The sequence below is a fragment of the Roseivivax isoporae LMG 25204 genome, from assembly GCF_000521865.1.
Lineage (GTDB): Bacteria > Pseudomonadota > Alphaproteobacteria > Rhodobacterales > Rhodobacteraceae > Roseivivax > Roseivivax isoporae.
This window is the reverse complement of record NZ_JAME01000008.1, coordinates 53,938-152,519: the sequence shown is the minus strand read 5'-3', so window position 1 is coordinate 152,519 and position 98,582 is coordinate 53,938. Positions and strand designations below refer to the sequence as shown.

Genomic DNA, 98,582 nt, shown 5'->3' with positions numbered 1-98,582 from the left:
GGACTCCAAAGGGAGCAGGTCACCTTCTATGGCGAATGGCTCAGCGCAGCCTTCATGGGCAATGGTCAATTCTGAACCAGAGTAGAAAGATGCTGCTGGCCACTTCGCTCCGCAGAGGCTCTACGCCTGATCAGTTCACGAAGTGGGCTACCGATTTTGAAGTATCACGCAACCCACTGATAAGGATAAAGATTTCGCTTTTAGCCCATCACTGCTAAGCGAAAAACTATGCGCGCCGCGAAAAACCACGCGCGCGCCTACAAGTCCTCAGAAGTCCAGGTTCTCGACCGACAGCGCGTTCTGCTGGATGAATTCGCGGCGGGGCTCGACGACGTCGCCCATGAGCTTGGTGAAGAGGTCGTCGGCCTCGGTCATGTCGTCGATCTCGACGCGCAGGAGCGTGCGGGCGTCGGGATCGAGCGTGGTCTCCCAGAGCTGGCCGGGGTTCATCTCGCCGAGACCCTTGTAGCGCTGGAGCTGGTTGCCCTTCTCGCCTTCCTCGAGGATCGCCTTCAGCAGGTCGAGCGGCCCGTAGATCGCCTGCCGGCGGTCCTTGCGGGCAAGGTGGGCTGGCGCCTCGTAGACGGCCTGCAGCGCCTTGGTGAAGCTGCCGGTCTTGCGGGCCTCGCCCGAGCGCAGCATCGTGCCGTCGAGCGTGCGCACCTCCTCGACCCCGCGCAGGATGCGGGCGAGGCGGATGCCGCGGTCCTGGGTGATGCGGCCCTGCCAGCCCTTCTCGTATTCGAGCGCGATGAGGTCGAGCCGCTCGGCGACCTTGTCGGCCACGCCCTGCAGGTCGGAATCGACCGCCCCCGGCACGAAGGCGCCGGCGATCGCGGCCTGTTCGAGGATGTGGCGCGGGTAATGCGTGGGGAACGCGTCGAGCACGCGTTTCAGCGACCGCGCCTCCTCGACCACGCGCACGAGGTCCTGGCCGGTGATCTCCTCGCCGTTGCCCTGGACCAGCAGCGCGCCCTCGGTGCCCTGCTGGATCAGGTAGTCCTCGAGCGCGCCCTGGTCCTTGAGGTAGACCTCGGACTTGCCGCGGGTGACCTTATAGAGGGGCGGCTGCGCGATGTAGAGGTAGCCGTCCTCGATGAGCTGCGGCATCTGGCGGTAGAAGAACGTCAGGAGCAGCGTCCGGATGTGCGCGCCGTCGACGTCGGCGTCGGTCATCAGCACGATCTTGTGGTAGCGCAGCTTGGAGATGTCGAACTCGTCGCGGCCGATGCCGGTCCCGAGCGCCATCACGAGGTTGCCGATCTCCTGGCTCGACAGCATCCGGTCGAAGCGCGCGCGCTCGACGTTCAGGATCTTGCCCTTGAGCGGAAGGATCGCCTGCGTGCCGCGGTCGCGGCCGGTCTGGGCCGAGCCGCCGGCGCTGTCACCCTCGACGATGAAGAGCTCGGTCTTGGACGGGTCCTTCTCGGAGCAGTCCTTGAGCTTGCCGGCGAGGTAGTTCACGTCCATCGCGGTCTTGCGGCGCGTGAGCTCGCGCGCCTTGCGCGCGGCCTCGCGGGCCAGCGCCGCCTCGACGATCTTGCCGACGATGGTCTTGGCCTCGCTCGGATTCTCCTCGAACCATTCCGAGAGCTTCTCGTTCATCATGCTCTCGACGGCGGGGCGCACCTCGGAGGAGACGAGCTTGTCCTTGGTCTGGGACGAGAACTTGGGGTCCGGCACCTTCACCGACAGGACGCAGGTCAGCCCCTCGCGCGCGTCGTCGCCGGTGAAGCTGACCTTCTCGCGCTTGGCGATGCCGCTGTCCTGCGCGTAGCGGGTCAGCGTGCGGGTCAGCGCGCCGCGGAAGCCCGCCATGTGCGTGCCGCCGTCGCGCTGCGGGATGTTGTTGGTGAACGGCAGGACCGTCTCGTGATAGCTGTCGTTCCACCACATGGCGATCTCGACGCCGATGCCGTCGCGCTCGCCGGTCATGTAGATCGGCTCCGGCATCATCGGGTGCTTGGACCGGTCGAGATACTTGACGAATTCGCGCACCCCGCCCTCGTAGAAGAGCTCCATCTTGAGCGGTTCGGCCGGGCGTTCATCCTCGAGCACGATGCGCACGCCGGAATTCAGGAAGGCGAGTTCGCGCAGGCGCTTTTCCAGCGTGTGGAAATCGTAGTCGAGGTTCGAGAACGTGGTGGTCGAGGCGAGGAACCGGACCTGCGTGCCCTGCTGGCCATTGGCGTCGCCGACGTCGCGCAGGTGCTCGACCGTGTCGCCGCGTTCGAAGCGGGCGTAATGCTCGCGCCCGTTGCGCCAGATGCGCAGCTCGAGCCAGTCCGAGAGGGCGTTCACCACCGAGACGCCGACGCCGTGCAGGCCGCCCGACACCTTGTAGGAATTCTGGTCGAACTTCCCGCCAGCGTGCAGCTGGGTCATGATGACCTCGGCCGCAGAGACGCCCTCTTCCTCGTGGATGTCGACGGGGATGCCGCGGCCGTTGTCGGTGACAGACACGCTCGAATCCGCGTGAATCCGGACCGTCACGCGGGTCGCGTGACCGGCGAGCGCCTCGTCGATGCCGTTGTCCACGACCTCGTAGACCATGTGGTGCAGGCCCGAGCCGTCATCGGTGTCGCCGATATACATGCCGGGCCGCTTGCGGACGGCCTCCAAGCCCTTGAGAACCTTGATGGAACCGGCGCCGTATTCGTCGGTGTTGCGCGCTTCTTCGGCCATGCCAAACCTTTGTTCATTCTTGCCGTAAATATACGGGTCCGCGGGGGTAATGTCACGCAACGGCCACAAGATTTTGTGGCTCGGCCGCGGCGCTGCGCAGCCTCCGGCGGTCAGCCGAGGGCGATGGCGACGGCGACGAGGAGCATCATCCCGCCTGCGGCGATGTTGGTGCGCCGGACCGCCGCGGGCGAGGACAGGAGCCGACGCGCCCGGCCGATGAAGAGCGCCAGCGCGAGGTTGCCGAGAAGCGGGATCGCGGCCGAGAGCGCGACGATGGCCGCGATGTCGGCAGCGGTCAGCCGCGACAGGTCGAAGAAGCCCGGCAGGATGCCCATGTAGAACAGGATCGCCTTGGGGTTGCCGAGGATCGCCGCAAGACCGGCGAGGAACCCGGCCCAGCGGCCGGGCCGCGTCAGGCGGCTGTCGCGGGCGATGCCGCCACCGGCGTTGCGCAGGATGGCGAGGCCCATGATCACGAACGTCAGCACCGCGACCCAGCGCAGCACCGTCATCAGGTGGGCATGCGTCTCGAGCACGAGGCTGACGCCGACGATGGCGAGGAACGGCCAGACCACGTCGCCCACGGTGACGCCGAGCGCCAGCGGCACGGCCGCGGCCATGCCCCCCGACAGCGTGCGCGCGATCATCGCCACCCAGACCGGGCCGGGCGTGAGGAAGAGGATCAGGAGCGCCCCCGCATAGAGGGCGAGATCCATGACGGAGACGGTCATCATCGCGCGCGCACCTCTGACAGGCCCGCGACCTCGGTCACCTCGAAGGCCTGCGCCCGCGCCCCGAGATCGGCAAAGAGCTCGGGGCCCGTCCCGGTCATCCAGGCCTGCGCGCCAAGCGCGGCAATCTCGTCGTAGAGATGCGCCCGGCGCGTGGCGTCGAGATGCGCTGCGACCTCGTCGAGAAGGAGGAGCGGCGCCGCCCCGATATCGTCCGCGAGCGCACGCGCGTTGGCGAGGATGAGCGAGATCAGGAGCGCCTTCTGTTCGCCGGTCGAGCAATCCGCGGCCGGCACGCCCTTTGCCGCGAAGACGCCGACGAGGTCCGCGCGGTGCGGCCCGACCAGCGTGCGGCCCGCGGCGAGGTCGCGGGACCGGCTGTCGGCGAGCGCCTCGGCCAGCGCCGGCTCCGTCTCGGGCAGCGGGACCTCGCCGGGCGAGAGGGTGAGGGCGGCGGCCGGAAAGCCCGTCTCGGCGCCTTCCTGCGCCGCGGCAATGCGGTCGAGCGCGGCACGGCGGTTCGCGTCGATCACCACGCCCGCACGGGCCATCTGCGCCTCGAGCGCGCGGTACCACGCGGGATCGCGCACCTGCTCGCGCAGCAGCCGATTGCGGTCGCGCATGGCCTTCTCGTAGTCGAGCGCCGCGTCGCCGTGGCCGGGAAAGAAGGACAGCGTCATGCGGTCGAGAAAGCGCCGCCGCCCGTCCGCACCCTCGATCCACAGCCGGTCCATGGCGGGCACCAGCCAGAGCACGCGGGCGATGCGCCCGAGCGCGGACTGCGCCGCGGGCTTGCCGTCGACCCTGACCTGGCGCGCGGCGCCGCCTTCGGACAGGATCTCGACCTCGTGCGCGCCCTCGGGCGTCGCGAGGTCGCCCGTGATCTTCCAGCCCAGCGCCTCGGGACGGCGCGCCATGTCCTGCGCCGACGCGCGGCGCAGCCCGCGACCGGGAGAGAACAGCGACACCGCCTCGATCAGGTTTGTCTTGCCCGCGCCGTTCGGCCCGTAGAGCGCGACGGACCGGCCGTCGAGATCGAGCTCGGCGCGGCGATGCGAGCGGAAATGCGACAGCGTGAGGCGGGTCAGGGAAAGGGGCATCGTGCGCGACTTAACGCGCCGGTCCGGAACCATTGCAAGCGAAAGGCGCGCCGCCGCGCCCTCCTCCGTCCCCGGGCTTTCGGCGCGGTGCGCCGTCACACACGCATCGGCATCACGACGTAGACGGCGGAGGTGTCCGTACCCTCGCGCATCAGCGTCGGATCGCCCGACGAATTGAACAGGAACACCGCGTTCTCGCGGTCGACCTGGTTCGCGATCTCGAGCAGGTACTTGGCGTTGAAGCCGATCTCGAGCCGCTCGTCACCGTAGGCGACGGCCAGCTCCTCCTCGGCGGCGCCGCTGTCGGGCGCGTTGACCGACAGCACCAGCCGATCCTCGTCGAGCTGCAGCTTGACCGCGCGCGACCGTTCGGAGCTGACGGTCGCGACCCGGTCGACGGCCCGCGCGAACTCGGCCGCGTCGACCTCGAGCCGGCGGGCGTTGTTCTGCGGGATCACCCGCGAATAGTCCGGGAAGGTTCCGTCGATGACCTTTGAGGTCAGCGTGATCTCGGGCGTGGCAAAGCGCACCTTGGTTTCGGACACCGACACGGCGATGTCCATGTCGTCGTCCTCGAGCAGCTTGCGCAACTCGTTCACGGTCTTGCGCGGCACGATCACGCCCGGCATGTCCTCGGCGCCCTGGGGCACCTCGGCGTCGATCCGGGCGAGGCGGTGCCCGTCGGTTGCCACGCAGCGCAGCACGCGGCCATCCTCGGCCTCGGCGATGTGCATGTAGACGCCGTTGAGGTAGTACCGCGTCTCTTCGGTCGAGATCGCGAACTTCGACTTGTCGAAGAGCCGGCGCAGCACCGCCGCCTTGGCGGTGAAGTTGGCACTGTATTCCGACGACGCCATGACCGGGAAATCCTCGCGCGGCAGCGTGGCGAGCGAGAAGTTGGAGCGTCCAGCCTCGACCGTCAGGCGCCCGGCCGTCCCGTCCTCGGTCAGGGTGACGAGCGATCCGTCCGGCAGCTTGCGGATGATCTCGTGCAGCAGGACCGCGGACACGGTCCCGGCACCGGCACGCTCGACCTGCGCGGGCGCCTTGTCCACCACCTCGATGTCGAGGTCGGTGGCGCGGAACTGTACCGTGCTGCCCTCGGCCTCGATCAGGACGTTGGCGAGGATCGGGATGGTGTTGCGGCGCTCGACGACGGACTGCGCCTGGCTCACGGCCTTGAGCAGGGTCGCGCGTTCCATGCTGAATTTCATCGCCAGAATCCCTCCGAGCGGCTTAGGCGCGTTCCCGGCCAGATTGTCGGGCGCGCCGCCTGTTTCCACGTTTTGTCCGATTGTTTGTGCGGGGCGTCAAGGCCGACGGACCGCGCGCGGGCGGCCCGTTCCGCAATTGTGGTCGACGAGACTCAAGGATCCGCGGTCACGCCTCGAGCGCACGGCGCAGAAGCTCGAGATCCTCAGCCATCTGGCCATCCTGCCGGGACAATTCCTCGATGCGCCGGACCCCGTGCATGACGGTGGTATGGTCCCTGCCGCCGAAGCGCTTGCCGATCTCCGGCAGCGAGCGCGAGGTCAGCTGCTTGCAGAGATACATCGCCACCTGCCGCGGGCGGGCGAAGGCGCGCGTGCGCTTGGGCCCGATCATGTCGGCGAGCCGGATGTTGTAATGTTCGGCCACCTTACGCTGGATCTCGTCGATCGAGACCTTGCGCTCGGAGGCACGCAGCACGTCGGCCAGGCATTCCTGGGTCAGGTCGAGGCCGACCTTGCGGCCGACGAGCGAGGCGAAGGCGAAGAGCCGCGTCAGCGCGCCCTCGAGCACCCGCACATTGGTCGAGATGCGGTGCGCGAGGAATTCGAGGACGCCGTTCTCGAGCGTGACGTCGGGATAGTGCACGCGCTGCGCGTCCACCTTGTTCTGCAGGATGCCAAGCCGCAGCTCGTAGTCGGTCGGATGCAGGTCGACGACGAGGCCCGATTGCAGGCGCGAGCGGATGCGGTTCTCGAGGTCCTTGATCTCGTCCGGGGCACGGTCGGCCGAGATGATGATCTGCTTGTTCTGGTCCACGAGCGCGTTGAACGTGTGGAAGAATTCCTCCTGCGTCGAATCCTTGCCGGCGATGAACTGGACGTCGTCCACCATCAGCACGTCGACGGAGCGGAAGATCGATTTGAAGTCCATCATGCGGCGGTCGCGCAGGGCCTGCACGAAGCGGTACATGAACTGTTCGGCCGACAGGTAGAGGACGTTGAGCTCGGGATTGCGGGCGCGCAGCTCCCAGGCGATCGCGTGCATCAGGTGCGTCTTGCCGAGCCCGACACCGCCGTAGAGGAACAGGGGGTTGAACGTGACGGGCCCGCCCTCGGCGACCCGACGGGCGGCCGCGTGGGCGAGCTCGTTGGGCTTGCCGACCACGAACGTCTCGAAGGTGAAGCGGCGGTCCAGCGGCGCTCCGGGCAGGAGGTCGGACGTGTTCGGCTGTGTCATCGCGTCCTGCCCGGCTGGCTTTTCACTCTCCGTCGGCAGGCTGGGCCGCGTCGGCGAATTGGCACTCGGCATGACACGGAAATGGATTCGGCGCACGTCGCTTCCGACGGCGTTCATCTGCGACAGCATGACGTCGCCGAAGGTCTGGGACACGTAGTTGCCCATGAAGGTCGTGGGCGCGGCCACGATCGCGACACCGTTCTCGGTGCCCTCGAACCGCAGAGGCTTGATCCACGTCCGGTAATTGTTCTCGCCGATCGTCTTGCACAACCGGTCCTGCAATACGCCCCACTGTTCCTGCGTCATGTTCCCCGTTCCGTCCCACGTTCTGCTCTGTGCAACGGCGTGCACCCCACACGCCTACCACCACAGCCGTCGGGACAGAGCTGCCGTGACCCGCACGCCTGAGTGGCGGCAGGAGACAAGGCAGGCTCGACGCACACAGGTCGGGTGTCCGGAGGATCCCCTTAATCCTCCGACACGCCGATGACCCGTGGCCTCGATCCGAGCACCGGACAGGTTCGCACACGTTCCAATATTCCCCGGCAGCAGACGGGTTCGGCATCTATGACCGATGCGCCTGTCGGCGCGGAACGGCGCGGTCTGTCCCCCCAAGCGACTGTGACTCGCCTCCTGAAAATACCCTGCCCGGCGATGGCATCAACTGAACTTGTGGCTTGACTCCGAAGCCGGCCGAAAAGAATCCGTTGGCGCGCACACAAATGCCACAGGCATGAAAAAAGGCCCCGCATCTTGCGGAGCCTTGCTGATCGGCATCAACATGTTGGGGCGTATCAGCCCAGTGCCTTCACCCGCGAGGACAGGCGCGACATCTTGCGAGCCGCGGTGTTCTTGTGGAAGACGCCCTTCGTCACGCCGCGCATCAGCTCGGGCTGGGCAAGGCGCAGGGCGGCCGCGGCCGCGTCCTTGTCGCCCGCGGCGATGGCTTCCTCGACCTTGCGCAGGTAGGTGCGGATCCGCGAACGGCGGGCCCGGTTCACGTCGTAGCGCTTCGCGTTCTGACGCGCGCGCTTCTTGGATTGCGGTGTATTGGCCATGTGGTGTTTCCCGTGGTCGGATTTCCGAATGTCATCGCGCAATCGACGCCGCACCCGGAACCTCAACGGCCGGACCGAATCTTGCCAAGGCGGGCATCACACGCATGTAGCGGTGGCGGATACGCGATTCCGCCCGCGCTGCCAAGCGGAAATCCCGGACGGTCCTATTCGTCGCGGAACTGCGCCGCGCGCTTCTCGAGGAAGGCGCCCATGCCCTCCTTCTGGTCGTCCGTGGCGAACATGGCGTGGAACAGCCGGCGCTCGAACAGCGTGCCCTCGGACAGCGTCGTCTCGAAGGACCGGTTCACCGCCTCCTTCACCGCCATGGCGGTCAGGCGGGATTTCTCGGCGATCTTTCCGGCGGCGGCCTGCGCCTCGTCCATCAGGCTTTTCGCCGGGACGACGCGGCTTACCAGGCCCGCGCGCTCGGCCTCCTCGGCGTCCATGAAACGGCCTGTGAGATGCATGTCCATGCTCTTGGACTTGCCCACCGCCCGCGTCAGACGCTGCGTTCCGCCGATGCCCGCCACCACGCCGAGATTGATCTCGGGCTGGCCGAACTTGGCGTTGTCCGCGGCGATGATGAAGTCGCACATCATGGCAAGCTCGCATCCGCCGCCCAGCGCGTAGCCCGCCACGGCCGCGATCACCGGCTTGCGCACCCGCGCCGCCGCGGTTGCCTCGTTGCCGAAGAGATCCGCGAGGAAGACGTCGACGAAGCTCTTCTCCGACATCTCCTTGATGTCGGCGCCCGCGGCAAAGGCCTTGGACGACCCCGTGAGGATGATGCAGCGCACCTTCTCGTTAACGTCCGCCTCGCGCAGCGCGTCCGCGAGTTCCGACAGAAGCTGCGTGTTCAGGGCGTTCAGCGCGTCCGGGCGGTTCAGCCTGATGACGGCGACGTGGTCTTCAACCTCGACGATGATCGTCTCGTAGGCCATGAAACCTCGGCTCCGGTTGTGTCCTCTCGGTCCGGAACGCTTATCACTTCGTCCCGCCGGTTCAAGCTATCTTTGGCAGGCCGGGCAGTAGAAGGACGACCGCCCCGACTGCACGATGCGCCGCACCGTGCCGCCGCAGCCGTCGCGCCGGCATGGCTGTCCCTCGCGTCCGTAGACGTCGAAACTGTGCTGGAAATACCCCAGCTCGCCGTCCGCGCGCCGGTAGTCGCGCAGCGACGATCCGCCCGCGGCGATGGCGTCGGCGAGGGTCTCGCGGATCACCGGGACAAGCGCCGCCGCGCGCCGCGCCGACAGGCGCCCGGCCCGGCGCGCGGGGTGGATCCCGGCCCGGAACAGCGCCTCGCAGACATAGATGTTGCCGAGGCCTGCGACGATCTTCTGGTCGAGGAGCGCGGCCTTGATCGGCGTGTTGCGGCCCTGCAGGGCTGCCACCAGGTGAGCCTCGCTGAAGGCGTTGCCGAGCGGCTCGGGCCCGATCGCGGCGAGGAGCGGGTGCGCCTCGCGGCTCTCGGTGGGCATCAGGTCCATGGCGCCGAACCGCCGCGGATCGTTGAAGGTGACGCGCGCGCCGCCCTCCATCTCGAACACCACGTGGTCATGTTTCTCGGGCGCCGGATGCGCGTGCACGAATCGGCCCAAGGGATCCCCCGAGACGAGGATGCGCCCCGACATGCCGAGATGCACCAGCAGGGTCTCGCCGGTGTCGAGCGCGGCCAGAAGGTATTTCGACCGCCGGCCGAGGGTCTCGACCCGCGCACCGGTCAGCCGCTCGGCCATGCGGTCGGGGAAGGGCCAGCGCAGGTCGGGGCGATTCACCCGCGCGCGCGAGATGCGCGCCCCCTCCATGACCGGGGCCAGGCCGCGGCGGACGGTCTCGACTTCGGGCAATTCGGGCATTCGGGGGCTGGTCCTTCCGGCGGCGGGCCACAATTGTATCGCCAGTGTCGCGCCGTATAAGAAGGGCGGACCGGCAGCAACGGCAAGGGCCATGGAAGACCAAAACACCAGGACGACGCATTTCGGGTTCGAGGACGTCCCCGAGGATCAGAAGGCGCCCCGCGTCCGGGGGGTCTTCACGTCTGTCGCCTCGCGCTACGACGTTATGAACGACGCCATGAGCCTCGGCATCCACCGGCTCTGGAAGGACGCGATGATGGACTGGCTCGCGCCGCGGCGGGGCCAGCGGCTCCTCGACGTGGCGGGGGGCACCGGCGACATCTCCTTCCGCTTCCTGCGGCGCGCGGGCGCGGGACGGGCCGTCGTGCTCGACCTCACGCAGCCGATGCTCGAGGCGGGCCGCAAGCGCGCCGATGCAGAGGCGCTGTCCGACAGCCTCGACTGGGTGGTGGGCGACGCCATGTCGCTGCCCTTTCCCGACGCGAGTTTCGACGTCTACACGATCAGCTTCGGCATCCGGAACGTCACCCGCCCCGAGGAGGCGCTGCGTGAGGCATACCGCGTCCTGCGGCCCGGCGGCCGCCTCATGGTGCTCGAATTCAGCCAGATCCCGGTGCCGGCGCTGCAATGGCTCTACGACCGCTACTCGTTCAACCTGATCCCCGCGATGGGACAGCTGATCGCCGACGACCGCGACAGCTACCAGTACCTCGTGGAATCGATCCGCCGCTTTCCCGACCAGGAGACGTTCCTGTCGATGATCCGGCAGGCCGGGTTCGGGAACGCCAAGTACCGCAACCTGTCGATGGGCATCGCCTGCCTGCATTCGGCCTGGAAGATCTGATCCTTGCGTGGACCGCACAACATCTGGCGGCTGGTCCGGACCGGCGCCACCTTCGAGAGCACGGGCGCCATGCGCGTCGTGCTCGACGCGCTCGACGTGCCGCGCCCGCTGCGGCTCGCCGCCCGCGTGCTGGGCTGGCCGTTCAAATGGCTCGGCCACGAGGGTGACGCCACCATGCCCCCGGTCACCCGCGCGCTGTCGGCGCTGGGGCCGGCCTACATCAAGTTCGGGCAGATTCTCTCGACCCGCCCCGACGTCGTGGGCGAGGAGCTCGCCGCGCAGCTGCGCGTGCTGCAGGACAAGCTGCCGCCCTTCACCATCGAGGAGGCGAAGGCCGCGATCGCGCGCGACCTCGACATGGATGTCGAGACGCTGTTCTCCGAATTCAGCCCGCCGGTCGCCGCGGCCTCGATCGCGCAGGTCCACCGCGCGCGGCTGCGCGACACTGGTGAAACCGTCGCCGTGAAGGTGCTGCGCCCGGGCGTGGAACGGGCGTTCCGCAAGGACATCGACGCGTTCTACTTCGCCGCGCGCATGGTCGAGCTGCTTTCGCCCTCCTCGCGCCGGCTGCGTCCGATGGACGTGATCCGCCATTTCGAGGGTGTGGTCATGGGCGAACTCGACCTCCGGCTGGAAGCCGCATCGGCCTCGGAATTCGCCGCGAACACGGCGGGCGACGCGGGCTTCACGGTCCCGGAGGTCAAGTGGTTCCATTCTGGCCGGCGGGTCATGACGCTCGGCTGGGCCGAGGGCGTGGCGCTCGGCGACAATGCCGCGCTCGATGCCGCCGGCCACGATCGCGTCGCACTCTCGGAACGCGTGCTGCAGCTCTTTCTCAGCCACGCGCTGCGCGACGGCTTCTTCCATGGCGACATGCACCAGGGCAACCTCAAGGTCGCGCCGAACGGCGACATCATCGCCATCGATTTCGGCATCATGGGGCATATCGACGTCTACACGCGGCGTGTCTACGCCGAGATCCTCTACGGCTTCATCCGCCGCGACTACAAGCGCGTGGCCGAGGTGCATTTCGAAGCGGGCTACGTCCCGCCCGACCGCGACGTGGACGAGTTCGCGCGCGCGCTGCGCGCAGTGGGCGAGCCGATCTTCGGGATGGACGCCACGCGCATCTCGATGGCGCGGCTGCTCGCGTACCTCTTCGAGGTCACCGAGCGCTTCGGGATGGAGACGCGGACCGAGCTCATCCTCCTGCAGCGCACGATGGTGGTCGTCGAGGGCGTGGCACGGTCGCTGAACCCGCGGATGAACATCTGGCGCGTCGCCCAGCCGGTGGTCGAGGACTACATCAAGAATGCCATCGGTCCCCGCGCGGTGGTCCGCGACCTGACCGAGACCGCCAAGGTCCTGGCCCGTTTCGGGCCACGGCTCCCCGGGATGGTGGAGGAGCTGCTCATCCTGCAGTCGCAGCCTCCGGCGCCCGCGCGCACCCTGTCGCGCCGGCTCCGGCTCGCCTACGGCGCGGCCGGTCTGGTCGCAGGCGCGGCGATCACCGCGGCGGCGATGGGTCTCGGCTGACCCGGTCCGCTCTTGGGGATACATGGCCGTCAGCCCCGCACCCGGATGCCGCCAGCCTCTGCCTCCGACAGCTCCTGACCATCCTCCAGCACGATCCGGATCGTGCCGTCGGGGTCCTGCCGGGCCTCGACCACGTCGGCGTAGACGCGGGCAGGACGCGTCGCCACGACCTCGCCGTCCCGGAAGGACAGAGTTTCGAACGTGTAACGACCCGGCGGCAGCGGCGCCCCGTCGGTGTCCCGTCCTACCCAGTCGATTCCGCCCGACGTGCCGGGATCGAGCGCCTCGCGGGCCACGACATTGCCGTCCTCGTCCCGCACCGTGAGCGTGGCGCTCGTCGCCTCCTCGGCGACGTCCGGATGCACGCGGAGCGGAGAGCCGTCGAAACGCGCGGCCGCGGCCACCAGCACCTGCGCCCCGGTCCAGCCGCGCAGCGTCTCGAGCGTGGAGCCGCGGATCGCCACGCCGATCTCGCGCAGGAGATCGTTGGTCTGGACCTGCTGCTCCACCGACGAAAAGGTCGCGAGCTGCGTCGCGTAATCCGTCGCATCGAGCGGATCGAGCGGGTCCTGGTTGCGTGCCTGCGTGGTCAGAAGGCGCAGGAAGGTGTCGAAATCCGAAGCGAGAACCGCGCTGCGGTCGGGTGCCGCGGGGCTGCTGGCGATCGAGGCTGCGGGCGCGGTGACGGGCGGTGCTTCCATGGCGGGTTTCTTCCTCAGAGGATCAGGTTCAGGCCGTCTCGCCGCGGGGCGTCCACGTCCCGCTCGATCGGTACGGGGGCGCGTGCGGACTCGGCAACTCCGCCGGTGGCGGTGTCTGCGGATGCCTCGGCCCCGTCGTCCCTCTGGCGGCCCGAGGCGCTGCCACCGCCGAAATTCAGGTCCACGCGCCCGAACCCGTCCGCCTGGAGGTCCCGGAGCAGCAGATCGCCGTGGCGCCGCAGCAATTCGAGCGTTTCCGGTCGTTCCGCAAGGACCTGGACAGACAACGTGCCCTCCGCATGTCGCATGACCACGCGGATCCGACCCAGTTCCTCGGGGCGCAGGCGCAGTTCCACCGTCCCGTCGCGTGTCGCGGCGATGGCTTCAGTTACCTGCCGGACGGCGGCGGGCCAGTGTTGCGAGACCAAGCCCGCGGCCATGTCAGTCCCCTGCGCCCGTATGGGCACAGGCAGGCCCGTCTCACCGCCTCCAGTGATCGCCACGAGGAGCGGGTCTGTACCTTCGGGAGGCGGCCCGTCGGCTGGCGCGATCGCGCCCGGAACCTGCAGGACCTTCGTCGGCTCGGCGGTGGCGGGCAGACGAGCCGCATGGTCCATGCCATGCCTTAGGGTGGGGTCCTGACCATACCGGACAGAGTTCCCGAAGAGACGCCAGTCCGGGTTCGTCCTGGAGGTGTTTCCGGTCCCTTCCCGACCGTCGATTCCGGCTGCATCCGGCGCGATCATGACGTAAGAGAGCTGCGGCGAGACAGGTCCGGCCGCCCGTGCGGTACCGCGCCACGCCATCGCGGCGGGTCGGGGCGGGGCTTCCGCGACGCTGCCTGACAGATCGGCGGACCCGACATCGACCGGCCCATCGGTTTCGGAAGGCACCGCCTGACCAAGCGAAGGTTGTCCGGCCGCTGCGGCCAAGTCCCGTCCCCCCGTGCTCTGTGCAGGCGCGGAAAAATGGCTCGCGACCCCCGCGGCGCCAGTTCCAAATGACGCGAAGGCACCACGAACCTCGCGTGAAGACCCGCTCGGAGGGAGCCGCCCGTGAACCGGTTCCGGCGCGGGAGGGGCAATCACGTCTGCCTTGCCCGGCACCGGCCGCGATGTCGCCGGCACGTCCCTCGGCACACCGCGGGTGCGGTCTCCCTCGAATATCTCCGCAGCAAATCGATCCATGGGGACACGATGCGCCTGCCCGGATCCACGCACTGCGCCATGGTGACGCTTCGCCGGTGAACCGGCTGCGCCGCGCTCCGGGACCCGATCGACGAACTCCACCGCAAGTGCAGGCTCTCCTGGGGCACGAGCCCGGGCGGTACTCGTCTCCTCTGAAGCCGGCAACACGGCTCTCGCGCTCAGGGTTGCACCCGTAACGGGCAAACCGATTTCCGCCCCGCCGGCCTCCGGCCGAAAAACCGAAGGCACCGCTTCCGCGGCAGAATGCGTGCGTGGCCGCGCCTGTGGCATCTGGACCGGGATCAGCCCTGTGCCTGTGGCACCGGGTTCCGCGTCGACTGCGGAGTTCGGCCGTGTGGCATGAAGCAACGTCGCTTCGTCGGATCGCGCCGAGCGGAGCGGAGATTCGTGAGACCTCTCTGGTTCCGACGTTCGTTCCGTATGCTCGGATCGACCTTCTGAAAGTCGTCCAGTCAGGTCCCTGATCACGCCGCGTGGGAGGAGCCACCGCTGAACCTGCTCCTCTTCGCGATCCGAGGGACCTGTCGCCTCGACCGAAGGGCTCTCCGACTCGTGGCCAGACAAGAGCTGCGGTTCCCGCACGCTGCGGCGCGGAGGCGTCATTTTCTCCCTTGGCCGGTCGCTGCCAAGCTGCCTCCCCCCGTCTCCGTGCTCGTCCTCCCGGAATTGCGCGCGTTCAAACCCTGGAGGTATGTGCGTCGTCACCGCATCGGACACCATGGGAGCTGCGATCACGATAGCTCCCGTCTGCGACACCGTCTCCGAACCGGATTCGGACGCGGCGGCGGCAACGGCGACCTCGGGTTCGGCCTCCGCTGCCGGCGCGAACACCGCACCTTCCGATCCGGCCCGCACGTCTGGGACGCGATCGAACACGTGCGAAAAATCAATGTCTTCGGACGGACCAGGCACCGGCTGCGCCCTGACCTGCCGGGCCGGCACCTCCAGCGGAATCGTTAGGTGTTGAAGCATTCTGCGTCCTGTTCCGAACCGAACGCCACCTTGGCACGTCGGAGTTACCGGAAATTTACCGGCGCCGGAGGAGGATGACCGCGATGCAGACAAGTGGAGCGACTCCATGCAGGTACATGCGGTTCCGCCAGCGATCGCGCGCGCGGAGGCCCCCCAGAAACAGGACAGCGGCCTTTGGCGGGCCGCCGTCGCCCTCGAGCGCCAGTTCCTGTCCGAAATGCTGGCCGCAGCCGGCCTTGGCGCACCACGCCAGGCCTTCGGCGGCCGGAACGGCGAGGAGCAGTTCGCGTCTTTCCTGCGCGATGCCCAGGCAGGCCTACTGACCGAGGCGGGCGGAATCGGACTGGCCCGAGTCATCCACGAAACTCTTAAGGAACGCGCAGATGCCGCAGACGACTGATACCGTGCTGAAGAAGCTGAACAAGTTGCTGGACGACGAGCGGGCGGCGCTTGTCGCCGGCGATTTCGACAGGATCGACGAGCTTGCCCGCGAGAAGGGGATCCTGCTTGACCAACTCGCCGCCGACATGCCGGCGAGCGGCGCCGCGCTGGCCCCCCTCCAGCTCAAGCTGCGGCGCAACCGCGCATTGTTCGAGCAGGCGCTCGAAGGCTTGCGCGCCGTGGCAGATCGGCTCGCCGAACTGCGCGCGGTGGGCGGCGGGGGCGAGACCTACGACGGCGAGGGTCGGCGCCAGAAGATCAAGTCTACGGCGCAGAGCACGCTCGAAAAACGTGCATGACATTGTCGTCGAATTGCGGCGGAAACGGAGGACCTACTTGGCAGCTTGTTAACGCATGAGGAGGCAGTCTGGCACGGCATCCGGACAGGATGGCGCGGGGCGAGAAAACCACCTCCCCGCTTGTGTCAGAACGACCTTTGACCGCCGCTTTCGCGGCACATCGGATGCCGCAAAAGCGGCTGAACTCAAAGGGTATACCACTCATGTCTAGCATTCTGACGAACAACGGCGCGATGATCGCGCTGCAGACCCTGAAGTCCATCAACAAGGGCCTTCAGATGACGCAGAACGAGGTCGCGACCGGAAAGTCGGTGGCCACCGCCAAGGACAACTCCGCCGTCTGGGCGATTTCCAAGGTGATGGAAGCCGACGTGAAGGGCTTCAAGGGCATCTCCGACAGTCTCAACCTCGGCGAATCGACCGTCGCGGTGGCCCGCCAGGCCGCCGAGACGGTCACCGACCTGCTCACCGACATCAAGGGCAAGATCGTTGCCGCCCAGGAGGAGAACGTCGACCGCGTCAAGATCCAGGCCGATATCAGCGCCCTGCGCGACCAGATCGCCTCGGTCGTCGGCGCGGCGCAGTTCAACGGCCTGAACCTGCTGTCGAACACAGACACGACTGCCGGGTCTGGCAACATCAACATCCTGTCGTCGCTCGACCGCTCGAGCAGCAACGTCGTGGCGTCCGACATCAGCGTCGCGAAGCAGGACCTCGGCACCACCGCGTCGGCGATCGACTACACGGCGACGGCAACCGCAGCGAACGCGGATCTCTTCGCGTTCGGCACGACCGCGGCTCAGGCCGCGACCGCCGTCAACACGGCCGCCAACGCCACGTTGACGATCAACATCGGGTCCGAGGCAACGGCGGGCGCCCCGTCGCTGGCCAACTTCTCGAGCACCGATCCGGTCGCGGCAGGCCTCGGCTTCCAGTTGATCATCACGGCCTCGGGCGGCAATGTCCCGGCCGCGTTCAACACGACCGACGGCGACATCACCTACGTGGCCCGCGACGGCGACACCGCCGCCGACGTCGCCACGGGCCTGGCCGACGCGTTCAACCGGTACGCGCGCACCAAGCTCGGCGAGGACAACGTGGGCTCCGGGTCCGGCCTGATCCAGGCAACGGTCGGCGCCAACGGGTTCTCGCTGGTGATCGAGGGGTACGACGGCGTCGCCGGCGACACCTTCTCGGTCAACGCGGAGCAGTTCGCGGCGACCGCCACCACGATCGGCGGCCGTCTCGAGCAGCTCACCAATGTCGACGTGACCACCCAGGCGGGGGCCGACAACGCCCTCACCGAGATCGAAGCGCTGATCCAGACCGCGATCGACTCCGCCTCGGCATTCGGCTCGGCGCAGGGGCGCATCGAGACCCAGACCGACTTCATCTCCGGTCTCACGACCGCGCTGAAGTCGGGCATCGGCACCCTCGTCGATGCCGACATGGAGGAGGCGTCCGCACGCCTGCAGGCACTCCAGGTTCAGCAGCAGCTCGGCGTCCAGGCGCTGTCGATCGCGAACCAGGCGCCGCAGCAGCTCCTGTCGCTGTTCCGGTAACCGGGACGACGGGAGGGCCGTCCGCGGCCCTCCCCACCTCCCGACGTCCCAATCCTGACACCTCGACATGCTGGAGACCCCCTTGCACGCTCACGCGCAGGCGCTTCACGCCTACTCGCATGCCGCCGCTCCGATCCGGACGGCCCGCGGTGCGGAATACGAAGTCATCGCCCGGATCACACATCGTCTGCGGGACGCGGCCCGGAAGGGAAAGCGCGGCTATCCCGAGCTCGTCGCCGCGTTGTCGGACAACCGGAGGCTCTGGACAACGCTGGCCGCGGATGTCGGGCAGGCGGGAAACGGGCTGCCCGACGACCTGAGGGCACGGATCTTCTACCTCGCCGAGTTCACCGAGAAACACAGCCGCCTCGTCCTGCGGGGCAAGGCCAGGGTCACGCCTCTCCTCGAGATCAACGTCGCGATCCTGCGTGGTCTCGGCAGCAGGCCGCACCCATGACCGGGCTCGTGCTCAAGCTGGCGCCCCGGGAACGCGTGCTGATCAACGGCGCGGTGCTCGAGAACGGCGACCGGCGCACAAGGATCTCGATTGTCTCGCCGAACGCGCGCATCCTGCGCCTCAAGGACGCGATCCATCCCGACGAGGCGACCACCCCCGTCCGGCGGCTCTGCTACGAGGCGCAGCTGGTCCTGAGCGGCGACCGCGACGCCGAGGAGGTGGCGCCGGCGCTCCTGCGGCGTATCGAGGAACTCAGCCAGATCCTCACCGATCGCGACAGCCGCACCCTGCTCGCCGAGGCGACGGAAGCGGCGATGCGCGCACGGTTCTATCCCTGCCTCAAGTCGCTGCGCGCGCTGATCCCCCGGGAAGACCGTCTGCTTGCGCCTCACGGCTGAGCCGAGGGGCGGCCGCGGTCGCCCTTCGGCACGCCCGCTTGCGGACCACGTCAGCGGGTCGGTTGCGGCACGCGTGCCCGACGCAAGATGAGGCCGAGCCGGTCGAAACTGTCCCGCGGCGTGGCATGCCCGTCCTCGCCGAGAAACCGGTCGAGGTCGGGCAAGAGGCGGATCGCCTCGTCGAGCTCCGGATCGGAGCCCGCGCGGTAGAGCCCGGCGCGCACCATCGGCTCCGACCGGTCATAGGCCCCGAGGAGGCGCCGCACATCCGCCAGAAGGGCGTTCTCCTGCGGGCTCGCCGCGTCCGGGAGGCAGCGCGACACGGACCGCAGGACGTTCACCGCCGGGAAGCGACCCCGCTCGGCGATCCCGCGCTCGAGCACCACGTGTCCGTCGAGCGTTCCCCGCAGGACATCCGCAACCGGTTCCTCCATGTCGGACCCGGCGACGAGCACGGTGAAGACGGCGGTGATGTCGCCCTGCCCGGCCTCGCCGGGGCCCGCGCGTTCGGCAAGTGCCATGATCTGGTGGGCCATCGAGGCGGGATGTCCGCGCAGGGCCGGCAATTCTCCGGACGCGAGCGCGACCTCGCGGTGCGCCTCAGCGAAGCGCGTGATGGAATCGGCCAGGAACAGGACCTGCCGACCGCCATCGCGAAAATGTTCTGCGACGGTCATCGCCGAAAGCGCCGCGCGTCGCCGGTCGAGCGCCGAGCGGTCCGAGGTCGCGGCCACCACCACGGACCGCGCCATGCCCTCGGGGCCGAGGACACGCGTGACGAATTCGCCGAGTTCGCGCCCGCGCTCGCCGATCAGCGCGAGCACCACGACGTCAGCCTCGAGGCCGCGCGCCAGCTGTGCAAGAAGCCGGGACTTGCCCACGCCCGAGCCGGCGAAAAGGCCGATCCGCTGTCCCCGGGCGATCGGCAGGAGCGTGTTGAAGACGCCAAGCCCCGTGCCGAGGCGCGGCCCGAGCGGTCGCCGCCCCGCCGCCGCCGGCGGGACGGCACGGAACGGACGCGGGACCGCACCTGCGGGCAGCGGCCGGCCATCGAGCGGCCGGCCGAGAGGGTCGATGACACGGCCGATCCAGGCGTCGCAGGGGGCGAGGACGGGCGCCCCCGTCGCGGTCACCCTGTCGTTCTCGGCGACGCCGTCCGGCGGCGCGTCGGGCAGCATGCCGACCATGCCTTCGCGCAGGCGCAGCGCCTCGCCCCACAGCACGCTGCCGTCGCCGCGCAGGATCTGCATCCGGTCGCCGATGCCCACGTGCCGCGACAGTCCGGTGACCCAGATCACCGCGCCGTCCGCCGAGTGCACCCGTCCCACCGGGCGTACGGGCCGCAGGCGCCCGATCTCCTCCTGCAACCCGTGGATTTCCGTGCGCCTCATGCCGCTCCCCGATTGCCGCCGACACACGGTTTCTAAAGGAATCGGACTTAAGAGGAGGTTGCAGAACGCGACTGGAGAAACCGAATGTTTCAGGATCTGGCCCTCTTCGACACGGCGGTCCGCATGGCGCGCCACGCTGGCCGGATGCAGGCAGCCAGCGCACAGAACATCGCCAACGCCGATACGCCGGGCTACCGCGCCCTGCGCCTCCCGGACTTCTCGGACGCCTACGCGTCGCGCGAGCCGTCCGGCCCGCGGGCGACGCGGCCGAGCCACCTCTTCGGCGTGCGTTCGGACGGCGAGGCAGACTTCACCCGCATCGACGCGGCCGCGGACCCGAATGGCAACACCGTATCCCTCGAGCAGGAAATGGTCTGGGCCAACACGGCGCGACGCGATCACGGTCGCGCGCTCGCGATCTACCGCTCGGGCATGACCATCCTGCGCACCGCGCTCGGCGGCGGACGGTGAGGACGCCATGAGCGCCTTTTCCGACGCACTCTCGGTCACGGCGAGCGGGCTCGAGGCGCAGGCGCGTCGGCTGGTGCACGTGTCGGAGAACATCGCGAACACCGACACGCCCGGCTACCGCCGGAAGACCGTGCCGTTCGAGCTCGGGCGCGAGGACGCCCACGGCGTGCAGCGCGTGGCGGTCGGCCGGGTGACGCTCGACCGGGGCGCCCTGCCGCGGATCTTCGACCCGGCGCATCCGCTCGCCGGAGAAGACGGGTACTACGAGGGTTCCGGCGTCGACCTGATCGTCGAGATCGCCGACGCGCGCGAAGCCCAGCGCTCCTACGAGGCGAACCTGAAGATGTTCGAGCAGACCCGAGATATGTCGCAGGCCCTGATGGACCTGCTGCGCCGCTGATCACCCGCCATAGCAGGAGAACCGCATGGACGTCCGCAGTCTTTTCGCCAGCCAGAGCTACGCCGCCATCGGCCGCGTCGCGGCGCCGGGCACGCCGCGCCCCGACCCCGTAGCCGATTTCACCGAGACCCTGAGGGCGGCCGAACGCACGGCCACGGAGGCGATGACGGGTGATGCCGATCCCCATGCGCTGGTCGCCGCGCTCGCGCAGTCGGAACTCGCCGTCGAGACGGCGGTCACCGTCCGCAACAAGGTGGTCGAGGCCTACCAGGAAATCCTGCGCATGCCGGTCTGACCGATGCTGTCCGAAGCGGAGTTCTACGACGTGGTGCGGCAGGCGCTCTGGATCGCGACCATCACTTCGCTGCCCATCCTCTCGGCGGCGCTGGTCTCGGGCGTGACGATCGGCCTCGTTCAGGCGCTGACCTCGATCCAGGAGATGACGCTGACCTTCGTGCCGAAACTCGCGGCAATCGTCGTGGTCTTCTGGATGTCCATGAGCTTCATGTCCGAGACACTGGTCGCGTTCTTCCGCGACGTGATCCTCGTTGCCGTGGCGGGAGACTGAGATGCAGGTTCCCGGCTACACCACACTCACGCGGCTCTCGGGCCTCATGCGCGAGATGCAGGTCGTCGCGAACAACATCGCGAACGCCGAGACGACGGGTTACCGGCAGCAGGGCGTCCTGTTCTCGGAATACGTGGCACGCCTTGGCGACGGCAGCGTGTCGATGGCCGCCGGGCGCATCGGCCAGACCGACCTCTCGCAGGGCACGCTCAAGCGGACGGGTGGCCAGTTCGACCTGGCCATCGAGGGCGACGGCTTCTTTCAGGTGCAGGGGCCGGACGGCGTGCGCCTGACCCGCGCCGGCGCCTTCAGCCCTGGCCCTGCGGGCGAGCTCCTGACGATGACCGGCCACGTGGTGCTGGACGCGGGCGGAGCGCCGATCCTCGTGCCGCCGGGCGCCGGCGATCTCGCCATCGCCGAGGACGGCACGATGTCGTCCGCGGGCCGCCCCGTCGGACAGATTGGCCTCGTCGTGCCACTCGACCCGCGCGGGCTCGTGCGCGAGGGCGATACGCTCTTCCGCGCCGACGCCGGCGTCGATCCCGTGACCGAACCGCGCCTCCGGCAGGGTTTCCTCGAATCCTCGAACGTCGACACGCTCGGCCAGATCGCGCGGATGGTCGAGGTGCAGCGGGCCTACGAGCTCGGCCAGAGCTTTCTCGACCAGGAACATGAACGCGTGAAGGCGGCGCTGCTGGCGCTGTCCCGCTGAAACAGGAGGCTGCCCATGCGCGCCCTGCACATCGCCGCGACCGGAATGAGCGCACAGCAGATGCGGGTCGAGGTGATCTCGCACAACCTCTCGAACATGTCGACGACCGGCTACAGCGCGCGGCGCGCCGAGTTCGCGGACCTGCACTACGAGCAGGTCGCACGCGCCGGCACGGTGAGTGCCTCGAACGGCACCATGCTGCCGACCGGCATCCAGCTCGGCCTCGGCGTGCGCCCCTCTGCGGTGACCGTCGACCTGTCCCAGGGCTCGCTCACGCAATCGGGCGGCGATCTGGACGTGGCGATCGAGGGCGGGGGCTACCTCGAGGTCACGCTGCCCTCCGGACAGGCGGCCTATACCCGCGACGGGGCGCTCAAGCGCGATGCCGAGGGTCTCATCGTGACCTCGGAGGGCCACCCCGTCGCGCCCGAGATCGTCATCCCGCCCGAGGCGCTCTCGGTCTCGATCAGTCCCGACGGGGAGGTCTACGGCTATTTTCCCGGCGCCGCCGAGGCCCAGCTTCTCGGCCAGATCACCCTCGCGGGCTTCACCAACGCCAAGGGGCTCGAGGCGATCGGCTCGAACCTTTTCGTCGAGACCGAGGCGTCGGGACCGCCCCTCGCGGGGGAACCGGGCGTCGACGGTCTCGGCACGCTGCGGCAGGGCTATCTCGAGGACAGCTCCGTCGATCCCGTGCGCGAGATCACCGACCTGATCGAGGCGCAACGCGGCTACGAGCTCAACGCCAAGGTGATCAGCGCGGCCGACCAGATGCTCGCCGCCACCACCCAGGTGCGCTGATGCCACGCGCGCTCCTGCCGGTCCTGCTGGTGCTTTCGGGACCGCTTGCCGCGGATGTGGTCACGCCGACGCGCACGATCCGCGCCGCCGAGATCGTCGCCGCCGACGCGGTCGCGCTCGCGGCGGGCAGCCATCCCGACGCCGCCGCGACGCTCGGCGAGGTGATCGGACGGGAGGCGCGCGTCGCGCTCTTTCCCGGCCGGCCGGTGCTCCTGTCGCAGCTGCAGCGGCCCGCGCTGGTCGAACGCAACGCGCTCGTGCCGCTCGTCTTCGAAGCGGGCGGCCTCAGGATCACCGCCGAGGGGCGCGCGCTCGGGCGCGGCGCCGCGGGCGAACGGATCCGCGTGATGAACCTCTCGTCCAAGGCGAGCGTCTTCGGCACCGTGCGCGAAGACGGGTCGGTCGAGGTGACGCCATGACCCCCGCGTTGCGAGGCCTCTGCCTCGGCATGCTCGTGATCTGCACCGCCTGCGGACGCGTCGGGCATATCGGCCGGCCGCCTGCGCTGAGCCCCGTGGAACAGGGGGCCGAGCGGGCGGCGATGACCTACGTGGTGCCCGCGGACATCGACGCGCGGCCGGTCGCCTCGCGCGCCTCGCTCTGGAACGGCGGGCGCCGGTCTCTCCTCGGCGATCGGCGCGCGCTGCAGCAGGGCGACATCCTGACCGTGGTGATCGAGATCGACGAGGAGGCGGAGATCTCCAACCGCTCCGAGCGCAACCGCAGCGGGTCCGAGTCGCTGGGCATCCCGCAGCTTTTCGGCGTGCCGCAGAAGGTCGACAAGTCCCTGCCGGACGGCGCCACGCTCGGCGACGCCGTGTCGATCACTGGCGGGTCGAGCGCATCCGGCGACGGAACCGTGCGGCGCAACGAGAAGCTGACGCTGCGCGTGGCCGCGACCGTGGTGGACGTGCTGCCGAACGGGGTGCTCGCGATCTCCGGCACGCAGGAGGTGCGGGTCAACTTCGAACTGCGGGAGCTCCTCGTGACCGGGTACGTGCGCCCCGAGGACATCTCCCGCCTGAACGAGATCACATATGACAAGATCGCCTCCGCCCGCATCTCCTACGGCGGGCGCGGGCAGATCAGCGACATGCAGCAACCGCGGATCGGCCAGCAGGTGCTCGACGCCGTGCTGCCGTTCTGAGGCGGGAGGACGACCATGAAGGCCCTCATCGTTCCGATCGTTCTCGGTCTCTTGGGCACAGGCGGCGGCATCGGTGCCGCGCTCTTCCTCGGCGGCGGCGCACCGGAAGAGGCCCAGGAGACCGCAGCAGACCACGCGGCCGGGACGGCCGAGTCGCCGGCAGGCGCGTGTACCTGCCCCGACAGCCACGACGCGGTGGCCGCCGATCCCGCGGGACACGCCGACGACGATCACGGCGGCGAAGCGCCCACGCACGAATATGTCAAGATCAACAACCAGTTCGTCGTTCCGGTCGTCGAGGGGCAGCGGGTGGAGGCGCTCGTCGTCCTGTCTCTCAGCGTCGAGGTGCCGGCCGGCGTGCGCACCGACGTCCACACGCTCGAGCCAAAGTTGCGCGACGTCTTTCTCGGCGTCCTCTTCGAACATGCGAATGCCGGGCATTTCGGACCCGACTTCACCCGGGACGAGTCGCTGAGCATCCTGAAGCGCGGTCTCAGGGATGTTGCGCGGACCGCGAGCGGCGGCGTCATCACCGACGTCCTCATCACGGAGATCGCCCGCCAGGACGCGTGACCAAGACCCTCAGGGGTCGGTGCGCCCGAGGGCCAGGAGCGCCAGCGCCTGCAGCGTCGCTTCTTCCCGCGCGTCGCGATGCCGGCGCGCCTCCCGGCTGGCGGTTTCGTGGAGATCATGCGCGGCGCTCGCCCGGGCAAAGGCCCTGCGGGTCTCCGCGAGGCTCTCCATCCGGCGCGCCACCGACAGGGCGAGGTCGCGGTCGACCCGGGCGCGCCGCGTCGCGATCCAGCGCAGCCAGGCGGCGTCGGCCCGGCTGGCCCGACGGGCGCCGTCCGTCCCTTCGGCGAGCAGCGCGACGCGCAAGCGGTCCTCGAGCCCCCCGACCTCGGCCCGGTGCCCCGCCTCGACGGCCAGCGCCTCGTGGTAGGCAATCACCGCCTGGTCACGCTCGAGGGCCGCGAGTCCTGCGACCAGCGCGGTGTCCCGGGTCACGACCACGAATGCCGCGCCTTCGCGCGCATCGCGTCCGCGAACCGGATCGCTGCCGCCACGGCACGATAATGCTCAACCGGAATTTCCTGGCCAAGCCGGACGCTCGCATGGAGAGCCCGCGCGGTGGGAGGGTCCGAATGGACGGGAACGCCAGCCGCCATGGCGACCTCCCGGATCCGCAGAGCCACGTGATCACGGCCCCGTGCGACGCAGACGGGCGCGGAACCGGGTGTTCGGCTCCACGCCAGCGCCACCGCATAATGCGTAGGGTTCACGATGACCACGTCCGCCTTCGGGACCGCGCGCACCATGGCGTTCAGGGCGATCTCCTGTGCCCGGGCGCGGCGCTGCTGGCGGACATGGGGGTCGCCTTCGCTCTCCTTCATCTCGTCGCGCAGTTCCTTCAGCGACATCCTGTTGCGCCGCAGGTGATCGGCGCGCTGCCACAGCATGTCGACGCAGGCGATGACCACGGCGACGGGCAGCACGACGGAGAGGAACCCGACGATCCCGACGCCGAGCGCCGCCGCCACGGCCGGCGGCGACATGCCCGAGCCTGCGAGGAGCGCATCGCTTTGCCGGCCGAGGAGGAGCGCGAGGCAGCCGCCGTAGACCACGAGCTTCACGAAGCTCTTGGCGAACTCGAAAAGCCCGCGGCGGCCGTACTTGTTGCGCGCGTTCGCGAGCGGCGCGATGCGCTCGAGCCGCGGGGAGAGCCGCGCCGGTGCGAAGACGACACCCCGCGTGGCGAGGAGCGCCCCGGCCACGAGGCCGGTTGGCGCGAGGAAGAGCCCGAGAACGGACCCCGTGATCCCGGTCATGAGGCGCCCGGCAGGCGCGGACGCGCCGTCATAGAAAAGCGCGCGCGCCAGCATGTCCGGATGGTCGAGGAAGGGAAGGAGCGCGCTGCCGAGGTCGCGCGCCATGTGCTCCCCCGCGAAGGCGAGCGCGGCAAGCAGCCCCGCATAGGCAGCGGCGGTGAGGAGATCGGGCGAGCGTGCGATCTCGCCCCTCTGGCGGGCCTGCTGCAGCCGCCGTTCCGTGGGGTCGTGCGGTTTCTCGGCGGTGTCGTCCTGCGCAGCGTCCGTCATGGTGCCCCGAAAGGCCGTGCGAGGGCCGACAGGATCGCCGCGTGCCAGACCGACAGCATCAGTGGCGTGCAGAGCATGAGGATGGCCACCGCGCCGAAGGTGATGAGCGGGGCGCCGACGAAGGCCACCATGAGTTGCGGCATCGCCTTGTTGATGACGCCGAGCGTCAGGTTGTAGAGCGTCGAGACGAGCAGGAATGGCGCCGCCAGCGTGAAGCCGAGCGCGAACGCCTGGGCCACTGCGGCGACGCCCCACGGGCTGACCTCGGCACCACCGGGAAAGGCCCCGAAGGGCAGGACCCCGTAGGACAGGACGAGGGCCTCGGCAATCTGCACGTGAAATCCCGCGAGGGTCAGGAGCGCGAGGGCCGAGATCGTCAGGACGTGACCGAGCGTCGGCAGAGGTTCGCCCGCCGCCCCGCCGAGAAGCTGCGCCAGCGACGTCGCCTGCGCCGCGATGGAGCCTGCGATCTGCAGCGCCATGACGAAGAGCCTGAGCACGGCCCCGATGAGGAGGCCCGACAATGTCTCTGCAAGGACGAGCCGGACCAGCAGGGCCAGATCGGGGGCTGGCAGATCCAGCGTCGCCAGCACCGCCGGCGCGCAGATCGCGGTCACCGCGAGCGCGAGGCCGAGCCGGATGCGCGCCGGCACGACCTGTTCGCCGAACGCCGGCATCAGGGCGAACGCGCCCGCCGCGCGCAGGAACACCGCGAAGCTGCCCCAGAGCCAGTCTCCGGCCAGGCCCGAGAGCTCGGCCAGCGCGGTCATGCGGCCACGAGGCCCACAAGCGCCGGACGCGCCTCGAGCCCGATCTCGTCGAAGGAGAGCACGGGGTTCGACAAACCGTGCGCGGCCAGCACCGTGCGCAGGAAGCGGCGGCGGCGGGCGGTGGTGACGATTGCCGGATAGACGCCGCGCTCCGTCGCCGCCCCGAGTTCCGCAGCTACGCGGGTGGTCAGCGTCTCGAAGGTCTCGGGGGGCAGCGCGACGTCGAGCCCGCCGCCCTCCGTGTCGATCTGGTAGGCCCGGAACGTCTCCTCCCATCCGGGGTCGAGCTGGATCAGCGGGATCGTCCCGTCGGGCCGCTTCATGCCGGCGACGATCTGGAACCCGAGCCGCTGGCGCACATGTTCGCAGATCGCCTCGGGCGTCGCACGCTGGCCCCGCGTCTCGGCGACGGCCTCAAGGATCAGCGGCATGTTGCGGATCGAAATCTGTTCGTCGAGGAGCAGCCGAAGGACCGCGTGGAGCGTGTCGATCTGCACCTTGTCGGGGATCAACTCGTCGAGGAGCCTGCGGTTCGCCTCGGCCCGAGCGCCGTTTGACAGTGTCGTCATCTCCTCAAGCAGGCGGCGCAACGCCTTCAGCGTCAGGAGCCGGCCGAAATTGCGTTTCACGACCTCGAGAAGATGCGTCGCCACCACCTCGACGGGCGTCACGATGGTCACCCCGGACAGGGCGGCGGCCTCGCGCATGTCCGGCCGGATCCAGCGGGCCGACGCACCGTAGACGGGTTCCTTCACGTCCTCGCCCATGGGCAGCGCACCGCGTCCCTCCGGCGCGAGCGCCAGGAGGAGACCCGGATTGAGGACCCCGCGCGCGGCCTCGACCCCGTGGATGCGGATCACGTAGGTGCCGCGGGACAGCGCCGCGTTGTCGGTGAGCCGGATCTCGGGCATGATCAGCCCGAAATGCGAGGCGATGTGCGTGCGCATGTTCGCGATCCGCGCGTCGAGACCCGTGCCGGGGTCGAGCACCATTCCGACGAGATCCGGCGCGAACTCCACGTGAACGTCGTCGAGATCGAGGACATCTCCCATCGAGGTGCGTGCGCGCGGCTCGTGGGCGGTGTCCGGCGGCGCATCGGGCGGCTGGTCCCCGTGTCGGCGCGCCACCAGGGCGGCCGCACCCGCGAGGGTGGCAGCGCCGATCATGAAGGGTACGAAGGGCAGGCCCGGGACGAAGGCGAAGAGCGCCATCAGCACAGCGACCGTTGCCAGCGCGGCGGCGTGACGCCCCAGTTGCGCGACGAGCGCGAGGTCCGTGGCCCCGGTGGTGCCGCCGCGCGCCAGAAGGAGCGCCGAGGCGATGGAGATGATCACCGCGGGGATCTGCGAGACCAGCCCGTCGCCGACGGTCAGGATCGCATAGGTCTGGATCGCGTCGCCCGCGGCCATCCCGTGCACGAACACCCCCATGGCCATGCCGACCACGAGGTTCAGGAGCGTGATCAGGAGACCCGCGACGGCATCGCCCTTGACGAATTTCGATGCGCCGTCGAGCGACCCGAAGAACGTGGTCTCCTGCAGTTCGCGCTCGCGCCGCGCCTTGGCCTCCGCATGGTCGATCGCGCCAGCCGCCATGTCGCTGTCGATGGCGAGCTGCCGCCCCGGCATCCCGTCGAGGGCGAAGCGCGCGCTCACCTCGGCCATGCGCGCGGCCCCCTTGGTGATGACCATGAAGTTCACGATGAGCAGCACGCCGAAGACCACGAGACCCAGGAACACGCTGCCACCCATGACGAAGCTCGCGAAGCCCTCGATCACGTGGCCCGCCGCATCGGTCCCCTCGTGACCCTGCCCGATGATGAGCTTTGTGGAGCTGATGTTGAGCGACAGGCGCAGCATCAGCGAGGCGAGCAGGATGGTCGGAAAGGCCGAGAAATCGAGCGGCCGCTCGATGAAGAGCGTGACGGTGAAGATGAGGATCGCGAGCGCGAACGAGGCGGCGAGGCCGATGTCGAGCACGGCCGCCGGCATCGGCAGGATCATCATCACGATGATTGCCATGAGCGCCACGGCGAGAAGCACCGTCGGCTGCAGGATGCGGCGCGGGCTCGGGGTCATGCTCGGCCGCTCCGGGGTTCGGGAACGCGGCATCCGACTCGACGGAAACGCCTCATGGCCATCCTCATTCCTCGGCCATCGCCGTGCGAGAGAGAAGTGCCTCGAGCGCGGCCCGCGTGTCCGCGCTCCTGCTCGCGATGTCCTCGAAGGACGCGAGGCGCTCCGGGTCGAGCGACTGCGTGAGCGCCTCGGCCTGCATCAGTCGCGCGGCCTCGGCCCAGGCATCATCGTCGGCCTCGGCGACGCCGGACCAGTTGCCGGCAAGGATCGCCGCGTCCTGACGCAGTGGCGCGGGTACGGCATCGCCGTCCTGCAGGTCGAGATATGCAAAATCCCCCATCATCTCGCGAGCCTCGGCGCGCAGCGTCTCGGCGTCCTCGCCGGCGAGCCCGATAAGCGCGATCTCGGCCTCTTCCGGCCGTCTCAGCATGAGCGCGCCGCGCGCTTCGAGGATGCTTCGGTCCCGCGCATGCCGTTCGGCGGTGATACCCGCGAGGACGGACAGCGCCGGATCGGCAAGGCCGCCATCGAGCAGGCGCGCGGCCGCCGCGAGACGCCGGGCTTCGGGAAGCGCGGACCCGGGCCCGAGGTCGTCCGACCGCGCGACGAGGAACGACAGCGACCGTGCGACATGCGCGTCGGCCAGCGCGGCCTCGAGGATCCGCCGCTCGAGGTCCTGAAGCGCGTCACCGGCGCGACCCGGGTCGGCGGCAAGCAGATCGTGGGCCTCGCCATAGGCCCCGGACGCCGCGAGCGCGGCGACCTGCGCCGAGAAGAGCTCCACCTCCTTCGCACTGCCGCGATATTCCTGCGCCATGGCGCCGGCATGGTCGGCGAGGGAAGCAGCTTCGCCCGGATCGTCCGTGGCGTGCGCGAGGTCCTCGAGCGCCGCCACCGCGACCTCCTCGTCGGCAGAGGCCCGGAGCGCGCGCAGCGGTTCGGTAGCGCCGGCGGGGGACAGCCGCGCCGCTTCGAGCCTCTGCTTGTCGCTTCGGGTCACGTCGCTGCGATCGAGGCGCAGACCGATCCGGCGCGCAACGTCGTCCATTCCGCGGAGCCGCAGGCGGCGCATCACTGCGGGACCGAGATGGGCCTGTAGAGGCTGCGACCACGCATCGACACTCGCCACGATCGCATCGCCATCGAGCATGGCGGCATCGACCGCCGGGTCGAACAGGGCCCAGACATGTTCGGTCACGCCACATGCCAGGCGGGCGGCAAGACCCGGCCGCTCGGCGGCGGGATCCTCCATCAGGCGGGCGAGTTGGTCGAGATCGGCCGCATCCGGCGTCCCGGCTGCGGCAAGAAGCGGGATCACCTCCTGCCCGAGGCCGAGCGACAGGTAGATCTCGACCAGCGCGCGGGACCGGTCCGGAACGACCCTCCCGGCACCGTCGAGCAGCAAGCCGCGCGCCTCGGCGATCGCCGAGAACCGGGGCTCGGGCGAGGCGCCGCTCCGGATGTCGAGAAAGGCGTAGGCATCGCAGTGTGGGCGGACGGGGGCAGGGACGGCTTCGGACGTGGCGGCAGAGCCCGGGTCGGGAGGTTCACGGGAACCTTCCAGTGCAGCCAGCCTGCGCAGCGCGGCCTCGGGTTCGGCACTCGACAGAATGCCCGACGAGATGGCAGCCGACACGTCATGCAGGATCGCCGCCGCAGCGACCTGCGTCGCTCCGTCTGTCGCGGGTTCGTCCACTCGGGTGGGCGCAGCGTCGCCCGGCGGCAGCGGCAGGGCCCGGGCGATGTCCTCCGCGGCGTTGTTGCCGATCGGGATCTGGAGCGCCGGTGTCGGCAGGAGCGACGGCTCGCCGCGTCCGGGCGCCACGTCGAGGATCAGGTGACCGGTGCCATCCGGCGTCGCGGTCACCTCGCAGGCACAGGCGAGGTCGAGAAGGAGTGTGGCGCGGTCGTCGCCGGGACGGAGATCTGCCACCCGCGAGCGATCGATGCGCCGCCAGATCTGCGAGAGGTCGAAGCCTTGTTCCGCGCCGGCGATCCTGAGGCGTGCCGGTTCCTCGTCGCGCGGAGGGATCAGCGACCACTTGCCGTCTGCGGGCAGGGCCACGACCACGCGGGTGAAGGCGCCATGTTCGCCGGTATAGACCGGCAATCCCTGCGCCTCGGCCCTCGACACGGCGCAGGCCGCGATCAGCATGGCCATGATCGCAAGCGCCGGGGCATGGCGCGGACAGAGGAGCGTCGGCATCACGCGGCCTCCTGCTTGGCCGACTTGAGCGCCTCTTCCAGTTCCGAAAAGGTCGGCCTGTGATGGGCCGGCGTATTCTGGCGGCCGACCTCGATGCAGATGTTCGTGGGATGATTGTGCAGGTTCGCGACCAGGACCTCGCGGATCAGCTGGTAGAAATGCGCCTCTTCCTCCACGACCGCCTTCACCTTGGCGGCAAACGGCCCGACGAGACCGTAGGCGAGGAAGACGCCGAGGAACGTGCCCACGAGGGCCCCGCCGATGAGCTTGCCGAGCACCTCGGGCGGCTGGTCGATCGATCCCATCGTCTTGATCACGCCCAGCACCGCGGCGACGATGCCGAGCGCAGGCAGGCCATCGGCCACGGTCTGCAGGGCGTGGCTCGAATGCAACGCGTGGTGCAGGTTCGCCTCCATGCGCTTTTCCAGCATCTCCTCGACCTGGTGCGGGTCGTCGTAGTTCATCGAGATCGAGCGCATCGTGTCGCAGATGAGCTCTACCGCTTCCCGATCCCTGAGGATCCGCGGATAGCGCGAGAAGATATCGGAATTCTCCGGGTCCTCGATATGCGCCTCGATGCTGACCGGGCTCTGGCGCGCAACGCGGACAAGTTCGAACAGCAGGCAGAGCAGGTCGCGGTAGTCTGCGTGCTTCCAGCGCGGCCCCTTGAAGACCTTCACGACGTCGCGGCCGGTCTGCTTGACGGTCGACAGGTCGTTGCCGATCAGGAACGCGCCTACCGCCGCCCCCCCGATCATCATCATCTCGAAGGGCAGCGACTTGAGTATGATCCCCATCTTGCCGCCGGCCAGGATGTAGCCGCCGAACACCATGGCGAAGATCACCGCGATGCCGATGATGCCGAACATCGAAAACCCCCTGAAAAACGTGCGAAAACCTGGCCGTGTCGGCGCGCCGGCCTCACATCACGAGAAGCTCTGCGTGCAGCGCCCCGGCCGCCTTGATGCTCTTGAGGATGTCGATCATGTCCCTGGGCGAGACACCAAGCGCGTTGAGACCCGCCACGACCTCGGACAGGCTGGCACCGGCGGACACCTCGGCGAGCCCCGGGCCCAGGTCCTCGATGATTCCCGTCTCGGTGCGGGGGACGACAACCGTCTCGCCCTCTGCGAAGGGATTGGGCTGCACGACGACCGGCGCCTCCTGGATCCGCAGCGTCAGGTTTCCCTGGGACACCGCCACGCGACTGATGCGCACGTCGGCACCCATGACGATGGTCCCCGACCGCTGGTCGATCACGACGCGCGCGCGGCGTTCCGGCACGATCGGGATGTTCTCCATCCGCACGACGGCGTGCGCGGGCGACCGGGCACCGGTGCGCGCGAGAGCGACCTCGACCGTCCCCGCGTCGATCATGATGGCGCTCTCCGTGCCGAAGGTCGCGTTGATCGCGGCCTCGATGCGCACCGCGGTGGTGAAGTCCGCCTCGCGCAGCGCCAGGCGCAGGCTCGAGAGCGACGCAAAGTCGAAGCCCACTTCGCGCTCGACCCGGGCGCCGGAGGGGATCGTTCCCGACGTCGGAACGCCCTGCACGACGCGCGCACCGTCCCCTTCGGCCGCGACCCCGCCCGCGATCACGCTGCCCTGGGCCACGGCGTAGATCTCGCCATCCGCGGCGTTGAGCGGTGTCATCACGAGGGTCCCCCCGAGGAGGCTCTGCGCGTCGCCGATGGCCGAGACCGTGACGTCGATCTGGCTGCCGGTGCGTGCGAAGGGCGGCAGCTGTGCGGTCACGAGGACCGCCGCCACGTTGCGGGGGCGGAACTGCTCGCCGCTGACGTTGACGCCGAGCCTTTCGAGGATGTTCGCCATGATCTCCTCGGTGAAGGGTGCGTTGCGCAGTCCGTCGCCGGTGCCGTCGAGCCCGGCCACGAGCCCGTAGCCCACGAGGTCGTTGCCGCGGACACCCTCGAACTCCACGAGATCCTTGATCCGGACGTCCTGCGCGGCCGCGATGACGGGCAGCGCGAACAGCGCGGCGATGAAGAAGAGGGCGGCACGGATCACCGGATGTACTCCAGAAGGGACAGCCGCGATGCCCGCGCGGTGGCGGTGTAGAGGCTGCGCAATTGCAGCTCGGCCTGCTCGAGGCGGATCGCGGTTTCGTAGGGATCGGTGCCGACGAGATTGAGGCGAGCGATCTCGAGGCTCGTGACCTCGCTCGCGTTGCGCACCGAGGTCTGCTCGATCCGGCCCTCGGCAAGCCCGAGCGTCGCGCGCAGTTCGGTCAGCGGCAATTCCAGCGCGGCAAGGTCGCGACCGGCCGCCACGAGAAGCCCGGTCTTCACGTCCGGATCGAGCGCGAGGGCGTCCTCGTTCACGAGCGCGGCCTTTGCGGCGGCCTTGAGGATGGCGCGGACGGTCCCGTCATCGGCACGGACGGCCAGCGATACCGTGACGCCCTCGCGCAGTTCGAGCGGCTGCAGGTCCTCGGTCGCGCCGCGGTAGGTCGTGGTCTCGAAGCCGCCGCCGGGCGTGTCGAACCAGTCGTCGAGGGCCGCGTCGATGCCGGCCACGTCCGTGGCGCCCCCCACATGGGTCACGAGGTCCGCCACCAGTTCCCGCGCGTTGGTCAGGGGCACGGTATCCGTGGCGATGCCGGCGAAGAGCACGCGGCCCGCCGCCTGCGTGTTCAGGGCGGAGATGACGCTCTGCAACGTCTCGGCTGCGTCGTTGGAGAGCGTCGCCCGAGCGGAATCGGTCACGAGGAGGCCCGCGCGCAGAAGGCTCGCGGTCAGGTCCTGGGTGCCCGTCTGCACGATGTCGAGCGCACGCTGCATGGATTCGGAAACGATGCCGGCCTCTGTGGTGGCGATCCGGAAGGCGTCGAGGCGCCGCAGCGCATGCTCAACCGACTGAAGCGTCGTGGTGTCGCCGTTGAGGCGCGCAGCCTTGTCCGCGGCCAGTCCCGTGGACAGCTCGACACCGAGGCGGTCGATGTCCGTCTTGAGCCGGGTCTGCCGGAAGCCCAGCGCGAGGCTCTGCGCGAGATCGCCGATCGATTGCATGGACTGTCCTCCTTCAGATCGCGAGCAGCCGCTCGAGCATCTCGTCCACGGCGGTCAGCACGCGGGCGTTCGCGGCATAGGATTGTTCGAGCTGCAGAAGCTTCTGCACCTCGGCGTCGGTGTCGACGCCCCCGGCCAGCTCGAGTTCGCGCAGCGCCATGTTCTGCGCCTCGGCGAAGCCGAGATCCCCGTCCGCCCGAACCCTGAAGCCGGACACCGCCGAAGAGAGGTCCGCAACATGGGCGACGAGGCTCTTGGCGCCGGTTCCGAGCGCCACGCCCGACGGTACGCGGACGGCGCGCAAGGCCGCGCCCATGTCCTGCAGGAGCCCTGCGTCGCCGACCGGTCCGGGAGCCGCCGCGGCGAGGCCGTCGCGCAGGCGCCATTGCTCGGTGCTGCCCGGCGCGACGAGCGGGTTGATCGCGATCCGGCCGGCGAGACCCGCGGGCGGCGTCGCCGCCACCGCGGCGCCCGCGTCGGTGAAGAGGCCCGGATCCGCGGCGCCGAGCGTGGTGTCGGGGCCGCCGGGGCCGAACCGCTGCGCGAGGTCCAGCGCGACCGCGTCGAGGGTGTCCTGCATCGCCACCGCCTCAACGTCGCGGATGCGGAATTGCGCGGCGAGGCTGCCCCGGCCGAGAGGGCCGCCCGGATCGGTCGAGACCGGGTTGCCGGCGATGGTGAGGCCCGAGAGGGTTCCGCCCGCAAGCGTCTGGTGCGGCGCGACGTAGGGGGTGGGGGAGAAGCCGATCTCGAGGGCGTTGCCGTCGAGGAGAAGCGCGCCGCCGCCGGTATAGAGCGCGACGGCGCCGTCGCCGCGCGGGGCCAGACGCACGGGCAGCAGCGCAGAGAGGCCGTCGATCGCCGCCTGCCGCTGATCGAGGAGACCCGAGACGTCGCCGCCGCGCCGCGTCGCGTACACGATGCGGTCGTTGAGGTCGGCGACGCGCCCGAGGTTGGTGTTCAGAAGCCCGACATCCGCGGCGATCGCTGCATCGGCGCGGCTGCGCGCCTCCTGGATGCCGGCGGAGAGCGTGTTGAGCGCGTCGGCCATGTCGACCGCGGTCTGCGCGACGTCGGCCAGGCGCTGTGCCGATGCGGGGTTGCCCGCGGCCACGGTGAGCGCGTTCTCGAACGCGGCGAGGCGGTCGCCGAGCGTGCCCATGCCGTCATCTGCACTGCCCGACAGGAAGTCGAGCCGGTCGGCATAGGCCTGCATGGTCCGGGCGTAGCCGGCGCCCGAATCCGACAGCCAGCGGTCTGCGAGCAGGACCGGGTCGCCGTGGCGCACCACGCCGGTGACGGACACACCGCCCCAGGTGGCGTCGCCGTTCGCGGCAAGCGACAGCTCGCGCCGGCCATAGCCCTCGGTCGTCGCGTTCGCGATGTTCGAGGAGACGAGTGCCGCCGATCGCGCGCTCGCCGTGAGGCCGCTCAGTGCGTTGCTCAGTGCCGCGGAAAGGCCCATGGCCCCGTTCCCTCTTCAATCGCGCGGTCAGCGCTTGATGTTGGTGGTTTCCTGCAGCATCTCGTCCACGGTCTGGATGACCTTGGCGTTCGACGAGTAGGCCCGCTGGGTCTGGATCATCGCGGTCAGCTCGGCCGCGACATCGGTGGTCGATTCCTCGCGTGCGAAGGCGACCACGTCGCCGATCGCGCCGTCGCCCGCGTCGCGCAGGAACATGCTGCCGGATTCGGGGCTGATCACGTAAAGCTGGTTGTCGATGGCCTCGAGCCCGTTGGGATTGGGCAGATCGACGAGCGGCACCTGAAAGATCGTGCGCGTGACGCCGGTGTTGAAGAAGGCGTGCACGAGGCCGTTGGTGTCGATCTCGACCGAGGTCATGTTTCCGACCGGCGAGCCGTTCTTGCTGATGTTGAGCGGCGCGAAGCTGTCGGCGAGCTGGGTGATGCCGTCGCTCTGCCCCGGCACGCCGATGTTGATCTCCATCGGGCCGCTGGCGACGTTGACGATCAGCGTGCCCGTCGCGGCATCGTAGGTGCCGCCCGAGACCGTGGTCACGCTGGCGATGCTGCCGCCGCTGGCCGGCGAGTTGTCGAAGACAAGGGTATATCCGCCGATGACCGTGCCCGGGTTGACCGAATCCTCGATCTGCATCGTCCAGGTGTTCGAGGCGGGCGGGGCGCCGGGAACGGTGGGCGTGAACGTGATGTTGAGATTCTCAGAGACGCCGAGATTGTCGAAGTACTCGACCGGCAGGAAGAGCGGGTCGCCCGCCGATCCCGGGATGGTCTGGGTCGCGGGCAGGTTCACGCCCAGCGTCACCGAGGTCGTGGGTTCGCCGGACAGGCGGTTGATGTTGATCCGCACCGGTTCGAGCGCGTCGTCGCTGTCGCGCGCGAAGGTCGGGATCGTGCCGTCCACGTTCGCCGGCCAGCCGAGCAGCATCAGCCCGCTGTCCGTGCGCAGGAAACCCTCTGAATCGGTGCGGAAGGAGCCCGTGGTGGTGAGGAACATCTGCGGCGAGGTGCTGCCCTGCTGGACCTCGCTCGCCCGCGCGACCGGAAGGAAGCCGCGCCCCCGCACGGCCAGGTCCGTCGCGTTGGACGTGGTGACGAGCGATCCGGTCTGATCGATCAGGCGGCGGGTCGAGGTCCGGACGCCGCCCGCGCTGTAGCGCACGCCCGTGTCGCTCGACACCATGGCGTGGAAATCGGTCTCGGCCCGCTTGTAGCCGAAGGTCGAGGAGTTCGCGATGTTGTCCGAGATGGTGGCAAGGCGGCTCGCGTTTGCCGCAAGTCCCGAAACGCTCGCGTTCAGGGAGGAGGAGATCGTCATGGACTCGCCTTTCTGCTGATACCGGACACCCACCCCTGATACGCAGCCGGGCTTAATGCCCGGCTAACGGGTAAAATGCGCAGCACCCCCTCAGCGCAGGAAGATGACCTCGACGCGGTTGTTGCGCGGGCTCATGGGGTTCTCGTGCGCGGGCTTGCGGTCGGCATGCGCGGTCACCCGGGCGATACGCCTGCCCGGCAGGCCGCCCTCCTCGAGCAGGACGCGCACCTTCTGCGCGCGCGCCTCGGAGGTCGTCCAGGCGGGATTGACCGCGAGGACCTCGGGAAAGGTCGCGACAAACGCCTCGACCGACAGCGCGTTCTCAACGACAAGCCCGGTCTCGGCCAGGACCTGCGTCAGCCGGCGCAGCGGATCGGCCGGCTCGTCCACGCCTGTGAACAGCGGCGCGCCCGGCAGGTCGTGCAGCTCGATCACGAGCCCCGCATCGGTGATGCGGATGCTCATGTGCTGCAGGAGGCTGTTGCCGTCCTGCGATTCGACCATCTTCTCGAGCAGGATGCGGCGCGTCTCCTCGAGCACGACCGTCTCGATCGCGTGGGTCGGAGAGCCCTCGTCCGCGGCGTCGGCGCCCTGCGCCTGCTGCTGCTCGGCGGGGTTCCGCGCGGTCGCCCCGGTGCCGTCCTGCGGCAGCGTGTCCTCCGCGAACACCGAGCTGCCCTTGAGGTCCTTGTCCCCGCCGCCCGACACGCGGTTGATCGAGATCGTCGGGCTGAAATAGTCCGCGAGCCCCTTGCGCTGCTTCTCGGTCGTCGCGTTCAGCAGCCACATCAGCATGAAGAAGGCCATCATCGCGGTCACGAAGTCCGCATAGGCGACCTTCCACGCCCCGCCGTGATGACCGCCGCCGGCGACCACCTTCTTGCGCTTGATGATCGTCGTGCCGTTCCCGTTCCCAGCCATGCCCGTCACTCCACCCGACAGCCCGGGGCCACGATCTGCACGCGAGGTGGGACGAGAGTTCCGCCGAACTCGGGCGCCTGTGTGGCGAAAGCCTCAAAACCGCGACAGCCCGTTCCGGGTCCGATGGACAGGGCGCACCGTGCGCCGCTACTAAGGCCCGAGAACCACGCGTGGCAGGGAGAGGCTCATGTCGGACAAGCGAAGCGCGCTCGGGGCGCTGAAGGCGACCGCCGCCGCCGCGATCCTGTCCGCCGCGGCAGGCGGCGCCCACGCCCAGGCGACCGCGCAGGAAGCCCCCGGGAAGCGGGTCCCGAGCTTCAACCTCTACGGCCTGCCCGGCCTCGTGGACATGCCGACGGCCGAGATGGCGTCCGACGGCACGCTCGCGCTGACGGTCGGGCAGTTCGGGAACACGACGCGCGGCACGCTCAGCTTCCAGCTGCTGCCGCGGGTGATCGGCAGCTTCCGCTACGCGCGGCTGCAGGATTCGACGCTCGACCCGCGCGACGACTATTTCGACCGCAGCTTCGACATCCGCCTCCAGCTGCTCAAGGAAAGCGACTGGCTGCCGGCGGTGACGGTGGGTCTGCAGGACTTCGCCGGCACGGGGCTCTTCGGCGGCGAATACCTCGTCGCAACCAAGGAGATCGTCCCGGGCCTGCGCGTGACCGGGGGCCTCGGCTGGGGCCGGCTCGGCAGCCACAACGTGGTGGGATCGACCGGCACGCGTCCCGCGAACGACATCGGGCTCGGGGGCACGGTCGACTACGAACGCTTCTTCCGGGGCGACGCGGGCTTTTTCGGCGGCGTCAGCTACGACGTGACCGACCGGCTGCGGGTGAAGCTCGAATACTCGTCCGACGATTACGAGCTCGAGCAGAGCACCTCGCCGTTCGAGCGCAGCTCGCCGTGGAATTTCGGGATCGACTACATGTTCCGGAACGGCACGCAGCTGTCGCTCTACCACGTCTACGGCACCGAGATCGGCGCGCAGATCACGCTCGCCACCGACCTGAAATCGGCGCCGGTTCCGGGCGGCAACGAGGGCGCGCCCCTGCCCGTTCAGCCGCGCAGCGCGGAAAGCGCCGTCGACCTCGGGTGGACCGGCAATTCCGTGGCGCAGACCCGGGCGCGCGAGTCGCTCGACCAGCTGCTCGACGACGAGGGCATCGGGCTCGAGGGCCTGAGGCTCGAGGCCGGACGCGCCACCGCGCGCATCCAGAACCGCAAGTACAATGCCGTGCCGCAGGCCATCGGCCGCACCGCGCGGGCGATGACGCGCGCGCTGCCGGGCTCGATCAGCGAGTTCGTGATCGTGACCACCGAGGACGGCCTGCCCGGATCGGCCGTGGTGCTCGACCGCGCCGACATCGAGACGCTGGAATTCGACGCGGCCTCGGCGATCGAGGATCGCGCGCGCATCGTCGACGCCGCCGGCCTGACCCCCGCGCCCTTCCCCGACGAGTACCCGAAGCTCGAATGGTCGTTCTCGCCCTTCGTGCGGACGAGCGCCTTCGATCCCGACGAGCCGCTGCGGGTCGACTACGGTCTGCGCGTGAGCGGCGAGGCACGCCTCACGCCGAGCTTCATCCTGGCGGGCGCGGTGTCCCACAAGCTCGGCGGCAACATCGGCGACGGCCGCATCAACACGGCGACCCCGGGCGTGCCGGCGGTGCGCACCAACTACACGCTCTATGCCCGGGAAGCCGACACCGCGGTCGATTACCTGACGCTGTCGCACTATGCCCACCCGGTCGAGGACTTCTACACCCGCGTGACCGCCGGCTACCTCGAGAGGCAGTACGCGGGCATCTCGACCGAAGTTCTGTGGAAACCCGTGGACAGCCGGCTCGGCCTCGGCGGCGAGGTGAACTTCATCCGCCAGCGCGACTACGACGGCGGGTTCGGGCTGCGCGACAACGAGACCATCACCGGGGAGATCCCCGAGGTGAACGGCCACCTGTCGGCCTATTACGACATCGGCTGGGGTTTCCACGGCCAGGTCGACGTGGGCCGCTACCTCGCCGGCGATTACGGCGCGACGGTCTCGATCGACCGCGAGTTCGACAACGGCTGGCGCGTGGGCGCCTTCGCCACCTTCACCGAGCTCAGCGCCGACGAATTCGGCGAGGGCTCCTTCGACAAGGGCATCCGCGTGACGCTGCCGCTCAACTGGGCGATCGGCAGCGCGAACCGCCGGGCCGAGACGGTGGTCATCAAGCCGATCACCCGCGACGGCGGCGCGCGCCTGTCCGTGCGCGGCCGGCTGTACGACCGGGTGCGCGACAACCACGGCCCCGAGATGGCCAAGACCTGGGGGCGGTTCTGGAGATGATCGGCAAGACCTTCCTGCGCGCGGTCCTGCCGCTCTCGCTCGTCCTCGCGCTCGCGTCCTGCGGCAGCGATCAGGAGCGCGTCCGTTCCATCGACGTCCTGCGCCAGATCGGCGCGCAGATCGGCAGCGGCCGGCCCGCGCCGTTGCCCGAGGCGACGATCATGAGCACGCTGGGCCAGCTCCGCGGTCCCGTGACCTTCGTCGAGGTGGAAAGCCGCGGCGGACAGGCGCTGTTCGTGCCGGTGCAGCGCAACGGCGCGTATACCACCTACGCGACGCCCGCGGGTGCCTCGGTCGTGTTCCGCGACGGCTTCGTGGTGCAGACGCGCGGGCTCGGCGGCGACCTCATGTCGACGGACGAGGACGCGCTCCTGTCACTGATCCGCGCGCGCCAGCGCGGCACCGCACCCTACGTGATGCGGCATCTCGACGGCGAGAACCACACCGTCACCGACACCTATACCTGCAACGTGCTGCCACAGGGCCGCGAGGATTTCGCGTCGGGCGAGGTGCGTGCGCGGGGCACCCGGCTGCACGTCCATTGCGTCAGCGACGGGGGCCGCGATTTCGTGTCGCTGGTGCTGGTCGACGACGCGGGCCGGGTCTTGAGCGCGCAGCAATTCGTTGGCGGATTGTCCGAGTTCCTGAACTACCGCGTGCTGCGCCGCTGAGGCGCCCGCCTGCCCAGGCTCAATGCGGCGGCAGGCGGCGCACCACCGTGGACAGCATGAGGCGGGCGTCGCTGCACAGCGTGCGCCGACGCGCGTAGATCATGTCGATCCGCGCCTTCCGGGGAACGCAGCGGCGGCAATAGACCGCCTCGGTCTCGGCCGCCGTGGCGCAGCGCCCGAGCATCCGTTCCTCCGCACGGTGAAAAGCGAGCGTCGCCATGCCGGTCACGCCGGGGCGGTCCTTCAGGACCTCGGCATAGAGGTCCGGGAACATCTCGACGTAGCGGCGCAGCGGCGGGCGCGGTCCGACGAAGCCGATGTCGCCCCGCAGGATGTTCCAGAGCTGCGGCAGCTCGTCCAGCCGGTAGCGGCGCAGGATGCGGCCCGTCCGGGTGATGCGCCGCGCCTTGTCCCCGCCCGAGACGCCGCTGTCCGTCGCGACCGTGCGCATGGTGCGGAACTTCCACAGCAGGAACGCCTGCCCCGGCGCGCGCATGCGTTCGCCGAGATAGAGCACCGGCCGGCCGTCGAGACACAGGATGGCGAGGGCGATCAGCAGGATCACCGGGGACAGCACCACCGCAAGCAGAGCGGCGACGGTGACGTCGAGCGCGCGCGCCATGGCCCTCATGCGGCGGCCGCCAGGGCGGCGCGCCAGTCCGAGACGAGATGCGCGGGATCCGCGGCGCGGTCGTCGAGCGGGCAGATCGCCAGCATGCGCGACACGTCGAGCGCCACCCGCCGCGCGGCCCCTTCCGGTGCGACGCGCCAGAGGACCGGACGGCCGGCGGCGCGGGCGATCGCCTCCATCGCGGTGGTGCGGGGGGCGCCGACATTGAGGATCGCCGGCAGCCGCGCGGGATCGGCGGCGGCAAGCGCGACGACAACGCGGGCGAGGTCGCTCGGCGCGATGTAGTTGCGCTCTGGTCCCGCCCCGTCCGCGAAGCGGTCAAGCGTGACCTCGTGGGCGCGGGTCATCGCGTCGAAGAGGCTCTCGGCGCCGGCGACGTTGCCGATCCGGAGGCAGACGGCACGCGGCCCCTGCGGATCGGCCGCCACGTGCCGCGCCACCGCCGCCTCCATCTCGAGCTTCGCCGCGCCGTAGGGTCCGGGCGGCGCGGGCGTGTCCTCCTCGGTCAGGGTCTCGGGTCCGGGCGCGTAGACCGCGGAGGTGGAGCAGTGGATCACCAGCCGGGCGCCCACCGCGCGCCCGAGCGCCATCGCCGCCCCGGCCAGTTCGGCGTTCCGGCTCAGGTCGCGGCCCGGCCCCGGCACGACACCCCAGAACGCCGCGACCACCGCCGCGCGTGGCAGGCCGTCCGTGGGTGCGCCGGGCTCCCACACCACGCCCGCGCCGGGGCGCCGCGCCACGGGCACGAGCGCGGGCGCCCCCGACACCGTCGGCCAGACCCCGCGCAGAAGGCGCCCGACCTTGCCGGTCGCGCCGGTGAGCAGGATCGGGCCGGAAGCTTCGCCGCCAGACATTTTTGAGTCCATCCCCACTGGAATTTGCCGCCAACACGTTTATCACCGGGTGGCCGGTGCGGAAAAGGATCGGCGTGTCCGCACGACACGGGAAGAGGGACGAACATGGCCGCGACACGAAGACTCCTGGCTCTTGTGGCGTCGCTGCTGCTCGTGGCGGCGTGCAGCCTGCCGCGCGGCGCGGCGCTGGAATCCGAGGTCGTGAACGAAAGCCGCTCGGCCGAGCCGACCTTCCAGGTCGTGCCGGTCACACGGGCGAACATGGCGGGCGTCGCGCATTGGCCCGCGACCGGGAACTACCGGTCGTTCAACTGGATCGGCGCCACCGGCGCGCCCGACACCTCGGTGATCTCGACCGGCGACCGGGTGAACCTGACGATCTACGACAGCCAGGAGAACTCGCTGCTGACCAGCACCGCCGAGAAGTCCACGCAGATGCAGGGGCTCGAGGTCGACCAGGACGGCGCGATCTTCGTGCCCTACATCGACCGCGTGAACGTGCGCGGCATGACGCCCTCGGCGGCGCGCGCGCGCATCCAGCGCATGCTCGAGCCTATCGTGCCCTCCGCGCAGGTGCTCCTGCAACTGCAGCCCGGGCAGAACAATTCCGTCGACCTCGCCGGCGGCGTCGGCGCGCCGGGCACCTACCCGATGCCGTCGCGGAACTATCCCATCATCAGCCTGATCTCGGCCGGCGGCGGCATCACGCCGACCTACCAGAACCCGATCGTCAAACTGATCCGGGGCGGGTCGACCTACGAGATCTTCGCCGAGGACCTGTTCAAGTCCGGCGCGCGCAACACCACGCTGCAGCCCCGGGACGTGGTCGTGGTGTCCGACGACGATCGCACCTTCACCGCGCTCGGCGCTTCGGGGTCCGAGGACCTGATCAGCTTCACCAAGCCGCGCATCTCCGCGCTCGAGGCCCTCGCCCTGATGCGCGGCCTGCAGGACAGCCGTGCGGATCCGAAGGGCGTGCTGGTCCTGCGCGAATACAGCGCCTCGGCGCTGCGCGCGGACGGGTCGGGCCCGAATCGGCAGCAGGTGATCTTCGCCTTCGACCTGACGAGCGCCGACGGGCTGTTCGCGGCGCGGCAGTTCAACATCTATCCCGACGACACCGTCCTCGCGACCGAATCGCCAGTCACCAAGGCGCAGACCATCTTCGCGCTGTTCGGGTCCGTCTTCGGCTTCACCCGGCAGGTGACGACGATCGCGAACACCAACTGAGCCGGAAGCCGGCTCAGGGTTCGAGCGAGCGCAGGTAGGCCCAGAGGTCCTCGCGGTTGGCCTTCATCCGGAAGGCCATCGTGCCGCGGGCGCTGTCGTCGCCCAGCCATTCCTTGAGATATTCCGTCGGGTTCACGAGGTAGTCGACGAAGGTTTCCTGCGTCCAGGTCAGCCCCTGCGCGCCGGCACGCTGCAGCGAGTCGCCGTAGTTGAACCCGGCGACGGTGCCGGCGCGGCGTCCCGCGATCCCGTAGAGATTCGGCCCCGCGCGCCCGCCGGGCACAAGCACCCGGCCGTCGTCGGCGACGACCGCGTGGCAGGCGGTGCAGTTCCGGAAGGCGCGCGCGCCCGCCTCGGGGTCACCCGCACCCTGACCGACCGCGGGCGCGGCAAACCAGAGCGCGCAGAGCGCGACGGAGAGGGGACGGAACAGGCGGGTCTTTCGGGTCATGGCAGCGGGAGATTTAACCGCTTTCCTGCCCGATGGAAGACCTGCCCGCCGTCCTCTCGATCACGCCACCGCGTGCGCCAACGCGCAGCGCTTCCAGAGCGTGGCAAGCGCCTGCACGAGGTACTCGATGTCCTCGTCGGTGTGCAGCGGACCGGGGGTGAAGCGCAGCCGCTCGGTGCCTTTGGGCACCGTCGGGTAGTTGATCGGCTGCACGTAGATGCCGAAGTCCTGCATCAGGATGTCGGCGAGCTGGCGGCACTTCACCGGGTCCTTGATCATGACCGGGATGATGTGGCTGTCGTTGGGCAGGTGCGGGATGCCCTGCGCGTCGAGCCGGGCGCGCAGCTTGCGCACCTGTTCCTTCTGGCGGGCGCGTTCGGCGCCGCTTTCCTTCAGGTGGCGAATCGAGGTGCAGGCGGCCGCGGCGCAGGCCGGCGGCAGCGCGGTCGTAAAGATGAACCCCGACGCGAAGCTGCGGATGAAGTCGCAGAGCGCGGCCGAGCCGGTGACGTAGCCGCCCACCACGCCGAACGCCTTGCCGAGCGTGCCCTCGATCAGCGTGATGCGGTCCTGCAGGCCGCGTTCCTCGCTGATGCCGCCGCCGCGCGCGCCGTACATGCCGACCGCGTGCACCTCGTCGAGATAGGTCATGGCGCCGTGCCGTTCCGCGACCTCGACGATCTCGTCCATCGGGCAGATGTCGCCATCCATCGAGTAGACCGATTCGAAGGCGACGATCTTGGTCGCGTTGACCGGCAGCGCCGCGAGCTTGCGATCGAGATCCTCGGGGTCGTTGTGCCTCCAGATGACCTTGTCGGCCTTGGAATGGCGGATCCCCTCGATCATCGAGGCGTGGTTCTTCTCGTCGGAGAGGATCACCGCGTCGGGCAGCTTCGACCCGAGGGTCGACAGCGCCGCCCAGTTGGAAACGTAGCCCGAGGTGAAGAGGAGCGCCGAGTCCTTGCCGTGCAGGTCGGCGAGCTCGGCCTCGAGCATCGCGTGCTGGTGGGTGTTGCCGGAGATGTTGCGCGTGCCGCCGGCGCCGCAGCCGCAGGCATGGGCCGTGTCGACCATGGCCTGGATGACGGTCGGATGCTGCCCCATCCCGAGATAGTCGTTCGAGCACCACACCGTCACGTCGTCGGGCGCCTGCGCGTCATGGCTGATCGCCCTCGGGAACGCGCCCGCGCGCCGCTCGAGTTCGGCGAAGATGCGGTAGTTCCCCTCGCGCTTCAAAGCGTCGAGGCTCTCGGTGAAAAGGGCGTCAAAGTCCATGGGCGTCCTCCCGGGATGGTGTTTTTTGTGGGCGCGCGGGCAACATCCAGCGCCAGAGCTTCTCGTCGGGCAACGGCAGGACCATGAACCAGTGTTCGAGAAGGGCGAGGGCGGTCATCGCGGCAAGAAGCGCGAAACCCGCCGTGGCGACCGAGGTTTCGGCCGTGACGAGGCGATCGAGCCAGCACGCGGTCGCGAAGCTGAGCGCGGTCACCGAAAGCGGAAAGAGCCAGTTCACGCCGGCGCGGCGGAAATGGCTCGGCACGTGGGCAAGTGCCGCCGGCATGAATTCCGTGTTGATGCGCGGCACGCCGAGAAAGAGGTTCAGCTTGGCCGAGACGCGCGCGAAGAAGAGCACCGCGAAGGTCCAGAAGCCGAACGCGTTCGCGGCATCGCGCGTCAGCGCCCACAGCGCCAGCAGCGACGCGACCAGCAGCATCTCGTGGTAGGCAAGCACACCCCACGCCCGGATGAAGCGTTCCCATTCGGGCAGGTGGCGCGGGCAGAAATGGGCGTTGGGGCCGGTCACCGTGCCGGTGAGGAAGGCCAGCTCGATCCAGCCCCAGACCGCCAGCGCGGAAACGAAGGCGAGGTAGGCGCCGGCCGCGTCGGCCCGCCCGAGCGTCGCCCAGATGCCCCAGATCCCGAGAGCGAGGAGCGGCAGCGCGGCCAGCGTCACCCGCTCGCCGTTGCCGCGCCGGTCGGCGCGCCGCACGACGAGGAGGATCGCGCCGGTCGAGAACCACCAGGCGAAGAGCGCGAACAGCGCGGCGATCCACGGGTCGTTCAGCATGGCGCCCTCCGGTCGGTGCGCAGGATGGTGCGCGCGGGGCCGGACGGGAGGCGCGTCTCTCCCCCAAGGAAGAGACGGCGCGCCGTCGGGATCCCCGCGCGCGGGGTCAATAGGCCGGCTCCATCCGGGTGCTCTCGGGCACGCGGTGGCGGTTGGCGGGGATCGCGTAGAGGCGAACGAAGCAGGCGGCGGCACGCGCCGAGTTCAGCAGGGTCTTCACCCGGCCGCCGAGCCCGCCCTGCGCCTTGCCGGCGGCGATCGCCTTGTTGGCCGCGCTGAGGCGTTCGAGCGTCGGCTGCCAGGCCGGGTGCTCGATGTCGAGCGTGATCGGGAAGATCTGCTCGGACAGCTTCGAGGTCTTGGTGAACACCTCGTGCGCGTACCAGTCGGGATCGACGCCCAGCGCCTCGTGGAAGGCCGGCCGCTGGTGGTCGCGCACGTACATGGTCGCGTAGACCGCCGTCAGGAAGAACTTGATCCACCAGACGTTGACACCGCTCGTCAACTTCGGGTCGGTCTTCATCAGGAGGGCGAAGGCCTCGCCGTGCCGGAACTCGTCGTTGCACCATTCCTCGAACCACTTGAAGATCGGGTGGAAGCGGTGCTCGGGATGCTTCTCGAGATGCCGGAAGATGGTGATGTAGCGGGCGTAGCCGATCTTTTCCGACAGGTAGGTGGCGTAGTAGATGAACTTGGGCCGGAAGTAGGTGTACTTCTTCTTCTGCGTCAGGAAGCCCAGGTTCACCGCGACGCCCGCCTCCCGCAGCGCGTCGTTGATGAAGCCCGCATGCCGCGCCTCGTCCCGCGCCATCAGCTGGAACAGCGTCGTGACGTCGTGGTTCGACCCGCGCCGCTTCATCTCCTTGTAGAGGACGCAGCCCGAGAACTCGGCGGTGCAGGACGAGATCAGGAAGTCGATGAATTCCTTGCGCAGGCCGGGATCCATGCCGTCCCAGTCCACGTGGTCCCAGTCCGCGGTCTTGCGGAAATGGCCCTTGTTCGGGTCAGCCTGCATCTCGGCGATGAGGTTGTCCCAGTCCGCGCGGACGGGTTCGACGTCGATCGCGTCGAGCTCGTCGAAATCTGTGGTGTAGAAGCGCGGCGTCAGGAGCGTGTTCTGCATCGCCACGTCGGTGGCGAACTTCGAATCGAGCTTGGCCTGCTCTTCCTGGATCGCGAGGCCTTCCTCGGCGGTGGTGGCGTCGGCCGTGTGCGCCGCGCGCAGGCCGGTGTTCTGGACGTTCACAGCGCGACCTCCTCGGAAAAGGAGAACTCGCAAAGCTCCATCACCTCGAGGTCGCCGGTCAGGCGGGTCCAGAGGCGTTCGAGCTTCGAGGCGCGCACGATGGTCGCCTCGCGTTCCTCGATCACGATCTCGCCGAACGGCGCCATGATCTCCGGGCCGTGCACCTTGACCTCGTCGCCGGGGTAGATCACGGCGCCGTTGTCGAAGCGCACATGCGCGTGCAGGCTTTCGAACTTGTGGCTGACCTCGACGGTGCAAGGCGCCCTCTCGATATCCTTCGTCAGCAATCCCATGGACTTCCCTCCCTTGGGTCTCAGCGCAGCAGCCTGGCGAAAGCTGCCGCATTGTCCGCGCCGAACCCCATGAGGTCGGCACGCCATCCGGTGGACGGATCGACGATCGCGATCCGCCCGTTCTCGCTCGCGACGAGCCGGACCGGCCCGTCGAGCGGCACGCGCGCATTGGTGCGCTTGCGCTGCAGCACCCGCCAGACGCCGGAGACGAAGCCGCCGGTCTCGGGGGGCATGTCGGCGATCAGGGTGCCGTCTGCGTCGAGGACGCGGGCGGCGCCGGACATGTCGCCGGTGATGTAGAGGGTGCGCTCGAGCACCGCCGCGCTTTCGGGCGGCGTGGCCTCGAGCGGGCGGTCGGTCCAGACCGCCCAGGTGGTCAGTGCGAGGCTGGCCAGCACCATGGCGAGCATGGCGCGCACGAGCGCGCGCGGGACAAGGTCCTTGTCCTCGGTGCGGAAGCGGGGGGAGGTGTCGGACATGGCTCCTGCCTCCTCATTCCGCCGCGAGGCCGGCCGGGTCGGCGACCGCCGGGGCGGGCGTCACGCGGCGGACCTGCGGCACCGACAGGCGGGCCTCGGCGGCATCGGCGATCAGGCGCGCGACGCGGTCGGCATCGGGGATGCAGCGCAGTGCGGGCTGCGTGCGGGCGAACCGCCACGGGCGCAGGTGCGGCCAGAGAACCATGTAGGAAAACCGCGTCTCGCCAAGGGTTTCAAACACGATCGTGCCGGTGCCGAAGCGCCCCCGGGCGAGGTCGGCCCGCGCGATCTGGGTGTAGGGCAGGTTCAGCGTCAGCGTCAGCGCCGCGCCCACCCGCATCGCGACGCGCCGGTTCGTGACCGTGTAGACGGTCGACCGCGCCTGAACGTAGGCCACGAGGAACAGGAGCGCGAGGACAATCCCGCCCAGGAACAGGAACGGCACCGAGTAGCCCACGACCTGCCCGATGGGCAGCATGTCCACGAGCGACAGGAAGCGCCAGAGCGCCAGGGCCACGAAGTAGCCCGCGACCCAGGGCAGGCTCAACGAGTGCCAGGCGAGGGCCGCGGCCTGCGGCCGTCCCTGCCAGAGGATGCGTTCCCCCTCGGGGGGAAGCTCGGGAAGGCCCGGCACCGGTTCGGTGGCGAAATCGTCGTGGCTCATCTGTGGTTCCCCCGCTGGCATCCGTCTGGGTGTCGTATGGCTTCGGTATGGCTTGGGTCCGTCCCGCCGGCGGCCCCGTCCCGGCCCCCGGCAGATCGGTCCGCGCCCGGGCCCGAAGGCCCGGACCGCGTCAGAAACTCGGCGCGATGCGCTCCTCGCTCGCGTAGAGCAGGCCGCCGCCGTAATAGGCGCAGATCTTCTCCTCCTCGAGCTTGGTGACCTGGCTGTCCGAGGCGGTGGCCGGCACGGCCGCGAAGTGCTTGCCGAAGATCGAGCGCACCTGCACGAAGCCCGAGCGCACCCGCGCCATGGTCATCGGCACCAGCCGCTTGCCGCCGCCATGCTCGGGATCGAGCGTGATCTCGAGGTAGCGCACGAGCTGTTCAGGCTCGTCCACCCACATGTCCGAGATCATGCCGACGACCACGTCGTCGCCCGCGAGCACCGGCATGCCGCGCGGGTCCCGCCCGGCCGAATGCATGAAGCCCGCCTTGGACATGGGCACGATCTTGGGCTTGCCGTGCGCGTCGAGCTCTGGCACGTCGGCGCGCGGGCACCAGGCGCCCGGGCCGACGCCCGCCGCCATCGGATCGCCCACCGGCGCGAAGGGAAACCCGGACGAGCCGTTGGTCGCCTCGAGCGCGAGGTCGGTGCGGTCGGGGTTCTGGCCCGATGGCACGGTCACCTCGCCGCGGCCGTGCGGCAGGCGGAAGGTCTTGTCGGCGGGCACCGGCCAGATGCCGCCGGCATCGGCGACGCGGCCGTCCTCCTCGACCAGCGGATAGCCTTCGCGCTGGTTCTCGCGCTGGAGCCAGATGACGAGGCCCACGAAAAAGATGAAGAAGATCCAGAGCGACAGGCTCGCCAGATCCAGGTTCCCGAACGGATAGTCGTTGATCATGTCCCTCGTCCTCCTCGACGGCTTGGGTCAGGTGGGGAAATCGGCCAGGCCGAACTCTTGCTTGCTGCGGGTGTCCCCGTGGGCTGCGGCGCGGCTGACCAGCGGTCCGAGCACCACGAGGGTGAGAAACAGAAGACCGATCTCGGCGTGGTAGACCACCGAGTAGCCGGTCGCGGGCGAGGCGAGCGCCGCGCCCAGATCGCCTGCCATGGCATGGGCGTTCACGCTGTCGCGCAGCCCGCCGCCGATGGCGGTGGCGAGGCCGGCCGCGGTGGCCTGCGCCGCGCCCCAGGCGCCGAGCGCGAGGCCGCGCCCCGCCAGCCCCTCGGCCGGCATGGTCATGGCCGCGGTGAGCGTCGAGACGGCGAAGTACCCGCCGCCGAGCCCGATCAGCCCGGCCCCGGCGAAGAACAGCACCGGGGATTGCATGGGCGCGGCGAAGATCACCGTCGAGAAGGCGGCGATGCCCACGAGCGCGCCGGTCGCCGCCATGCGGTAGACGTTGGCGCGCCGTGCCAGCATCCGCGCGGCGAGGGCGAAGCCCACGAGCGCGCCCGCCGCCCACATGGCGGTCAGGAGCGTCGTCGCCGACACCGACAGCCCGAGGATCTCGCCGCCATAGGGTTCGAGCAGCACGTCCTGCATGGTGAAGGCCATGGTGCCGAGGAAGACCACCGCGATGAGCCGCCCCGCGGTCCCGCCGCGCGCGTAATCGGCCCAGGCCTCCGAGAAGCGCGGACGCGGCGCCGCGCGTTCGGCGGCGCTCATCGGGCGGACGCGTTCCTGCCGCCAGAGCGCGACGACGTTCAGCACCACCCCGGCGACCGCCGCGCCCTGCACCACGCGGATGAGCGTGAGCGGCGTGAAGTCGCGCAGGAGCCAGCCGATCACCAGCGCCGAGACGCCCATTCCGGCGAGGAACATCACGTAGAGCAGCGCCACGACCCGCGGCCGCGTCTCCTCGGTGGCGCGGTCCGAGGCGAGCGCGAGCCCCGCGGTCTGCGTCATGTGCAGCCCGAGGCCCGTCATCAGGAACGCGAGCGCGGCCAGCACCTCGCCCGCGAAGGGCACCTCGTGCACCACGTCGCCGCCGAGCACCAGCAGCGCCATCGGCATGATGGCGAGCCCGCCCATCTGCCAGAGCGAGCCGAACCAGAGATAGGGCACGCGCTTCCAGCCGATGGCCGAGCGGTGCGTGTCCGAGCGGAAGCCCAGCAGCGCGCGGAACGGCGCCACCAGCACCGGCAGCGCGATCATGCAGGCGACGATGGTCGCGGGCACCGACAGCTCGACGATCATCACCCGGTTGAGCGTGCCGAGCAGCAGCACGCTCGCCATGCCCACCGACACCTGGAAGAGCGCGAGCCGCAGGAGCTGTCCAAGCGGCAGCGTGTCGCTCGCCGCGTCCGAGAACGGCAGGAACCGGGTGGCGATGCGGCGCGCGGCTGTCATCTGCGCACCTCCAGGGCGTGGCTGATGTAGAAGCCCGACGCGACGCGGCCGAGATCGCGCACCCGTCCGGTGCCCGACAGCACCCGGGCAAGCCGGTCGGGCGCGTGCGGCACCATGACCGGCGAGCGGTCCGAGCGCGGGAAGAGCCGCCCGGCATGCCACATGAGCATCAGGAGCCGCGTCCGCGGCGCCACGGTGAAGACGCAGGAGCCAGCGCAGCGCCCGGCCAGCCGGTCGAGCGCCGCGCGGATGTCGTCCTCGCGGTAGTAGATGAGGCTGTCCATGGCCAGCACGTGGTCGAACCGGCCGAGCGCGGGATCGGTCATGTCGCCCGCGACGAAGGACACCCGGCGGCGCAGCGCCTCGGGCAGCCGCGCCTCGGCCAGGGACAGGAGCTGCGGCGAGAGATCCGCCGCCACCACCTCGGCGCCGCGCTCGGCCAGCGCGCGCGTCGCCTGCCCCGCGCCGCAGCCCGCGTCGAGCACCCGCGCGCCCGAGAGGTCGGCGGGCAGCGCGTCGAGCAGCCGCGCGCGCATGGCGTCGCGGCCGCGGCGCACGGTCTCGCGGATGCGGCTCACCTTGGCGTCCGAGGTCAGCCGCGCCCAGGTGCGGGTGGCGGTGCGGTCGAAATAGGTCTCGACCCGGTCGCGCGTCAGCTCGTAGCTCACCCCCGTGCCTCCCCGTGCGTGCCCCTGCGGTCCCCGTCCATCAGTCGAACCCCAGGAGCTCGAAGATCTCGCGGTCGGGCAGCGGCGCCGGCGCCAGCGGGTCGGTCCCCGCCCAGAGCGTCTCGGCCAGCCGCACGTATTCCGCCCGGGCGATCCGGATGTCGTCCTCGTCGGGCATCTCGAACAGCGTCTTCTTCTTCAGCCGCGAGCGGCGGATGGCGTCGAAGTCCGGCATGTGCGCGATGCGCTTGAATCCCACCTTCTCGCAGAAACGGTCCACCTCGTCGGTGTCGCGCGAGCGGTTGGCGATGCAGCCCGCGAGCCGCACCTTGTAGTTCGCGCTCTTGGCCTGCACCGCGGCGATGATGCGGTTCATGGCGTAGATCGAATCGAAGTCGTTGGCGGTCACGATGACCGCCCGGTCGGCATGCTGCAGCGGCGCCGCGAAGCCGCCGCAGACCACGTCGCCCAGCACGTCGAAGATCACCACGTCCGCGTCCTCGAGCATGTGGTGCTGCTTCAGCAGCTTCACGGTCTGGCCGACCACGTAGCCGCCGCAGCCGGTGCCCGCGGGCGGACCGCCCGCCTCGATGCACTGCACCCCGCCCCAGCCCTCGGTGACGAAGTCCTCGGGGCGCAGCTCCTCGGCGTGGAAATCCACGTCCTTCAGGATGTCGATCACGGTCGGCTGCAGGCGGCCGGTGAGGGTGAAGGTGGAATCGTGCTTCGGGTCGCAGCCGATCTGCAGCACCCGCTTGCCGAGGCTCGCGAAGGCCGCCGACAGGTTGGACGAGGTGGTGGACTTGCCGATGCCGCCCTTGCCGTAGACCGAGAACACCTTGGCGCCCTCGATGCGCAGGTCCGCGTCCTGGTGCACCTGCACCGATCCCTCGCCGTCCTGGCCGCGCAGGGTGGGCGGCGCCGTCAGGCCGCGGGCCTCCAGTCCCGCCGCCTCGCGCATCGCGGCGCGACCGGCCGGCGGCTGCTTGTGATCGAGCGGGCTCATGCTGTTCTCCTCGTCGCGAGGGCCCGGGCCCCCGCTTCTTCTTGGTCCAAATATCCCGGGGTCCGGGGCGGAGCCCCGGTCCCGGCCGGTCCGCCCGCGCGCGGCCCCTGGCGGCCCGCGGAACGGTGCGCGGGGCGAGGCGCGCCGCCCCGGCGGATATCGCGGGTCCCGCTCATTCCGCGGCCACCCCTTCCATCCGGTCCTCGAGCGCGTCGGCCGCATCCCTGAGCGCCGCGAGCGTCGCGGCGTCGGGCGTCCAGTAGGCGCGGTCGTGCGCCTCGAGGAGCCGGTTGGCCATCCGGCTCGACGCGACCGGGTTCAGCTCCGCGAGCCGCGCCCGCATCTCGGGGTCGAGCACGAAGGTCTCCGACAGGCGCTGGTAGACCCAGGGCTCGACCTTCCCGGTGGTGGCCGACCAGCCCATGGTGTTGGTCACCTGCGCCTCGATGGCGCGCACGCCCTCGGAGCCGTGCCGCAGCATGCCCTCGAACCATTTCGGGTTGAGCGAGCGCGACCGCGTCTCGAGCGCCACCTGGTCGGCGAGCGTGCGCACCTTGCCGCTCCCGCGCGTCGTGTCCGAGATGTAGAGCGCCGCCTCGACGCCGCCGCGCGCCCGCTTCACCGCGCGGGAGATGCCGCCCAGCGTGTCGAAGTAGTGGTCGACCGTGGTCACCCCCAGCTCGACGCTCTCGAGGTTCTGGTAGGCCAGTTCCACGTCCTGCAGCACCCGGCCGAGCAGCGCGGGGTTCGCCGCCGCCTTGCCGTTCGGCCCGTAGGCCCAGCTCTTGCGCGCCTGGTAGGCGTCGGCGAGCTCGTCCTCGTCGCCGAAGGCCGAGCTCTCCACCATCTGGTTCACGTTCGACCCGTAGGCGCCCTCGGCATTCGAGAAGACCCGGAGCGCGGCCTCCGCGAGCGTGCAGCCGGTCTCGCGCGAGAGCGCCAGCGCATGGGCCCGCACGAAGTTCCGCGCCTCGGGCTCGTCCGCCTCCGCGGCCTTGAGCGCCGCCTCGGCCAGCATGCGGGTCTGCAGCGGCAGGAGGTCGCGGAAGATGCCCGAGAGCGTCATCACCACGTCGACCCGCGGCCGCCCGAGCGTCTCGAGCGGCACGAGGTCCGCCCCCGCGAGCCGGCCGAACGCGTCGAAGCGCGGCACCGCCCCCATGAGCGCCAGCGCCTGCGCCAGCGGCGCGCCGTCGGTCTTGATGTTGTCCGACCCCCAGAGCACCAGCGCCACCGAGCGCGGCACGCTGCCATGCGTCCCGAGCAGCAGCTCGGCCTGCCGGCGCCCCTCCGCCATGGCGAAGGCGGTGGGCATGCGGAACGGGTCGAAGGCGTGGATGTTGCGCCCGGTCGGCAGGATCTCGGGCGCGCGCATCAGGTCGCCGCCCGCGACCGGCGGGATGAAGCGGCCGCCGAGCGCGCGCAGCAGGCCCGCGATCTCGCCGCCGTCGTCCAGTGCCGCATCCATCCGCGCCCGCGCCGCGTCGTCGGGCGCGAAGGCCAGGTAATCGGCGCGCGCCCGGGCCTCGAGCGGCCGGCCCACCACGTGCAGCCCGTCCGGAATGAGCGCCTCCTCGGTCTCGATCAGCGCCTGCCACAGGGTCTCGGGCGCGCCCGTGAGGTCCACCGCCTCGGCCTGCTGCGCGATCAGCGCCTCCAGATCCGCGGCGCGCGCGTCGCCCGGCGCCATGGCGCGCCAGCGCGACAACGAATCCTTCAGCTCCATCAGCCCCTTGTAGAGGCCCGCCGCGGACAGCGGCGGCGTCAGGTGGCTCACCGTCACCGCCCCCGAGCGCCGCTTCGCGAGCGTCGCCTCGGAAGGATTGTTCGCGGCGTAGAGGTAGACGTTGGGCAGATCGCCGATCAGCCGGTCCGGCCAGTCGCCGGGCCCGCTGCCCGCCTGCCGCCCCGGCATGAACTCGAGCGCGCCGTGCATGCCGAAATGCAGCACCGCGTCGGCGCGGAAGCTGTGCCGCAACCAGAGGTAGAACTGCGCGAAGGCATGGGTCGGCGCGAAACCCTTCTCGAAGAGCAGCCGCATCGGGTCGCCTTCCCAGCCGAAGCCCGGCTGCAGGCCGACGAAGACCTTTCCGAACCGCGCGCCGAGGACGAAGACGCCGCGCCCGTCGGACTGGATGCGCCCGGGCGCGGGGCCCCAGACCGCCTCGATCTCCTTCAGCCAGGGGGTGGCGCGCACCATCTCGTCGGCGCCCACATGCGCGGCGACGTTCGCGTCCTGGCCGTATTGCTGCGCGCTGCCCTCGAGCAGCGTCGCCCTGAGCGCCGCCACGCTCTCGGGCGGCTCGAGGTCGTAGCCTGCCCGCGCCATGGCGTGCAGCGTGTTGAAGAGGCTCTCCCAGACCGACAGGTAGGCGGCGGTGCCGGCGGCCCCGGAATTGGGCGGAAAGCCGAAGAGCACGATGGCGACGCGCCGGTCGGCGGCCTCGGAGCGGCGCAGCGCGGCGGCGCGCGCGGTGCGGTCGACCAGCGCCGCCACCCGCTCGGTGCAGGGGGCCATGGCGCGGCTGCCGTCGCCCGTGCAGCGATGGGCGCAGCCCGCGCAGCCGCCCTCGCCGTGCCGCCCGGCGAAGACATGCGGGTTCGTGGCCCCGTCGAGTTCCGGCAGCGCGATCAGCATGGTGGTCTCGATCGGCCCGAGCCCCTGCCCGCTCGCCGCCCATTGCCCGAGCGTCTGGAACTCGAGCGGGTGCGCGGCGATGTAGGGCACGTCGAGCCCCTCGAGCACCGCGATGGCGGCGGCATTGTCGTTGTAGGCGGGCCCGCCCACGAGGCTGAAGCCCGTGAGCGACACGAGCGCGTCGATGCGCGCGCCCTGCGCGTCCCGGAAATACGCCTCGACGGCGGGTCGCCCGTCGAGCCCGCCCGCGAAGGCCGGCAGCACGCGGATGCCCTTCGCCTCGAAGGCGCGGATGACCGCGTCGTAATGCGCGGTGTCCCCCGAGAGCACGTAGGAGCGCATCATCAGGAGCCCGACCGTCGCCACCGGCGCCGCGGGGCCCGGCAGAGCCGCAGCGTCGGTCGCGATGCGCCCCGGCAGGTCGGGATGGTAGAGCCCGCAATCGGGATACTCCACGGGCTCGGGCGCGGTGCCGCCGCGCCAGCCCGGTCGCGTGGCGTAGCGCGCGATGAGGAAGCGCACCATCGCCTCGACGTTCTCGTCCGACCCGCCGAGCCAGTACTGCATGGCGAGGAACCAGGCGCGCAGGTCCTGCGCCTTGCCCGGCACGAAGCGCAGGATGCGCGGCAGCCGCCGCAGCATCTGCATCTTGCGCTGTCCGCTCTCCGTCGAGGGCTTGGACGAGCCGCGCAGCTTCTTCAGCAGCGCCATGGTCGCGCTTTCCGGGCGCGCCATGTCGAGGCTTCCCATGCGCGTGAGCCGCACGATCTGCGCGTCGGCGATGATGCCGACCATGGCGTCCACCGCCTCGCGCCGCGCCGCGAGCGCGGGAAGGATCGGCTTCACGTGCTCCTCGAGGAAGAGGAGCGAGGCCACGACCATGTCCGCGCGCCCGATCGCCGCCTGCGCCTCGGCGAAGGCGGCGGGGCTCTCGCCCCATTCCGCCGCCGCGAGGACCGTCAGCCGCAGCCCCGGGAAATCCCGCGCGAGCCGCGCCTCGGCACGCGCCGCCGGCCCCGCCGCGTGGCTGTCGAGCGTCAGGATCACGAGCTCGTAGGGCGCCGGGGCACCGGGCTCGCGGGGCGCCTGGGCGCCGGGAAGGACGTCGTCACCGCGCATAATGGGCCTTGGCCTCGTAGAGCGTCTCGACGCTGATCTCGGTCTGGCCGCGCGCGGCCGCGAAGGTCTCTGTGTTCCGCCGCGCCTTACCGCGCACGAAGAAGGGGATCTTGCGCAGCTCCTGCTCCGCCGCCGGCAGCCAGACGACCGACACGCCCGCATCGTTCTTCTTGGCGGAGATATCCCGGGGTGAGGCCGCCTCCGGCGGCCGAGGGGCAGCGCCCCTTCCCTCCCCGGCCCGAGCCGGGGCATGCCCGCCGTGATGCGAGGGCCCGGCCGCGTCGTGGAACTCGAAGTCGGCGCGGAACATGGTCAGGAGGTGCTCCTCGAGCCCCATGACGAGCGGGTGCACCAGCGTGTCGAAGAGCACGTTCGCGCCCTCGATCCCCATCACCGGCGCGTAGCGGGCGGGAAAGTCCTGCACGTGCACCGGCGCCGAGATCACCGCGCAGGGGATACCGAAACGCTTGGCGATGTGCCGCTCCATCTGCGTGCCGAGGATCAGCTCGGGGGCGGCGGCCTCGATCGCGGCCTCGACCTCGAGGTAGTCGTCGGTGACGAGCGCCTCGAGGCCCATCTCGCGGGCGAGCGCCCGCACGGGACGCGCCTGTTCGCGGTTGTAGCAGCCGAGGCCCACCACCTCGAAACCGATCTCGTCGCGGGCGATGCGGGCGAGCGCGGTCACGTGGGTGCCGTCGCCGAAGAGGAAGACGCGCTTGCCGGTGAGGTAGGTCGAATCCACCGAGGCGGAGTACCAGGGCAGGCGCAGGCGGCTTTCGTCCATGCGCGCCTCGATCCCGAGGGCTTCGGCGACCTCGGCCACGAAGGCGCGGGTGGCGCCGACGCCGATCGGCACGGTGCGGGTATAGGGCAGGCCCAGCTCGCGCTCCATCCAGCGGCAGGCGCTCTCGCCCGTCTCGGGATAGAGCAGCACGTTCAGATGCGCCGCACCGAGCCGGGCGATGTCCGCAGGCCGCGCCTGCCAGGGCGCGCAGACGTTGACCGCGACGCCCATCTCCGCGAGGAGCCGGGTCACCTCGGTCACGTCGTCACGGTGGCGGAAGCCCAGCGCGGTGGCGCCGATCAGGTTGACCGTGGGCGCGGCGGTGCGGTCACAGGGCGCGGCAAGCCGGCGCACGACCTGGTAGAAGGTCTCGTCGGCGCCGAAATTCTCCTTGCGCTGGTAGGAGGGCAGCTCGAGCGGAATGACCGGGATGCCGAGGCCCATGGTCTCGGCCATGCCGCCCGGATCGTCCTGGATCAGCTCCGCGGTGCAGGAGGCGCCGACGATCATCGCCTCGGGATCGAAGCGCTCGCGCGCCTCGAGGCAGGCGCGGCGGAAGAGGTCGGCGGTGTCGGCGCCGAGGTCGCGGGCCTGGAACGTGGTGTAGGTGACCGGCGGGCGGTGGTCGCGCCGCTCGATCATGGTGAAGAGGAGATCGGCATAGGTGTCGCCCTGCGGCGCGTGCAGCACGTAGTGCAGCCCCTTCATCGCGGTTGCGACGCGCATGGCGCCCACATGCGGCGGGCCCTCGTATGTCCAGACCGAGAGCTTCATGGCCGGCCGGCCGGGGGCTTCGCGCCCCCGGACCCCCGCGGGATATTTCCGCCAAGAAGAAGATGCGGGGCGGCGAGAGGCGTGCGGGCCGTCATCGCGCGGCCCCCTCGAGCAGCGCACGGCGGCGCAGCGGGCGCGAGAAGAGCCCGGCGAGGTCGCCCGCCTGCTCGTAGAAGTGCACCGGCGTGAAGACGAGCTCGATCGCCCACTTGGTGGCGAGGCCCTCGGCCTCGAGCGGGTTGGCAAGGCCGAGCCCGCAGACCGTGAGGTCGGGGCGGGCGGCGCGCAGGCGCGCGAGCTGGCGGTCGACGTCCTGTCCCTCGGAGATCACCGGGCCCTCGGCCAGGAGGTCGAGGTCGGGGCCGAGGATCGCGCGGTGCAGGAACGGCGTGCCGATCTCGACCGCGTGCATGCCGCATTCGCGGGTCAGGAAGCGCGCGAGCGGCACCTCGAGCTGGCTGTCGGGAAAGAGGAAGACCGAGCGGCCGGAGAGGGTCTCGGCCGCCTGCGCCACGGCGCGGCGGGCGCGGGCGCGCGGCGCCTCGGTCACGCGGTCGACCTCCTCGGGGGGGATGCCGAACTCGGCGGCGACGGCGCGCAGCCAGAGCGTGGTGCCCTCGGCCCCGAAGGGCATGGGCGCGGGCACGTGGCGGGCGCCGCGGCGGGTCAGCGCGGCGAGCGTGTCGCCGAGGAAGGGCTGGGCGAGCGCGAAGACGGTGTTCGGTCCGATGCCGTAGCCCGCGTCCGCGCGCGGCGCGGGCAGCACCCGGACCGGGCCGATCCCGAGCGCGTCGAGCAGCCCCAGCATCTGGTCCTCGACCACGTCGGGCAGCGCGCCCACGACCACGAGTTCGCGCGCGTCGCTCTCGGGCAGGACCGGCACCATGGCGGCGAGGCAGGCGTCCTCGCCCTCGGTGAAGGTGGTCTCGATGCCCGAGCCCGACCAGTTCAGCACCCGGACCCGCGGGGCATGGGTGGCGATGAGCCGTTCGGCCGCCTTGGCGAGGTCGAGCTTGATCACCTCGGACGGGCAGGACCCCACGAGGAAGAGCTGGCGGATGTCGGGGCGCCGGGCGAGGAGGTCGGTCACCACGCGGTCGAGCTCGACCTGCGCGTCGGCGAGGCCGGCCAGGTCGGTCTCCTCGAGGATGGCGGTGGCGAAGCGGGGCTCGGCGAAGATCATCACGCCCGCCGCCGATTGCAGGAGGTGCGCGCAGGTGCGCGAGCCCACCACGAGGAAGAACGCGTCCTGCATCTTGCGGTGCAGCCAGACGATGCCGGTCAGGCCGCAGAACACCTCGTGCTGGCCGCGTTCCTTGAGCACCGGGGCGGTGCCGCAACCGCGGGCGGGCGGGGGCGGGAAGCGCGCGGTCATGGCCGCCCCCCTTCGGCCCGGCGGGCCGCGCGGAGCTTGAGCACGAACTGCGTGGCGTTGACCACGTAGGCGGCATAGGCGGCGAGCGCGAGGGTCATCAGCGCGCGCGGGTCGAGCGCGCCCTGCCAGAGCGCCCAGAGGTAGGCGGTGTGGAGCGCGATCACGAGGAAGGAGACCACGTCCTCCCAGAAGAAGGCGGGGGCGAAGAGCCAGCGGCCGAAGACGACCTTCTCCCAGATCGCGCCGGTCACCATGATGAGGTAGAGCACCAGGGTCTTGACCACGATCGAGACGGTCGCGACCTCGTAGCCCGCGCCGGTCCACAGGTAGCGCAGCACCAGCGCGAGGCTCGCGAGGAAGACGAGGAACTGCAGCGGCGCCAGCACGCCCTGGACCGGGGTCCAGATGGTGGCGTCGCGGCGCGCCCGCTCTTCCCGCGTGTAGAGCGGACGGGCGGTCCGGAGGTCCGGGGCGAGTCGTGCGGTCGCAGACATGGGCGATTCCGTTGTGCGCATGTCAAAAGCGTAGCGCCGCCGCCCGAAAAGTGTCAATTGAAACTTACACACCTCGGGGCAGTCGCTGTCAGCGCCCCTTGACCGCTCCGCGCGCGATCCGTCGAATTGTCCATATTCAAAAGGCTTGCGCGGTTCCTGCCGAGTGTCTACTCTGCTAGACGAAGTCAGGTCCGATGGACTGCCCGGTTGACGCCGGGCGGCGCGCCCCCATCTGGAGGTGCATGGCCCTCGGGCCCGAACCGTGTCGCCCGGGCCAATGCCGGACGGCGGTCCACGCGGGAGACGCCAGCGCCATGTCGGACATGTCCGAGCCCGGATCCTCGCGCCGCGCCAGCGCGGCCTCGCCGGAGATCTCGCTCCTCGCGGGCGCGGTGATCGCCCGCCTGCAGGACCGCGCCGAACGCGGGCCCGACGACCGGCTGGACCAGGCCGCGACCGCCCTATCGCGGGCGGTGCGCGGCCAGGAGTTCGACCCGGTCGACTGCGCGCGCCGGCTGCGCAACCTGCCCCTGCCCGACATCGTCCTGACCGACCACGTGATCCCCGCGGTCGCGCGCCGCCTCGGTCGCGACTGGGAGACGGACCGCGCGAGCTTTGCCGAGGTGTCCGTCGCGTCCGCCCGGCTGCAGAGCCTGCTCGGGGAGCTCGCGCCACACTGGAGCGACCGGCTGCCCGACGCCGCGGACACGGCGCTGTCGGCGCTGCTGGTCCTGACCACCGACGAGCCGCACACGCTCGGGCCGCATCTCGTGACCGCGCAGCTGCGCCGCCGCGGCGTGCTGGTCCGGACGCTTTACGGCGCGGGCCCGGCCGAGGTCGCGGCGGCGCTGGACCAGGGCCCGCGGACGGACATGGTGCTGTTCTCCTGCGCGCACCGCCGGCACCTTGCCTTCGTGGCCGGGATCATGTCAGGTCTGCGCAAGCTGGGCGCCCGGCGTCCGCCCGCCATCCTGGGCGGCGTGGTGCTCGATCATGAAACCGCACTCGAGAAGAGGACCGGGGTGGACCTCGTGACAAACGACGTGCAGTCGGCGCTGACGTTCTGTCGCGACCCGCGGCGCGCGGAAACGGCGCCGCCGACGGGGCGCGGAACGAAGGACCGGTAGGTGGAGATGACGAGCAACAGCCCCGACATGCGCGAGGACGGAAACGAGACGCCGCACGACGGCGGTCTCGGCGTCGTGGGCGAGGTCCTGGCCGCCTCGGCGGACCTGTCGGTGATGCTTTCGCCCGACGGCACGGTCACCTCGGTGGTCCCCGGGCGCGGCATCGACGCCTTCGCCGGGCTCGACGCCTGGGTCGGGCGCAAGATCGAGGACCTGCTGACCTCGGAAAGCGTGCCGAAGCTGCGGCGCGCGCTCGGCACGCTCGAGCGCGGCGAGGCCGGCGCGCGGCCGGTGGAGCTCAACCACGTGGACGGCGAGGCCTGGGAATTCCCGGTGCGCTACACGCTGCTGCGCTACGGCGCGGACGGTTCGGTGCTGATGGCCGGGCGCGACCTGCGCGCGGTGGCCGAGACGCAGTCGCGGCTCGTGCAGGCGCAGATGTCGCTGGAACAGGGCTACGAGGCGCGGCGCGAGTTCGACACGCGCTACCGGCTGCTGCTGCGCACGGTGTCGGACGCGGTCGTGTTCCTGTCGGCATCGGACGGCCGCGTCGTGGACCTGAACGAACCGGCGGCGGCGCTGCTCGGCGGCACGCGCGACGCGCTCGGCGGCAAGCCGCTGTCGCGGGCGCTCAAGGACAGCGAGCGCGGCGACCTGATCGAGATGCTGACGAGCGCGGCGGTGACCGAGGACGGCACCCCGGTCGAGGTGGTGTCGCTGGCGGGCGACCGGCGGCTGACGCTGCGCCCGCAACTGTTCCGCGCGGGCGGCGAGCGGTTCGTGATCGCGCGCATCCTGTCGGCGGACGGCGCCGACGCGCAGGACGATTCGCTCGGGACGAACCTTGCCCAGCTCTACGCCAAGGGCACGGACGCGATGATCTTCACCTCGATCAAGGGCGAGATCCTGAGCTGCAACGACGCCTTCCTCGAGCTCATCGACGCGGCGCACCTGTCCGGGGTGAAGGGGCAGAGCATCGCCTCCTACCTCGCGCGCGGGCAGATCGACGTGAACGTGATCGTCGACCATGCCCGGCGGTCCGGGCACCTGCGGGCCTATTCCACGCAGATCGTGAACGATCTCGGGGCCGAGACGCCGGTCGAACTGTCGGCGATCTACCTCAACGACCGCACCCATCCCGAGCTTGGGTTCATCCTGCGCGACACCTCGCGCAGCGAGGCGCTCCGGTCGAGCACCGGCGGAATCCGCGGCGGCGACGAATCGAGCCGCGGCGTGATGGAACTGGTGGGATCGGCGACGCTGAAGGAGATCGTCGCGGAGACCACCGAGGTGGTCGAGAAGATGTGCATCGAGACCGCGGTGCACCTTACGCGCAACAACCGGGTGGCCGCCGCCGAGATGTTGGGCCTGTCGCGGCAGAGCCTCTACGTCAAGCTGCGCAAGTACGGCCTCCTGGCCCGCGACACGGACACCGACAGCGACGACTAACTTGCGCCGACTCGGGAATGCGTGTCTAGTTGACACATGAGTGTCAGCGAAAGTTTACATCCCCGGAGAACCCCCGAACCGGCAGCCCTGCTGACGCTGCTGAAGCCCGTGACGTGGTTTCCGCCGATCTGGGCCTATCTCTGCGGCGTGGTCGCCTCGGGCGTCCCGCCGTCGGAGGCGTGGGGGCTCGTGGCGCTCGGCGTGGTCCTGGCAGGCCCGGTGGTCTGCGGCATGAGCCAGGCGGCCAACGACTGGTGCGACCGGCACGTGGACGCGATCAACGAGCCGCACCGTCCGATCCCCTCGGGCCGCGTGCCGGGGCGCTGGGGCCTCTGGGTGGCGCTCGCCATGTCGGGACTGGCGCTGGTCCTGGGCCTCGCGCTCGGGACCTGGGGGTTCGTCGCGACCTGCGTGGCGGTGGTCGCGGCCTGGGCCTATTCCGCCGAGCCCGTGCGGCTGAAACGCTCGGGCGTCTGGGGCCCGGGGCTCGTGGGCCTCAGCTACGAGACGCTGCCCTGGTTCACCGGGGCCGCCGTGCTGAGCCGCGGCCTGCCCTCGGTCGAGGTGATCACGATCGCCGTGCTCTACGGGATCGGCGCGCACGGGATCATGACCCTCAACGATTTCAAGGCGCTGGAAGGTGACCGGATCACCGGCGTGAAGTCCCTGCCGGTGACGCTCGGGCCTGCGCGCGCCGCGCGCGTGGCCTGCGTGGTGATGGCCCTGCCGCAACTGGCCGTCCTGGCCCTGCTCGTGGCCTGGGGCGCGCCCTGGCACGCGGCGGCGATAGGCCTGCTGATGGCGGCGCAGGGCTGGGCCATGTCGGTGATGCTGCGCGACCCGAAGGCGCGCGCGCCCTGGTACAACGGCACCGGGGTCCTGTTCTACGTCAGCGGCATGATGATCGCGGCCTTCGCGCTGCGGGGGATGGGAGCTGCGGCATGACGCTTGGCTGGGTGTCGATCGTGCGGCTCGGGCTCGTGCAGATGGCCCTGGGCGCGATCGTGGTGCTGACGACCTCGACGCTGAACCGGCTGATGGTCGTGGAACTGGCCCTGCCGGCGGTGCTGCCGGGTTTCCTGGTGGCGCTGCATTACGGCATCCAGATCACCCGGCCGAGCTGGGGTTTCCGGTCGGACACCGCGGGCAACCGCACCCGCTGGATCCTCGGCGGCATGGCGGTGCTGGCCCTCGGCGGCATCGGCGCCGCGGCCGGTGTCGTGACGCTCGGCCACGATTTCCGCGCGGGCCTTGCGCTGTCGGTCCTGTCCTACGCGCTGATCGGCCTCGGCGTCGGCTGTTCGGGGACGTCGCTCCTGGCCCTTCTGGCGAGCGCCACGGCGCCCCGGCGGCGCGCGGCGGCGGCGACGATCACCTGGCTCATGATGATCCTCGGCATCGCGGTCACCGCCGGCGTGGTCGGAGGGCTGATCGACCCCTACACGCCGGCGCGGCTGATGCAGGTCGTCACCGGCACCGCGCTCGTCATGCTGGCGCTGACCGCGGTCGCGGTCCGCGGCGTCGAGCGCGGCGTGGTCGCGGCGCCCGACCCGGCCGCGCCCCCGTTCCTCGAGGCGCTGGCGGAGGTCTGGCAGGAACGCCACGCGCGGCACTTCACACTCTTCGTGTTCCTGTCGATGGTCGCCTATTTCATGCAGGAGCTCATCCTCGAGCCCTATGCCGGGCTCGTCTTCGGCTTCACCCCCGGGCAGTCGACACAGATGGCGGGCGCGCAGAACGGCGGCGTCTTCCTCGGCATGGTGACGGTGGGCGTCGTGGCCACCGGCCTCGGCATCGGCGCGCTCAGGACCTGGGTCGCGGCGGGCTGTCTCGGCTCGGCGGCGGCGCTCGTGGCCATCGCGGGGCTCGGCCAGACCGGGCCCGGCGCGCCGATCGTGCCCGCGGCGGTGGCGCTCGGCTTCTTCAACGGCATGTTCGCGGTCGCGGCCATCGGGTCGATGATGGCGCTCGCGGGCGAGGGGCGCGGCAAGCGCGAGGGCACGCGGATGGGCCTCTGGGGCGCGGCGCAGGCCATCGCGGCGGGGTTCGGCGGGCTTGCCGGCGCGGCGGCGGTGGACGTGCTGCGGCAGGTCCTGCCCGATGCCGGCGCCTTCGGCGCGGTCTTCGCGGCCGAGGCCGGGCTGTTCGTCACGGCGGCGCTGATGGCGCTCGTCATCATGGAGGGCCGGCCCGCGCGGCGCGGGGCGATGCTGCAACCGGGAGAATGACCATGTTCGATGTCGTCGTCGTCGGAGGCGGCCCCTCGGGGGCCACCGCGGCCGAGGATCTGGCCCGCTCGGGGCACAGCGTCGCGCTGCTGGACCGCGAGGGACGGATCAAGCCCTGCGGCGGCGCCATCCCGCCGCGGCTGATGCAGGACTTCCACGTGGGCGAGGAACAGCTCCTCGCCAAGATCCGCACCGCGCGGATGATCTCGCCCACCGGGCGGCGCGTCGACATCCCGATCGAGAACGGCTTTGTCGGCATGGTCGACCGCAAGGATTTCGACCCCTTCCTGCGGGCCCGCGCCGAGGCGGCGGGCGCCGCGCGCTTCACAGGCACCTTCGTGCGGATGGAACGCGACGGCGGCACGCGGGTGGTCTACCGCGACCGGGAGAGCGGCACGGAACGCACGCTCGAGACGCGGCTGGTGATCGGCGCGGACGGCGCGAATTCCCGGGTCGGCCGGGCCGAGGTGCCGGGCGCGGACAAGATCCCCTACGTCTTTGCCTATCACGAGATCATCGCCGCCCCGATGGCGGGCGACTACGACCCCGACCGCTGCGACATGATCTACGATGGCCGCATCAGCGCCGACTTCTACGGCTGGGTGTTCCCGCACGGCGACACCGCGAGCGTGGGCATGGGCACCGAGCTGCGCTCGGCCGACCTCAAGGCGGCGACGGCGGACCTGCGGCGGGCCTGCGGGCTCGCGCAGTGCGAGACGCTGCGCCGCGAGGGCGCGCCGATCCCGCTGAAGCCGCTGGCGCGCTGGGACAACGGCCGCGACGTGGTGCTGGCCGGGGATGCCGCGGGCGTCGTGGCCCCGTCCTCGGGCGAGGGCATCTACTACGCCATGACCGGCGGACGCGCGGCGGCGAGCGCCTGCGCCGCGGTGCTGGCCTCGGGCCGCGCGCGGGACCTGGCGCTTGCGCGGCGGCTCTTCATGCGCGAACACAAGACCGTGTTCCGGGTTCTGGGCGCGATGCAGGATGCCTATTACCGCTCCGACAGCCGGCGCGAACGGTTCGTGTCGCTCTGCCACGACATCGACGTGCAGCGCCTGACCTTCGAGGCCTACATGAACAAGAAGCTCGTGCGCGCGCGGCCGCTGGCCCACCTGAAGATCGGGCTCAAGAACCTGTCGCACCTGACCGGCCTCGTGCGGGAGACGTATACATGACCATCGAGATCCCGGCCTGGATCGACGGACGCCTGGTGCCGGTCGAGAAGCTGGCGGCGCACCGGCGCGGACTGCGCCACAAGGCGGTGTCGGTCTTCGTCCTCGACGGCGACCGGGTGCTGCTGCAGCGGCGCGCCACGGGCAAGTACCACACGCCGGGGCTCTGGGCGAACACCTGCTGCACGCACCCGCACTGGGGCGAGGATGCCGCCACCTGCGCGCGCCGCAGGCTCGGCGAGGAACTGGGGATCCCCGGCCTCTCGCTCACCCGCCGCGACGTGGTCGAGTACCGCGCCGACGTGGGCGGCGGGCTGACCGAGCACGAGGTGGTGGACCTCTTCACCGCCGAAGCGGATGCCGACCTGCACGTGGCGCCCGATCCCGAGGAGGTGATGGCGACCGAGTGGGTGGCCCTCGACGCGCTGCGCCGCGACGTGGCGGCGCGGCCCGGACGCTACACGCCGTGGCTGCGCATCTACCTCGAGGACCATGCGGAGCGGATCTTTCCCGCGGCCCTCCTGACCTGAGATCAGGCCGGCAGGGCGCCGGTGCCGCTCTGGCGCCGGCCGCGCAGGAGAATCGCGAGCATGATCGCGATGTTGAGCCCGTTCCACAGGATGCCGTTCCAGAAGGCGAGCGCGTAGCTGCCCGTCGCCTCGTAGACCGCGCCCGACATCCAGCCGCCGAGCGCCATGCCGAGGATGGTCATCATGATGACGAAGCCCACGCGCGCGCCGGCCTCGCGCGCGGGCAGGTATTCCCGCACGATCACCGCGTAGGACGGCACGATCCCGCCCTGCGCCAGGCCGAAGACCAGGCTGACCACGTAGAGCGAGGGCAGCGAGCCCGCGGGAATGTAGAGCGCCAGCGCCAGCGCCTGCAGCACCGAGCCAAGGAGCAGCGTGCGCACCCCGCCCAGGAGATCGGCGAGCCATCCCGACACGAGGCGCGACGCCACCCCGCCGAGAAGCATCAGCGTCAGCATCTCGGTGCCCGCCGCGGGCCCGTAGCCCAGGTCGACGCAGAGCGCGACGATGTGCACCTGCGGCATCGACATGGCGACGCAGCAGCCGATCCCGGCCGCGCCGAGCATCCATTGCAGCTGCCGCGGCGAGAACCCCGTGCGCCCGGCCCGCAGGCCCGCCTGACGCTCGGCATGGCCCATGGCCGCGGCGCTCACCCGCCGCCGCAGCGCGAGCGCGAGGGGCGGCAGCGCCAGCACCAGCACCCAGGCGAGCAGCCCGTAGCCCCAGCGCCAGTCCGCCGTTTCGGGAAAGTGCGCGAGCGCCTGGCTCCAGACCGTGCCCGACAGGTAGTTGCCCGAGGCCGCGATGGCGACCGCGACGCCGCGCCGCCGCTCGAACCATTGCGACACGTCGGCGATGAGCGGGCCGAAGCTTGTCGCGGTGCCGAAGCCGATGGCGAGCTGCGCCGCGAGCAGCACCTCGATCGTCGGCGCGCGCGCCGCCACGAAGAACGCGAGCCCGAGCCAGAGGCCCATCGCCGCCAGCACCCGGGTGATGCCGAACCGGTCCACCCAGCGGCCGATCACGAGATTGCCCGCGGCGAAGCCCAGCATGGTCGCGGTGAAGCCCAGCGAGGCGGTGCCGCGCCCGGCGCCGAATTCCGCGGCGACCTCGGGCAGGACGGTCACGTAGGTCCACATGCCCACGTTGCCCACCACCGCGATCAGCAGCGTCGCGGCGAGCCGCGTCCAGGCATAGGCACCGTCGAAGGGATGGGCGTCGGACATGACGGCGACGCTACGGTGGACACCGCCGCGATGCCAGCGTCATTTGCGGAGCGGGTTTTCAAGCCCGCCGCGCCGCTCCATAGTCGCCCCATGACGATCACGCTCGCAGACATCCTCGCCGCCCGGAAGGTCCTGAAGGGCCGCGCCGACGCCACGCCCATGGTGCCCTCGCCGCACATGGAGGCGCGGTTCGGCCATCCCTTCTGGCTGAAACTCGAGATCGCCCAGCCGATCGGCGCCTTCAAGCTGCGCGGCGCGCTGAACGCGGTCGCGGCGCTGCCCGAGGGGGTGGCCGGCGTCACCTGCTGCTCGACCGGCAACCACGGCCGGGGCGTCGCCTACGCGGCACGCGAACGCGGCCTGCGCGCGGTGATCTGCATGTCGGACCTCGTGCCCGCCACCAAGGTCGAGGGCATCCGCGCGCTCGGCGCCGAGGTGCGCATCGCCGGCCGCTCGCAGGACGCGGCCGAGGCCGAGAGCCGCCGCCTGTCCGAGACCGAGGGCCTCGTGCGGATCCCGCCCTTCGACGATCCGCACGTGATCGCGGGCCAGGGCACGATCGGGCTCGAGATGCTCGAGGCGGTGCCGGATCTCGACACGCTGCTGATCCCGCTCTCGGGCGGCGGCCTCGCCGCCGGCATCGCCTGCGCGGCGCGCGCGATCAACCCGCGGCTGCGCATCGTCGGCATCTCCATGGACCGCGGCGCCGCCATGCACGAGAGCCTGCGCGCCGGCCGCCCGGTGGACGTGGAGGAGGTCGCGAGCCTCGCCGACAGCCTCGGCGGCGGCATCGGCTCCGACAACCGGCTGACGCTCGCCATGTGCCGCGACCTGCTCGACGAGGTGGTGCTGGTGACCGAGGCCGAGATCTACCGCGCGCTGCAGACGCTGTTCTACGAGGAACGCCTGGTGGCCGAGGGCGCCTGCGTGGTGGGCATCGCCGCGGTCGAGGCGGGCCGCGTGACGCTGACCGGGCCGACGGCGACGGTTCTGACCGGGCGCAACCTCGACATGACCGTCCTCGCCCGGATCGTCGCGGGACAGGACGTGCGCCTCGGCGACACGCTCATCGAGGGACGACCCTATGCCGCATGACATCCGCATCGTGACCGAGGCAGAGCTGCGCGGCGTCGTGTCGCTCGACACCGGCCTCGTGGACGTGGTCGAGGCCGCCTTCGCCGCGCTCGACCGCGGCGGCGTGGTGATGCCGCCGGTGATGTCCATGGCGCTCGAGGAGGCGCATGGCGAGGTCGACGTCAAGACCGCGTACCTGCCGGGCTTCGACGGCTTCGCGATCAAGGTCTCGCCGGGCTTCTTCGACAATCCCGCGCGCGGCCTGCCCTCGCTCAACGGGCTGATGATCCTCCTGTCGGCCGAGACCGGCCTGGTGCAGGCGGTGTTCCTCGACAACGGCTACCTGACCGACCTGCGCACCGCCGCGGCCGGCGCCGTGGCCGCGCGCCACCTCGCGCCCGAGGAGGTCACGACCGCAGGCGTCATCGGCACCGGCGTGCAGGCGCGGCTGCAGATTCGCGCGGCGCATCTCGTGCGGCCCTTCGAGCGCGTGCTGGTCTGGGGCCGCGATCCGCAGAAGGCGACCGCCTGCGCCGCCGACCTCAAGGCCGAGCTCGGGATCGAGGCCGAGGTCTGCACCGACGCCGCGACGCTCGTGCACCGCGCGCAGCTCGTGGTGACCACGACGCCCGCGCGCGACCCGGTCCTCAGGGCCGAGTGGCTGCATCCCGGCCTGCACGTGACCGCCATGGGATCGGACCAGGAGGGCAAGAACGAGCTAGACCCCGCCTGCCTCGCCCGCGCCGACCTCTACGTGGCCGACCGCGCGGCGCAATGCGCGCTCCTGGGCGAACTGCGCACCGCCCGCGCCGCGGGGCTCTTCCCGCAGGAGCCCGTCGAGCTCGGCGCCGTGGTCGCCGGCGCCGCGCCCGGGCGCCGCGACCCGCGCGCGATCACCATCGCCGACCTCACGGGCACCGGCGCGCAGGACACCGCCATCGCCTGCCACGTGGCCGCGCGGCTCGGCGACGCGGGCACGGTGGTGCGGGCCTGACCATGGTGCCGCTCGACGCGCGCGACCTCGACATCCTGCGGATCCTGTCCGCCGAGGGCCGCATCACCAAGGCCGAGCTCGCGGCGCGCGTGGGCCTCTCGCCCACCCCCTGCTGGGAGCGGCTGAAGAAGCTCGAGCGCGCGGGCGTGATCGAGGGCTACGGCGCGCGGCTCGGTCTGCGCGCCTTCGGGCCGCACGTCACCGTCTTCGTCGCGATCGAGCTCGGCAGCCACAAGGCCGCCGATTTCCGCATCTTCGAGGAGGCGGTGCAGCGCCACGAGGAGATCACCTGGGTCTGGGCGCTGGGCGGCGGTTTCGACTACCTCTGCCAGGTCGTCACCCGCGACATCGACAGCTACCAGCGCCTGATCGACGCGCTGCTCGAGGCGCGCATCGGGCTCTCGCGCTACTACACCTACATCGTGACGAAGCGGGTGAAGGCCGGGCACGGCCTGCCCTTGTCGCTGCTCGCGCGCGACTAAGGGCCCCGGGGCCGCGCGCCCTGCGCTTCTTCTTGGCCCAAATATCCCCCCGCCGGAGGCGTCCCGCAGGCACCGCCCGCACCGGACGAATCCTCTGCCGGGCGCGCCCCTGCCAGAGGACTTCACTGCCCGGGGGGCGATCTTTGGTCACCTCCTCTGGCGCGCCCGGGCCATGGTGCCGCCATCGGACAGACGGAGGCCGCCATGACCCTGCACGACACCTTCCCGAAATCGCCGCTCGCGGGCCTCGACGACGCCCGGCTCGTGCGCAGCTTTGCCTATGTGGGCGGCAAGTGGCGCAGCGCCGCCTCCGGCGCGGCCTTCGACGTGACCGATCCCGGCACCGGCGCGTGGCTGGGCGAGGTGGCGCGCATGTCCGGCGCCGAGGCGCGCGAGGCGGTCGACGTGGCCGACGCGGCCTTCGCCAGCTGGTCGCTGACCCTGCCGCAGGAGCGCGCGCGCCTCCTGCGCCGCTGGTACGAACTCATGATGGAGCACCAGGAGGACCTCGCGCGGCTGATGGTGTACGAGCAGGGCAAGCCGGTTTCCGAGGCGCGCGGCGAGATCGCCTATGCCGCCGATTTCGTCGAGTTCTACGCCGAGGAGACGCGCCGCCCGAACATCGAGGGCGTGACCTCGCACCTGCCCGATGCCGAGGTCGAGCTCTGGCGCGAGCCGGTGGGCGTCGCCGCGCTGATCACGCCCTGGAACTTCCCGACCGCCATGCTGACGCGCAAGGCCGCCGCGGCGCTCGCCGCGGGCTGCACCGTGGTCTGCCATCCCTCGGCCGAGACGCCGTTCTCGGCGCTGGCGCTGGCCGAGCTCGCCGAGCGCGCGGGCTTCCCTCCGGGCGTCTTCAACGTTGTCACCGGCGACGCGCCCGAGATCGTGACACCCTGGTGCGCCGATCCGCGGGTGCGCGTCCTGTCCTTCACCGGCTCGACCGAGGTCGGCCGGCTGCTCTACCGGCAATGCGCCGACACCGTGAAGTCGCTGATCATGGAGCTCGGCGGCCACGCACCGGTCATCGTCTTCAAGGGCTCGGACCTCGACCAGGCGGTCGAGGAGACCATGAAGGCCAAGTTCGCGACCTCGGGGCAGGACTGCCTCGGCGCGAACCGCATCTTCGTCGAGCGCCCGATCTACGACGCCTTCGTCGAGAAATTCGTCGCCGCGACCAAAGCGCTGACCGTCGGGCGCGGCATGGACGACCCGGACATCGGCCCGCTCATGAACGAGAAGGCGGTGCAGAAGCAGGAAGCCCACGTGGCCGACGCGATGGAAAAGGGCGCGCGGCTCCTGTGCGGGGGCGGCCGGCTCGATCTCGGCCCGCTCTTCTACGCGCCGACGGTTCTGGCGGACGTGCCCGCGGACGCGGCGATCCTGCACGAGGAGACGTTCGGACCGGTCGCGGCGCTCCTGCCCTTCGACACCGAGGAGGAGGTGGTCGCCCGCGCCAACGCCACCGAATACGGCCTTGTCGCCTACGTGCACTCGATGGATCCCCGCCGCATCTACCGGGTCAGCCGCGCGCTGAACTTCGGCATGGTCGCGGTGAACCGCACCAAGGTGACCGGCGCGCCCATCCCCTTCGGCGGCATGAAGCAGTCGGGGCTCGGGCGCGAGGGCGCCCGCCAGGGGCTCGAGGCGTTCACCGAGATCAAGTACGTCTGCCGCGACTGGGCCTGACCCGGCGGCACCGCGGGGGGCGCCCGCCGGCGCCCCCCGCCATTCCCCGACTTTCCGACGACGAGGACGACGACATGCTGAAGAACGACCTGCTCGAGGCCTGGGACCGCGAGAGCTTTTTCCACCCCTCGACCCACCTCGCGGAGTTCGCCCGCGGCACCGCGCCCCAGCGGGTGATCCGCGGCGGCGAGGGCTGCCACATCGAGACGCGCGACGGGCACCGGCTGCTCGACGCCTTCGCGGGCCTCTACTGCGTGAACGTGGGCTACGGCCGCCCCGAGATCGCCGAGGCGATCGCCGACCAGGCGCGCGAGCTCGCCTACTACCACGCCTATGTGGGCCACGGCACCGAGGCGTCGATCACGCTCGCGAAGATGATCCTCGACCGCGCGCCCGACCACATGTCCAAGGTCTATTTCGGCCTGTCGGGGTCGGACGCGAACGAGACGAACATCAAGCTCGTCTGGTACTACAACAACATCCTCGGCCGGCCCGAGAAGAAGAAGATCATCTCGCGCCAGCGCGGCTATCACGGCTCGGGCCTGATGACCGGCTCGCTGACAGGGCTGCACCTCTTCCACCGGAAGTTCGACCTGCCGCTCGACCGCGTGCTGCACACCGAGGCGCCCTACTATTTCCGCCGCGACGACACGTCGATGACCGAGGCGCAGTTCGTGGCCCATTGCGCGGCCGAGCTCGAGGCGCTGATCGCCCGCGAGGGCGCCGACACCATCGCCGCCTTCATCGGCGAGCCGGTGCTGGGCACGGGGGGCATCGTGCCGCCGCCCGCGGGCTACTGGGCCGCGATCCAGGAGGTGCTGGAGCGCCACGACATCCTGCTGATCGCCGACGAGGTGGTGACGGGGTTCGGCCGGCTCGGCTCGATGTTCGGCTCGGAGCATTACGGGCTGCGGCCCGACCTCATGACCATCGCCAAGGGCCTGACCTCGGCGTACGCGCCGCTCTCGGGCTCGATCGTGTCGGACCGGATGTGGAAGGTCCTCGAGCAGGGCACCGACGAGAACGGCCCGATCGGCCACGGCTGGACCTACTCGGCGCACCCGATCGGCGCCGCGGCGGGCGTCGCGAACCTGAAGCTCATCGACGAGCTGGGCCTCGTGGCACAGGCCGGCCGGAACGGCGCCTACCTCAACCGCGCGATGCGGGACGCGGTGGGCGGCCATGCCCATGTGGGCGAGGTGCGCGGCGAGGGCATGCTCTGCGCGGTCGAGTTCGTGAAGGACCGCGAGAGCCGCACGTTCTTCGACGCCGCCGACAAGGTGGGCCCGCAGGTCGCGGCGGCGCTCCTCGAGGAGGGGATCATCGCGCGGGCGATGCCGCAGGGCGACATCCTGGGCTTTGCCCCGCCCTTCTGCCTGACCGAGGCGGAAGCCGACGAGGTGGCCGGCAAGACGGCGAAGGCCGTGCAGAAGGTCCTCGGGACCGCCTGATCCCGAGGCCGGACGCGAGGGGCCAGCCCCTCGCGCTCCCCGGGATATTTCCGCCAAGAAGAAGGACGGGGGGCCGCGCGGCACCCCCGCCGCCGGCCGCGGGGCTCAGAAGGCCTGCGCGGCCGCCACGGCGCGTTTCCACGCCGCGTATTTCGCGTCGCGGGTGGCGTCGTCCATGGCGGGGGTGAACTCGCGCTCGCGTTCCCACATGTCGGCGAAGCCGTCCATGCCGGGGTAGACGCCGGCCTGCATGCCCGCGAGCCATGCCGCGCCCATCGCCGTGGTCTCGAGCACCCTCGGACGGTCGACCGGCGCGCCGATGATGTCGGAGAGGAACTGCATCGCCCAGTCGGAGGCGCTCATGCCGCCGTCGACGCGCAGCGTGGCGTCGCCGCCCGGCGCGCGCCAGTCCGCGTGCATGGCCTCGATCAGGTCGCGGGTCTGGTAGCCCACGCTCTCGAGCGCGGCACGGGCGAATTCCTCGGGGCCGGAATTGCGCGTGAGGCCGAAGATCGCGCCGCGGCACTCGGCGTTCCAGTAGGGCGCGCCGAGCCCGGTGAAGGCCGGCACCAGCACCACGTTCTGCCGGTCGTCGGCCTTTTCCGCGAGCGGCTGCGTCTCCTTGGCCTCGCGGATGAGGCGCAGGCCGTCGCGCAGCCATTGCACCACCGCGCCCGCGATGAAGATCGAGCCCTCGAGCGCGTAGGTGGGCGTGCCGTCGAACTGGTAGGCGATGGTGGTGAGCAGGCGGTTGCGCGAGCGCACCGGTTCGGAGCCGGTGTTCAGGAGCGCGAAACAGCCGGTGCCGTAGGTCGATTTCAGCATGCCGGGCTGGAAGCACGCCTGCCCGATCGTCGCCGCCTGCTGGTCGCCCGCGACGCCGAGGATCGGGATTTCGCGGCCGAAGAGGTCCGGGCGGGTGACGCCGAAGTCGCCCGCGCAGTCGCGCACCTCGGGCAGCATCTCCAGCGGGATGTCGAGCATCTCGGCGATCGAGGTGGACCAGCGGCCCTTGCGGATGTCGTAGAGCATGGTCCGGCAGGCATTGGTCGCGTCGGTGACGTGGCTGCGGCCGCCGGTGAGCTTCCAGATCAGGAAGCTGTCGACCGTCCCGAAGAGCAGCTTGCCCTCCCGCGCCCGTTCGCGCGCGCCGGGGGTCTCGTCGAGGATCCACTTGAGCTTGGAGGCGGAGAAGTAGGGATCGAGCAGGAGGCCGGTGCGGTCGGTCACCATGTCCTCGTGGCCCGCGTCCTTGAGCCCCTGCGTGATCTGCGCGGTCCGCCGGTCCTGCCAGACGATGGCGCGGTGCACCGCCTGCCCGGTCTCGCGGTCCCAGACGCAGACGGTCTCGCGCTGGTTGGTGATGCCGATGGCGGCGATGTCCGCGACGTCGATCCCGGCCTTCTCGATCACGCCGCGGCAGGTGGCGGCGACGCTCGTCCAGAGGTCGGAGACGTCGTGCTCGACCCAGCCCGAGGCCGGGTAGTGCTGGGGAAACTCCTCCTGCGCGACGGCGGTGACCGCGAGTTTCTCGTCGAACAGGATCGCCCGGCTCGACGTGGTTCCCTGGTCGATGGCAAGCACGTGGCGCATCGCTCCTCCCCTTCCTTCCTGGTCCGTCAGTCTTGTTCCGTGCGCGGGCGCTACTGCGCGGCGTGCGCGCCATGCTCCGCGCGGGCATCCTGCATCCAGCCGTCGAGATCCGCAATCTGGGCCTCGGTGGCGCGGATGCCGAGCCGCGTCCGGCGGAAGAGAACGTCCTCGGCGGTGCGGGCATATTCGCGGGTCATGAGCCAGCGCACCTCGGCCTCGGTGAGCGTGTGGCCGAAATCGCGCCCGAGATCGGCCGCCTCCCGCGCGTCGCCGAGGATGGTCCAGGATTCGGTGCCGTAATGGCGGATCATCCGCTCGGCCCAGCGGTGGCCGAGGAAGGGATAGGCCTCGGCCAGGTCCTCGATCTTGCCGCGCGTCTCGACGACCTTGAAGTCGCCGCCCGGCAGGGTCACCCCCGCGGTCCACTTGCCCTTGAGGCCGGGGAAGAACGGCGCGATCCTGTCGAGCGCGGATTCCGCGAGCCGCCGGTAGGTGGTGATCTTGCCGCCGAAGATGTTGAGAAGCGGCGCGCCGCCCGCATCGTCGACCTTGAGGGTGTAGTCGCGGGTGGCCGCGGTCGCCGAGGAGGCGCCGTCGTCGTAGAGCGGGCGCACGCCGGAATAGGACCACACAACGTCGTCGGCGGTCAGCTCCTCGCGGAAATACGCGTTGGCGAAGGCGATCAGGTAGTCGCGCTCCTCGGGGGTGCATTCCGGGCGGCGGTCGGGATCGTCCTGCTCGCTGTCGGTGGTGCCGATCAGGGTGAAGTCCTGCTCGTAGGGGATGGCGAAGACGATCCGCCCGTCGGTGCCCTGGAAGAAGTAGCACTTGTCGTGCTCGTAGAGCTTGCGGCAGACGATGTGACTGCCGCGCACGAGGCGCACGGTGTCGGTCGCGTTCGACCGCACGACGCCGCGGATGATCTCGCCCGCCCAGGGGCCGCCCGCGTTGACCAGCATCCTCGCGGTCACCGTGCGGGTCGCGCCGGTCTCGCGGTCGGCGAGCCCGATCCGCCAGTGGTCACCGTCGCGCTCGGCCACGGTGACGCGGGTGCGGGTCAGGATGTCGGCGCCGCGCGCCTCGGCGTCGCGGGCGTTCAGCACCACGAGGCGCGAATCCTGCACCCAGCAATCGGAATATTCGTAGGCGTGTCGGAACCGCTCCTTGAGCGGCCGGCCTTCGGGCGCGCGGGTGAGGTCGAGCGTGCGGGTGCCGGGCAGGATCTCGCGCCCGCCGAGATTGTCGTAGAGGAAGAGGCCGAGCCGGATCAGCCAGGACGGCCGGCGGCCCTTCATCCACGGCATCACCGTGTTCAGGAGCTTCGAGGTCGGCGTCGAGGACTCGAACCGCATGTCGCGGTGGAACGGCAGCACGAAGCGCATGGGCCAGGAGATGTGCGGCATGGCGCGCATCAGGGTCTCGCGTTCGATCAGGCTCTCGCGCACGAGGCGGAACTCGAAATATTCGAGATAGCGCAGCCCGCCGTGGAACAGCTTGGTCGATGCCGAGGAGGTGGCGGAGGCGAGGTCGTTCATCTCGGCCAGCCCCACGTTCAGGCCGCGGCCGGCCGCGTCCCGCGCGATGCCGCAGCCGTTGATGCCCCCGCCGATGATGAACAGGTCGTAGGTCCCGGGCGGCTCGGTCCGGTCTGCCATGGCAATCCCTCCGGTTGCAGGTCGCATTGTGGCCGGCGGGATACAGGATAGCGCGCAGAATGAAAGGGCAAGCGGGCCGCACCGGCGCCGCGCGGGTTCAGAAGTAGCTGCGCACGAGGCTTCCCGCGAGGAGCGACCAGCCGTCGGCCAGCACGAAGAAGGCAAGCTTGAAGGGCAGCGACACGATGGCGGGCGGCACCATCATCATGCCCATGGCCATGAGGATCGCCGCCACCACGAGATCGATCACGAGGAACGGCAGGAAGATCAGGAAACCGACCTGGAAGGCGCGGGCGATCTCGGACAGCAGGAAGCTCGGCACGAGGACCGAGAGCGGCGCGGCGGGGGCGAGCGGGGTGCCGGCCGCGTCGGGTCGCAGGTCGGCCATGGCGGCGAAGGTCTCGGGATCGACGCGCGCCGCCATGAAGTCGCGGAACGGTACCATCGCGGCGTCGAAGGCCGTGCGCAGGTCGACCTCCTCGGCCACGAGCGGCACGACGCCCGCCGCGTAGGCCTCGGTGAACACGGGCTCCATCACGAACCAGGTCAGGAACAGGGCGAGGCTGACGATCAGCATGTTGGGCGGCGATTGCTGCAGCCCGATTCCCTGGCGCAGGATCGCGAGCACGGTCACCATGAAGGGAAAGCAGGTGATCATGATGGCGATGCCGGGCGCGAGGCTCAAGAGCGTGATGAGCGCGATGAGCTGGATCGACGTGCCGGTGAGCGAGCCGCCCTGCCCGAGATCGAGCGTGATCTCCTGCGCCCCGGCGGGCACGGCGGCGACGGCCAGCGCGAGCGCGGCCAGTCCGAGGGCGCGGCCGGCATCCCGGCACGGGGCGGCCATCGCGGTCAGACCGTGGCCCGCAGGTCGGCCACCTCGGTCAGCCGCACGGCGAGGCGCGACTGGCCGTCCTCCTCAACGACCTCCAGCACACCCATGCCGATGAGGCGGTCCCCCACGAACAGCTCGACCGGATCGTCGAGCCGCTTGTCGAGGACCAGCACGCAGCCCTCGTCGATCTGCAGCAGGTCGCGGATCAGCGGGCGCGCGCGCCCGACCGACACCGTGACCTCGATCGGGACCGCCGAAAGCGCGCGGGCGTCCTGGCGTGCCGGACCATCCTGCGACGGGAAGTCATCCATAGGCTCGCTCCTCATGCATGTCCGGGCGGAACGCCGCGATGGCGGTGCGCAGCCCCTCGGCGATCCCGTCGAGGTCGATGCGCTGCTCGCGGTCGGGCAGGCGCAGCTCGGCCTGCCCCTCGCGCAGGCTCGCATCCGGCACGAGGTCGACCGGGAAGCCGAAATCGCGTGCGAGGAACGGCGCCACGGCGGCGAGCGATTCCGGCGCGACGGCCACCTCCGCCGCGAGACCCCCGCAGCGGGCAGCCACCTGCTCGAGTTCGGCCGCCACGTGCGCGCCGAGCCCGTCGTGCAGCGCCACCGGCAGGATCGTCTCGACGATCTGGCGCAGGAGCGGCGTCATCGCGCGCAGCACGTGGCTGTAGGCCTCGTGGTAGGTGAAGGACAGGTCCTTGAGGTTCTGCGCGAAGTCGCCGGCAAGGCGGGTGCTGTCCTCGTCCTGCGCGCGCACGGCGTCGTCCCGGCCGGCGCGGTAGCCCTGTTCGTAGCTCTGCAGCTCGCGGCGCGCGATCTCGTCGGCGTCGACGCCCGAAGCGGGCCCGGCGCCGGACGGGACCACCGTCCCGAAGTCCTCGAGCAGATCCGCAAGCGCGCTCATTCCACGCCCTCCCGGGTGTCGAGCCAGGTGCGGAGGATCTCGACCGCCTCCTCCTTGCGCTCGCCGATCAGGGCGCGCAGGCGTTCCACCGGGTCCTCGGGCATCTCGCCCGGCAGGTCGAAACCGCCGCCGCCGGAGCCCGGGGACAGCATGGGCAGGTTGCCGAAATCCACGTCCCGGCCCGAAAGCGCGTCGGCGGTGCCGAAATCAGGCAGGATCGCCCCGTCGAGCGGCGCGTCCTGACCGGGCGCGGCGAGCGCGGGCACGCCTGTGCCGCCGCCGCCGGCCAGGACCGGGCGCACCACGAAGAGGCCGAGGACCAGCGCCACGAGCGCCAGCACCGCCACCTGGATCAGCGTCATCGGGTCGAGCGCGAGGCCGTCGAGCCATCCGGGCGCGACCGCCTCGGTCCCGAGCCCTTCCGGGCGCTCGAAGGGCAGCGAGCGGATGGTGATGAGGTCGCCGCGCGCCTCGTCGAAGCCCACGGCCGACGCCACGAGGTCGCGCAGCGCCGCCTGCTCCTCCTCCGGGATCGGGACGAACAGTGCGGGCCCGTCGGCCTGCGGCTCGTAGCGGCCGTTGACCAGCACCGCGACGGTCACCCGCCGGACCATGCCCGGGGCCCGCACCACCTCGCGCGTGGTCTCGGACACCTCGTAGTTCACGCGCTCGCGCGTTTCCGCCTGGTTGCTCTGCGAGGACTGGTCGCCGCCTGCAGCGCCGTCGGGCAGGTTCGAGGCGACCGTCACGTCGCCGCCGCCGCCCTGGTCCTGCGCCTGCTCGGTCCGCTCCTCGGTGTCGGTGCTGATGGCGACGCGGCTCTCGGGGTCGAGCCGACGCTCGCGGATCTGCTCGCTCTCGGTGACGGTGTCGACCGCGACCTCGACCACGGCATTGCCGAGCCCCACCCGCGCCTCGACGAGCCGCTGCACCCGGTCGCGCAGCGTCGCCGCGCGGTCCTCGGCCGAAGCGCCGGCGAGCGCGTCCTCGTCGCTGCCGACGAGCCCTGTCCGGCTGTCGATCACAGAGACGCCCGCGGGATCGAGCCCCGGGACCGCGGAGGCCACGAGATAACGGATGGCGCGCGCCTGCGCGGGGTCGAGCGCGGCGCCCGACGGCGTGACGGACACCGACGCGGTGGGCGTCGCGCCGCGCCGGAAGGGGTTCGCGGTGCCCGAGGCGATGTGCACGCGCGCCGCGGCGATGTGCGGCGCGGCGAGCAGCGTCCGGGCAAGCTCGCCCTCCTTGGCACGCCAGTAGGCGGCATCGAACATCTGGGCCGTGGTGCCGAAGCCCGACAGGCCGTCAAGCAGTTCGTAGCCTGCGGGACCGTTGGCGGGCAGGCCCTCGCCCGCGAGGGTAAGGCGCAACGCGTCGCGCTCGGGCGCCGGCACGAAGATGGCGCCGCCGCGGACGTCGTAGACCACTCCGCGGGCATCGAGGGCCGCCACGACCTCGCCCGCGGAAGGCGCGTCGAGCCCCGCGTAGAGCAGCGTCATGTTCGGGCTCGCGGCGAAGCGTGCGAGCCCGATCACCGCCCCGAACATGGCCACCGTCGCCGCCACGACCAGGATGCGGCGCTGCAGCCCAAGGCCGCCCCAGACGTTCAGCACCTGCTGCACCTCGTCCTCCGAATCCCCCGACCGACTTCTTCGATCGTCGGGCACCGTGACTCAGCCCGCTTAACAATCGGTTAGCTGATTTGCGGCTATCACCGCGGCAGGGAACACGAGGTGAACGCCGCATGACCGACGCCGCCGAACCGCAGCCCGAGGCCGGGCAGAAGAAATCGAGGCTGCCGCTTCTCCTCGGCATCGTGCTGGCGCTCGCGGGGGGCGGCGGCGGATTCTTCGCGGTGTCCTCGGGTCTCCTGCCGCTGGGCGGCCAGAAAGCGGACGCGCACGCGCCCGAGGACGAGGCGCACGTCGCGCCCGGGCACGTCGAGGGACGGCCCGCCTCGGACGTGGTGTTCGTCGAGCTGCCGCAGATCCTCGTGTCGCTGGGCAGCGGGCCCTCGGGCGGGCACCTGCGGTTCCGCGCCGCGCTCGAGGTGCCGCAGGCGGACGCGGAGGCGGTGCGGCTGCTCGAGCCGCGGGTGCTCGACGCGATGAACGGCTACCTGCGCGCACTCGAACCCGCGGACATCGAGGCGCGCGAGGCCCTCGTGATGATCCGCGCGCAGCTGACCCGCCGGGTCCAGCTGGTGGTGGGCAGCGACAAGGTGCGCGACCTTCTCGTGCTCGAATTCGTGCTGAACTGACGGAGGGACCATGGAACTGATCGCCGATATCCTGCTGGTCGCCGGCGCGCTCGGCGCGGGGTTCTACTGCTTCGTTCTGGCGCGGCGGCTGACACGGTTCAACGACCTCGAATCGGGGGTGGGCGGCGCGGTGGCGGTGCTGTCAGCGCAGGTCGACGACCTCGTGCGCACGCTCGGCGCGGCCCAGCAGGCCGCGGGGGCGTCGTCGGGATCGCTCGAGGCGCTGACCACCCGGGCCGAGGAGGTCGCGCGGCGGCTCGAACTGCTCGTGGCGTCGATGCACGACCTGCCGGCCGAGGACGCGACCCATCGCCCTCCGCCCGAGCGGCGGCCCGCGCCCGGTCCCGACCGCGACACCGGGCCCGAGACGCCGGTCTTCGCCCGGCGGACCCGCTGATGGCGCGGGGCCGGCAGCGCGGCGACAGGGCGCCGCGGCGCGGGCGCGGCACGCTCGCGGTGATCGGGGCGCTCCTCCTGGCCTCGGCGGCGCTGCGGCTCGCGGGCGGCATCGACCGGGTCCTGGCGAGCCCCGCCACCGCCGCCGAGGAGCAGCCCGGGCCCGGTCAGGCGCCCGACGACATCGATGCCGCCGCCCTGCTCGAAGCGCTCGACGCCCGCGAGTCCCGCCTCGCGGAGCGCGAACGCGAGATGCAGCTGCGCATGCAGGCGCTCAAGGTCGCCGAGACGCAGATCGACGCGCGCATGACGGCACTTGTCGAGGCGGAGGAGAAGCTGCGCGCGACGCTCGACATCGCCCGCAGCGCGGCGGAGAACGACCTCGCGCAACTGACCGATGTCTACGCGCGCATGAAGCCCAAGAACGCCGCCGCGCTCTTCGAGGAGATGGCGCCGGAATTCGCCGCCGGGTTCCTCGGCCGGATGAAGCCCGAGGCCGCGGCCGCCATCCTCGCCGGGCTCACGCCGGAAAAGGCCTACACGATCAGCGTGCTGCTTGCCGGGCGCAATGCCGACGCGCCGAAGCCGTGAGGCGCCCCTTGGCCCCCGCCGCGCCAGCGGCTAGCCTCGGCGCAGGTGCCGCACGGCGGCGATCGAAGCGGGACAAGCCCCATGAAGCTCGCCGTCTGGTCCGGACCGCGCAACCTCAGCACGGCGATGATGTACGCCTTCGGCAACCGGTCCGATTTCCACGTGGTCGACGAGCCGTTCTATGCCGCCTACCTCGCGCGGACCGGGTTCGACCACCCGATGCGCCAGGAGATCCTGCGCGCCCAGCCGACCGATCCGGAGCGGGTGGTCGCCGACCTCACGGGTCCGGTGCCGGATGGCCGCGCGCACGCCTATCACAAGCACATGGCGCAGCACATGATCGCGGACATGCCCCGCGACTGGATCGCGGACGTGACGAACGTGTTCCTGATCCGGCACCCCGCGCGGGTGGTGGCGAGCTTTTCGGCCAAATACGAGCATCCCACCCTGCCCGAGATCGGGTTCGTCCAGCAGGCGGAGCTGTTCGACCGGCTGATGGCGACCGGCGCGCGGCCGGTCGTCGTCGACTCGGCCGACATCCGCGCGGCGCCAGAGCCGATGCTGCGCGCGCTCTGCGCGGCAATCGGGCTCTCCTTCGACCCGGCGATGCTGCACTGGCCCGCGGGCGGCCATGCGCAGGACGGGGTCTGGGCGCCGGTATGGTACGGCGCCGTGCACCGCTCGACGGGATTCGCAGGCGCCGAAGGGCCGCTGCCGGCGCTCGAGGGCGCGGCGGCCGACCTCGCGCAGGCGGCGCTGCCCGCCTACGAGCACCTGCGCGCCCACAGGCTCCGCGGTCCGTCCTGACGCATTCCCGGCAATCCCCAGCCGGTTCGGTTCTGCCGATGCGAAAAAAAATCGGCGCACGCGTGAAACTCCCCCGTCCGGTCGCCCGTGTATGGAGGATGTCGATGCCGGATGGTGTCGGCAGAATGTAACGAGTGTGCCGCGGCATCCGTCGCCCCCGCATGGATGCCGCGGTTCATATCAGGGCAGGTCCCCCCGATTCCCCCTCGGGGCGTGACCTGCCAGATATGCCTGCGTCAGCGGGCAGCGCCCGCCGCCGTAGAGACGCGACAGGACCTCCGCACATTCCGTCGGTGCGCCCGGCACCGCCTCGAAGAGCGTCAGGGACGAGCGCACCTTGAGCGCGTCCACGGGCCCGAGGATGGTCTCGGGCGGCGTCCCGTCATGGCGCAGGAGCAGGCGCGCGGCCTCGACGAGGCGGGCGCGCAGCACGGGATGGTCGAGATAGGATCGCGCCGCGTCGACGCCCGACAGGCCGAAATGCTGCGCCCGCTCGGACCGGCCGAGCGTCGCCAGCTGGGGGAAGACCCACCAGATCCAGTGCGTGGTCTTGCGTCCCGCCGCCAGCTCCGCCGTGACCTCGGGCCAGGTGCGGTCCTGCGCGGCGACGAAATCCTCGAGATCGGCCATGGTCCGGACCCTAGCGCGGCAGTCCCCTGCCGCACAGGCCCGAACGGATCAGCCCTTCAGGCGACGGTCGCGTGCCGCGAGCAGCTTCAGCCGCAGGGCGTTCAGCTGGATGAAGCCGGCCGCGTCCTTCTGGTCGTAGGCGCCGGCATCCTCCTCGAAGGTCACGTGCGCCTCGGAATAGAGCGAATGCTCCGACCAGCGGCCGACGGTGCGCGCGAGGCCCTTGTAGAGCTTGAGCCGGACGGTGCCGGTCACATGGGCCTGGCTGCGGTCGATCAGCGCCTGCAGCATCTCGCGCTCGGGGCTGAACCAGAAGCCGTTGTAGATGAGCTCGGCATATTTCGGCATGAGCTCGTCCTTGAGATGCGCGGCGCCGCGGTCGAGTGTGATCTGCTCGATCCCGCGATGCGCCTCGAGCAGGATCGTGCCGCCCGGCGTCTCGTAGATGCCGCGGGACTTCATGCCGACGAAGCGGCCCTCGACGAGGTCGAGCCGGCCGATGCCGTGCTTGCGGCCCAGCTCGTTGAGCGCGGTCAGGATCGCCGCGGGCGACAGGGGCGTACCGTCGATCGCCACGGCATCCCCCTTCTCGAAGGTGATCTCGACGAATTCGGGCGTGTCGGGCGCGTCCTCGGGATCGACCGTGCGCTGGTAGACGTAGGACGGCGCCTCCTCGGCCGGATCCTCGAGCACCTTGCCCTCGGAGGAGGTGTGCAGGAGGTTCGCGTCGACCGAGAACGGCGCCTCGCCGCGCTTGTCCTTGGCGATGGGGATCTGGTTCTCCTCGGCGAAGGCCAGGAGCTTGGTGCGCGAGGTCAGGTCCCAGAGCCGCCACGGGGCGATGACCTTGATGTCGGGGTTGAGCGCGTAGGCCGCCAGCTCGAACCGCACCTGGTCGTTGCCCTTGCCGGTCGCGCCGTGGGCGACCGCGTCGGCGCCGGTCTCCGCCGCGATCTCGACCAGCCGCTTCGAGATGAGCGGCCGCGCGATCGACGTGCCGAGGAGGTAGAGCCCCTCGTACACCGCGTTGGCCCGGAACATCGGGAAGACGAAGTCGCGCACGAATTCCTCGCGCACGTCCTCGATGTAGATGTTCTCGGGCTTGATCCCCAGCATCTCGGCCTTCTGGCGCGCGGGCTCGAGCTCCTCGCCCTGGCCGAGGTCGGCGGTGAAGGTGACCACCTCGCAGCCGTACTCGGTCTGCAGCCACTTGAGGATGATCGACGTGTCGAGGCCGCCGGAATAGGCGAGGACGACTTTCTTCGGCGCGGATGCGGGCATCTCGGACGGCTCCTTGCTCGGTGCTGGCGGGGCGATTAGCCGCTTTTCACACGGGGGGCAAGGCGCGCGGCTTGACGCCCGCGGGCGGGATGATAGCCAGTCGCGACACCTGAGGGAGGCGGACATGACCGGCTGGCGCATCTTCGTGCATTCGGTGCAGCTGGTGCTGCGCAACCTTTCGAGCGCGCTCCGCGTCTCGCTGGTCCTGTATGCGGTGCAGGCGGCGGCCCAGGTCGCCTTCTTCCTGTCGGTGACCGAGAACGCGGGCACGCTGCAGCCGTCGCTGCCGGTCGTGCTGCTGTCGATCCTGGGCGTGGTGGCGAGCCTCTGGATCGCGGTCGCCTGGCACCGCTTCGTGCTGGCCGAGGAATATCCCGCGGGCTGGCTGCCGCGCTGGCACGGCGGCAGCGTCCTCCGTTATTTCTGGCGCTCGCTGCTGATCGGCCTTCTGGTCGTCGCGCTGGTGGTGGCGGTGGGCGTCGTGCTGGCGCTGGCGCTCGGCACGACGGGGATCGGGATCGTGCTGGTGCCGCTGCTCGCGACGACGGCGGCGGCGGTGCTGTTCTTCCGGCTGTCGCCCTGGCTGCCGGCCGCCGCGCTCGACCGGCCCATGGACCTGCCCGACGCGTGGAGCCGCACCGCGGGGCGCACCGGCGACCTGCTCGTGCTCGCGCTGATCACCGGGATCTTCACCACGCTGCTCGAGCTGCCTGGGCTTCTCGGGGGCGGCGCCAGCCTTTTCGGGCTGGTCTACGGGCTGGTGCTGGGCTGGATCGGCACCATGGTGGGCGCCTCGATCCTGACCACGATCTACGGCATCACCGTCGAGGGCCGCGCCATCGACTGACCCCCGCGCCGCCGCTCGAGGCTTGCGCGGCGGCGCGTTCTGCGTCAGGGGAACCGGCATGACAGACCGGCCCGAGACCGATTTCGCCCGACGCGCCCGCGCGGCCACCGAAGCCATGCGCGCGGTGTTCCCGCCAACGCCGCTCCTGTTCAACCAGCACCTGTCGGACCTGACGGGCGCCGAGATCTGGCTCAAGCGCGAGGACCTGTCGCCGGTGCGGTCCTACAAGCTGCGCGGCGCGTTCAACGCCATGCGACGGCACCCGGACGCACCGCTCTTCGTGTGCGCGAGCGCGGGCAACCACGCGCAGGGCGTGGCGTTCATGTGCCGCCATTTCGGCACGCGCGGCGTGATCTTCATGCCCGTGACGACGCCCCAGCAGAAGATCCAGAAGACCCGCATGTTCGGCGGCGACGCCATCGAGATCCGCCTCGTCGGCGACTATTTCGACGACTGCCTCAAGGCGGCGCAGGCGTTCTGCACCGAACGCGACGGCGCGTTCCTGCCGCCCTTCGACGATCCGCTGGTGATCGAGGGACAGGCCTCGGTCGGGGTCGAGATCGAGGACGAGATGGGACGCCCGGATCACATCGTGGTGCCGGTGGGCGGCGGCGGACTGTCGGCGGGGCTGCTCAGCTATTTCGGCGACGGTCCGCAATACACGCTGGTCGAACCCGCGGGCGGCGCCTGCCTGCGCGCGGCGCTGCAGGCGGGCCGCCCGGTGCCGCTGCCGCGCGTCGACACCTTCGCCGACGGCGCGGCGGTGGGCCAGATCGGCGCGCACACGTTCGAGGTGCTGCGCGACGTGGGCCTCGCCAACACGCTGACGATCCCCGAGGACCGCATCTGCACCACGATGCTCGAGATGCTGAACGTCGAGGGCATCGTGCTGGAACCCGCGGGCGCACTAGCGATCGACGCGCTCAAGGACCTGGGCAACGCGATCCGCGGCCGGCGGGTCGTCTGCATCACGTCGGGCGGGAATTTCGACTTCGAGCGGCTGCCCGAGGTCAAGGAGCGCGCGCAGCGCTATTCCGGCGTGAAGAAGTACTTCATCCTGCGGCTGCCGCAGCGGCCGGGCGCGCTCAAGGATTTCCTCAACGTGCTGGGGCCCGAGGACGACATCGCGCGGTTCGAGTACCTCAAGAAGTCCGCGCGCAATTTCGGGTCGGTCCTGATCGGGATCGAGACGAGCCGCGCGGCCAATTTCGACACGTTCTTCGCGCAGCTCGACGCGCAGGGCTTCGCCTACCAGGACATCACCGACGACGAGATCCTCGCCCAGTTCCTGATCTGACGGCGCTCAGCCCGCCCCGCGGGCCAGCCCGTCGAGAAGCGCGGCCCGCGATTGATCGAACATCCGGGCGAGCACGTCCCGAGGCAGCGCGGCCGCGGGATCGTCGGAACGTTCCGCCCGCGCGCAGGCCTCGGCCAAGGCCGCCATGCCGAGGTTGCTCGCCGCCCCCTTCATCCCGTGCAGCGCCCCGCGGAGCGCGTCGGCGTCGGCCGCGGGCAGGTCGCGCACGGCCGCCGCCATCTCCTCCAGAAAGACCTCGGCGACCTCGGCAAACCCGTCCTCGCCGATTTCCGAGCGCAGCATGCGGACCTGGGTCCAGTCGATCATTCCGAACGCCCCTCTTGGCCCCGGACGCAGGATCGCCGGTCAGCGGTGAACGCGCGGTGAACGAAAAAGCCGGGGCGGCGTTCAGACGGGCTTAAGGCGCCGGGCCTATCACATGCCGGAACATGTCGGGGCAGCGATGGTCAAGCAGCGGAGATGAACGCGCTCGAGGCGCCACCGCCGCCCGCCGGGGCGGACCGGCGCGTTGTGCCGCGCGCCCTGCTGGTCGACGACAGCGCCGGGCAGCGCCTGATGCTGTCGCGCATGCTGACGCGCTGGGGCTACCGGGTGACGGCGGCCGAATCCGGGGACGCGGCGCTTCGGGCCTGCGCCGGGCAGTCCTTCGACCTCGTCCTGTCGGACTGGATGATGCCGGGCATGGACGGGCTCGAATTCTGCCGGCGGTTCCGCGGCCTGCCCTTGCCCGGCTACGCCTATTTCATCCTGCTGACCGCGCGCAGCGACAAGGCGGACGCCGCGGCCGGGCTCGACGCGGGCGCCGACGACTTCGTGACGAAACCGGTGGACCCCCTCGAACTGCGCGCACGCATCGCGGCGGGCGCCCGGATCGTGTCGATGCAGCGCGAACTCAGCCAGAAGAACCAGGTGATCTCGGACACGCTGGCGAAGCTGCAGACGCTCTACGACGCCATCGACCGCGACCTGCGGCAGGCCCGGCGCATCCAGCAGGCGCTGGTCCCGGAGCGCTCGCGCGTGTTCGGCCGCTCGCGGGTCAGCCTGCTGCTGCGGCCCTGCGGGCATGTGGGCGGCGACCTCGTGGGCATGTTCAGTCCAGGCGACGGCACGCTCGGGTTCTACGCCATCGACGTCTCGGGCCACGGCATCACCTCGGCGATGATGACCGCGCGGGTCGCGGGCTATCTGAGCCCCCGCCACCCCGAGCAGAACGTGGCGCTCGAGCACCGGCCGGGCCAGGGGTACGCGCTGCGCCACCCGGTCGAGGTCATGCGCCGCCTCAACGAGCGGCTGACGCTCGACCCGGGCGTCGACGAGTACCTGACCATGCACTACGCCACCGTCGATCTCGCCTCTGGGCGCTGCCTGATTGTGCAGGCGGGCCACCCCCCGGCGCTGCACCTGCCCGCGGGACGCCCGCCCGGCTATATCGGCGAGGGCGGGCTGCCCATCGGCCTGGTCGAGGGGGTCAGCCACAGCGCGCAGGACGTGACGCTGGCCGAGGGCGACCGGCTACTTCTCTTCTCGGACGGGTTCATCGAGGCCGCGACCCGCGACGGCGGCATGCTGGGGCCCGAGGGGCTGCTGCGGCTCGTTGCGGCCTGCGGTGCGGCGGCGGGCACGGAATTCCTCGACGACCTGTTCTGGCGGCTCGCGGCGGAGTTGCCCGAGGGCGAGGGCCTGCAGGACGACGTGTCGGCCGCGCTTCTCGAATTCGCGCCCTCGGAGGGGCCGGATCAGGCCACGTGACGCGCCACGAAGGCGCGGTCGCCGGGATTGCCGAGCTTCCGCGCCGCCAGCGCCGGCGCCATCCAGACCGCGAGATGCCCGGGCTCGACCGGATCGCCCAGCGCTCTGACCGGCCGCGCATGGTAGATGATGCAGAGCTTCTCGGCCCAGAGATCGTATTCCGGCATGTAGGTGAAGCGGCGGAAGGCCCCGAGCCGTCGCGGCGCGGCGATCCGCCAGCCGGTCTCCTCCCACACCTCGCGGTGCAGCGCCTGGAGCGGGCTCTCGCCCGGGTCGATCCCGCCGCCCGGAAGCTGGAACTCGGGCCACGGCGCGTCCTGGTGGGTCAGGAGCAGCGCGCCCCGCCGCGGCAGGATCGCGTAGGCGCCGGGCCGCAGGGTGTAGCGGCGCCCGGCATCGGGCGGCGTGCCGTATCGTGCTGTCATGCGTTTCCCTCAACCCCGACGTGCCCGTGGCGCCGCGCCCCTTGGACCTCGGGGCATGGGCCATATATGGTGCCGGTATGCCAATCCGCGGCTAGCAAGGAAACCCCATGACACTCGGCACGAAGCTCGCCTGGGACGACACCGTCCTGCCCTTTCAGCTCGACCGTTCGGACATCCGCGGCCGGGTGGCGCGGCTGGACGGCGTTCTGGACGGGATCCTGAAACAGCACGACTACCCCGCGCCGGTCGAGGCGCTCGTCGCCGAGATGGCGCTGCTGACGGCGCTCATCGGCCAGACGATCAAGCTGCGCTGGAAGCTGTCGCTGCAGATCCAGACCAACGGCCCCGTGCGGATGATCGCGACCGACTTCTACGCTCCCGAGACGGAGGGCGAGCCCGCGCGCATCCGCGCCTATGCGAGCTTCGACCGCGACCGCGTGGGCGGCAGGCCGATGGACAATGTCGGCGAGGGCTATTTCGCCATCCTGATCGACCAGGGCAAGGGCATGACGCCCTACCAGGGCATCACGCCGCTGGCCGCCACCACGCTGGCAGAGGCGGCGGAGGCCTATTTCGCCCAGTCCGAACAGCTGCCGACGCGGTTCCAGCTGCGCTTCGGTCGGTCGACCGAGGCGGGCGGCACCGAGCACTGGCGCGCCGGCGGCATCATGCTGCAGCACATGCCCAAGGCCAGCCCCGAGATCTCGGGCGGCGGCTCGGGCGCGGGCGGTCTGCTGGTGGCGCGCGACATCCTCGGCGAGGACGAGGGCGAGGACTGGAACCGGGCGAACCTGCACCTCGATACCGTCGAGGAGATGGAGCTGATCGGCCCCTCGCTGCCGCCCACCGACCTGCTGGTGCGGCTCTTCCACGAGGAGGTGCCGCGGGTCTTCGACGCGCAGCCCGTGCGTTTCGGCTGCACCTGTTCGGAGGACCGGGTCCGGCAGTCGCTGTCGATCTACTCGGCCAAGGACATCGAGAAGATGACCACCGACGACGGCCGCGTGACCGCCGACTGCCAGTTCTGCGGCGCGCATTACGACCTCGATCCCGCCTCGGTCGGCTTCGAGGCCGCCGGGGGGTCGGGGCATGAGCACGGCTGAGACCCGAGGGCCCGGCCCGGCCGGACCGGACCTGCTCGACCGGCTGGCGACAGCGCTCCGCCAGCCGGCCGGCGACACCTCCGATTTCGACCTGAACCCCGGCGTCGCGCTGCCGCCGGGGCGCAAGCTGCGTCCGGCGGGCGTGCTCGTGCCGCTGCTCGAGGATGGCGACACGGTGCGGCTGATCCTGACCAAGCGGTCCTCGCGGCTGAAGCACCACCCGGGGCAGATCGCCTTTCCGGGCGGCAAGCAGGACGAGGGTGACCCCGACGTGACCGCTGCCGCCCTGCGCGAGGCGGAAGAGGAGATCGGCCTGTCGCGCGCCGACGTGCGGGTGCTCGGCCACCTGCCCGCGCACGAGACGGTGACCGGCTTTCTCATGACGCCGGTGATCGGCGTGGTGGCGCCGGGCTTCGTCGCGGTGCCCGAACCGGGCGAGGTCGACGAGGTGTTCACCGTGCCCTTCGCCCACGTGACGGACCCCGCGCGCTTTGCCGTCGAGGGGCGGCGCTGGCGCGGGTCGCGGCGGCATTACTACACCGTGCCCTACGGGCCCTACTACATCTGGGGCGCGACTGCCCGCGTGCTGCGGGCTCTGGCCGCGCGGCTTCACCCGTGACCCGGGTCGCCGGCGCCTGGCTCGACGCCGCGGACACGCAGGCGGTGTTCGCCCTTCTCCGGAACGGCGGCCACCGGGCGCTGGCCGTGGGCGGCTGCGTGCGCAACGCGCTTCTCGGCATGCCGGTCTCCGACGTGGACATCGCGACGGATGCGGACCCCGCCCGCGTCGTGGCGCTGGCCGAGGCCGCGGGGATCAAGGCCGTGCCGACGGGGATCGACCACGGCACGGTGACGCTGGTGCCCGAGGGGCGCGGGTTCGAGGTCACGACCTTCCGCGCCGACGTCGAGACCGACGGGCGGCGCGCCACGGTCCGCTTCGCCACCGATGTCGGCGAGGACGCGCGGCGGCGCGATTTCACCATGAACGCCCTCTACTGCGAGGCGGACGGCACGGTGGTCGATCCGCTTTGCGGCCTACCTGATCTCGAGGCACGGCGCCTGCGCTTCATCGAGGACCCCGAGCGGCGCATCCGCGAGGATTACCTGCGCATCCTGCGTTTCTTCCGGTTCTTCGCGTGGTACGCGGACCCCGATGCCGGGATGGACGCAGACGCGCTGGCGGCTATAGCCGCCCATCTCGACGGCATCGCCCGGCTTTCGCGCGAACGGGTCGGCGCCGAGGTGACCAAGCTCCTGTCGGCCCCCGACCCCGCCCCTGCCGTCGCCGCAATGGCGCAGAGCGGGACGCTCGCCGCCACGCTGGACGGGGCCGACCCCCGGGCGCTCGCCCCGCTCGTTCACCTCGAGGGGGAGGCCGGGATCGCCCCGGACCCGCTGCGCCGGCTCGCGGCGCTGGGCGTCCGCGACGGCGCCGCGCTGCGACTGCCGAAGCGCGCGCAGGCACGCCTGTCCCGGCTGCTCGACGCCGTGGAAAGCGGCGAAGGGGCGGGCCCCTTGGGCTGGCGGCACGGGGTGGAGACGGCGCGGGACGCGCTGCTCGTCCGCGCGGCCTCGCTCGGCCAACCGCTCGATCCCGGCGCGCTCGAGGCCGCGGCGCGGGGCGCGGCGGCCGAGTTCCCGGTAAAGCCGCGCGATCTCATGCCCGAGTACGAGGGCGCGGCGCTCGGCCGGCGCCTCGGGGAGCTGCAGGAGCGCTGGATCGCCTCGGGCTTCACGCTCGGGCGGGCGGAGCTGCTCGGGACCTGAGCGCCTGCATTTGCATCGGACCCCGCGCCGTCCTACCTTTCGGCCATCCGCGCCCGGCACCCGATTCCCGTCCGCACCGGACGCCTGACCGGGGCGGGCGGTCTCCCCTTCCACGGCGTCCCCGGACCCGTCCCGATCCAAGGCAAGTCCATGCGCCTGTTCCGCTTCTTCGAGGGTCTCGTCGATCCTTACGCACCCTATGTGCAGAACGACGCGCCGCCGCGGCGGCTGGTGCCGTTCATGCTGGACTATTCGCGCCCCTTCCGGCGCGTCTTCGCGATCACGGGCGTCCTGTCGGTCGCGGTCGCGGGGGTCGAGGTGGCACTGATCTGGGCGATGGGCTGGGTCGTCGACATCCTGAGCGGCTCGCCCTCGCAGGTCTGGGCGGATCACGGCTGGGCGCTGGTCGCGCTGGCAGTCTTCATCCTCGTCCTGCGGCCGGCGCTGCAGGCGGCGGACGTGCTGTTCCTCAACAACGCGATCATGCCGAACTACGGGACGCTGTTCCGCTGGCGGGCCCACCGGCACGTGCTGCGCCAGTCGGTCGGCTGGTTCGAGGACGACTTCGCCGGCCGCATCGCCAACCGGATCATGCAGACCCCGCCCGCCGCCGGCGAGGCGGTGTTCCAGATCTTCGACGCGCTGACCTATTCGGTGGCCTACGTGCTCGGCGCGCTGGTCCTGCTCGGCGGCTTCGACCCGTGGCTGATGCTGCCGCTCGCGATCTGGCTCGGTCTCTACCTCTGGCTGATGGCGTGGACGGTCAAGCGGATCAAGCCCGCCTCGCAGGCCTCGTCGGACGCACGCAGCTTCGTCACCGGCCGGGTGGTGGACAGCTACACCAATATCCACTCGGTCAAGATGTTCGCCCACCACGACCGCGAGGTCGAATACGGCCGCGAGGCGATCGAGCGCGCGCGCGAGACCTTCGCCCGCGAGATGCGGCTCTACACCATCATGGACGTGGCGCTGACGGTGCTGAACGGCCTCCTGATCGTGGGCGTCGTGGGCCTGTCGATCTGGTTCTGGGGCATGGGGATCGCAACGGTCGGCACGGTGGCCGCGGCGACGGCGCTCGCGCTCCGGCTCAACGCCATGACCGGGTGGATCATGTGGGCCTTCACCAACTTCTTCCAGCAGCTCGGGGTGATCGCCGAAGGGATGGAGACGATCGCGCAGCCGGTGCGGCTCGTCGATCGCGAGGACGCGCAGCCGCTGAAGCTGACCGAGGGCCGGATCGAGATCGAGGACCTGTCGCACCATTACGGCAAGGGCGCGGGCGGGCTCGACCGGGTGTCGCTGACCATCCTTCCGGGCGAGAAGGTCGGCCTCGTCGGGCGTTCGGGGGCGGGCAAGTCGACGCTCGTGAAGCTCCTGCTGCGGTTCTACGATGTCGAGCAGGGGCGGATCCTGATCGACGGGCAGGACATCGCGGCGGTGACGCAGGACAGCCTGCGCGGACAGATCGGCATGGTGCAGCAGGATTCGGCGCTGCTGCACCGGTCGGTGCGCGACAACATCCTCTACGGCCGCCCCGAGGCGACGGAGGACGAGATGATCGCGGCGGCGCGGCAGGCGCAGGCGCACGACTTCGTCACCGACCTGCGCGACGCGCACGGCAACCGCGGCTATGCCGCGCAGGTGGGCGAGCGCGGCGTGAAGCTGTCGGGCGGCCAGCGCCAGCGGATCGCCCTCGCCCGCGTGATCCTCAAGGACGCACCGATCCTCCTGCTCGACGAGGCCACCAGCGCGCTCGACAGCGAGGTCGAGGCGGCGATCCAGGACACGCTCTACGGCATGATGGAGGGCAAGACGGTGATCGCGATCGCGCACCGGCTGTCCACGATCGCCCGGATGGACCGGATCCTCGTCATGGACGACGGCCGGATCGTCGAGGAAGGACCGCATGACGCGCTTCTGGCGCGGGGCGGACTATATGCCAAGTTCTGGGCGCGCCAGTCGGGCGGATTCCTTGCGATGGATCCCGACGCCGAGGCGGCGGAATGACCCCCGGGGCGCGCGACCTGACGGACAGACCGAGGCACGAGCGATGAAACGACCCGCCGACTGGATCGACCCCTTCGCCGCGGCGGACAGCCCGCCGCCACGCACGCTGATGGCGTTCTTCCGCTGGGGTCTGGCGGGCGCCTGGAGCGTGCTGGCGATCGGGTCGGTGTTCTCGATCCTCGTGGGCGTGATCGAGGTCGCGGCGGCGCTGGTGCTCGGCCGCGTGGTCGACGCGGCGCTCGCCACCGAGGCCGGGTCGATCTTCCGGACGGAAACCGCGGTGATGGTCGGCGGCTTCCTGTTCTTCATGCTGCTGCGGCCCGCGGCCTTCGCCGGATCCACCTATTTCCAGTCCATCGTCATCGCGCCCAACGTGATGAACCTCGTGCTGTCGCGACTGCACCGCTACACGATCGGGCAGGCGGTCACCTTCTTCGACAACGACTTTGCCGGCCGCATCGCGCAGAAGGAGATGCAGACCGCCCGCGCCATGACCGACGTGGTGATCGAGATGATCCACTCGGTGCTGGTGGCGCTCGCGTCGGTGGTGGGGGCGATCCTGCTCGTCGGCACGATCGATCCCTACATCTCGGCGGGGCTCGTGCTTTGGATGGGGCTCTACGTGGTGATGATCCGCCACTACATGCCGCGGGTGCGCGCCACGTCGAAACACCGCGCCTCGAGCCGTGCCATGGTCACGGGCCAGGTGGTCGACACCGTCACGAACATCAAGACGGTCAAGCTTTTCGCCCATGCCGACCACGAGGACCGCGCGGCGCTCGGCGCCATGTCGACCTTCCGCGACGCGACGCTGGCCTATGGCCGCGTGGCGGTCATGTTCCGGTTCTGGCTGGTGACGCTCGCGGGCGCGCTGCCGGTCCTGATGGTGGGCGGCGCGCTGTTCTTCTGGTCGCGCGGGTCGGTCAGCGCCGGCGACATCGCGGCGACGGGCGCGATCTCGCTCCGGCTCGCGCAGATGACGGGCTGGGTCAGCCACACGCTGATGACGCTCTATGCCAACGTGGGCGAGACCGAGGACGGCATGCGCACGCTGACGCCGCGCCACACGCTGGTCGACCGCGCGGACGCGGTGCCGCTCGCGGTGACCGAGGGCCGGATCGAGATCGAGGATCTCACCTTCCGCTACGGGCACGAGACCGGCGGGCTCGAGGACGTGACGCTGACCATCGCGCCGGGCGAGAAGCTGGGCGTGGTCGGCGCGTCGGGGGCGGGCAAGTCGACGCTCGTCTCGCTGCTCTTGCGCATCTACGACACCGAGCGCGGGCACATCCGCATCGACGGGCAGGACGTCGCCGCGGTGACGCAGGAGAGCCTGCGCCGCCAGATCGGGATGGTCACCCAGGAAACCGCGATGTTCAACCGCTCGGCGCTGGAGAACATCCGCTACGGGCGGCCGGATGCCACCTTCGACGAGGTCGTCGCCGCGGCGCGCAAGGCCGAGGCGCACGACTTCATCGAGACGATGCAGGACCACGCGGGCCGCACGGGCTACGACGCGCATCTGGGCGAACGCGGGGTGAAGCTGTCGGGCGGCCAGCGCCAGCGCATCGCGCTTGCCCGCGCCATCCTGAAGGACGCGCCGATCCTCGTTCTCGACGAGGCGACGAGCGCGCTCGACAGCGAGGTCGAGGCGCAGATCCAGCGCGCGCTCGACCGAGTGATGGTCGGCAAGACCGTGCTCGCCATCGCGCACCGGCTCTCGACAATCGCCGACATGGACCGCATCATCGTGCTGCACGAGGGACGTATCGCCGAAGCGGGCACCCACGAGGCGCTACTGGCCAAGGGCGGCCTCTACGCGCGCTACTGGGATCGCCAGTCGGGCGGCTTCATCCAGACGCAGGAGGCGGCGGAGTGAGACGCGTGATGATCGTCGGCCAACCGGGTGCGGGCAAGTCCTGGCTCGCCCGAGCCCTCGGTCGCCGCACCGGCCTGCCCGTCATCCACCTCGACCGCATCCAGTGGCAGCCCGGCTGGCAGCCGCGCGGCCGGCAGGACCGCGACCACCGCATGCTCGAGGCTGCCCGCGACCCGGAATGGATCATCGAGGGCAATTACCGCGGCACCTGGCGGACGCGGCTCGCCCGGGCCGACACGCTGGTGGTTCTGGACCTGCCCCTCTGGCTCCGGGCATGGCGGGTCTTCCGCCGGACGGTGGCGGGCTACGGTCGGCCCCGGCCGGACAGCGGCGAGGGCTGCGCCGAACGCTTCGACCCCGCCTTCTGGAAATGGATCTGGGACACCCGGCACGTGGGCCGCGCGCAGATCCGCGAGCTTTGCGACCTCGCCGGCCCGGACACCGAGGTGCACCTGCTGCGCGGGCCGCGCGACGTGGCGCGCTTCGTCGCCACGCTCGACCGCGCGGGCCCCGCCCCGCACCCGGTCGAAGCCGCCCCAAGCCTCTGATCCGACGCCCTGCATGACCACCCTCGTCATCGAACGCCTCGGGCATCGCGGCGACGGCATCGCGCCGGGGCCCGTCTACGTGCCTGGCACCCTGCCCGGAGAGGAGGTCGCGGGCGAGGTCGCGGACGGCACCCTGCCCGCGCCGCGCATCCTGACCGCCTCGCCCGACCGGGTGCGGCCACCCTGCCCACATGCGGGCCTGTGCGGCGGTTGCCAGCTGCAGCACGCCTCGGACAGGCTCGTGGCGGACTGGAAGGCCGAGGTGGTGGCGCGCGCGCTTGCCGCGCACGGGCTGCCGGCGCCCCTGCGGGGCGTCGCGACCTCGCTCCCGCACACGCGCCGGCGCGCCGCGTTCTCGGCCCGGCGGACGAAGAAGGGCGCGCTGGCCGGGTTCCACGCCAAGCGGTCGGACGTTATCGTTCCGGTCCCGGATTGCCTGGTGGTCGAGCCCGCCCTGGCGCGGGCCCTGCCCATGGTCGAGGACCTCGCGCGCGCCGGCGGCAGCCGCAAGGGCGAGCTGTCGGTGCTGGTAACGCTCACCGCGGCCGGCCTCGACGTGGCGGCGACGGGCGGCAAGCCCGCCGATGCGCCGCTCCGCGCGGCCCTGGCCGACATCGCCCGCGCCCACGACCTCGCGCGGCTCGCCTGGGGCGCCGACGAGACGCTGGTGCGCCGCGCGCCCCGGGTCGATTTCGACGGCATCGCCGTCGTGCCGCCGCCCGGCGCGTTCCTGCAGGCCACCGTCCCGGGCGAGGTCGCGCTGCGGCAGGCGGTGACCGAGGTCGTGGGGCACGCCCAGAGCGTGGTCGACCTGTTCGCCGGCTGCGGCACCTTCGCGCTGCCGCTCGCCCGGCGCGCCGCGGTGCACGCGGTCGAGGGCGACCGCGCGATGCTCGCGGCGCTCGATGCCTCCTGGCGGCACGCCCCCGGTCTCAAGGCGGTGGCGACCGAGGTGCGCGACCTCTTCCGCAACCCGCTCGCACCCGAGGATCTCGAGCGCTTCGGCGCGGCGGTGATCGACCCGCCGCGCGCCGGCGCCGAGGCGCAGGTCGCGGCCCTCGCCCGGTCGGGCATTCCGCGCATCGCCCATGTCTCGTGCAATCCCGTCACCTTCGCCCGCGACTGCGCGACGCTCGTCGCTGCGGGCTACACGCTCGACTGGGTGCAGGTGGTTGACCAGTTCCGCTGGTCGTCGCATGTGGAGGTCGCCGCGCAACTCTCCCTCAGCCGAGCGACCCCCGCATGACCCTCCGTTCCCGCATCGCCACCTTCGTCGACAGCGCCATGGTGCGCGATTTCGTCATCGGGGTCATCGTCTTCAACGCCATCCTCCTCGGCATGGAGACGTCCGACCTTCTGATGGCGCGCTTCGGCGGCCTCATCGTGGCGCTCGACACGATCTGCCTCGCGATCTTCGTGGCCGAGATCGCGCTCAAGCTCGTCGCGCACGGCCCGCGCTTCTTCCGCAACGGCTGGAACGTGTTCGACTTCTTCATCGTGGGCATCGCGCTGGTGCCGGCGGCGCAGGGCTTCTCCGTGCTGCGGGCCTTGCGCATCCTGCGGGTGCTGCGGGTGCTGTCGGTGAGCCCGAGCCTGCGCCGCGTGGTCGAGGGATTCCTGACCGCGCTCCCGGGCATGGCCTCGGTGTTCCTGCTGATGACGCTCATCTTCTACGTGGGCGCGGTGATGGCGACCAAGCTCTTCGGCGACGCCTTCCCGGAATGGTTCGGCGACCTCGGCCGCTCGGCCTACTCGCTCTTCCAGATCATGACGCTCGAATCCTGGTCGATGGGCATCGTGCGCCCGGTGATGGAGGTCTACCCCTACGCCTGGGCCTTCTTCGTGCCCTTCATCATGGTCACGACCTTCGCGGTGGTGAACCTGATCGTGGGCCTCATCGTGAATTCCATGCAGGACGCCCACAGCGCCGAGGAGGGCGAGAGGACCGGCGCCTACCGCGACGAGGTCCTGACCCGGCTCGAGGCGATCGAGGCGCGGCTGCGCGAGCGAGAGCACGGCGCCCCCTCACCGGATCGTGAGCGGTGACACCACGCGCCTTTGCCGGTGCGCCCCTTTCCGCTAACGTCTGAAAAAAACGAGCGGGCAGTCCTCATGCGAATTCTATCGATCGTGATCGCGGTCGCCATGGCCACGGTGCTGGCCGGGTGCAGCAGCAAGTTCAAGACCTACAACGGCCCCGAGGTGACGCAGGTCATCGTCCAGAAGGGTGAACGCCGCATCCACATGATGCACCACGGCCGGGTGCTCAAGACCTACCCGATCCGGCTCGGGTTCGCGCCGGTGGGCGACAAGCAGGTCGAGGGGGACGGCAAGACGCCCGAGGGCCTCTACTTCATCGACCGGCGCAACCCGAACTCGAACTTCCACCTCTCGCTCGGCATCTCGTACCCGAACGAGCAGGACATCGCGGAGGCCCTGGCGATGGGACGAAGCCCGGGCGGCGACATCTTCATCCACGGCGGCCCGCGCAAGGGCAGCTCCGCGGACGGCCGCACCGACTGGACCTGGGGCTGCATCGCGCTGACCGACCGCCAGATCGAACGCGTCTACGCCATGGTGAAGGACGGCACGCCCATCTACATCATGCCCTGACGGCCAAGCGCGCGCCCTCAGACCTCGACGGCCAGCCGTTCCTGCGTGCCCACGCCGAACACGCGCTTGTAGCGCGCGATCTCGTCGGCGGGGCCCATGGCCTTGTTGGGGTTGTCCGACAGCTT

97 protein-coding genes (1 of these 97 running past the window's edge) are annotated in these 98,582 nt (G+C 70.6%); 46 read left to right on the top strand and 51 right to left on the bottom strand.

Annotation, left to right across the window (positions count from 1 at the left end):
• Positions 1–267: 267 nt before the first annotated feature.
• The 8 genes from gyrB to mutM form a co-directional block, all read right to left on the bottom strand.
• Positions 268–2,685: a DNA topoisomerase (ATP-hydrolyzing) subunit B gene (gyrB, locus tag RISW2_RS07360; RefSeq protein WP_043768558.1), complete on the bottom strand. Its 2,418-nt coding sequence runs from the start codon at positions 2,683–2,685 to the stop codon at positions 268–270.
• Between the two features lie 110 nt (positions 2,686–2,795).
• Positions 2,796–3,416, bottom strand: a complete 621-nt coding sequence (locus tag RISW2_RS07355) for a LysE family translocator (RefSeq protein ID WP_043768625.1) — start codon at positions 3,414–3,416, stop codon at positions 2,796–2,798.
• Positions 3,416–4,516 (bottom strand): DNA replication/repair protein RecF, encoded by a 1,101-nt coding sequence (gene recF, locus RISW2_RS07350; protein ID WP_043768623.1) that lies wholly within the window; start codon positions 4,514–4,516, stop codon positions 3,416–3,418. Before recF ends, RISW2_RS07355 begins: the two co-directional genes overlap by 1 nt.
• 95 nt (positions 4,517–4,611) lie before the next feature.
• Positions 4,612–5,730: a DNA polymerase III subunit beta gene (dnaN, locus tag RISW2_RS07345; protein ID WP_043768555.1), complete on the bottom strand. Its 1,119-nt coding sequence runs from the start codon at positions 5,728–5,730 to the stop codon at positions 4,612–4,614.
• 166 nt (positions 5,731–5,896) lie between these two features.
• Positions 5,897–7,270: a chromosomal replication initiator protein DnaA gene (dnaA, locus tag RISW2_RS07340; RefSeq protein WP_043768553.1), complete on the bottom strand. Its 1,374-nt coding sequence runs from the start codon at positions 7,268–7,270 to the stop codon at positions 5,897–5,899.
• Between the two features lie 488 nt (positions 7,271–7,758).
• The gene (rpsT, locus tag RISW2_RS07335) at positions 7,759–8,022 is read right to left on the bottom strand and encodes a 30S ribosomal protein S20 (protein WP_043768550.1); all 264 of its coding nucleotides are present in this window, start codon (positions 8,020–8,022) and stop codon (positions 7,759–7,761) included.
• A gap of 164 nt (positions 8,023–8,186) precedes the next feature.
• Positions 8,187–8,963: an enoyl-CoA hydratase gene (locus tag RISW2_RS07330; RefSeq protein WP_043768548.1), complete on the bottom strand. Its 777-nt coding sequence runs from the start codon at positions 8,961–8,963 to the stop codon at positions 8,187–8,189.
• A 66-nt stretch (positions 8,964–9,029) separates the two neighbouring features.
• Positions 9,030–9,881, bottom strand: coding sequence for a bifunctional DNA-formamidopyrimidine glycosylase/DNA-(apurinic or apyrimidinic site) lyase (gene mutM, locus RISW2_RS07325; protein WP_043768545.1), 852 nt, complete (start codon positions 9,879–9,881; stop codon positions 9,030–9,032).
• 91 nt (positions 9,882–9,972) lie between these two features.
• Here mutM and ubiE point away from each other — a divergent pair, with 91 nt between their 5' ends.
• Both ubiE and ubiB read left to right on the top strand, forming a co-directional pair.
• Entirely contained in the window at positions 9,973–10,725 is a 753-nt protein-coding gene (gene ubiE / locus RISW2_RS07320; RefSeq protein ID WP_043768543.1) for a bifunctional demethylmenaquinone methyltransferase/2-methoxy-6-polyprenyl-1,4-benzoquinol methylase UbiE, read from the top strand.
• A 3-nt stretch (positions 10,726–10,728) separates the two neighbouring features.
• The gene (gene ubiB, locus RISW2_RS07315) at positions 10,729–12,261 is read left to right on the top strand and encodes a 2-polyprenylphenol 6-hydroxylase (RefSeq protein ID WP_043768541.1); all 1,533 of its coding nucleotides are present in this window, start codon (positions 10,729–10,731) and stop codon (positions 12,259–12,261) included.
• 29 nt (positions 12,262–12,290) lie between these two features.
• Here the strand turns inward: ubiB and RISW2_RS07310 are convergent, their stop codons facing one another.
• Both RISW2_RS07310 and fliK read right to left on the bottom strand, forming a co-directional pair.
• Positions 12,291–12,962, bottom strand: coding sequence for a flagellar hook capping FlgD N-terminal domain-containing protein (locus RISW2_RS07310; RefSeq protein WP_051491850.1), 672 nt, complete (start codon positions 12,960–12,962; stop codon positions 12,291–12,293).
• Between the two features lie 14 nt (positions 12,963–12,976).
• A complete protein-coding gene (gene fliK, locus RISW2_RS25010) occupies positions 12,977–13,402 on the bottom strand; it encodes a flagellar hook-length control protein FliK (RefSeq protein ID WP_211238681.1) in 426 nt (141 codons plus the stop codon).
• Positions 13,403–15,248: 1,846 nt separating this feature from the next.
• Between fliK and RISW2_RS07300 the strand changes: the two genes are divergently transcribed.
• From RISW2_RS07300 to flbT, 5 genes are all read left to right on the top strand, one after another.
• A complete protein-coding gene (locus tag RISW2_RS07300; RefSeq protein WP_043768536.1) occupies positions 15,249–15,542 on the top strand; it encodes a rod-binding protein in 294 nt (97 codons plus the stop codon).
• Positions 15,526–15,882 (top strand): flagellar protein FlgN, encoded by a 357-nt coding sequence (locus RISW2_RS07295; RefSeq protein WP_043768534.1) that lies wholly within the window; start codon positions 15,526–15,528, stop codon positions 15,880–15,882. Before RISW2_RS07300 ends, RISW2_RS07295 begins: the two co-directional genes overlap by 17 nt.
• Positions 15,883–16,085: 203 nt before the next feature.
• On the top strand, positions 16,086–17,444 hold the full coding sequence (locus RISW2_RS07290; RefSeq protein ID WP_043768532.1) for a flagellin N-terminal helical domain-containing protein: 1,359 nt from the start codon (positions 16,086–16,088) through the stop codon (positions 17,442–17,444).
• A 67-nt stretch (positions 17,445–17,511) separates the two neighbouring features.
• Positions 17,512–17,901 carry a flagellar biosynthesis regulator FlaF gene (flaF, locus tag RISW2_RS07285; RefSeq protein ID WP_211238680.1) on the top strand — a complete coding sequence of 130 codons (390 nt, stop codon included), beginning with the start codon at positions 17,512–17,514 and terminating at the stop codon, positions 17,899–17,901.
• The gene (gene flbT / locus RISW2_RS07280; protein WP_043768529.1) at positions 17,898–18,299 is read left to right on the top strand and encodes a flagellar biosynthesis repressor FlbT; all 402 of its coding nucleotides are present in this window, start codon (positions 17,898–17,900) and stop codon (positions 18,297–18,299) included. The genes flaF and flbT overlap by 4 nt, the downstream gene beginning before the upstream one ends.
• A gap of 50 nt (positions 18,300–18,349) precedes the next feature.
• On the opposite strand, the gene RISW2_RS07275 is transcribed toward flbT, so the two are convergent.
• Positions 18,350–19,690 carry a FliI/YscN family ATPase gene (locus RISW2_RS07275; RefSeq protein ID WP_043768527.1) on the bottom strand — a complete coding sequence of 447 codons (1,341 nt, stop codon included), beginning with the start codon at positions 19,688–19,690 and terminating at the stop codon, positions 18,350–18,352.
• A gap of 84 nt (positions 19,691–19,774) precedes the next feature.
• Here RISW2_RS07275 and RISW2_RS07270 point away from each other — a divergent pair, with 84 nt between their 5' ends.
• The 9 genes from RISW2_RS07270 to RISW2_RS07230 are packed head-to-tail and all read left to right on the top strand — an operon-like array spanning position 19,775 to position 24,362.
• Positions 19,775–20,161 (top strand): FlgB family protein, encoded by a 387-nt coding sequence (locus tag RISW2_RS07270; protein WP_043768525.1) that lies wholly within the window; start codon positions 19,775–19,777, stop codon positions 20,159–20,161.
• A gap of 7 nt (positions 20,162–20,168) precedes the next feature.
• On the top strand, positions 20,169–20,561 hold the full coding sequence (gene flgC, locus RISW2_RS07265; RefSeq protein WP_043768523.1) for a flagellar basal body rod protein FlgC: 393 nt from the start codon (positions 20,169–20,171) through the stop codon (positions 20,559–20,561).
• A gap of 25 nt (positions 20,562–20,586) precedes the next feature.
• Positions 20,587–20,856 (top strand): flagellar hook-basal body complex protein FliE, encoded by a 270-nt coding sequence (gene fliE / locus RISW2_RS07260; protein ID WP_043768520.1) that lies wholly within the window; start codon positions 20,587–20,589, stop codon positions 20,854–20,856.
• 3 nt (positions 20,857–20,859) lie between these two features.
• On the top strand, positions 20,860–21,129 hold the full coding sequence (locus RISW2_RS07255; RefSeq protein WP_043768518.1) for a flagellar biosynthetic protein FliQ: 270 nt from the start codon (positions 20,860–20,862) through the stop codon (positions 21,127–21,129).
• Position 21,130: 1 nt separating this feature from the next.
• Positions 21,131–21,841 carry a flagellar hook-basal body complex protein gene (locus tag RISW2_RS07250; protein ID WP_043768516.1) on the top strand — a complete coding sequence of 237 codons (711 nt, stop codon included), beginning with the start codon at positions 21,131–21,133 and terminating at the stop codon, positions 21,839–21,841.
• 15 nt (positions 21,842–21,856) lie between these two features.
• Positions 21,857–22,642 (top strand): flagellar basal-body rod protein FlgG, encoded by a 786-nt coding sequence (gene flgG, locus RISW2_RS07245; protein WP_043768514.1) that lies wholly within the window; start codon positions 21,857–21,859, stop codon positions 22,640–22,642.
• Positions 22,642–23,061, top strand: a complete 420-nt coding sequence (gene flgA / locus RISW2_RS07240) for a flagellar basal body P-ring formation chaperone FlgA (RefSeq protein ID WP_043768513.1) — start codon at positions 22,642–22,644, stop codon at positions 23,059–23,061. Before flgG ends, flgA begins: the two co-directional genes overlap by 1 nt.
• Positions 23,058–23,789, top strand: a complete 732-nt coding sequence (gene flgH, locus RISW2_RS07235) for a flagellar basal body L-ring protein FlgH (RefSeq protein ID WP_211238679.1) — start codon at positions 23,058–23,060, stop codon at positions 23,787–23,789. The genes flgA and flgH overlap by 4 nt, the downstream gene beginning before the upstream one ends.
• A 15-nt stretch (positions 23,790–23,804) precedes the next feature.
• Positions 23,805–24,362: a flagellar basal body-associated FliL family protein gene (locus RISW2_RS07230; RefSeq protein WP_043768511.1), complete on the top strand. Its 558-nt coding sequence runs from the start codon at positions 23,805–23,807 to the stop codon at positions 24,360–24,362.
• 9 nt (positions 24,363–24,371) lie between these two features.
• On the opposite strand, the gene RISW2_RS07225 is transcribed toward RISW2_RS07230, so the two are convergent.
• The 11 genes from RISW2_RS07225 to RISW2_RS07175 all read right to left on the bottom strand — a co-directional run bounded on the left by RISW2_RS07225 (position 24,372) and on the right by RISW2_RS07175 (position 37,689).
• Positions 24,372–24,803 (bottom strand): hypothetical protein, encoded by a 432-nt coding sequence (locus RISW2_RS07225; RefSeq protein WP_043768510.1) that lies wholly within the window; start codon positions 24,801–24,803, stop codon positions 24,372–24,374.
• Positions 24,794–25,888 (bottom strand): EscU/YscU/HrcU family type III secretion system export apparatus switch protein, encoded by a 1,095-nt coding sequence (locus RISW2_RS07220; protein WP_043768509.1) that lies wholly within the window; start codon positions 25,886–25,888, stop codon positions 24,794–24,796. The genes RISW2_RS07225 and RISW2_RS07220 overlap by 10 nt, the downstream gene beginning before the upstream one ends.
• The gene (locus RISW2_RS07215) at positions 25,885–26,658 is read right to left on the bottom strand and encodes a flagellar biosynthetic protein FliR (RefSeq protein WP_043768508.1); all 774 of its coding nucleotides are present in this window, start codon (positions 26,656–26,658) and stop codon (positions 25,885–25,887) included. The genes RISW2_RS07220 and RISW2_RS07215 overlap by 4 nt, the downstream gene beginning before the upstream one ends.
• Positions 26,655–28,736 (bottom strand): flagellar biosynthesis protein FlhA, encoded by a 2,082-nt coding sequence (gene flhA / locus RISW2_RS07210; protein WP_043768506.1) that lies wholly within the window; start codon positions 28,734–28,736, stop codon positions 26,655–26,657. Before flhA ends, RISW2_RS07215 begins: the two co-directional genes overlap by 4 nt.
• A gap of 64 nt (positions 28,737–28,800) precedes the next feature.
• Positions 28,801–30,942: a hypothetical protein gene (locus RISW2_RS07205; protein WP_043768504.1), complete on the bottom strand. Its 2,142-nt coding sequence runs from the start codon at positions 30,940–30,942 to the stop codon at positions 28,801–28,803.
• Positions 30,942–31,811, bottom strand: coding sequence for a flagellar motor stator protein MotA (gene motA / locus RISW2_RS07200; protein WP_043768502.1), 870 nt, complete (start codon positions 31,809–31,811; stop codon positions 30,942–30,944). The genes RISW2_RS07205 and motA overlap by 1 nt, the downstream gene beginning before the upstream one ends.
• Positions 31,812–31,863: 52 nt before the next feature.
• Positions 31,864–32,970, bottom strand: a complete 1,107-nt coding sequence (locus tag RISW2_RS07195; RefSeq protein ID WP_043768493.1) for a flagellar basal body P-ring protein FlgI — start codon at positions 32,968–32,970, stop codon at positions 31,864–31,866.
• Complete coding sequence (locus RISW2_RS07190) at positions 32,967–33,971, bottom strand: flagellin (RefSeq protein ID WP_043768491.1); 1,005 nt, start codon at positions 33,969–33,971, stop codon at positions 32,967–32,969. Before RISW2_RS07190 ends, RISW2_RS07195 begins: the two co-directional genes overlap by 4 nt.
• Before the next feature lie 13 nt (positions 33,972–33,984).
• Positions 33,985–35,436 carry a FlgK family flagellar hook-associated protein gene (locus tag RISW2_RS07185; RefSeq protein ID WP_043768489.1) on the bottom strand — a complete coding sequence of 484 codons (1,452 nt, stop codon included), beginning with the start codon at positions 35,434–35,436 and terminating at the stop codon, positions 33,985–33,987.
• 27 nt (positions 35,437–35,463) lie between these two features.
• Positions 35,464–36,768 (bottom strand): flagellar hook protein FlgE, encoded by a 1,305-nt coding sequence (locus RISW2_RS07180; RefSeq protein ID WP_043768487.1) that lies wholly within the window; start codon positions 36,766–36,768, stop codon positions 35,464–35,466.
• Between the two features lie 90 nt (positions 36,769–36,858).
• The gene (locus RISW2_RS07175; RefSeq protein WP_043768485.1) at positions 36,859–37,689 is read right to left on the bottom strand and encodes a flagellar motor protein MotB; all 831 of its coding nucleotides are present in this window, start codon (positions 37,687–37,689) and stop codon (positions 36,859–36,861) included.
• A 187-nt stretch (positions 37,690–37,876) separates the two neighbouring features.
• Between RISW2_RS07175 and RISW2_RS07170 the strand changes: the two genes are divergently transcribed.
• Positions 37,877–40,024, top strand: coding sequence for a YjbH domain-containing protein (locus RISW2_RS07170; protein WP_043768483.1), 2,148 nt, complete (start codon positions 37,877–37,879; stop codon positions 40,022–40,024).
• On the top strand, positions 40,021–40,695 hold the full coding sequence (locus RISW2_RS07165) for a YjbF family lipoprotein (protein WP_051491848.1): 675 nt from the start codon (positions 40,021–40,023) through the stop codon (positions 40,693–40,695). The genes RISW2_RS07170 and RISW2_RS07165 overlap by 4 nt, the downstream gene beginning before the upstream one ends.
• Before the next feature lie 19 nt (positions 40,696–40,714).
• On the opposite strand, the gene RISW2_RS07160 is transcribed toward RISW2_RS07165, so the two are convergent.
• Together RISW2_RS07160 and RISW2_RS07155 are read right to left on the bottom strand one after the other, a co-directional pair.
• Positions 40,715–41,326: a sugar transferase gene (locus tag RISW2_RS07160; RefSeq protein ID WP_043768481.1), complete on the bottom strand. Its 612-nt coding sequence runs from the start codon at positions 41,324–41,326 to the stop codon at positions 40,715–40,717.
• Positions 41,323–42,180: an NAD-dependent epimerase/dehydratase family protein gene (locus RISW2_RS07155; protein ID WP_051491847.1), complete on the bottom strand. Its 858-nt coding sequence runs from the start codon at positions 42,178–42,180 to the stop codon at positions 41,323–41,325. The genes RISW2_RS07160 and RISW2_RS07155 overlap by 4 nt, the downstream gene beginning before the upstream one ends.
• 105 nt (positions 42,181–42,285) lie before the next feature.
• On the opposite strand from RISW2_RS07155, the gene RISW2_RS07150 reads away from it, so the two are divergent.
• On the top strand, positions 42,286–43,410 hold the full coding sequence (locus RISW2_RS07150) for a polysaccharide biosynthesis/export family protein (RefSeq protein WP_043768479.1): 1,125 nt from the start codon (positions 42,286–42,288) through the stop codon (positions 43,408–43,410).
• Positions 43,411–43,423: 13 nt separating this feature from the next.
• On the opposite strand, the gene RISW2_RS07145 is transcribed toward RISW2_RS07150, so the two are convergent.
• The 15 genes from RISW2_RS07145 to bchF all read right to left on the bottom strand — a co-directional run bounded on the left by RISW2_RS07145 (position 43,424) and on the right by bchF (position 59,822).
• Entirely contained in the window at positions 43,424–43,861 is a 438-nt protein-coding gene (locus RISW2_RS07145) for a c-type cytochrome (protein ID WP_051491846.1), read from the bottom strand.
• A 60-nt stretch (positions 43,862–43,921) separates the two neighbouring features.
• Positions 43,922–45,136, bottom strand: coding sequence for a 5-aminolevulinate synthase (gene hemA, locus RISW2_RS07140; protein ID WP_043768477.1), 1,215 nt, complete (start codon positions 45,134–45,136; stop codon positions 43,922–43,924).
• Complete coding sequence (gene puhE, locus RISW2_RS07135; protein WP_043768475.1) at positions 45,126–45,929, bottom strand: putative photosynthetic complex assembly protein PuhE; 804 nt, start codon at positions 45,927–45,929, stop codon at positions 45,126–45,128. The genes hemA and puhE overlap by 11 nt, the downstream gene beginning before the upstream one ends.
• A gap of 106 nt (positions 45,930–46,035) precedes the next feature.
• Entirely contained in the window at positions 46,036–47,175 is a 1,140-nt protein-coding gene (gene acsF / locus RISW2_RS07130; protein ID WP_244437522.1) for a magnesium-protoporphyrin IX monomethyl ester (oxidative) cyclase, read from the bottom strand.
• Positions 47,172–47,468, bottom strand: coding sequence for a hypothetical protein (locus tag RISW2_RS07125; RefSeq protein ID WP_043768473.1), 297 nt, complete (start codon positions 47,466–47,468; stop codon positions 47,172–47,174). The genes acsF and RISW2_RS07125 overlap by 4 nt, the downstream gene beginning before the upstream one ends.
• A 20-nt stretch (positions 47,469–47,488) precedes the next feature.
• Positions 47,489–47,947, bottom strand: a complete 459-nt coding sequence (gene puhC, locus RISW2_RS07120; RefSeq protein WP_043768471.1) for a photosynthetic complex assembly protein PuhC — start codon at positions 47,945–47,947, stop codon at positions 47,489–47,491.
• A 13-nt stretch (positions 47,948–47,960) separates the two neighbouring features.
• A complete protein-coding gene (gene puhB / locus RISW2_RS07115; protein ID WP_043768469.1) occupies positions 47,961–48,611 on the bottom strand; it encodes a photosynthetic complex putative assembly protein PuhB in 651 nt (216 codons plus the stop codon).
• 130 nt (positions 48,612–48,741) lie between these two features.
• Positions 48,742–49,512 carry a photosynthetic reaction center subunit H gene (gene puhA, locus RISW2_RS07110; RefSeq protein ID WP_211238678.1) on the bottom strand — a complete coding sequence of 257 codons (771 nt, stop codon included), beginning with the start codon at positions 49,510–49,512 and terminating at the stop codon, positions 48,742–48,744.
• Positions 49,513–49,539: 27 nt separating this feature from the next.
• The gene (locus RISW2_RS07105; RefSeq protein ID WP_043768467.1) at positions 49,540–50,964 is read right to left on the bottom strand and encodes a PucC family protein; all 1,425 of its coding nucleotides are present in this window, start codon (positions 50,962–50,964) and stop codon (positions 49,540–49,542) included.
• On the bottom strand, positions 50,961–51,632 hold the full coding sequence (gene bchM, locus RISW2_RS07100; RefSeq protein WP_043768465.1) for a magnesium protoporphyrin IX methyltransferase: 672 nt from the start codon (positions 51,630–51,632) through the stop codon (positions 50,961–50,963). Before bchM ends, RISW2_RS07105 begins: the two co-directional genes overlap by 4 nt.
• A 40-nt stretch (positions 51,633–51,672) precedes the next feature.
• Entirely contained in the window at positions 51,673–52,593 is a 921-nt protein-coding gene (bchL, locus tag RISW2_RS07095; RefSeq protein ID WP_051491851.1) for a ferredoxin:protochlorophyllide reductase (ATP-dependent) iron-sulfur ATP-binding protein, read from the bottom strand.
• A 217-nt stretch (positions 52,594–52,810) separates the two neighbouring features.
• Positions 52,811–56,395: a magnesium chelatase subunit H gene (locus RISW2_RS07090; RefSeq protein ID WP_043768463.1), complete on the bottom strand. Its 3,585-nt coding sequence runs from the start codon at positions 56,393–56,395 to the stop codon at positions 52,811–52,813.
• A complete protein-coding gene (gene bchB, locus RISW2_RS07085) occupies positions 56,385–57,953 on the bottom strand; it encodes a ferredoxin:protochlorophyllide reductase (ATP-dependent) subunit B (protein WP_043768461.1) in 1,569 nt (522 codons plus the stop codon). Before bchB ends, RISW2_RS07090 begins: the two co-directional genes overlap by 11 nt.
• 91 nt (positions 57,954–58,044) lie before the next feature.
• Complete coding sequence (locus RISW2_RS07080; RefSeq protein WP_043768459.1) at positions 58,045–59,328, bottom strand: ferredoxin:protochlorophyllide reductase (ATP-dependent) subunit N; 1,284 nt, start codon at positions 59,326–59,328, stop codon at positions 58,045–58,047.
• Entirely contained in the window at positions 59,325–59,822 is a 498-nt protein-coding gene (bchF, locus tag RISW2_RS07075; protein WP_043768457.1) for a 2-vinyl bacteriochlorophyllide hydratase, read from the bottom strand. Before bchF ends, RISW2_RS07080 begins: the two co-directional genes overlap by 4 nt.
• A gap of 314 nt (positions 59,823–60,136) precedes the next feature.
• Here bchF and RISW2_RS23435 point away from each other — a divergent pair, with 314 nt between their 5' ends.
• The 6 genes from RISW2_RS23435 to idi are packed head-to-tail and all read left to right on the top strand — an operon-like array spanning position 60,137 to position 66,328.
• Positions 60,137–60,949: a cobalamin B12-binding domain-containing protein gene (locus tag RISW2_RS23435; RefSeq protein ID WP_051491845.1), complete on the top strand. Its 813-nt coding sequence runs from the start codon at positions 60,137–60,139 to the stop codon at positions 60,947–60,949.
• A 6-nt stretch (positions 60,950–60,955) separates the two neighbouring features.
• Positions 60,956–62,398, top strand: a complete 1,443-nt coding sequence (gene ppsR, locus RISW2_RS07065) for a transcriptional regulator PpsR (protein WP_244437524.1) — start codon at positions 60,956–60,958, stop codon at positions 62,396–62,398.
• Positions 62,399–62,434: 36 nt separating this feature from the next.
• A complete protein-coding gene (gene chlG, locus RISW2_RS07060) occupies positions 62,435–63,343 on the top strand; it encodes a chlorophyll synthase ChlG (RefSeq protein ID WP_043768455.1) in 909 nt (302 codons plus the stop codon).
• Positions 63,340–64,626 (top strand): BCD family MFS transporter, encoded by a 1,287-nt coding sequence (locus tag RISW2_RS07055; protein WP_043768453.1) that lies wholly within the window; start codon positions 63,340–63,342, stop codon positions 64,624–64,626. The genes chlG and RISW2_RS07055 overlap by 4 nt, the downstream gene beginning before the upstream one ends.
• Before the next feature lie 2 nt (positions 64,627–64,628).
• Positions 64,629–65,801 (top strand): geranylgeranyl diphosphate reductase, encoded by a 1,173-nt coding sequence (locus RISW2_RS07050; protein ID WP_043768451.1) that lies wholly within the window; start codon positions 64,629–64,631, stop codon positions 65,799–65,801.
• Positions 65,798–66,328, top strand: a complete 531-nt coding sequence (gene idi / locus RISW2_RS07045) for an isopentenyl-diphosphate Delta-isomerase (RefSeq protein ID WP_043768449.1) — start codon at positions 65,798–65,800, stop codon at positions 66,326–66,328. Before RISW2_RS07050 ends, idi begins: the two co-directional genes overlap by 4 nt.
• A gap of 2 nt (positions 66,329–66,330) precedes the next feature.
• Here idi and RISW2_RS07040 read toward each other — a convergent pair whose 3' ends face one another.
• Positions 66,331–67,554 carry an MFS transporter gene (locus tag RISW2_RS07040; protein WP_043768448.1) on the bottom strand — a complete coding sequence of 408 codons (1,224 nt, stop codon included), beginning with the start codon at positions 67,552–67,554 and terminating at the stop codon, positions 66,331–66,333.
• A gap of 90 nt (positions 67,555–67,644) precedes the next feature.
• Here RISW2_RS07040 and eutB point away from each other — a divergent pair, with 90 nt between their 5' ends.
• The 5 genes from eutB to RISW2_RS07015 all read left to right on the top strand — a co-directional run bounded on the left by eutB (position 67,645) and on the right by RISW2_RS07015 (position 73,244).
• Positions 67,645–68,649 carry a hydroxyectoine utilization dehydratase EutB gene (gene eutB / locus RISW2_RS07035; RefSeq protein ID WP_043768446.1) on the top strand — a complete coding sequence of 335 codons (1,005 nt, stop codon included), beginning with the start codon at positions 67,645–67,647 and terminating at the stop codon, positions 68,647–68,649.
• Entirely contained in the window at positions 68,639–69,622 is a 984-nt protein-coding gene (locus RISW2_RS07030; protein ID WP_043768444.1) for a cyclodeaminase, read from the top strand. The genes eutB and RISW2_RS07030 overlap by 11 nt, the downstream gene beginning before the upstream one ends.
• Positions 69,623–69,627: 5 nt before the next feature.
• Positions 69,628–70,104: an Lrp/AsnC family transcriptional regulator gene (locus RISW2_RS07025; RefSeq protein WP_043768596.1), complete on the top strand. Its 477-nt coding sequence runs from the start codon at positions 69,628–69,630 to the stop codon at positions 70,102–70,104.
• A gap of 204 nt (positions 70,105–70,308) precedes the next feature.
• Positions 70,309–71,793: an NAD-dependent succinate-semialdehyde dehydrogenase gene (locus RISW2_RS07020; protein WP_051491843.1), complete on the top strand. Its 1,485-nt coding sequence runs from the start codon at positions 70,309–70,311 to the stop codon at positions 71,791–71,793.
• A 74-nt stretch (positions 71,794–71,867) separates the two neighbouring features.
• Complete coding sequence (locus RISW2_RS07015; protein WP_043768443.1) at positions 71,868–73,244, top strand: aspartate aminotransferase family protein; 1,377 nt, start codon at positions 71,868–71,870, stop codon at positions 73,242–73,244.
• Between the two features lie 105 nt (positions 73,245–73,349).
• Here RISW2_RS07015 and glpK read toward each other — a convergent pair whose 3' ends face one another.
• From glpK to fliF, 6 genes are all read right to left on the bottom strand, one after another.
• Positions 73,350–74,837: a glycerol kinase GlpK gene (glpK, locus tag RISW2_RS07010; protein WP_043768441.1), complete on the bottom strand. Its 1,488-nt coding sequence runs from the start codon at positions 74,835–74,837 to the stop codon at positions 73,350–73,352.
• A gap of 50 nt (positions 74,838–74,887) precedes the next feature.
• Positions 74,888–76,492 carry a glycerol-3-phosphate dehydrogenase gene (gene glpD, locus RISW2_RS07005; protein ID WP_043768439.1) on the bottom strand — a complete coding sequence of 535 codons (1,605 nt, stop codon included), beginning with the start codon at positions 76,490–76,492 and terminating at the stop codon, positions 74,888–74,890.
• Between the two features lie 97 nt (positions 76,493–76,589).
• On the bottom strand, positions 76,590–77,339 hold the full coding sequence (gene fliP / locus RISW2_RS07000; protein ID WP_043768437.1) for a flagellar type III secretion system pore protein FliP: 750 nt from the start codon (positions 77,337–77,339) through the stop codon (positions 76,590–76,592).
• A 5-nt stretch (positions 77,340–77,344) separates the two neighbouring features.
• Positions 77,345–77,638 carry a FliM/FliN family flagellar motor switch protein gene (locus RISW2_RS06995; RefSeq protein WP_043768435.1) on the bottom strand — a complete coding sequence of 98 codons (294 nt, stop codon included), beginning with the start codon at positions 77,636–77,638 and terminating at the stop codon, positions 77,345–77,347.
• Positions 77,631–78,236 carry a FliH/SctL family protein gene (locus RISW2_RS06990; protein WP_043768433.1) on the bottom strand — a complete coding sequence of 202 codons (606 nt, stop codon included), beginning with the start codon at positions 78,234–78,236 and terminating at the stop codon, positions 77,631–77,633. The genes RISW2_RS06995 and RISW2_RS06990 overlap by 8 nt, the downstream gene beginning before the upstream one ends.
• A complete protein-coding gene (fliF, locus tag RISW2_RS06985) occupies positions 78,233–79,858 on the bottom strand; it encodes a flagellar basal-body MS-ring/collar protein FliF (RefSeq protein ID WP_043768431.1) in 1,626 nt (541 codons plus the stop codon). The genes RISW2_RS06990 and fliF overlap by 4 nt, the downstream gene beginning before the upstream one ends.
• A 122-nt stretch (positions 79,859–79,980) precedes the next feature.
• On the opposite strand from fliF, the gene RISW2_RS06980 reads away from it, so the two are divergent.
• From RISW2_RS06980 to RISW2_RS06965, 4 genes are all read left to right on the top strand, one after another.
• On the top strand, positions 79,981–80,496 hold the full coding sequence (locus RISW2_RS06980) for a flagellar basal body-associated FliL family protein (protein WP_043768429.1): 516 nt from the start codon (positions 79,981–79,983) through the stop codon (positions 80,494–80,496).
• Positions 80,497–80,506: 10 nt separating this feature from the next.
• Positions 80,507–80,893, top strand: coding sequence for a hypothetical protein (locus tag RISW2_RS06975; protein WP_043768427.1), 387 nt, complete (start codon positions 80,507–80,509; stop codon positions 80,891–80,893).
• Positions 80,893–81,483, top strand: coding sequence for a MotE family protein (locus RISW2_RS06970; protein ID WP_043768425.1), 591 nt, complete (start codon positions 80,893–80,895; stop codon positions 81,481–81,483). The genes RISW2_RS06975 and RISW2_RS06970 overlap by 1 nt, the downstream gene beginning before the upstream one ends.
• Before the next feature lie 81 nt (positions 81,484–81,564).
• Positions 81,565–82,290 carry a sulfotransferase-like domain-containing protein gene (locus RISW2_RS06965; RefSeq protein WP_043768423.1) on the top strand — a complete coding sequence of 242 codons (726 nt, stop codon included), beginning with the start codon at positions 81,565–81,567 and terminating at the stop codon, positions 82,288–82,290.
• A gap of 180 nt (positions 82,291–82,470) precedes the next feature.
• On the opposite strand, the gene RISW2_RS06960 is transcribed toward RISW2_RS06965, so the two are convergent.
• Together RISW2_RS06960 and RISW2_RS06955 are read right to left on the bottom strand one after the other, a co-directional pair.
• Positions 82,471–82,920, bottom strand: coding sequence for a DUF1810 domain-containing protein (locus RISW2_RS06960; RefSeq protein WP_051491842.1), 450 nt, complete (start codon positions 82,918–82,920; stop codon positions 82,471–82,473).
• A gap of 48 nt (positions 82,921–82,968) precedes the next feature.
• Positions 82,969–84,201 (bottom strand): argininosuccinate synthase, encoded by a 1,233-nt coding sequence (locus RISW2_RS06955; protein WP_043768421.1) that lies wholly within the window; start codon positions 84,199–84,201, stop codon positions 82,969–82,971.
• A 124-nt stretch (positions 84,202–84,325) separates the two neighbouring features.
• On the opposite strand from RISW2_RS06955, the gene RISW2_RS06950 reads away from it, so the two are divergent.
• Both RISW2_RS06950 and ilvA read left to right on the top strand, forming a co-directional pair.
• Positions 84,326–85,048, top strand: coding sequence for a hypothetical protein (locus RISW2_RS06950; protein WP_043768419.1), 723 nt, complete (start codon positions 84,326–84,328; stop codon positions 85,046–85,048).
• A gap of 58 nt (positions 85,049–85,106) precedes the next feature.
• On the top strand, positions 85,107–86,345 hold the full coding sequence (ilvA, locus tag RISW2_RS06945; protein WP_043768417.1) for a threonine ammonia-lyase IlvA: 1,239 nt from the start codon (positions 85,107–85,109) through the stop codon (positions 86,343–86,345).
• A 6-nt stretch (positions 86,346–86,351) separates the two neighbouring features.
• On the opposite strand, the gene RISW2_RS06940 is transcribed toward ilvA, so the two are convergent.
• Positions 86,352–86,672: an Hpt domain-containing protein gene (locus RISW2_RS06940; protein ID WP_043768415.1), complete on the bottom strand. Its 321-nt coding sequence runs from the start codon at positions 86,670–86,672 to the stop codon at positions 86,352–86,354.
• A 153-nt stretch (positions 86,673–86,825) separates the two neighbouring features.
• Between RISW2_RS06940 and RISW2_RS06935 the strand changes: the two genes are divergently transcribed.
• A complete protein-coding gene (locus RISW2_RS06935) occupies positions 86,826–88,115 on the top strand; it encodes a PP2C family protein-serine/threonine phosphatase (RefSeq protein ID WP_043768413.1) in 1,290 nt (429 codons plus the stop codon).
• Here the strand turns inward: RISW2_RS06935 and RISW2_RS06930 are convergent.
• The gene (locus RISW2_RS06930) at positions 88,103–88,540 is read right to left on the bottom strand and encodes an NUDIX hydrolase (protein WP_043768411.1); all 438 of its coding nucleotides are present in this window, start codon (positions 88,538–88,540) and stop codon (positions 88,103–88,105) included. The two genes, RISW2_RS06935 and RISW2_RS06930, sit on opposite strands and share 13 nt — an antisense overlap.
• A 107-nt stretch (positions 88,541–88,647) precedes the next feature.
• Here RISW2_RS06930 and hslO point away from each other — a divergent pair, with 107 nt between their 5' ends.
• From hslO to RISW2_RS06885, 9 genes are all read left to right on the top strand, one after another.
• The gene (gene hslO, locus RISW2_RS06925) at positions 88,648–89,643 is read left to right on the top strand and encodes an Hsp33 family molecular chaperone HslO (protein WP_043768408.1); all 996 of its coding nucleotides are present in this window, start codon (positions 88,648–88,650) and stop codon (positions 89,641–89,643) included.
• Entirely contained in the window at positions 89,630–90,262 is a 633-nt protein-coding gene (locus RISW2_RS06920; RefSeq protein ID WP_051491841.1) for a CoA pyrophosphatase, read from the top strand. Before hslO ends, RISW2_RS06920 begins: the two co-directional genes overlap by 14 nt.
• Positions 90,259–91,410, top strand: coding sequence for a CCA tRNA nucleotidyltransferase (locus RISW2_RS06915; RefSeq protein WP_043768406.1), 1,152 nt, complete (start codon positions 90,259–90,261; stop codon positions 91,408–91,410). Before RISW2_RS06920 ends, RISW2_RS06915 begins: the two co-directional genes overlap by 4 nt.
• Before the next feature lie 156 nt (positions 91,411–91,566).
• On the top strand, positions 91,567–93,417 hold the full coding sequence (locus RISW2_RS06910; protein WP_043768588.1) for an ABC transporter ATP-binding protein: 1,851 nt from the start codon (positions 91,567–91,569) through the stop codon (positions 93,415–93,417).
• Between the two features lie 43 nt (positions 93,418–93,460).
• On the top strand, positions 93,461–95,296 hold the full coding sequence (locus RISW2_RS06905; protein ID WP_043768403.1) for an ABC transporter ATP-binding protein: 1,836 nt from the start codon (positions 93,461–93,463) through the stop codon (positions 95,294–95,296).
• A complete protein-coding gene (locus tag RISW2_RS06900; RefSeq protein WP_051491840.1) occupies positions 95,293–95,844 on the top strand; it encodes an isopentenyl transferase family protein in 552 nt (183 codons plus the stop codon). Before RISW2_RS06905 ends, RISW2_RS06900 begins: the two co-directional genes overlap by 4 nt.
• A gap of 13 nt (positions 95,845–95,857) precedes the next feature.
• Positions 95,858–97,090: a class I SAM-dependent RNA methyltransferase gene (locus tag RISW2_RS06895; protein ID WP_043768400.1), complete on the top strand. Its 1,233-nt coding sequence runs from the start codon at positions 95,858–95,860 to the stop codon at positions 97,088–97,090.
• Positions 97,087–97,890: an ion transporter gene (locus tag RISW2_RS06890; protein WP_043768397.1), complete on the top strand. Its 804-nt coding sequence runs from the start codon at positions 97,087–97,089 to the stop codon at positions 97,888–97,890. Before RISW2_RS06895 ends, RISW2_RS06890 begins: the two co-directional genes overlap by 4 nt.
• A gap of 66 nt (positions 97,891–97,956) precedes the next feature.
• Positions 97,957–98,457 (top strand): L,D-transpeptidase family protein, encoded by a 501-nt coding sequence (locus RISW2_RS06885; protein WP_043768394.1) that lies wholly within the window; start codon positions 97,957–97,959, stop codon positions 98,455–98,457.
• 17 nt (positions 98,458–98,474) lie between these two features.
• Here RISW2_RS06885 and pncB read toward each other — a convergent pair whose 3' ends face one another.
• Positions 98,475–98,582: the end of a nicotinate phosphoribosyltransferase gene (pncB, locus tag RISW2_RS06880; protein ID WP_043768392.1), read on the bottom strand. It continues 1,182 nt past the right edge of the window; 108 of the gene's 1,290 nt are visible here — the last part of the coding sequence; the start codon falls outside the window, past its right edge; it ends in the stop codon at positions 98,475–98,477.

Excerpts from the sequence above, each read along its gene's own strand:
- RISW2_RS06940 (WP_043768415.1), bottom strand. The coding sequence starts at position 86,672 with ATGATCGACTGGACCCAGGTCCGCATGCTGCGCTCGGAAATCGGCGAG.
- RISW2_RS07215 (WP_043768508.1), bottom strand. The coding sequence starts at position 26,658 with ATGACCGCGCTGGCCGAGCTCTCGGGCCTGGCCGGAGACTGGCTCTGG.
- motA (WP_043768502.1), bottom strand. The coding sequence starts at position 31,811 with ATGTTCGGCATCATCGGCATCGCGGTGATCTTCGCCATGGTGTTCGGC.
- eutB (WP_043768446.1), top strand. The coding sequence starts at position 67,645 with ATGACGATCACGCTCGCAGACATCCTCGCCGCCCGGAAGGTCCTGAAG.
- RISW2_RS07190 (WP_043768491.1), bottom strand. The coding sequence starts at position 33,971 with ATGCAATCGATCGGCGATCTCGCGCAGAGCCTCGCGCTGGGCTTCCGG.
- RISW2_RS07170 (WP_043768483.1), top strand. The coding sequence starts at position 37,877 with ATGTCGGACAAGCGAAGCGCGCTCGGGGCGCTGAAGGCGACCGCCGCC.
- RISW2_RS06920 (WP_051491841.1), top strand. The coding sequence starts at position 89,630 with ATGAGCACGGCTGAGACCCGAGGGCCCGGCCCGGCCGGACCGGACCTG.
- RISW2_RS07205 (WP_043768504.1), bottom strand. The coding sequence starts at position 30,942 with ATGCCGACGCTCCTCTGTCCGCGCCATGCCCCGGCGCTTGCGATCATG.
- RISW2_RS06975 (WP_043768427.1), top strand. The coding sequence starts at position 80,507 with ATGGAACTGATCGCCGATATCCTGCTGGTCGCCGGCGCGCTCGGCGCG.
- flgH (WP_211238679.1), top strand. The coding sequence starts at position 23,058 with ATGACCCCCGCGTTGCGAGGCCTCTGCCTCGGCATGCTCGTGATCTGC.
- RISW2_RS06960 (WP_051491842.1), bottom strand. The coding sequence starts at position 82,920 with ATGGCCGATCTCGAGGATTTCGTCGCCGCGCAGGACCGCACCTGGCCC.
- ppsR (WP_244437524.1), top strand. The coding sequence starts at position 60,956 with ATGACGAGCAACAGCCCCGACATGCGCGAGGACGGAAACGAGACGCCG.
- puhA (WP_211238678.1), bottom strand. The coding sequence starts at position 49,512 with ATGATCAACGACTATCCGTTCGGGAACCTGGATCTGGCGAGCCTGTCG.
- flaF (WP_211238680.1), top strand. The coding sequence starts at position 17,512 with ATGCTGGAGACCCCCTTGCACGCTCACGCGCAGGCGCTTCACGCCTAC.
- RISW2_RS06990 (WP_043768433.1), bottom strand. The coding sequence starts at position 78,236 with ATGAGCGCGCTTGCGGATCTGCTCGAGGACTTCGGGACGGTGGTCCCG.
- glpK (WP_043768441.1), bottom strand. The coding sequence starts at position 74,837 with ATGCGCCACGTGCTTGCCATCGACCAGGGAACCACGTCGAGCCGGGCG.
- RISW2_RS07220 (WP_043768509.1), bottom strand. The coding sequence starts at position 25,888 with ATGACGGACGCTGCGCAGGACGACACCGCCGAGAAACCGCACGACCCC.
- flgA (WP_043768513.1), top strand. The coding sequence starts at position 22,642 with ATGCCACGCGCGCTCCTGCCGGTCCTGCTGGTGCTTTCGGGACCGCTT.
- RISW2_RS07295 (WP_043768534.1), top strand. The coding sequence starts at position 15,526 with ATGCCGCAGACGACTGATACCGTGCTGAAGAAGCTGAACAAGTTGCTG.
- dnaA (WP_043768553.1), bottom strand. The coding sequence starts at position 7,270 with ATGACGCAGGAACAGTGGGGCGTATTGCAGGACCGGTTGTGCAAGACG.
- RISW2_RS07250 (WP_043768516.1), top strand. The coding sequence starts at position 21,131 with ATGCAGGTTCCCGGCTACACCACACTCACGCGGCTCTCGGGCCTCATG.
- RISW2_RS07330 (WP_043768548.1), bottom strand. The coding sequence starts at position 8,963 with ATGGCCTACGAGACGATCATCGTCGAGGTTGAAGACCACGTCGCCGTC.
- puhE (WP_043768475.1), bottom strand. The coding sequence starts at position 45,929 with ATGCTGAACGACCCGTGGATCGCCGCGCTGTTCGCGCTCTTCGCCTGG.
- RISW2_RS06950 (WP_043768419.1), top strand. The coding sequence starts at position 84,326 with ATGACCGGCTGGCGCATCTTCGTGCATTCGGTGCAGCTGGTGCTGCGC.
- ubiE (WP_043768543.1), top strand. The coding sequence starts at position 9,973 with ATGGAAGACCAAAACACCAGGACGACGCATTTCGGGTTCGAGGACGTC.
- RISW2_RS07055 (WP_043768453.1), top strand. The coding sequence starts at position 63,340 with ATGACGCTTGGCTGGGTGTCGATCGTGCGGCTCGGGCTCGTGCAGATG.
- RISW2_RS07310 (WP_051491850.1), bottom strand. The coding sequence starts at position 12,962 with ATGGAAGCACCGCCCGTCACCGCGCCCGCAGCCTCGATCGCCAGCAGC.
- RISW2_RS06995 (WP_043768435.1), bottom strand. The coding sequence starts at position 77,638 with ATGGATGACTTCCCGTCGCAGGATGGTCCGGCACGCCAGGACGCCCGC.
- RISW2_RS06905 (WP_043768403.1), top strand. The coding sequence starts at position 93,461 with ATGAAACGACCCGCCGACTGGATCGACCCCTTCGCCGCGGCGGACAGC.
- flgG (WP_043768514.1), top strand. The coding sequence starts at position 21,857 with ATGCGCGCCCTGCACATCGCCGCGACCGGAATGAGCGCACAGCAGATG.
- RISW2_RS06895 (WP_043768400.1), top strand. The coding sequence starts at position 95,858 with ATGACCACCCTCGTCATCGAACGCCTCGGGCATCGCGGCGACGGCATC.
- hemA (WP_043768477.1), bottom strand. The coding sequence starts at position 45,136 with ATGGACTTTGACGCCCTTTTCACCGAGAGCCTCGACGCTTTGAAGCGC.
- RISW2_RS07290 (WP_043768532.1), top strand. The coding sequence starts at position 16,086 with ATGTCTAGCATTCTGACGAACAACGGCGCGATGATCGCGCTGCAGACC.
- fliE (WP_043768520.1), top strand. The coding sequence starts at position 20,587 with ATGGACGTCCGCAGTCTTTTCGCCAGCCAGAGCTACGCCGCCATCGGC.
- flhA (WP_043768506.1), bottom strand. The coding sequence starts at position 28,736 with ATGACCCCGAGCCCGCGCCGCATCCTGCAGCCGACGGTGCTTCTCGCC.
- RISW2_RS07160 (WP_043768481.1), bottom strand. The coding sequence starts at position 41,326 with ATGAGGGCCATGGCGCGCGCGCTCGACGTCACCGTCGCCGCTCTGCTT.
- RISW2_RS07050 (WP_043768451.1), top strand. The coding sequence starts at position 64,629 with ATGTTCGATGTCGTCGTCGTCGGAGGCGGCCCCTCGGGGGCCACCGCG.
- RISW2_RS06965 (WP_043768423.1), top strand. The coding sequence starts at position 81,565 with ATGAAGCTCGCCGTCTGGTCCGGACCGCGCAACCTCAGCACGGCGATG.
- RISW2_RS07165 (WP_051491848.1), top strand. The coding sequence starts at position 40,021 with ATGATCGGCAAGACCTTCCTGCGCGCGGTCCTGCCGCTCTCGCTCGTC.
- idi (WP_043768449.1), top strand. The coding sequence starts at position 65,798 with ATGACCATCGAGATCCCGGCCTGGATCGACGGACGCCTGGTGCCGGTC.
- bchF (WP_043768457.1), bottom strand. The coding sequence starts at position 59,822 with ATGTCTGCGACCGCACGACTCGCCCCGGACCTCCGGACCGCCCGTCCG.
- RISW2_RS06885 (WP_043768394.1), top strand. The coding sequence starts at position 97,957 with ATGCGAATTCTATCGATCGTGATCGCGGTCGCCATGGCCACGGTGCTG.
- RISW2_RS06935 (WP_043768413.1), top strand. The coding sequence starts at position 86,826 with ATGAACGCGCTCGAGGCGCCACCGCCGCCCGCCGGGGCGGACCGGCGC.
- RISW2_RS07255 (WP_043768518.1), top strand. The coding sequence starts at position 20,860 with ATGCTGTCCGAAGCGGAGTTCTACGACGTGGTGCGGCAGGCGCTCTGG.
- RISW2_RS07230 (WP_043768511.1), top strand. The coding sequence starts at position 23,805 with ATGAAGGCCCTCATCGTTCCGATCGTTCTCGGTCTCTTGGGCACAGGC.
- RISW2_RS07155 (WP_051491847.1), bottom strand. The coding sequence starts at position 42,180 with ATGTCTGGCGGCGAAGCTTCCGGCCCGATCCTGCTCACCGGCGCGACC.
- fliK (WP_211238681.1), bottom strand. The coding sequence starts at position 13,402 with ATGGCCGCGGGCTTGGTCTCGCAACACTGGCCCGCCGCCGTCCGGCAG.
- RISW2_RS07300 (WP_043768536.1), top strand. The coding sequence starts at position 15,249 with ATGCAGGTACATGCGGTTCCGCCAGCGATCGCGCGCGCGGAGGCCCCC.
- RISW2_RS07030 (WP_043768444.1), top strand. The coding sequence starts at position 68,639 with ATGCCGCATGACATCCGCATCGTGACCGAGGCAGAGCTGCGCGGCGTC.
- chlG (WP_043768455.1), top strand. The coding sequence starts at position 62,435 with ATGAGTGTCAGCGAAAGTTTACATCCCCGGAGAACCCCCGAACCGGCA.
- RISW2_RS07355 (WP_043768625.1), bottom strand. The coding sequence starts at position 3,416 with ATGACCGTCTCCGTCATGGATCTCGCCCTCTATGCGGGGGCGCTCCTG.
- RISW2_RS07180 (WP_043768487.1), bottom strand. The coding sequence starts at position 36,768 with ATGACGATCTCCTCCTCCCTGAACGCGAGCGTTTCGGGACTTGCGGCA.
- RISW2_RS07270 (WP_043768525.1), top strand. The coding sequence starts at position 19,775 with ATGTTTCAGGATCTGGCCCTCTTCGACACGGCGGTCCGCATGGCGCGC.
- dnaN (WP_043768555.1), bottom strand. The coding sequence starts at position 5,730 with ATGAAATTCAGCATGGAACGCGCGACCCTGCTCAAGGCCGTGAGCCAG.
- flgC (WP_043768523.1), top strand. The coding sequence starts at position 20,169 with ATGAGCGCCTTTTCCGACGCACTCTCGGTCACGGCGAGCGGGCTCGAG.
- RISW2_RS06955 (WP_043768421.1), bottom strand. The coding sequence starts at position 84,201 with ATGCCCGCATCCGCGCCGAAGAAAGTCGTCCTCGCCTATTCCGGCGGC.
- RISW2_RS07125 (WP_043768473.1), bottom strand. The coding sequence starts at position 47,468 with ATGGGATTGCTGACGAAGGATATCGAGAGGGCGCCTTGCACCGTCGAG.
- RISW2_RS06980 (WP_043768429.1), top strand. The coding sequence starts at position 79,981 with ATGACCGACGCCGCCGAACCGCAGCCCGAGGCCGGGCAGAAGAAATCG.
- RISW2_RS06890 (WP_043768397.1), top strand. The coding sequence starts at position 97,087 with ATGACCCTCCGTTCCCGCATCGCCACCTTCGTCGACAGCGCCATGGTG.
- RISW2_RS07080 (WP_043768459.1), bottom strand. The coding sequence starts at position 59,328 with ATGACCGCGCGCTTCCCGCCCCCGCCCGCCCGCGGTTGCGGCACCGCC.
- hslO (WP_043768408.1), top strand. The coding sequence starts at position 88,648 with ATGACACTCGGCACGAAGCTCGCCTGGGACGACACCGTCCTGCCCTTT.
- fliP (WP_043768437.1), bottom strand. The coding sequence starts at position 77,339 with ATGGCCGCCCCGTGCCGGGATGCCGGCCGCGCCCTCGGACTGGCCGCG.
- RISW2_RS06970 (WP_043768425.1), top strand. The coding sequence starts at position 80,893 with ATGGCGCGGGGCCGGCAGCGCGGCGACAGGGCGCCGCGGCGCGGGCGC.
- ilvA (WP_043768417.1), top strand. The coding sequence starts at position 85,107 with ATGACAGACCGGCCCGAGACCGATTTCGCCCGACGCGCCCGCGCGGCC.
- RISW2_RS07015 (WP_043768443.1), top strand. The coding sequence starts at position 71,868 with ATGCTGAAGAACGACCTGCTCGAGGCCTGGGACCGCGAGAGCTTTTTC.
- RISW2_RS07150 (WP_043768479.1), top strand. The coding sequence starts at position 42,286 with ATGGCCGCGACACGAAGACTCCTGGCTCTTGTGGCGTCGCTGCTGCTC.
- RISW2_RS23435 (WP_051491845.1), top strand. The coding sequence starts at position 60,137 with ATGTCGGACATGTCCGAGCCCGGATCCTCGCGCCGCGCCAGCGCGGCC.
- mutM (WP_043768545.1), bottom strand. The coding sequence starts at position 9,881 with ATGCCCGAATTGCCCGAAGTCGAGACCGTCCGCCGCGGCCTGGCCCCG.
- RISW2_RS07145 (WP_051491846.1), bottom strand. The coding sequence starts at position 43,861 with ATGACCCGAAAGACCCGCCTGTTCCGTCCCCTCTCCGTCGCGCTCTGC.
- RISW2_RS07090 (WP_043768463.1), bottom strand. The coding sequence starts at position 56,395 with ATGCGCGGTGACGACGTCCTTCCCGGCGCCCAGGCGCCCCGCGAGCCC.
- RISW2_RS07275 (WP_043768527.1), bottom strand. The coding sequence starts at position 19,690 with ATGAGGCGCACGGAAATCCACGGGTTGCAGGAGGAGATCGGGCGCCTG.
- RISW2_RS07105 (WP_043768467.1), bottom strand. The coding sequence starts at position 50,964 with ATGACAGCCGCGCGCCGCATCGCCACCCGGTTCCTGCCGTTCTCGGAC.
- bchB (WP_043768461.1), bottom strand. The coding sequence starts at position 57,953 with ATGAAGCTCTCGGTCTGGACATACGAGGGCCCGCCGCATGTGGGCGCC.
- RISW2_RS07040 (WP_043768448.1), bottom strand. The coding sequence starts at position 67,554 with ATGTCCGACGCCCATCCCTTCGACGGTGCCTATGCCTGGACGCGGCTC.
- glpD (WP_043768439.1), bottom strand. The coding sequence starts at position 76,492 with ATGGCAGACCGGACCGAGCCGCCCGGGACCTACGACCTGTTCATCATC.
- puhB (WP_043768469.1), bottom strand. The coding sequence starts at position 48,611 with ATGAGCCACGACGATTTCGCCACCGAACCGGTGCCGGGCCTTCCCGAG.
- rpsT (WP_043768550.1), bottom strand. The coding sequence starts at position 8,022 with ATGGCCAATACACCGCAATCCAAGAAGCGCGCGCGTCAGAACGCGAAG.
- RISW2_RS06930 (WP_043768411.1), bottom strand. The coding sequence starts at position 88,540 with ATGACAGCACGATACGGCACGCCGCCCGATGCCGGGCGCCGCTACACC.
- puhC (WP_043768471.1), bottom strand. The coding sequence starts at position 47,947 with ATGTCCGACACCTCCCCCCGCTTCCGCACCGAGGACAAGGACCTTGTC.
- RISW2_RS07175 (WP_043768485.1), bottom strand. The coding sequence starts at position 37,689 with ATGGCTGGGAACGGGAACGGCACGACGATCATCAAGCGCAAGAAGGTG.
- gyrB (WP_043768558.1), bottom strand. The coding sequence starts at position 2,685 with ATGGCCGAAGAAGCGCGCAACACCGACGAATACGGCGCCGGTTCCATC.
- flbT (WP_043768529.1), top strand. The coding sequence starts at position 17,898 with ATGACCGGGCTCGTGCTCAAGCTGGCGCCCCGGGAACGCGTGCTGATC.
- RISW2_RS07185 (WP_043768489.1), bottom strand. The coding sequence starts at position 35,436 with ATGGGCCTTTCCGCGGCACTGAGCAACGCACTGAGCGGCCTCACGGCG.
- RISW2_RS07020 (WP_051491843.1), top strand. The coding sequence starts at position 70,309 with ATGACCCTGCACGACACCTTCCCGAAATCGCCGCTCGCGGGCCTCGAC.
- bchL (WP_051491851.1), bottom strand. The coding sequence starts at position 52,593 with ATGCGCGAGGCGGCGGGACTGGAGGCCCGCGGCCTGACGGCGCCGCCC.
- recF (WP_043768623.1), bottom strand. The coding sequence starts at position 4,516 with ATGCCCCTTTCCCTGACCCGCCTCACGCTGTCGCATTTCCGCTCGCAT.